This window comes from Filomicrobium insigne (assembly GCF_900104305.1).
GTDB classification, from domain to species: Bacteria; Pseudomonadota; Alphaproteobacteria; order Rhizobiales; family Hyphomicrobiaceae; genus Filomicrobium; species Filomicrobium insigne.
In genome coordinates this window covers 1-113,994 of record NZ_FNJC01000002.1, presented here as the reverse complement: position 1 = coordinate 113,994, position 113,994 = coordinate 1, and the positions used below count along the sequence as shown (strand labels likewise).

Genomic DNA, 113,994 nt, shown 5'->3' with positions numbered 1-113,994 from the left:
CTAACGTGCGCGCTCAGCGTGACAGCATCGTATTGGTTCTGACGCGCGCCGACTTTGCCGAACTTGCGGGGCAATTGCCATCGATCTGGCAGAGTGTTGCCAAAGCCCTTGCGACGCGGCTGGCGCGCACGACCATTGGGCGGTGTGTCGATCGTTATGCGGCGCCTCAGACAATCGCTGTTTGTCGCGCTGGAGCTGGCCCTGTTTCACCTCAGTTCATCGCTGGTTTGCGTGAGTACTTTGCGGGCGCTCGCGATACCCTGATCCTCGATCACGGCCGAGCCGTCGATGCAATCAAGGCAGATGAGACATTTGCCACTTCGGCAGAGACCGGGTGGTTCAATGATCTCGAGCGGCGGTATCGCCGCATTTTCTACGTCTGCGACCACGAGCTCACGGCCTGGTCGGAGAAAGCGCTTCGACAAGCCGATCATGTGCTTCTGATTGGCGAGGCGGCTGTTACTGAGTCTGCTGCGCGTACTCCCAACGCGTTGGAGCGTGTCGTCACTTCGCTGCATGACTCGTGCAATGTTCGCCTTGTTCTTCTTCACTCCAAGCGCGACGCGGTGGCGGGGACGCCGTTGTGGCTCGATCCGAGGCGATGGATCGACGCGCATCATCATTTGGTGTTGGGGGACAAGAGCGACTTCGGCCGGCTGATGCGCTTCATTGATGGTGAGGCGCTAGGTCTTGTCGCGTGTGGTGGTGGGGCGCTCACTGCTGCGCACATCGGCATGTATCAAGCGTTGCTGGAAGCCGGCTATACCTTCGACATCATGGGGGGCACCAGTGGCGGCGCGGCGATGACGGCGGCGTTTGCGCTTGGTGTCAGTCCGGCCGATATCGATCAGCTGACGCACGACATCTTCGTGAAGCGCAAGGCGATGGGGCGGTGGACGTGGCCACGTTACAGCCTGCTCGACCAGGAGGTGTTTGAAGCCGCGCTGGTGGAGCATTTCTCGTGCGAGGATGTCCGAGATTTGTGGACACCCTATTTCGCAGTGGCGACCAACCTTTCACGCAATACGGTCGAGATCATTCGCTCCGGGCCTTTGTGGGCCGCGGTCCGGGCTTCGTCGGCAATTCCTGCGCTTTTGCCGCCGATGTACACGCCGGAAGGCGAGATGCTGGTTGACGGCTGCCTTATCGAGAATGTGCCGCTTGCCGCTATGCGCAAAATCAAAACAGGACCGAATGTGGTGCTCGATCTTCAGGTCCCGAATGTGGGCACGCGGTACAATGGCGATGTTGCATTGCCGTCGCGGCTTGGTCTCATTGGAGGCATGCTCTGGCCTGGCTTGGCGAAGTCATGGCCGAAGGCTCCGGGGCCTCAAGCGGTTTTGATGCGCAGCCTGATGCGTGAGACGCAGGATATTGCGGCTGATCTGCTGCCGGGGGATCGGCTCTTGTCGTTTGCGGTGCCTACTGATGCCAGTTTGCTCGACTGGTCACGTCATAGCGAATTGCGCTGGGCGGCTTACGAGTTCGCGCGTGACGCGTTAGCTGCAGAACGCTAAAGGCGAGAGGGACGCTTCACCCTCCCGCATGACGGACTAAACGTCCAAGTCCGTTACAAATGCTGCCCGATCCTGGATGAACCTGAACCGTGCTTCGGGCTTGGAGCCCATCAAAGCGTTCACCGCTTCAGAAACGATTTCATTGCTTTCGTCGTCGATGACCACGCGCAGGAGCGTGCGGACCTTCGGGTCCATCGTCGTTTCTTTGAGCTGGCCCGAATTCATCTCGCCGAGGCCTTTGAACCGGCTGATTTCAACCTTGGCGCCAGCTTTGAACTCGGACTTCAAAAGCGCATTCTTGTGGTCCTCGTCGCGTGCGTAGACGGACTTGGCTCCATGGGTCAATTTGAAGAGCGGCGGCACCGCCAGGAACAGGTGTCCCTTGGTGATGAGTTCGGGCATCTGCTGAAAGAAGAACGTGATCAGCAGGGATGCAATGTGGGCGCCGTCAACGTCGGCATCGGTCATGATAATCACGCGCTCGTAGCGCAGATCATCGTCGCGGTAGTGTTTGCCCAAGCCGACGCCGAGGGCCTGTATCAGATCCGATAGAAGCTGGTTTTGGGCCAGCTTAGCTGCGGACGCGTTGGCGACGTTCAAGATCTTGCCGCGCAGCGGCAGGATCGCCTGGGTTTCGCGGTTGCGCGCACTCTTGGCAGAGCCGCCGGCCGAGTCGCCTTCGACGATGAAAATTTCTGTGCCTTCGGCGGACCGTATCGTGCAGTCCGCCAGTTTGCCGGGCAGGCGCAATTTGCGTGTGGCGGATTGGCGGCTGACTTCCTTATCGCGGCGGCGCTTCAAGCGCTCTTCGGCTTGTTCTATGACCCATTCGAGCAGCTTGTTAGCTTGTTGTGGGCGATCGACGAGCCAATGATCGAATGAATCGCGAACCGTCGTTTCGACGATGCGAGAGGCTTCCTGTGTTGCCAGTTTATCCTTGGTCTGGCCTTGGAATTCGGGTTCGCGGATGAACACCGAGAGCATGCATCCGGCCGTGACCATGACGTCGTCGGCGGTGATTTGAGCGGCTTTCTTGTTGCCGACGCGATCGCCGTAGGCACGCAGGCCTTTCATCAGGGCAGCGCGGAGACCGGCTTCATGTGTGCCACCCTCACCCGTTGGGATCGTATTACAATAGGAATTCATGAAGCCGTCAGCGTTGCCGATCCAGGCCAGAGCCCATTCGACCGATCCGTGTCCGCCGGGTTTTTCAATGCGGCCTGCGAACAGCTCGTTGGTAACCAGCGTAAGGCCGTTGATGGTCTCTTGGAGATAATCGCGCAGGCCGCCGGGGAAGTGGAAGACGGCCTGGGCCGGTGTGTCATCCTTGATGAGTTCCGGATCGCATGACCAGCGGATTTCGACCCCGCCGAACAGATAGGCTTTGGAACGGGCCATCTTGAAGAGGCGCGCGGGTTTGAAAGCTGTGCCTTTACCGAAGATTTGCTCGTCGGGTTTGAAGCGAACCCTGGTGCCGCGGCGGTTTTTGATCGCGCCAAGTTTTTCCAGTTTTGACTGCGGCTTGCCGCGAGAAAATACCATCCGGTAAAGCTGCTGGCCGCGTGCGACCTCGACCTCGAGGATTTCGGAAAGTGCATTCACGACGGAGACGCCGACGCCGTGCAGGCCACCGGAGGTCTGATACGCCTTGCCGTCGAATTTACCGCCAGCGTGCAAGGTCGTCATGATGACTTCGAGCGCCGACTTCGATTTGAATTTGGGGTGCGCGTCGACGGGAATGCCGCGCCCATTGTCCGCAACGGTAAGATAGCCGTCGGCGCCGAGATTGACCTCGATGTAGCTGGCGTGACCGGCCACCGCTTCGTCCATCGAGTTATCGATGATCTCGGCGAACAGGTGATGCAGCGCCTTCTCGTCCGTGCCGCCGATATACATACCGGGGCGACGGCGTACGGGCTCTAGGCCCTCAAGGACCTCGATGTCAGCTGCGGTGTAATTATCGGAGGCGTCCGTCGATTTGCGGCCGCGCGGCTGTTTTTCTTTCAATTCGGTCTCGGAGCTCGAAAAGAGGTCGATCGTTTGTGGTTTGGCCATCGCGTATCGTCCGCATTGTTCGTCCGGTCGACGAAAAGGGGCGCCGTTGCTGACGCGTCACTAAAAAGCGCGGCACGAATCCGTCGGCTGGTATGGTTGCGGCAGAGTTGGCACGGGGGAGGGCGGCTTGGCAAGCGCCATCAAGTCACGGTGACGTCGCGAAATATCCCCTGTCCCTGATATTACGTGTGACCATATTGCAATGGCTTATGGCGATATGGAGACATTGTCGATGAGCCTAGTACGGCCAAGCCAGGCGGCGGCGAGAACCCGTCCCGGGCGGCCGGATGAGGGATCAAACGTGCCTAATGTTTCAGCATCACGTATTTCGACGTAGTCCACTTTGTTGAAGCCGAGCGAGAGTAATTTCATTGCTGCATCTGCGCGTAGAACGCCGAGATTTCCCGTCTTTGCGGCATCGGCCACTTCGTAGATCGTGCGATGAAGGTGGGGGGCGACTTCGCGTTCGCGCGGCGCGAGATAGGCGTTACGCGAAGAAAGCGCCAAGCCGTCTTTTTCACGCACGGTCGGAACCGCAATGATTTCCGTTGGAACATTGAGATCGCGGACCATCTGCCGAACCACGCAGAGCTGTTGATAGTCCTTCTCGCCGAACGTCACGTAGTCGGGAGCGACTTGATTCAACAATTTCAGCACGATGGTGGCGACGCCCTGGAAGAAGTGGGGGCGGAAATCGGTTTCCAGTCCGTTCGCGGTCGAACCTGCGGATACATAGGTCGAGTATCCTTCCGGGTACATTTCTTCGGCTGGCGGGGCCCAGACCATATCGACTTCGTTCTCGCGCAAACGGCCAACATCACCGTCTTCATCTCGCGGGTAACGGTCGAGATCTTCATTCGGCGCGAACTGAGTTGGGTTGACGAAGATAGATACAATCGTGTGTTTCGCGGCTCTCTTGGCCGCCTGGACCAGCGAAATGTGGCCCGCGTGTAACGCGCCCATCGTCGGCACGAGGGCGATCGGCTCAGCTTTTCTGCGCCAAGGCGCTGTCGCCTGGCGCAGATCGGCGACGGTTCGTATGATTTCTACGTTTGACGTTTTTTTCTTATCGGATGTTCGGGGGGCGGACTGAGTGCCCTTGGCCGTGTGAGATTTTGCGGGTTTCTCGACGACATCCGCTGCCGCTTTCTTCTTTTCGGCCTTCAGGCCGGTGCCCGAGAGCTTCGCGGTGCGTTTGCGCGCAGTCTTTTTTGGGGGTTGTGCCACGTTTCATCCACCTTTCGATGTTCGGCGCACCAATAGTTATCTGATATGCTAACGAAAATTTACACGGTGAGTCGTCTTGCGTTCTCAACAAAATCGAACGAAGGGACGGCAGGGTGGCGGTTATGGATAGTCCGCTTGCTATCGGCGGGCCGACGATTTCGGCTCTCGATCTTACAACGCCCGATAAGGATCTTGCAGCTGCACATTTAGCTGACGAGCAGCGGCTTGTCGCGGAATTGCTAGCGGAAAGCGAACTGCACGACGGCGAGCGTCGGCGCGTGAGTGAGGTTGCGCGTCAACTCGTGCATTGCGCGCGCGCCAATCGGCATAAATTTGGCGGCGTCGACGCGTTTATGAGGGAATACGGGCTTTCCAGCGAGGAAGGCGCGATCCTGATGTGCGTGGCGGAGTCGCTGTTGCGTATTCCCGACCATGAGACGCAGGATCAATTGATCGCCGAAAAAATTGGTGAAGGCGCTTGGGACAAACATCTCGGTCATTCCGACAGCATGTTTGTCAACGCTTCCACCTGGGGGCTGATGCTCACGGGCCGTGTCGTAAAATTGCGCGATGCTAAGGGCGCGAGCCCGATCAGTGTGTTGAAGCGGCTGGTCGGGCGTTCTGGCGAGCCCGTTATCCGACAGGCAATCCGGCGTTCTGTCTCCATCCTTGGAGATCAGTTCGTGCTTGGGCGGACTATTAAAGATGCCCTAGCGCGTGCTCAGCCGCTGCAAGAGCGTGGCTACATGTTCTCCTACGATATGCTGGGGGAAGCCGCGCGCACGCAGGCCGACGCAGACCGCTATTTCGACAGATATATGTCCGCTCTGGATGCGATCGCGGCGACAACCGGGCCAGTGATGACGCAGCATCCTGACACGTTGATGCGCCGCCCGAGCTTATCGGTGAAGCTGTCTGCGCTGCATCCGCGTTATGAGCCCGGCAAAGAGGCGCGCCTTGACGATGAGTTGTTACCGAAGCTGATGAGGTTGTTCACGGAGGCGCGTAAGCAGGGCATTTCCGTGACGATTGACGCTGAGGAGCAAGATCGTCTCGAACTTCAGCTGCGCATGTTTGGTCGCGCCTATGAGGACCCGGCGCTGCATGGGTGGCATGGTCTTGGTCTTGCCGTTCAGGCGTATTCTAAGCGCATGATGCCTCAGTTGCGATGGCTGAGACGTCTTGCTGAACGGGGCGGTCAGCGCATTCCGGTGCGGCTGGTGAAAGGGGCTTATTGGGACAGCGAAATCAAGCGGGCTCAGGAGTTGGGCTTGCGGGACTACCCGGTATTCACTCGCAAGCTGCATACCGACCTTTCGTTTATCTCCGGCGTCCGCTTCCTCCTGTCTGATCGCAAGGCGTTCTACCCGCAGTTTGCGACGCATAACGCGCAATCCCTTGCCGCCGTTTACGTGGCGGCGGCGAACACGCCGTTTGAATTTCAGCGGCTGCATGGCATGGGAGAGGCGCTTTATGAGGAAGTGGTGGGCGATAGTCGGCTTGGCTCGGTCTGCCGGATCTATGCGCCTGTTGGCGGCCATGAAGATTTGTTGCCGTATCTTGTACGCCGGCTTCTCGAAAACGGGGCTAATACGTCGTTCGTCAACCGTTTAGCGGACGAAGATGCACCAATCGCTGAGATCGTTCGTGATCCGGTTGCGGTTTTGCAAAGTGAGCGCGATGGAACGGGACCTGCTCAGCCTAACCCCATTCCGCGTCCGCGCGACATTTTCGAACCGCATCGCCGTGCAAGTGCCGGGCTCGCCCTGGCTGATCGCACGGTACGAAGTGAACTGCTTTCGGGCATGGCGAGTGCTCTTCTCTCGCCTTTCGAAGTTGGACCGTTGATCGACGGTGAGCTGACACTTGGTGATGCCAGACCTCATCGTATGGTTTGCCCGCATGATCACCGCCAGGATATCGGCCAGGTTCACTGGAGTGATGCTCACCATATCGAAGCGGCTATTTCGAGTGCCTGCCGGAATGCGGAGGCATGGGACCTTACACCTGTGGACGAGCGCGCGCGCATTCTAGAGCGTGCGGCCAACTTGTTCGAAAGCCAGCGTACGCAGTTGATGGCGGTCATTGTCCGCGAGGCTGGAAAAACAGTCACTGCAGCGCATGATGACGTCCGCGAAGCCGTTGATTTCCTGCGGTACTACGCCAACGAGGCGAGACGACTTTTCAGCGGACCGATTTCGCTTCCCGGACCTACCGGCGAGCGCAATGAAATGACGTATCGGGCGCGGGGTCCCTTTGCCTGTATCAGTCCCTGGAACTTCCCGATCGCAATCTTTACGGGGCAAATCGCGGCGGCGCTGGCGGCAGGAAATCCTGTTCTTGCAAAACCGGCAGAACAAACTCCTCTGACGGCGTTTCTGGCAACACGGTTGTTGCATCAAGCCGGTGTGCCTGCCGGTGTGCTGCATCTGCTGCCAGGGTATGGCACGACCGGTGCGGCATTGGTCCGTGATCCGCGTGTTCAGGGTATCGCCTTTACGGGGTCCAATGCGGCAGCCTGGGCCATTCAGAAGGGACTTGCTGACAGGCGTGCGGCGATTGTTCCGCTGATTGCGGAAACCGGCGGGCTGAACGCAATGATCGCTGACTCTAGCGCGTTACCCGAACAGGTTGTTCGGGATGTTATGCGATCGGCGTTTGACAGTGCCGGACAGCGTTGTTCTGCGGCCCGCATGTTGTTCGTTCACGAAGACATTGCGCCGCGCACACTCAGCATGCTCGCGGGGGCCATCGAGGAACTTAGTTTAGGGGACCCGATGGACTATGCGACGGATATCGGACCGGTTATTGACGAGCAGGCTCAAGATACGCTGGACGCGCATAAGCTGCATTTGGGCCGTGAGGCTCAGTTGATTGCCGATGGAGGTATGCCGGAGGACTGCAGGGCGGGGACGTACGTCAGCCCGGCAGCTTATGAGATCGAGCGGATTGACATTCTCAAGAGCGAAGTTTTTGGGCCCATTCTTTATGTCGGCCGTTATCAGGGCGGCATGCTGGATAAGGTGATCGACGCGATCAATGTCACTGGGTACGGCCTGACGTTGGGGTTACACAGCCGGATCAATTCCGTCGCTGACCATGTTGCCCGGCGGGCGAAGGTCGGGAATCTCTACGTTAACCGCAACCAGATTGGCGCGCTCGTCGGTGCTCAGCCGTTTGGTGGTGAGGGCTTGTCAGGGACGGGGCCGAAGGCTGGTGGTCCAAATTACGTGCAACGGTTTGCGACTGAAAGAGTTCGCTCCACAGATATCACCGCGACTGGGGGTAATCTCGACCTTTTACGCGCTGGAAACGGAGAAGCCTAAATCTTGATGGCAGCCCCGTGACTTGCCAACCTGATGGGGTGTGGCCACCTTAGCAGGAGGTTGCCCATTCTGCGGCCTTTCGCTTTGCGAAGGATAGAGCTTCATGACCACCAAGGATAAGCGCGATACGAAGATCATTCCCGAGGATGTTACGGGGGCGAGTGTACCCGCTGATCGCGCGTCTGATCGACTGCCGGATACCGAGAGATCCTCGGATCAAGAGGTGGCGGATTTTCTCGCAAAGATGAAGGTGGCACCGCGCACCCAAAATACCGGGCGGGGGCGTCTGATATTCGCCATGGACGCAACGATGAGCCGCCAGCCCACCTGGGACATGGCCATGCAGTTGCAGTCGGAGATGTTTGCCGCCGTCGATCAGATCGGCGGTCTTGACGTGCAGTTAGTTTATTTTCGCGGGTTTGGCGAATGCAGGGCTTCAAAGTGGGTGAGTGATCCCATGGCTTTGCAGCGCCTGATGACGCAGGTTGGTTGCCAGGGTGGACGCACGCAGATCGGTAAGGTTTTGACCCACGCGAGGCGGGAAACCGACAAAAAACAGGTTAATGCGTTGGTGTATGTCGGCGACAGCATGGAAGAAAGCGTTGATGAGCTTTGTGCGCGTGCCGGCGAGCTCGGGTTGCTTGGGATGCCGGTGTTCCTGTTTCAGGAGGGCTATGATCCGGTAGCGGAACGTGCGTTCAAGGAGATTTGCCGATTGACGGGTGGTGCCTGGTGCCGGTTTGATGCGGGTTCGGCAGTGCAGCTACGTGAGTTGCTGGCGGCGGTTGCTGTGTATGCTGCGGGTGGCCGCGAAGCGTTGCAACGACTTAGCTCGGAACGGTCGGGAAGTGGAGCTCGTGCGTTGTTACAACAAATGAAACCGGCGGCGTCGTAACGCTGAGGGTGTTGCCGCATTGCGCTTTGGTGTAGGCCTTGCCAACCTGTTTTGTGATCGCCTTACACGCGTGTGCTTTCCGATATTCCGTTTCAACTTGAAAGGGCGCGGGACCCTGTTAATGCGCTGATGCAATTCCTTCTTCTAGGTTTAGCGCTACTTGCTTTGGTGCTTATCGCTGTGCACGGCTTTACTGGGGCAAACCCGGGGAAGCTGGCTGTGCAGCTCAAGCGGGCGGCCGGGGTCATTGCGCTCGCTGTCGCTGGTCTGCTGGCTTTGCGCGGAGGCATCGGATACGCGGCGCCCGTAGGATTATTTGGGATCTGGCTGCTGTTCGGCAGCGGTTCGCTGCCAAGAACACGTAAATCGGGCGGGCAGACATCGCAGGTCACCACCGATTTTCTCGAGATGGAGCTTGATCATGATACCGGTGAAATTCGTGGGCGCGTGATCCGCGGTCTCTTTGAGGGGCGGCGCATCGAGACGCTGGAGGCAGCAGAGCTTGCTCTGCTGTGGCAGGATGCACGGGCGGATGATCCTCGCTCCGCCCAATTGATCGAAGCTTATCTTGATCGGGCGTATCCGAAGTGGCGCGAAGACATGGCGCGCGGAGAAAGAGAAATGAATGGGCCGGATGGCCGCATGACTGTGGCAGAGGCTTACGAAATTCTCGGGCTTCGCCATGGTGCCAGTCGTGACGAGGTTCGGCGCGCGCATCGCGAGCTTATCGTCAAGCTTCACCCCGATCGCGGTGGTTCCACCTATCTTGCGTCAAAAATCAACGAAGCCAAGGAAGTGCTCTTGGCGAATATTTCGCAATAGTCGCCTTACAGGAGCCAACGCATTTGTCTAGCGCTGGCTCGTGACGAAGCAGTCGATTTGAAGGCTTCGTAGTTCGTGGCACGTTGACGTTGCCGCCGCTTGCCCAAAGCCTGCAAAGCGTGCGCGGTAGAGGGTTCGTGAACCATTGTTTACGGGTTCTGTAATGGGAACGTAGTCGGCGAGTAGTCTGTTGGTCCGTCGGATTACGGCTTCCAGGCTCTGTTCGGCTTCTTGACGTGATCCAAAGGCGCCCACCTGAACCTGATAAGGGCCGTTCGGTACCCGACCTTGCACCTGGCCTCGCACATTTTGCTCTGGTTCTTCTCGTGACCCTTCGCCGCTTGTATCGTCCACGACGCCGCTACGGGCGAGCAATAGAGCCAATTGATCCTGCAGCGTGCCTGGGGCGCGTCCGGGTGGTTCGTTGGTGGGTTGATGCTGTGGAGGGCGATTCGCATAGGCGGGCGATGGCGTGGGGCGGCCCTGCACAACATCGTTCGGACGCACGCGCGCGATCGCGATCTGAGGTTCGGCGCGTCCGACCTCAATGGGTTCAGCAAGAACAGGACGGCGTGGCGGAATTGATGGGCGCATCATAGGCTTAGGTGTAGCGACCAACATCGGCTTACGCGTCTGGTGCGTAGAAGCTCGCTTGAGGGACTTGTAAAGCAGGCTCGTCATTTCGGCGTTGCGCGTCTTGGATGTGCGCCCGCCGAATACTGCTGCGACGACGTATTTACCGTCCCGCTTTACCGACGAAACGAGATTGAAACCGGAAGCGCGGATGTAACCAGTCTTAATGCCGTCGACGCCACGGATCTTGCCCAAGAGCCTATTGTGGTTGCGGTAGGTCTTGCCCCGGTATGAGAACGTCTGCGTTTTGAAAAGCTCGTAGTGCTTTGGAAAATCGTCCTGAAGCCGCATCGCCAGTGTGAGCATATCGCGTGCGGTCGTCACCTGATCCTCATTCGGTAGGCCAGATGCGTTCTTAAAGACGGTCCGTTTCATGCCAAGCGCGCGTGCCTTTTCCGTCATAAGGCGGGCGAAGCGGGTTTCGGAGCCCCCGATATGTTCTGCGACCGCGCACGCCACATCGTTCGCGCTCTTTGTAATGAGAGCCTTGATGGCATCGATCAGGCGGATGCTTTCCCCGACGTCTAGGCCGAGTTTCGAAGGGGGTTGGCTGGCGGCCTGCGCGCTGAACCGGATTTTTGTACCGTAGCTGAGCTTTCCTGCTTCAATGAGTTCGAAGGCCATATACAGCGTCATCATTTTCGTAAGCGAAGCAGGGTGACGCAATTCGTCCCCAGAGCTGTTGTGCAGCACTTTGCCGGTGTTGGCGTCCATGGCCATCGCGGCATGCTTTTCGGCGTTGGCTGCCTGCACATCCGAAACCAGGATTGCACAAGCCAACGTCAAAACGGTCAGAACGGCACTATAAAGTGACGTCCTGTCTGAGGCTTTTTTGCCGGTATGACGTGTGAAATTTCTGGCCATCGACCGCTAAGGTTTCCTTGCCAACTTCTTCTGATGCGCACCAAATGGCCTCACGCCAGAGTGCGTCTTCGCCTGCGTTTGCTCCGAATCTCCCATCATTCCACAGACTGGCAGACCACGGTTTTTTGACGTCTTTGCGGCGCGTTAAGTCCCTCGCTGGTCCGAATCCCAGCCTGTCAATTGCATAGACTCGAGGTGCCCAAGTTTTCGTTAACATCGGCCTGCCGTGCTCGCTTGCTCCTTGTGCAGTGCAAAAAAATGTTTGAATCTGCGGTTGTGCGTTGCAAATATCAGGTTTCGAGCTGCCAGGGGTGCGGTCGTCCACCCCTTATTTTCCGAGAAATCTCTTCCGAATACGGAGTGGAACATGGATGTTAATGCGGCCAAGAACTTCGAGGCTTTCCAAAAGCTCGGCGAGCAGAACATGGATTCGGTGACGAAGCTGATGGACGACTGGACCAGGGGCTGGCAGGCCATTGGCGCTGAAATGACGGATTTTACAAAGCGCTCGTTGGAAGACGGTACGGCGACGTTCGGTAAGCTGATGACTGCGAAGTCATTTGAGCAGGCTGTCGAGATTCAGTCGAACTACGCCAAGCGTGCTTGCGACGAATATATGCATCAGATGACCAAGGTTGGTGAAATGTATGCGAGTTTGGCCAAGCAGGCCTATTCCCCAATGGATAAGATCTTATCAGGCGGCCGTTGAGCCGGGTTCGCGAGCGCTTTATAATCTACGCGACGGCCCGGCTCGAGCCGGGCCTTTTTTGTGTCGACATGTGTACCCATCTTAGCAGGCGGGACAACGAATTACATACCGGCTGCCCTTCGCGAGATGGCAGTGTTTAAAGCGGCAATAGTGTTGAGTGCGGCGCTAGCAAGCCGGTAAGAAGATGAGATGCTCGGGGGTTCCCGACGCGAACAGATGATTTGAGACGATGCACGTCGTATCCGGCGTGCCGTTCGAGGCGGCGATGATCGAACTTAAGAGCCCGATTCAAATGGCCGGACCCAACGGGTCCGAAGGTGGTGAGGGAGGTGACGACAATGAAGGTCGGACCGGCCTCGTCACCAAGACGCGCCCCAAAACGAAGAAACCGAGCCTATATAAGGTTTTATTGCTGAATGACGATTATACTCCCATGGAGTTCGTAGTTCATGTCCTGGAACGGTTTTTTAACAAAGGGAGGGAGGACGCCACCCGCATTATGCTGCACGTGCACCACAAGGGGGTGGGCATTTGCGGCGTCTATACATACGAAGTCGCGGAAACGAAGGTGACGCAAGTGACCGACTTTTCCCGCCAGCACCAGCATCCCCTGCAATGCACAATGGAGAAAGAGTAGGTTCTCGTGCCATCGTTCTCGAAAAGTCTTGAAGCAGCCCTGCATCGCGCGCTCGAATATGCAAACGAGCGTAAACATGAGTTTGCAACGTTAGAGCATCTGCTCTTGGCGCTCGTAGATGATCGCGATGCGGCGGGTGTTATGCGTGCTTGCAACGTCGATTTAGACACACTACGCGGACGCGTCAGCGAATATCTCGATTCAGAATTAGGTGCGCTCGTCTCTGAAACATTGGACGAGGCTCAGCCGACGAACGGCTTTCAACGTGTCATTCACCGTGCTGTCGTGCATGTACAGTCCTCCGGGCGTGAAGAGGTGACGGGCGCCAATGTTTTGGTCGCCATCTTTGCTGAGCGCGAGAGCCATGCGGCGTTCTTCCTGCAGGAGCAGGAGATGACGCGGTTCGACGCGGTTCAGTACATCAGCCACGGTATTGCTAAACGTGCTGGGATGTCTGAGCCTCGGTCCGTGCGCGGCGTCGATGAGGAGAGCGAAGCCGCCGAGGAGAAAAAGCCCGGCCAGGACGCGCTCAACAGCTATTGTGTGAACCTCAATAAAAAGGCGCGCGACGGCAAGATCGATCCGCTTATCGGCCGTGAACAGGAGGTTCTGCGTACCATCCAGGTTCTGTGCCGTCGGCAGAAGAACAACCCGTTGTTTGTCGGTGATCCGGGCGTCGGTAAGACGGCGATCGCGGAAGGTCTTGCTCGCAAGATAATTCGCGGCGAAGTTCCCGAGGTTCTTCGCGGTGCTACGATCTTCTCTCTCGATATGGGTTCGCTGTTGGCCGGCACACGGTATCGCGGCGACTTTGAGGAACGCCTGAAGGCGGTGATGAAGGAGATCGAAAACTACCCGGGTGCGATCCTCTTCATTGACGAAATCCACACCGTGATTGGTGCGGGGGCTACGTCGGGTGGCGCGATGGATGCATCCAATCTGCTCAAGCCTGCGCTGCAGTCCGGCACGGTACGCTGCATCGGTTCAACGACCTACAAGGAATATCGCCAGCACTTCGAGAAAGATCGTGCGCTCGTCCGTCGCTTCCAGAAGATCGACGTGAAGGAGCCGACGATTGAAGACTCGGTGGAGATCCTGAAAGGTCTGAAGCCTTATTTCGAGGAGTTCCACAAGATCAAATACACGCTGCCGGCCGTGCGGGCGGCGGTTGAGCTGTCGGCGCGTTACATCAACGATCGAAAGTTGCCGGACAAGGCAATCGACGTGATCGACGAGACTGGCGCTTCACAGATGTTGTTGCCGGAGGAGAAGCGCAAGAAACGTGTGACCGTCAAAGAAGTCGAAGCGACGGTCGCGACGATGGCGCGTATTCCGCCCAAGACGGTTACGAAGTCTGATGCCGAGGTTCTTATCGCGCTTGATCGCGATATGAAGCGGCTCGTCTTCGGGCAGGATAAGGCGATTGAATTGCTGGCCAGTGCAATCAAGCTTGCGCGAGCCGGACTGCGCGAGCCTGAAAAGCCGATCGGTAGCTATCTGTTCTCCGGTCCTACCGGTGTCGGTAAGACCGAGGTGGCCAAGCAACTCGCTAGTCTGATGGGTGTTGAACTGCTGCGCTTCGATATGTCGGAATACATGGAGAAGCACACAGTTTCTCGGCTAATCGGCGCACCTCCGGGCTATGTCGGCTTCGATCAGGGTGGCCTGCTTACAGACGGTGTGGACCAGCATCCACATTGTGTGCTTCTGCTCGACGAAATCGAGAAAGCTCATCCGGATCTGTTCAACATCCTGCTGCAGGTCATGGACCACGGTAGGTTGACGGACCACAACGGTAAGTCTGTCGATTTCCGCAATGTGATCCTGATCATGACATCGAACGCTGGGGCCAGTGATCTGGCCAAGCCACCGATGGGCTTCAATCGCAGTAAGCGCGAGGGTGAAGATACCGAAGCGATCAATAAGCTGTTTACGCCGGAATTCAGAAACCGGCTCGATGCTGTGATTCCATTCTCGGGACTGTCCCCTGAGGTGATCGCGAAGGTCGTCGAGAAGTTCGTCTTCCAGCTTGAGGCACAGCTTGCTGATCGCGGTGTCACGATCGAACTCAGCGAAGACGCATCGAAGTGGCTCGGTGAAAAGGGCTACGATGAGAAATTCGGTGCGCGGCCTCTGGCTCGTGTGATCCAGGAGAACATCAAGAGGCCACTCGCGGACGAGTTGTTGTTCGGTAAGCTCGAGAATGGCGGTACCGTCAAGGTGGTCGTCGAAGGCGAAGGACCTGATCGGAAGCTTGGCTTCGAATTCCTTGCCGCAGACCCTTCGGAAAAGAGGTCCAAGGGTACGGCGTATGACGAGGAAGAAGAGGACGAGGGCGACGAGGAACCACAGGCGGTGCTTGTTGAGGCTTCGCCGCGCAAAGCGCTTCCTGGTCCCAAAGGCGGGCGCAAGGAGAAATCCTCGCGCGGTGGCGGCACCGGTGCTGTCCCGAGTGTCCCTCGTAAGAAAGGTGAATAACCTTTAAGCTTTACGAACTGCATATCGTGGTGTGCGAAGAGGCGGCTCGGAAACGGGCCGTCTTCTTTATTTGCCTCTTCCACGGATGCATAGCTCCCATGCCGGGATAAGACTTTCGAGCTGAGGCATTGCCTTTGCTGCCACTGCGCGGTGTGATAGCGCTCCGTTCGCTAGAGGAGCAAATCAGAGATGAGCAGGCAGGCACTCAAGTACGGTGAGAATCCACAACAGCAGGCGTGGATTGCTTCCGATGACGGGAGCCAGGATCTTCTCGCAATCGGCAAGTTTACCGATCCTCATGGTCAGCCCGCTTTTACCGGCGCGCGGGACATGAGCTGGTCGAGCATTCGGGATCTGGATGCGGGAATCGAGGCAATTACGCGGATTGCGGCCGCGTTTGATGTGAATGTCGGCTCAGTGCCGACGATTGCTGTTCTGGTCACACACAGCTGTCCGTTTTCGGCAGCTGTCGGGAGTTCGGATCAGGTCATTAACAAGGCGATACAGAGTAACTTCCGCGCTGCATTCGGCTCGTTTCTCGTTACCAATGTCGCGCTGAGCGAGCCTGTCGCTTACAAGGTTCGGCAGTGGATGGGACCGGATCGACCATTTGAGGGGATTGCTGCACCCTCTGTCGACCCTGACGTCATTCCGTATTTTGTCCGGAAGAAGGGCAAGACACATCTTCTCGCCAATCCCGCCTTGGCGTCGCTTCATCGCGATAATGTTCAGTTGGAACCGGTCTCTCGGACGGTCCGCGGAGCTATGCTGTCACAGGAACCCAATCCGTTTGTTCCCAAGTTCCCAGAGGATTGGGACGATCAGCTCAAGCGCGACATGTGCTTAGCCTGGGGGATCTGCGCGGCGAGCGCAAGCAACTGCATTACGATTGCTAACGAGGGGTTGCTCGTTGCGAACGCGTCGGGTCAACCGGAGCGAGCAGCAGCGAGTGATCTTGCGATTATCCAGGCCCGTGCAGCCAAACGCTCCAATATGCTGAAAGGGGCTGCGGTTGTGAGTGACTCGTATTTCTCTTTTGCTGATGCGTTGGATCAGCTGGCGCGGCGTAAGGTCAAGGCGATTTTCGCTACGAGCGGGTCGCTCCACGATGAAGAGGTCAAGGCCCATGTCGCGCAGTTTGATGTCATGTTCCATACGGTGCCTGACGCGGATGGCCGAATCTTCTTTGGGCACTGACGCGTGAGAGAAAATCGACGCAGCCACCAGCTCGCTGCATTTGGCAGCGGGCTGCTGGGGACATTCAGCATTCCCGGTCTCATCTTGTTTGCAAGCGCTGCTGGTTTTGGGGCGTTGGCGCGCGACGCCGGCATGTCGCTCTTCAATACCGTATTCATGATGGGAATTTTTTTCGCGCTGCCAGCGCAAGTGGTCATGATGGATCAGTTGGCCCGCGGCGGGTCTATTATGGCGGGTACGTTTGCAGTGGCACTGACCGCTATCAGGCTGTTGCCGATGACCGTCGCATTGATGCCTCTCATCAAAGAGGAAAGGACCAATTGGCGGCAGGTGGTGGCGGTGCATTTCATAGCGGTCACCGCGTGGATTGAGGGGATGCGGCGGTTGCCCTCGCGGCCTGCTGCTTTGAGGCTCAGCTATTTCATCGGGCTTGGAACGGGGTTTGTTCTTGCCACACTGGTGGGAGCTGCTCTCGGTTTTCTCATTGCCGGTTCAGTGCCGCCCATACTGTCTGCCGCGCTTCTGTTTCTCACGCCGATTTACTTTTTTCTGTCGTTGGTCGCGACGGCACGGTCCAGCGTGGATTTTCTCGCTCTCACCTTCGGGACGATGCTTGGGCCGGTCTTCTACGTGCTTGTTCCTGGCTTCGATTTGCTCCTTGGCGGGCTTGTTGGCGGCACACTGGCATTCGTGGCGGGTAGATATCAGAAGAAGCTGTGGGAGCCTGGTAAGGAATGAACGACTTCCTTTCGACTTATCAGGCCGCGCTGGTCCTTCTGGTCGTGGCGATGTTGGCTCACGAACCCTTGCGCTGGATGGGTCTTTATCTCGGACGACGGGTTGCTGCTGACAGCGAGATTTTCGTTTGGGTGCGTGCGGTGGCGACCGCACTCGTTGCGGCACTTGTCATGCGGCTTCTGTTATTTCCGGCAGGCGAGCTGGCGCATATCGGCCTTGAAATTCGGATAGGTTCTGTCCTGGGCGGTATAGCTGTTTACTTTGCCGCGCGCCGCAATCTTGCCGCTGGCGTTGGTGGGGCCGCTGTCCTGCTGATTCTCGCTGACTTCTTTATGAAATGAGAACCGGAGTTTTGTGCGAGAACGCGTTCTGTTCCACTTCATCAATCAAGAAGCGTGCGACGTCCGTGCGACGGATGGTGGTCAGCTGCCAGTCCTTGGGATCGGTTAGAGCGCGGTAGAGGCCCGTTGCCCGGCCGTCACGGAGCAATCCCGGCCGGACGATGGTCCAGTCGAGGTCCGATGCCTTGATGATCTGCTCCTGCACATCTTTGTCGTCGTAGATGCGGCGAAGTGTGAATGTGAACGCGAGGCGGTAGAGAGGACCCAACGCGTCGCGGCTATCGCCCGCACCAAAGCCTGTGACACAGATCAGCCGCTTCACGTCGCTTTTCTGCATGGCGTCGACAAGGATGCGTGTGGAGTCGGAAAAGAGGGTCGTTCCGCCAAGGATCGTGCCCGGGCCGATGTCGGCTCCGAGCACCTGGACGACTACGTCCACGTCGTCGAGTGCGCGTGCTACATCGTTGGCAGAGAGCGCGTCGCCTGGAAACTTTTCGAGATTTTTATCGCTGAGAGGAATATTCGATGCCGAGCGGGCGAACGCGCGCACGCGGTGCCCGGCAGCAAGAGCCGCTTTGGCCGTTTCAAGGCCGATGCCGCGGCTGGCCCCGATAATGAGCAGACTGGCCATGGCGCATTGGGTCCTTCTTATAGCGCATTAGCCTTCGCGTTCGCCTGGCCTGCGCAAAAGCTATTGGCCTTGCAGTGCCACCCGAATTTTTTCGGCGTTTTCTGCGAGAACTTCTGGCTTTTCCATTTGATCCGAATGCCGCGCGAGCGCAACGCCTTCAAAGCGCGGGATGACGTGAACGTGGAGGTGAAACACGGTCTGGCCACCGGCACCTTCGTTGAACTGCATGATGGTGACGCCTTCGGCATTGAAGGCTTTCTGCACGGCACGCGCGATTTTCTGGACGCGCGGCATTAAAGCCGTGAGGGTTTCTTCGTCGGCGTCGAGAAGGTTGCGTGAGGCGGCTTTGGGTAGGACGAGCGTATGTCCGGTGCCCTGAGGCATGACGTCCATGAAGGCCACGGCGACTTCATCTTCGAAGACCTTATGAGATGGGATTTCGCCGCGCAGGATCTTCGCGAAAATGTTGTTGTCGTCGTAAGCACCGTTGCTCATGCGCTTCCTCCTCAATATTTCCTTGCAGAGCTAAGGCGCAGGGCCGCCTCGGTCAATGGGGTTCGTCTTCGCACGCCGTTTTCTTGAAGGGTGCGTATTTGGATAGAGCCGTACCGATCTTTGCAACTTCGCGGCGTTCGCTAATCAGATAGCGCTCAACTGCTGCGGAGAGCCCGGGATCAGCGAACCAGTGCAATGAGTATGTGGTGGTTGGAAGGTAACCGCGCGCCAACTTGTGGTCGCCTTGTGCGCCGGCTTCAACACGCTTAAGGCTGTGCGTAATCGCGTATTCGATGGCCTGATAGTAGCAGACTTCGAAATGCAGAAAGGGGTGATGTTCAATCGTGCCCCAGTAGCGGCCGTAGAGGCAGTCCCCGCCGATAAGGTTGAGCGCGCCGGCGATATAGCGGTCGTTTCGTTTGGCCATGACCAGCAAACAATGATCACCGAGGCGTTCTCCGAGAAGAGAGAAGAAGCGCCGATTGAGGTACGGGTTTCCCCATTTGCGATCGCCGGTGTCTGTGTAGAACGCGTAGAAGGCATCCCAGTGGGCTTCGCTAATGTCGCCGCCACTGAGATGTTCAATGGTGATGCCACTCTCGAGTGCGGTCGCCCGTTCTTTGCGGATTGCCTTGCGTTTGCGGGATGCCAGGCATGCTAGAAAATCGTCGAACGTTTCGTAGCCGTCATTGGCGAAATGGAATTGCTGGTCGGTTCGCTGCAGCAGCCCTGCGTCTCCAAGCCGTTTCCATGCATCGGCCTCCAGGAAGGTGATGTGAAGTGAGGAGAGCTCCAGACGCTGGGCCAGCTGCATCGCCGCTCGGGTCAGTATCCGCTCATTGTCTTCGGCATCTGGTCCGGGACGCACCATGACGCGTGGGCCAGGGACCGGTGTAAAGGGGACTGCGCACTGAAGCTTCGGGTAGTACGCTCCACCAGCGCGTTGATAGGCGTCAGCGAATGCATAATCGAAAACGTATTCGCCACGGCTATTGGTTTTGACATAGCAGGGCATGACGCCGTCGACAGTTCCTTCGCTTCCCGTGAGAACGAGATGCTGCGGTATCCAACCCGCTGCCCGTCCAACGCATCCGGCTTCTTCCAGAATATGGAGAAAGGCGTGGCTGACAAACGGATTGAAGCGATCAGCGATGGGATTGGCGCAAGCGTCCCAATCGCCTGGGCTGATTTCAGCGATCGACGGGTGGACGACGATCTTGACTGTCGGAGATTGGTCCATGCTCGAGGATTTTCTGGTTTCTCGCAGGCCTAGATTTTCAAGGGCGTGAAAGCCGCCTGGGGGCAAATGCTTCATTGCCGGGGAAAGGCCGACCAACATCATTGCGCATGCGCCGGGGTTCGGGCAAGCTTTGGTGATGGTCATCTTTTCGTGCGGTTGGGCGGTAGTCACGAGATGGAGGCGGCCCTAGCATCTAGGGAGTGTGAGTTATGCAAGTGGGGCTGGTGCTGATTTCGTGTGCGATGGTCGCGCTCAGCACATGGGGATATCTCGCAACGTTTGCGGTATCTGCAGGGTCGGTCAGCGGCCGGGTCTTCACGCCCTTGCTGCCTTTCACCTGGGTTGATAGCCGCCGGTCTAATCCCGATGGGACGCTTGAAACGCCCGTTGGTTTTATCGATGGCCGCCCGCCTACGGCGCTTGAAGTCGCGTCGCCTCAGACGGCTGTAGCATTGACGTCGTCTCCGAAAATCGTGCGCAGTATATCGCGTAAGATAATTCCGCTGCCAGAGCGCGGTGTCAGACTCTTGGCATCCGTGCCGCTTCCGGAAAGAGTGCTGCGGTCACAAGATATCCTGACAGCCCAATGGTTGCCTGTTAGGCGTCCTGATCCGGATCTTCCGGCTGCGCGGGTTGCTGAGAGCGCCCGTACGACGGGTGTGGATATTGTTCGCGATGTCAAAACCGCGTCCATAGCCGGGCCAGTGGTCGTTATTGTGCAGGAGGCCGTAAGACAGACGGCATCGCGGCCTATGATGGACCTTGTGGCGGGTTCGATCGCGCGACGTCCTGACTTTGAGGGCCGTCAGGCGCTGGGTGGTCCTCGCCCCATAGAGATCGAGCCGGTGGCGGTTGCGAAGAACTACGAAAAGAAGCAGCCGCTGATGCAGGCCGAATTGCCCGAACTTCTTCCGATCAGGGCGGGTTCGAATGCTCCCCTAAAGCTTCAGCCTATCGGATCTGCAACAAGGCTGCGGGATCCGACTTCAGAGTTCGTGATCCGTGCGGCTTCGCCTGAGCTCGTCCAGATCAGTTTGCGGACGGAAAAGGGCGGGCAGGATGTGGACGCAAAACTTTCTGTTGCGGATCGTCCGGCGACTTCACGGCGGCGTGCGTCAACACATAAGACGCCTGAGCGCAAAAGCGCGCGCAGCTATCAGCAGCGGCGCAATCGCTCGATGGCCAACTCGATCCGTCAGGCAAGACGGGCGCGCGGAGTTTACTAAGGCATTCTTTCCGGAGGCAAAAGCCCTTCAAAAATTGGGGCGTCAGCCCAACGCGCTGCAGTCCTGAAATCTTCGGGGGAACGGACCGTCCAGGCAAAGAACGGGCGGCCGTGAATCTCTCTTGCATAACGTGTCACGGGGGTGGGGAGATCGCACACGCGGTAGGCGTAACAGTCGGGTGCGGGCGGGCCAGATTCCAAGAGGTTGGAAAGGTCCGATGCGCGTTCTGCGCCGACTATTCGCGCCAGGGGATCTTCCGGGCCTGTCGCGGCGGCAATCATGCCGCGGGGAATGGTGGGCTCAAGAGCTCGGACAAAGCTTAGAATGGCTGGGTCAAAAGACATAAGCGCTAATGGGCCAGAATAAGCCCGTATGAGGCGGATGACCTCCTTGAGAAACACCGCGTCAGGCGCACTCCATTCGGATTTGATCTCAACAAGAAGCGGAACGCGCCCTTCGACGAGTTGGAGAAATTCGTCGAAGGTGAGTATCGCAGACTTCCCGTCTCGGTAGCGCAGCCTTGCAAGATCGTCTTGGGTGAGATCTGCGACGGTGCGCGTTTCGTCCAGAAGTCGTTCTGTGGTCGGATCGTGAAATACCACCGGTCGGCTTAGGGCGGCTGGACGAATATCGCATTCGATACCGAAGCCATGTTGGATCGCCGCTAGAAACGACGGCGCCGTATTCTCGATGCGGCCCTGGCGCTCGTCATGCAAGCCGCGATGCGCGATTGGGATAAGAAATTTCTCGCGGTCGAAGCTGCTCATATGCGTTTCTGCCTTTCGCACCACGACACCGATACAGATCCAATTTTGTCCGTGTATCAGTCCTTGATGCGAACAATTGCGTCGATTTCGACAGCGCAGTTTGCCGGCAGGCTGGAGACGCCTACGGCGGCGCGCGTGTGGCGGCCGGCATCGCCGAGCAATTCCACAAAAAGGTCCGAGGCACCATTTACGACGCGTGGGTGGTCAGTGAAATCCGGTGTTGCGTTGACGTAACCGGTGATCCGTACGAGTTGAGCAATACGGTTTAGGTCGCCAACTGCGGCATTGGTTTGCGCCAGAATATTGAGAGCGCAAGCAGCCGCGGCTTCCATACCCTGTTCAACGGTGAGATCAGCGCCAAGTTTGCCTGCGATGAGCGACCCGTCTGCGGCTTTGGAAATCTGCCCTGAGATGTACAACAAGTCGCCGACCACACAATAAGGGACGTAATTGGCGACGGCTGCAGGAGCGGACGGGAGGGTGAGACCCTTTGCCTTGAGGCGGGATTTAACATCATCGCTCATAGCTGCTGATCCTTTCAAAACGAAAATCTACCTTTCGGCGACAAGTTCCTGCCACCGATCCGGGTTCTATGAAATTTCGGAATTTCTGTAACACGGACAATAAGGTTACGGCGAGGGGCTCTTTGCAAGCGTGGAAAGCGTGAGTAGTGTCATGTGGGGGCTAGAGACTGGTTTGGCTCCACTTGTCAGGAGGATGGATGGCAGCGCTCCGATATTCGGGTCTGATGATTGGCGTCCTCACCTTTGCATTTTCCGGTTCTATGCCGATTGCGGCGGTCGCGGGTGCTGTGCAGTTCGTGCCGCATCGCGCCGTTTATGACATTTCGCTTGCGCGTGCGTCGCCGGGGTCCGGTATCAGCGAGATGTCGGGGCGAATGGTTTACGAACTGGTCGGAAGTGATTGCGCCGGTTACACGCAGAAAATGCGTTTCGTTACGCGGATAACCGGCCGTGACGGGGAAGCGCAGATCAACGATCTTAGAACGTCGAGCTGGGAGCAGGCGGAAGGCAAGAAGCTACGCTTCACCACGAGCCAGTACCGGAACGATCACCTTGAGGAAACGACGCAGGGGAATGCGGACCGTGGGAAGTCAGGTGACACGGTTAAGGTTCAATTGACGAAGCCGGGGCACAAGGGCCTTGAGATCAGCGGCGACGTGATGTTTCCCATGCAGCATTCTCTGGCCCTCATTGCGGCAGCAAAACGTGGGGAAGATGTATTGATGGCCGAACTCTATGATGGTTCGGAGAAGGGCGAGAAAGTTTATCTCACCAATGCTTTCATTGGCCATGAGGTTGCGACGGCCGAGCGCCTCGAAGGGGTGCCTTTAGGAGTTCAAGCTAAGGTCGACCTCAAAGGTCGTCCGGTATGGCCTATGGCGATCAGTTATTTCGACCCGCAGGAAACGCAGCAGGATTCGGTGCCGAGCTATGAGCTGTCGTTTCGACTGTACGACAATGGAATCTCGACAAAATTGTTTATCGACTACGGTGATTTCGCTGTAGAGGGTGCGCTCACGGACGTGACGTTGCTCGAGAAGACGAAGTGCGAGGGCCAAAAGGGGCGCTGACGTTAGCGGTTCTGCTCTTTTTCTAAATCCCATAGCCATGCTGCGCCGCGGGCTCCGCTCGCGTCGCCCCATTTCGGCGGCCGGATCTCGATGGTGGTGGTATCGGCGAAGAGATGTCCTGCTATCAGGTTAGGTAGAACGTCGTATAGGTGCTTCATTTGGGATAGGCCGCCGCCTAAGACGATGACATCAGGGTCGATAATGTTTGCGACGTGGGCAAGGCCGCGCGCGAGCCGTGACGCGTGACGCTCTAACGTCGCGGTCGCCGCCAGTTCGCCGACGCCGGCGCGCGTTGCGATTTCTTTAGCCGTTAAACTTTCGCCCGTTACGCGTTGATGATCTGCAGCCATGCCTGGTCCGGAAGCCCAAGTTTCCAGACAACCGCGACGGCCGCACCAGCATTCAGGTCCGGGATACTCGCTGGCGTTGGGCCAGGGGAGGGGATTGTGTCCCCATTCACCGCCGGTGGCGCGTGGGCCGTCGAGGATCGAGCCGCGGTGGATCAACCCACCGCCGACCCCAGTGCCCAGGATGACGCCGAATACGCACGCTGCATTCGTGGCTGCTCCGTCAATCGCCTCGGAAAGGGCGAAGCAATTGGCGTCATTCGCTGTTCGGAGCGGCAGATCCAGAGCTGCGGCGAGATCTTTGTGGAAGGGCTGCCCATTGAGCCATGTCGAATTTGCATTCTGGACAACGTCCGTGGTTGGCGAGATTGACCCGGGCATTCCGACGCCAACGGTAACGGTTTCGGTCGCGTGCGTGACGTTGGAGCGCAACAGGTCTACGAGATCCGCTACAGTATCTAATGTCGCCTGATAGTTATGGTTGGGGGCCGCAATGCGTCGGCGGGCTAGCTCCACACCCTTGCAATCCAATAGCAGCCCTTCGATCTTGGTGCCGCCAAGATCGATTCCAATCCGCATGTTCTGGGCTGGGGCAACGGGCGGCATGGTCTCGCGCCTTTCAGTGGTCGGCGAGATGGCGATGGGCTTCAGCGATGCGTTCAGGGGGGATGCGGTTGTCAGCGGCAAAGACCAATAAGAGCGATTCGTCACGCATCAGATGGTCTAAAACTGCGGCAAGCAAATGAGGTTGCCCGGCGGTTGCTTTCAGGTCGGCCGGGCCGAGGCCAGTGAGCGCCAGAAACCGGCCGAGGCGTGTGGGATCGTCAGCCAAGAAGCGTAAGGCGTTGATTGCTAAGGTCTCAGCTTCCTCATGCGAGGGTGGTTGAGGGGATTTCGCCATGGCGGGTTACCTTGCCTTAACTCATTTTATGGAGCGCTCGCTGTCTTAAACTGTTGGTTACTGCTGGTGGGGCACTCTGACCAGCCGATCAGCTCCGTCGAATCGGTGCAAAACGGGGCTCATTCGCCAAACATTGGGTTATGGCTTATCAGGAAACGCTGATGTACGTCGAGGGCGACCAACGGACTCAGAAGGGGCTCCCAATGGCGAAGAAAGTACTTATCGTGGAAGACAATGAGCTGAATATGAAGCTCTTCCACGATTTGCTTGATGCGCATGGCTATTTGACGATTCAAACGCGCAACGGCCTCGATGCGTTAGCGTTGGCGCGCGAGCATCGGCCAGATTTGATTTTGATGGACATTCAGCTCCCGGAAGTGTCCGGCCTTGAGGTTACGCGGTGGCTCAAGGATGATGAGCAACTCAACTCCATTCCCGTTGTCGCCGTTACTGCGTTTGCGATGAAGGGGGATGAAGAGCGGATTCGTTCGGGAGGATGTGAGGCTTATATTTCGAAGCCGATTTCCGTGATGAGTTTTCTCGATACTGTGCGCCAATTTGCCGGAGCCGCTTGATGGGGCCGGTGCGTGCGTTCGGCCGCTAGGCGGATATCGCAATGACAGCTCGTGTCCTGGTCGTAGATGACATCGCTACCAATGTTAAGCTGCTCGAAGCGCGGCTAAGTGCCGAGTATTTTGAAGTGCTCACGGCGACGAGCGGCCAAGAGGCCCTAGACTTGTGCGAGCGTGAGCGGATCGACGTCATATTGCTCGACGTCATGATGCCAGGTCTCGATGGGTTCGAGGTTTGTCGCCGTCTTAAAACTGATCCCAAGACGCATCATATTCCGGTTGTCATGGTAACGGCTCTTGACCAGCCGTCAGACCGATTGATCGGGCTTGAGTGTGGCGCGGATGATTTTCTGACCAAGCCAGTCGATGACATCGCGCTGATTACCCGTGTCAAGAACCTAGCACGGCTTAAGACCCTCAACGATGAAATGATGATGCGCGTTACGACGGGGCGACGGCTTGGCGCAACTGAGCACGCCGCCCTTCAGCGTGTTCTTTCAAACGACGGCGGCCGTATCCTCTTGGTGGAGGATCATGAGCGCTCGGGGCATCGCATGACAGAGGCGCTGCAACCACTGCATGAGGTCACCACGGAGCGCTTTCCGCAATCGGCTTTGCTTCGGCTTGGGGCCGAAGACTTCGACGTCGTGGTGGTCAGTCTTAGCCTGCAAGGTTCGGATGGGTTGCGGCTTTGTTCGCAGCTTCGTTCATTCGAGCGCACACGGCACGTGCCCATAATTATTCTACTGGAAGATGGTGGTGACGCCAGGCTACTTCGTGGGCTCGATATGGGCGTCAATGATTATCTGATGCGCCCAGTTGAAGAGCATGAGCTGCTTGCGCGCGTGATGACGCAAATTAAGCGCAAGCGGCATAGTGATTTTTTGCGCGACCAGATTGAGGAGAGCTTTGAGCTCGCTGTCACCGATGGTCTGACCGGATTGCATAACCGGCGCTATATGGAAATCCATCTCGCTACGCTGGTGTGTGATGCCGTGCGGACGGGACGTGAACTTTCGGTTCTCATTACCGATATCGATCACTTCAAGGCCGTAAACGACACCTATGGGCATGACGTTGGCGATTTCGTTCTGAAAAGCGTCGCTGAGCGACTACGGCGTAATACGCGAGGCGCGGACCTCGCTTGCCGGATGGGTGGGGAAGAATTTCTACTTATTATGCCAGATACTCCCCTTTCCGGCGCTTATCAGATCGGGGAGCGTATACGTACGCGAATCGCCTCTGAAGCCTTTCAAACGCCGCAGGGGACGCGAATTCGGGTTACCTCCAGCGTCGGAATTGCGACCCTGGAAGGGGAAAATGATACTCCGGAAAGTATTCTGAAACGGGCCGATAACGCCTTGTATGCCGCCAAGCGCCGGGGCCGAAATCGTATAGCATCTACAGCGGCTTAACCCTTTTCTCCTATCTCCAATAATGTCGTTAGGAACGGTGCTAGATAGTTTCTCCAAGTTTTGGCAGATGACAGATGAATTTTTGCGTGGTGGATTTTCCGATGTCGCCCAAATGCCGACGGAATTGGTTGGCCAGATAGGGGGAGCTGCACACGGCCACTGTCAAGCATTAACTTGCAATGTATACAATGTTCTGTCAGATTGCCGTGGGACTTAGGGAAGCAATATTTTTTCACCGTTTTTTGAACATCGAAGTGGGGATGTCTGAACATCTGCCTCGATATCGAGCGGTGATTTGAGCTCTCGCGGTATCGGGGCCGCCGCATCTCCCGTGACGCGAGGGAAAAGTGGTCGTCGTCACGGCTGGAGTGGCCTCCTCGTTGGCCGCGGCCGGCGACTACGATACCAAGCAGGTGCCGACGCCCTCTTTGGCGCCAGCTTGGTTAGCAGGCCAGGGTTCGTGATCAACTCGGGATCTTACCCCGCTGCCGAGCAGTCGCGGACCCTGGCTCCTACCGTCTCTCGCTGATCCCAGCCGATCTGATATCGGGCTTCAGCCCCTAACAAATCGCTTTTTGGTAGCCAGTGACGACCGGTGCTCTCAACCGATCTTTGCAGACCGGGCGTCCAGCCTAATCCTAAATCTACTCGCTGGAAACGACTTCTTAGCGCTAGGGTAAGGTCTGTTCGGCGCTAGGGCAGGGTTTCAGCTCACGTTTGAGTTACCGGCTCAAACGACGCTTACTTGATCTTTGTTTCTCTGAACTCGACATGCTTACGCACGACGGGGTCATACTTCTTGAAGACCATTTTTTCGGTGAGGTTACGCGGGTTCTTCTTGGTTACGTAGAAGAAGCCGGTTCCCGCGGTCGACAGGAGCTTAATTTTTTGAACGACGGGTTTTGCCATAATCGGGGAGCCTGATGCTTGGGCGCGTCGACGCCGGGCTGCACCTGCCAAGCGGTTCGCGAGTGTTGGAATGAGCCCGGCACCATACTCGGGCGTTACGTGCTGTCAAGGTGGCGTGTAGTCTGTTGGACGGGATCAAGATGATCCGCGCACGAGGATGCGCTCGAATGTTCCGGATTTGAAGTAGTAGTAGGGGACCGCCCAATTCGCACGTGCGTCGTTGTTTTCGCTTAGGTGTTCCGCGAGGTCCTCGACTACGGCGCGGGTTATGTTGGGTATGTCGAGCTGTCTGAGTTCATCAAATGTGAACCAGCCGAGGTCTCGCAATTCGTCATCTTTCGGGCTGGACTGTTTGGCGATGCGAGCGGCGTCAACCCAGAAAAAACGAGTGTCGTAACGCCGGGGACGTCCGGGAGGCGTAATCGCTCGGGCTAGAAAGGTTAATGCCGATAAGCTTGGCTGAACACCTTCGGCGAAGAATGCTTGCCATATGGGATCTGCCGTTGAGGGGAGCGCAATGTCTTCAGTGGACGTTTCATTGGTTCCGATTAGGAGTCCCGTTTCTTCATAGGTTTCCCGCAGAGCTGCCATCGCCAGGGCGCGTGCTCTGTGAGGGCTCGGGTTGCCTTTCATGTCGTAGAGCAGCTTGGCGATCTCACGTTCGTGCAGTTCGCTTGCGCTGGGGATGGCGCGATCCGCTATTTCGCTGCGACCACCGGGAAAAACATATTTGTCGGGCAGAAAGATCTGATTGGGGTGACGCCGCCCCATCAGAATGCGGGGCTGCGAAGCAGTATGGTCGACGACAATCAATGTGGCCGCGTCCCGGGGCCTCATACTGCTCGGTGCAGGGCTATTGATTGACGGATTCGTCATGGTGCGCGTTCCCCGGGGCGCCGATTGGCGCCGGAGCGTTCTCGTCGGCCACCTACAGGGTAGAGCCTGACGGCCGGTCGTGGTTTAACCGACAGGGTATCTACTGACGCGAACTGTAGACGGATTCGATGTCACTCTACGCTTTGACGCGCGTGTACTGCATCGGCTGGATCGGGCTCTGGCTCATCTGATGTGCCACCAAAGCCGTGCATACGGAAGGCCCATTGCAGGCCAATAAGAGCACCCTTGATGCGCGGAAGCATCCATAGGCTCATTCCGAGGATCAACGGGCCCCAGAGAACTGTATGCACCCAGACGGGCGGAGCATAGAGATCTTCAACCATCAACACCGCGGCACCTATGATGTGGCCCACGATGATCATCGTGAAGTAAGGCGGGGCATCATCCGCCCGTTGATGGTGTAGTTCCTCACCACACGCGTCGCACTGATCCACGACTTTTAGATAGCTTTTGAACTGTCGTCCCGTGCCGCAGGCGGGGCATGCCTGCGAGAAACCGCGGCGCATGGCCTGGACGACCGATCGTTCTGGGAGCGGTGCGATGTCGTTAGATGCGATGTGCACGGTCATTTGGGCATTGCTCTCATGGCTAGCCTAGTGCGGCAGGTTGATTTATTTGCGATAGGGTAGGCAAGGAAGAGCCGCCCGGTCAATGCGCATTTGGACGCTAACGCGGCTGGTACAAGGGCTTCCAGGTGGTGTTTAGCGTCGCGGGCGGGGTGATCGGCGGTTGCGACCCGGCTGGCGGCGAACTTTGAACCCCTTCGGGAGGCGAATACGGGTTTCTTTGGGTTCGGAAATCATATCAAAGCGTAATGCGCCGGCGGATGGAATCGCTTCGACGAGCTTCACTTCGACATTATCGCCGAGGCTATAGGAGCGGCCCGACCTCTGGCCTATCATCGCGTGAACTTCCTCGACGTGGTGGAAGAACTCTCCATCGAGGCTGGACGCTGGAACGAAGCCGTCGGCTCCGGTATCGCGCAAGCGCACGAACAGGCCGGATCGGGTGACACCCGAGATGCGCGCTTGAAATGTCGCGCCGATGCGGTCGGCGAGATGAGCTGCGATCAATCGGTCGATCGTTTCGCGCTCGGCGGCCATTGCGCGGCGCTCTGCCTCGGATATCTGTTTCGCTATCGCCGCGAGTTTGGTGGGCTCTTCGTCCGGGAAACCGCCGGCCCCTAACCGATATGCGGTGATCAGCGCGCGGTGTACGAGAAGGTCCGCATAGCGGCGGATGGGTGACGTGAAGTGTGCGTAGCGCGCCAGATTCAGGCCAAAGTGTCCAGCATTGAGCGGATTGTATTCAGCTTGAGACTGGGACCTCAGAATGACTTCGTTCACGAGATCCGGGACCGGAAGCTCTTTGGCGCTTTCAAGGATGCGATTGAAAGCTGCCGGCTTTAATCCTGATTCAGGCGGCAACTTCAGATCGAGGCTGTTGAGGAAATCGCGCAGCGCTTTGAGTTTCTCCTTTGAGGGTGGTTCGTGAATTCGGTAGACGACGGGCGAGCGCTTTTCTTCCAGCGCTTGGGCCGCGGCTACGTTTGCCTGGATCATGAACTCTTCGATGAGGCGGTGTGCGGTCAGGCGTTCCGGTATAACAACGCGATCAACTCGCCCCTGTTGGTCGAGGAGGATTTTTCGTTCCGGCAAATCGAGTTCGAGCGGACCACGGCGGTCTCTTGCGGCTGAGAGTTTGGCATAGGCTGCCCATAAGGGTCTCAACGCCGTCTCCATCAACGGCTCGCATTTTTCGCTAGGCTTGCCGTCGATTGCCGCTTGAGCTTCCTGGTATGAGAGCTTGGCTGCCGACCGCATCATGGCACGCATGAATGTGTGGCTTTTCTTTTCGCCACGAGCGTCGAAGACCATGCGTACGGCGAGACAGGGACGGCCCTCGCCTTCGCGCAATGAGCATAGATCGTTTGAGATTTTTTCCGGAAGCATCGGTACGACGCGGTCCGGGAAGTAGACCGAATTGCCGCGCAGGAGAGCTTCGCGATCGAGTTTTGAGCCGGGACGGATGTAGTGGGCCACGTCCGCGATAGCGACGGTGACGACGAATCCATCTGGATTCTTTGGATCGGTATCCGGAACCGCGTGGACGGCATCATCGTGATCACGCGCGTCTGGCGGATCGATCGTCAGCAGAGGAATGTCCGTCAGGTCGACGCGGCCGTTGAGATCGGGAGGCGCGAGGTCTTCCGCTTCCGTCAGTACGCCTTCAGGAAAGTCATCAGGCAATCCGTGAGCGTGAACCGCGATCAAGCTGATCTGTCGTTGGTCATCGGGATTGCCGAGGCTCTCAAGAACTGTGGCCTGCGGATTGGCAAAGCGGTTTTTGCGGATGAGATCGAACCGGACCAGGTCCCCATCGGATGCGTCTCCGATGTCACTCTGCTGTACCGGCCATTCGCGCAATGCTTTGCGGTCGATCGGTTGGATGGTGCCGCCGCGATGGGTGGTTCGGAAAACGCCGAGCAATCGTCGCTTTTCACGGGCCAGTCGCTTGAGAGGCACGGCCTCGAAGCGGAAGCCTTCGACGTCTTCTTCTTCCAATTGGTTGATGCGCGCCAAGACGCGGTCGCCGATCGAAAGCTCCGTGGCGGTTTGCTTGTCCCGTTCGACATGCGTGAGGATCAAGACATCGGGGCGCGGGCCGTCTTCGTCGTTCCAGACGGTGGGACGGGCGATGAGATCGCCGGCGTCGTCACGACCGGTCACTTCCAGAACAGTGACGGGGGGCAGGCCGCCTTTACGACGGAGTTCCTTACGATTGCCTGAGATGAGCCCCTCCTGAGCCATTTCTTCAAGCAGCCGTTTTAGTTCAATACGCGCGCCGCCCTTTACCCCGAAGGCGCGCGAAATCTCGCGCTTGCCGACTTTCTGAGGCGCTTCCGAGATGAACTTCAAAATCTCTTCGCGCGTGGGGAGCTGGCCCGCGGGTAAGGTGGAGCCACGGCGCACGGGCTTGCCGCGTGAGGCCTTCTTGTCAGACTTCTGCGATTTGCGCGCCACCCAGTTTCCTCAAGTGCTCAGGCGTCGCCGCTTGCCGTCGACGCGGCTTTCTTAGATTTGGCTTTAGCCGGCGCCTTCGACTTTTTCGCAGCGGCTTTGGTCTTTGCTGCGGTTGCTGGTTTCTTCGTGACGGCGGGCTTTTTGGCTGCGGCTTTCTTCGGGGCGTCTGCCGTTTTCTTTGCGGCTTTCGCTTTGGCAGGCTTTTTGGCTTTGCCTCCCTTGGCGGCTTTTTCCGCTAGTAGGGTTACAGCCTCTTCAAGCGTAATGCTTTCAGGTTCTTTGCCCTTGGGCAAGGTGGCGTTGATTTTGTTGTGGCTGACGTAAGGGCCGTAGCGACCCGACAGCACTTCGACCTTGCCGCCTTCGCTCGGGTGTTCGCCGAGCTCTTTCAGGACTGCAGGTTTTGCGCGCTGGAAGCGACCCTTTCCGCCTCCCGCAAGCTTTTCGGCGATCAAAGTTACGGCGCGGTTGAGCCCGATGGAGAATACGTCCTCCATAGATTCCAGGTTTGCGTAGGTTCCATCGTGCAGCACGAACGGCCCATAGCGTCCGAGCCCAGCCGTAATCGGGTTGCCGGTTTCCGGATGGAGCCCAACTTCACGTGGCAAAGATAGAAGCTGGATCGCACGCTCAAGGTCGATCGAGCCGGCGTCGACCCCTTTGGGGATGCTGGACCGCTTGGGTTTCTCACCGTCCGCGCCTTCGCCAAGCTGGAGGTAGGGTCCGAAACGGCCCGTGCGCAAAGAAATCGAGTCACCGGATTCCGGATCGAAACCGAGGACTTTGCCGTCTGGCAGAGCCATTTCTCCAGCGCCATCGTCTGTCTGGGACAGCTGCCGCGTGTAACGGCATTCCGGATAGTTGCCGCAACCGATGAAGGCACCATACTTGCCGGAGATCTTGAGACTCAATTGGCCAGTGCCGCACGCAGGACACTGACGTGGGTCGCTGCTGTCCTCACGAGGCGGGAACACGTGGGGGCCGAGAATTTCGTTCAGCGCATCGAGGACTTCGGAGACGCGCAGGTCCTTGATGTCGTTGACGGCGCCAGTAAAATCCTTCCAGAAATCGCGCAAGACGTCTTTCCATTCGAGCTTGTCGTCGGAAATGAGATCGAGCTTCTCTTCCAGGTCGGCCGTGAAATCATACTCGACGTAACGCTTGAAGAAGCTCTCAAGAAACGCGGTGACGAGACGGCCCTTGTCTTGCGGGATGAGGCGTTTCTTGTCCGTGGTGACGTAGTCGCGTTCCTGCAGGACGGCGAGGGTCGAGGCATAGGTCGAGGGGCGGCCGATGCCGAGTTCTTCCATGCGCTTGACGAGCGTTGCTTCGGTGAAGCGCGGTGGCGGCTGAGTGAAGTGCTGATTGGCGTCGATCTTGCGGTCGGTCAGCGGATCGCCTTCGGCAAGAGCCGGCAAGCGGGCCGTATCGTCTTCCTCACTCGTATCATCTTTGCCCTTGGTCGCATGCTGGCGTTCGTCTCGACCTTCCTCATAGAGCTTGAGGAAGCCGTCGAAGACGATCACAGAACCCGTGGCGCGAAGCGTGTAGGTTTTGCCGTCGCGGCCAGCTACTTCGATCTGGGCGGCCGTCTGTTCCAGTTCTGCTGAAGCCATCTGACTGGCAACGGCGCGCTTCCAGATAAGATCGTAAAGGCGTGCCTGGTCCTTATCCAAATAGCGGGAGACCTGCGCAGGTTTGCGGGAGACATCCGTGGGACGGATTGCTTCGTGAGCTTCCTGGGCGTTCTTCGCTTTGGATTTATATTCACGAATAAATGGGGGGAGATAACGCTTGCCGAAATCACCCTCGACTTCGCGCCGGATGGTTGCGACGGCTTCGGGGACGATCTGGACGCCATCGGTTCGCATATAAGTAATGAGGCCGACGGGGCCAGCTTCGCCAAGATCGACCCCTTCATAGAGGCGCTGCGCGATTTGCATTGTTTGCTTGGCGGAAAAGCCGAGCTTACGCGACGCATCCATCTGCAGTGTTGAGGTTGTGAAGGGCGCGTAGGGGTTCCGGCGAGTGGCCTTCTTTTCTACGGATACGACCTTGAAGCGACCACCTTCGATGGCCGCCTTGATGGCTGTAGCTTGCGCTTCTTCTTTGATGTCGAGTTTCTTAAGGGTCGTACCGCTTATCGCCGCAAGACGTGCGCTGAATTCTTCCTTTTTGCCGGTCAGAAGATCAGCTTCAATCGTCCAATATTCGTCGCTGCGAAAGGCTTCGATCTCGGCTTCCCGGTTGCAGACCAGGCGCAATGCTACGGACTGAACGCGTCCGGCGGAGCGAGCGCCCGGGAGTTTGCGCCACAACACGGGAGACAGTGTAAAGCCGACCAGGTAGTCGAGGGCGCGGCGGGCGAGGTAAGCTGAGACAAGCGGCTCGTCGATCTGTCGCGGCTGCGCGAGTGCTTGCTGGATGGCTTGTTTCGTGACCGCGTTGAACGCCACGCGCTCGACATGCATGTCCTTTTTCAAGGCGCGGCGCTTTTCGAGAACTTGCAGGATGTGCCACGAGATCGCTTCGCCTTCGCGATCAGGGTCGGTTGCGAGGATCAGCTTGTCGGCACCCTTAACGGCGTCTGTAATTTCTTTGAGGATCTTGTTGGACTTGGGGTCGACGATATCCCAGTTCATCGCAAAGTCAGCGTCGGGGTCGACAGATCCATCTTTCGAGGGCAGGTCGCGCACGTGGCCAAACGAGGCGATTACCTTGAACTTGGGCCCAAGGTACTTGTTGATGGTCTTCGCCTTGGCGGCGGATTCGACGATGACGACGTTCATAGGCGACTTTCGGGTTTCCCGTTCCGGGCTGGAAATACGCGAGAATAACGGTGCGCGTATAATTCTAAGGCGTCTTCTGCAATCAAGAATAGCGCCTGGCACTGCTACCAATTGGGCCGGTGACCATTGCGCGGCTCATCGCACAGGCGGCGGGAACATGGTGGATCAGACTGGTTGTGTCAAACACCGTCCGCTTGCCCTTGTTGCAACTTAAGATTACATGATGTATTATTTGTGCAATTTTTGAGGGAATTTATGTGGGGCCGTATGGTGCCAAGACGTAGATTGCGAATTCATAATAAGAGATTTGCGGGTCAGGAAACTGGAAGACGGACGCCGAGCGCGCCGTATTACCTGGAATATATGGCGGACCTTCTGTTGGCTCTTGAAGAGATGGCTATGCGCGAAGGGCACCGGGAGCTGGCAGAGAGATTGCGTCACTCGCGTCAGGCTGCACGCCGTGGTTGAACCTTTGGTTCCTCGCGGGACGCGCAGACGGTCACGACGAGGGCTGCGCTTTCGTTACTGCTGGCGTGCCCCTTATGCACAGCGAATGTTTAGTCATTGATCCGTGATACCAGTGCTGCCCCATGTCGTTCGATACGACCGGCCAGATCCAGTTCAATCAGAATGGCTCGAATAGCGCGTATCGATAGATGGGTGGCGCGGGCGATTTCGTCTAGTTCGACCGGGTGGGGCCCCAGTACGGCAATAACACGGTCCCGATCGCTTTCTGCGATTTCGGGTAGTGGTTCAGGAGCAAACGCTTCGAGCGTCGTGGTGTCGGGGGCGACCTCTCGAAAGGTGCGATCGCCTTGTGCCGTGAGGGGTTTAAGGGCGGAAATGATGTCGGCCGGCTCGGTTACGAGAGTTGCCCCTTCCTTCAAGAGGTAGTTGGTGCCTTCGGCGCGCGGGTCAAGCGGATGGCCGGGAATGGCAAATACTTCTCTTCCCTGTTCGGCGGCCCGGCGTGCCGTATGTAGCGTGCCAGATCGTTTTGCGGCCTCGACGACAAGGACGCCCAGTGACATGCCGGAGATGATCCGGTTGCGGCGCGGGAAGTCGCTGCCGCGCGGTGTGAAGCCGCAGGGCATCTCCGACACGATGCAGCCTGTGTCACTGATCCGCGCGTAAAGCTCGTCGTGTTCCGGGGGATAGATCTTGTCGACGCCACCGGCCAGGACAGCGATGGTGCCCGTGGGGAGTGCCGTCTCGTGCGCTACGCCGTCGATGCCGCGTGCCAATCCGGATACGACGACGAGACCAGCTTCGCCGAGTACGGCTGCGAATAGGCGTGCCAGCTTGCGTCCGGCTGCCGAGGCTTGGCGCGGGCCAACGACGGCAACGGACGGTTCCTGCAAGAGAGACGTTCGACCCTTCACGTAAATGAGCGGTGGCGGGACATCGAGCGCGGTGAGATTGCGGGGATAGCCTGGTTCGATCGTGAAGATCGGAGTGGCTCCTGCCTTTTGGGCCTGTTCCAATTCACGCTGGGCCGTCGCGCTGTCGCAGAGGCGAATTGCGCGACCTCGGCCGCCTCGGCGGCCTAATTCGGGAAGTGCGTCCAACGCCTGAGTGGCGCCGCCATAGCGATTTATGAGTTCGCGAAACGTAACGGGGCCGACGTTCTCCGAACGGATCAGGCGCAAGCAGGCGAGACGTTGCTGATCATCGAGCGGCGCGACCGGCAACGGTGCGGCGGTGAAAAGGTCCGCCTTGCTATCGGGCTTTGTTGCTGGCACCGATCTTATGCTCCTCCCCCGCGAGCAGACGACGGATATTTGCGTGATGCATTCCGATAAGCAACGCTGAAAGGCCTGCGAATACGATTGCAGGAATGGGGCCGAGAAGCCACCAGATCAACAACGGTGCTCCGCACGCGGCGATCAGAGCGGACAGCGATGAGTAGCGCGTAACGAATGCGACGATGAGCCATAACGCGCAAAAGCCTAGGGCGGCCTTCCACGCTATGCCTGCAAGAATACCGATATAGGTTGCGACGCCCTTGCCGCCCTTGAAACCAAGCCAGACCGGAAAGAGGTGACCGAGGAACGCGCCGATCCCTGCTGCGAGGGCTCCGGTTATCGGACTGGCCGGCACGAGAGCCGGAAGGAGGTAGGCACCGAGCAAGGTTGCTGCGGTGCCTTTGAGTACATCCAGGATTAGCGTTGCCGCGGCGAGGCCCTTGTTGCCGGTGCGGAGAACGTTGGTCGCACCGATGTTTCCAGAGCCGATGGCGCGGACATCACCGAGGCCGGCGGCGCGCGTGAGCAATAGGCCGAACGGGATAGACCCGAGCGCATAGCCAAGGGCAAGGCAGCACAGGATTGCGCCAAGGAGGGCAGCTTCCATGTGAGTGGGTCCGTTGTGACTAATTCAGGGCCAGGCGCGGCAAAAAATGCCGCGTACATCGTATTTGGCTTTTAAGGTACTTGATAGACCGTCTCGCCCGCAACCATCGTTCGCAGCACACGGCCCTGCAGGCGGGCTTCGTCGAAGGGGGAGTTTTTGGAGCGTGATCTGAGCACGTCTTTATTTACAACCCATGGCTCGGATGGATCGAATACGATGAGGTCGGCGACGGCGCCTTTCTGAAGACGTCCGGCTCCGATGCCCAGCAACTTCGCGGGATTGATCGTCATAGCGCGCAGGAGCGTGAGCAGCGACAGATCACCCGAGTGATATAAGCGCAGTGCAGCCGGAAGCATCGTCTCAAGTCCGACAGCGCCATCGGCGGCTTCGGCGAACGGGCGTCGCTTCACGTCCGCGTCCTGCGGGTCATGGCTTGAAACGATGATATCGATGTCACCGTTGTTGATCCCGCGGACCATGGCGACGCGATCTTCCTCACGACGCAGCGGCGGGCGCACCTTAAAGAACGTTCGATAGGGGCCGATATCGTTTTCGTTGAGCGTTAGATGGTTGATGGAGACGCCACAGGTCACGGGCAGGTTTCGTGTTTTGGCGGCGCGAATGACGTTGAGGCTCGCCTCGCAGGAGATCGTGGCGGCGTGGTAGCGCCCGCCCGTCAGCTCAACGAGCCGTACATCGCGGTCAATGACGATTGTCTCAGCTACGCTGGATACGCCTGGAAGGCCCAACCGTGCTGCAACTTCGCCGGAGTTCATCGCGCCATCATTTGATAGGTGCGGGTCTTCGCAGTGGTGGACAATAAGAGCGCCAAAGTCCTTCGAATAATTCAGGACGTTCCGCATCACGGCGGTATTCGCGATGGTCGATTTGCCGTTGGTGAATGCGATGGCACCAGCTCGCTTTAGTAAGCCGATTTCAGTCATTTCGGTGCCGGCGAGACCTCTGGTCATCGCGGCCATGGTGTGAACGTGTACCTTGGCGTTATCGCGCGCTCGCCTTTGAATAAAGTCAACAAGTGCGACCTGATCGATGACCGGGCTAGTGTCCGGCATCACGACGATTGTCGTCACGCCACCGGCAGCCGCAGCGAGGCTTGCGGTTTTGAGGGTTTCGCGATGTTCGGCTCCGGGTTCTCCGGTGAAAACCTGGCAGTCGATGAGGCCGGGGCAAAGGATGTTGCCCTGACAGTCAATGACGGTAGCGCCTTCTGGTGCGTTGCGCCGCAGATGAGGCCCCAGATCGGCGATTGTGGTGCCTTCGACGAGTAGGCCACCGGGTTCGTCGCGACCCGATGCCGGGTCGATGATACGGGCGTTGATAAAGACCTGCCGCTTGCCGGTGGATGTTTTGGACTGCTCAGTCTTTGTGTTCATTGCGATCAGGCTCATTTCACTGCCTGCCTTCTTAAATGGGCTCAGGCCTGCGGCAAGTTGCGCGCCAAAGCTTCCAAAACCGCCATGCGTACTGCGACACCCATCTCCACTTGTTCGCGGATGACGCTTCGGGAGTGGTCGGCGACCGTTGAAGCAATCTCGACACCGCGGTTCATCGGACCAGGATGCATGACAAGGGCGTCGGGCTTGGCTCGTGCGAGCTTTTCCTGATCGAGGCCGAAGAAGTGGAAGAATTCGCGGGTCGAAGGGATGTGGGAGCCTTGCATGCGTTCGATCTGCAGACGCAACATCATGACGACATCAGCGTCCGTGATGCCCTTCCACATGTCTGTGTAAACTTCCGCACCGAACCGCTCTGGTGCGGACGGCAGCAAGGTGGATGGCGCGATGACGCGGACGTTGGCGCCAAGAGCATTCAGAACGTTGATGTTGGAGCGTGCGACGCGCGAATGCAGGATATCTCCGCAAATCGCGACGGTCAGTCCGCTTATGCGTCCTTTGGCCCGGCGAATGGTCAGGGCGTCGAGGAGGGCTTGCGTCGGATGCTGATGGGCGCCGTCGCCAGCATTGATGACCGAGCAGTCCACCTTTTGTGATAGAAGTTCGACTGCGCCTGCAGCATGGTGGCGCACGACAATGATGTCGGGGCGCATGGCATTGAGTGTCACCGCCGTGTCGATGAGCGTCTCACCCTTTTGCACTGAGGACGATGAGACAGTCATGTTCATGACGTCCGCGCTCAGGCGCTTGGCGGCTAATTCGAAAGACGCTTGCGTGCGGGTGGAGGCCTCAAAGAAGAGGTTGATAAGTGTGCGTCCGCTAAGGACATCGCGCTTTTTATTAATCTTCCGGTTGCGATCGGCGGCATCATCAGCCAGATCGAGCAGGAAATTTATTTCAGGTGCCGACAACTCCTCACAGGAGAGGAGATTGCGGTGCTTAAATTCAAAAGACTGTTGGAGCGCGGTATCGGTCATCAAAGTTGTTCTAATAGGTGGAGTCCCACGCCTCGGCAACTGGCGTCTTGCCAGTATGGTCAATTGGCTGTGGTCAATCTCACCGGTTTGGCTCAAGTTCCCGTCGCGTTGACACAAATAGGCAAGAAGCTCAAGACGAATCACGCGAGACTGTGGGTTCCATGACAAAATCTCCGGTGAGCGTTGAGGGGGGCGGCTTAGTGCCTCCCTTTGAGGATATCAATCTGTTTTCAAGCGATGCTGCGTTGCAGGAGGCGCTTACCCGCGAGGGTGGCGGCCACGCGCAAAAGTCCCTTGTGGCATTCGGTCTTGTGTGCGGCAGTGCTGACGTGATGGAGCGTGCACGCACGGCGGAAGATTATCCGCCGAGGCTGCGCATCTTTGACGCTCAGGGTCGTCGGATCGACCGGGTCGAGCATCATCCCGCGTATCATGAGCTGCTGGAGATGAGCTGCGGCGAGCGGCTCCAATGCGAGGTCTGGGCAGAGGGGGGTGATACCGCTCCTGCTCAGGGGCGGCAGGTGGCGCGTGCGGCAGGGCTTTACCTTGCTAGCCAAGTGAATGTGGGCCATTGCCTGCCCCTCTGCATGACCCATGCAGCGGCGCCAACGATAGCCATGCAGTCAGAATTGGCGCCATGGCTATCAAAGCTTGTTTCCCACGGGTACGACGCGCGCGCTGCCGCCTTGGTGGATAAGCGCGCCGTTCTGATTGGCGTCAGCAATCAGGAGAAAAATGCCGGAGCCGATCGTTCGGCAACGGTAACGCGTGCGGAGCCGGCGGGAGAGCCTGATGGGCGTCGCTATATCCTCAACGGCCATAAATGGTTCTTGTCGGCTCCGATGTCCGACGCCTTCCTGATGCTGGCCCAGGCCCCAGGAGGATTGAGTTGTTTCCTGGTTCCACGTTTTCGAGATGATGGGGAAGCCAATGGCATCCATCTGCAGCGGCTCAAGGACACGCTTGGTGTTCGCGCGTCAGCCTGCGCTGAAGTGGAGCTCATCGAAAGTGATGGGTGGCTGATAGGCGAGGAAGGTGAGGGGGAAACAGTGCTTTCGGAGACGCAAATGCAGTTGCGTCTTGATCTCTCGGTTGTGTCTGCGGGCGCTATGCGCCGCGCTCTCGCTCAGGCCATTCATCATGCTGAAAATCGCGTTGTTTCGGGCAAGCTTCTGATCGAGCATCCGTTGATGAGCCAGGTGCTTGCTGATCTGGCTCTCGATGTCGAAGCCGCGCTGGCACTGGCACTTCGGTTGGCGCGCTCATTTGACCGTGCGGAGGATTCGCGAGCGGCTGCCTGGCGGCGGCTTATGACGCCGGTGACCAAATATTGGGTCTGTAAAATAGCCCCCGCCATTCTTGCCGAAACGATCGAATGCGTTGGAGGTAACGCCTACGTCGAGGAATTGCCGTTGGCGCGCATCTACCGGGATGTGGTGGCTCTTTCTCTTTGGGAAGGGACCGGAAACGAACTTGCACTCGAAGTTCTCCACATTCTGCAGCGGGAGCCTGAGGCTGCTGAAATTGTCATGGAGGAGTTGGGTAAGGCGGTCGGGGATGACGCGTACCTTGAGGCTGCTCACGCTCGTATTGCTGCGATCCTTTGCGAACCGCGGCGATTGGATTTGCGTGCGCGCAGCCTTGTTGAAGGACTCGCGGTGCTCGCCGCCGGCACCATTCTGCGGGCCCATACACCGGCGGCCGTTTCTGATGGATTTATTGCAACGCGCATGGGCAGCGTGACACGCCAGACCTATGGGCAGGAGCTGGATTGGGCTGATACGGCAGCGATCCTGCGACGCGCATCCCCCACCCGCTAAGGCGTTCCCGCAGGAACGCCAAAGTGTTGCGAGGGCGATAAGTCGTCTGCAGCCACGAGGCGTATTTATTTCGCCGGTCGAGGGTGTGTTGCTCCGCTCACCAGCTCGATGATCCTGTTGAGCGCGTTCAAGAACTCCTTGCGCTCAGCATTGGGGAGTGCCTGCAGGATCGCATCGTTCGTCGAATGAACGGCTGGCTGCGCGTTCTTCAGGGCATTTTCGCCAGCAGGAGTGAGGCGAACGGCGTACATCCGTGCATCGTGGCGGGTGCGTTTCCGCACAAGCAGGCCGCGTGCGACGAGCCGTCTAACGATGTCAGCCAGTGTCGAACGATCGATACCCGTATGTTCGACAAGTACCGTCTGGCTTGGCTCCGCGTGGGATGCCACAGCGCGTAGGACTTCGAACTGGCGAGGCGTAAGTTCGCTTTCGCCGATGTTCAGAGCGAATAACTCGTCGGCGCATTGGCCCGCGCGATGCAGGAGATGAAGTGCCGAAGAGTTGCCACCTTCGATATTGGTGCGTGCTTTCATGTGCCAAAGTTCCGATTAAGAGATCTTGGGTTCTCTACCAGGGTTGCTCGATGCCAATGGCTCCAACCCTTCTTTCGGTGCGCGGATCGCTCTTGTTCGCGATGCTGAGAGCTAACCATTGGTTAGGCTGCATGCGCCCGTCCGATCAGCATAAATTGGCCGTATGCCTCGGAAATTAAAGTGGCTGCGACAACAAATCTTCGTCATGAGCTTGAAAGTTGTCGTTGTGTTCCCCAGTAACACACAGTTTATGTGAATAACCAAGATGTTACACCTGCGCGACGAGCGAGGTCCGTCATGTCGGAATCCAGCCGTGCGAAGGCCACTTGCGTCGGTATGGACGGTAGCCAGTCAGCGCCGTTTTTCCGCTGTCTGTAAGGCTCCATCAGATCAGTCCAGACTTTGGAATTGAGTGCGCGTTCTGGTGCGACCATGGGTGGCAACCGTTTTAGGCCCGGCTGAGTTGCCAGCCACGCGTGGGCTGCCTGCCAGATTTCGACGGAAGCCGGCATATTGTGCCGCGCCTTCAGCTGCGTGATGGCCAGGACACCGGTTTCGCGCGGATGTGGGCCGATTTCCAGGGTCGCAAGGCGAGACGCTCCTCGGCGGATGGAGAATAAGCGACATTTTTCCCGCGCCAACCGATCGGCATATTGATCAGCGCAGTTCTGCATCGCTTGGGCTTCCTCCAGGATCTCAGATTGTTCGATGAGGGGGACAAAGGTTAGGCCCATCGCTTCGCCCGGCCGGAGCCAGCTATCGGCAATCGTTCCCGGCTCAAGCTGCATGACGAGACGAAGCCGGTTCAGCCAACTCTTGGCGGCGCAAAGAGCAGTATCAAACGCAATTTCGGGCCGCCAAGGCACGACGATCAAATCGTGGGCGGGTGTCAGCAGCGCGCCAGAATACCATGCATATGCGGCGAGAACGGCGAAGAGGCGTTCGGGCTTAGCGTCTTGCGAGCAGATAGATTGCTCGACCAGCCAGAGCGCAAAATCCTCGTGAACCGCTGCCGCGGCGAAGGCAACACTCGCTAGCCAGAAGGTCGCATCCGCGCTTTCGGCAGGCAAGCGTGCCGCTACTCGGCGGGCAAAGGTTTCGCTGTCAGGAAGCGGCGGCAGTGGGCCATTAAAGGCTGATGGAGGGAGGCGGCGAAGCCATAGAGGAAGTTCTAGCGTGTGGGCGATCGTCTTTAGTTTGGCGCCATCCCGCACGAGCTTGGCTGCTTTCCGTCGCTGATCTTTTTCACCTTGGCGGGTGGCTAACACATATGCCGCACCGGGAAAAACTTCGGCCAACTCGGTAAAGCGCGGTGATGTACGGATGAGGCGACGAAGTTCGCGTCGCGCGGATAGTTCAAAGCGACAGATGAGCCGCTCGTCCTGCTTCGAGAGGCTAACCTTTGGGCGGCGCTCCTGGGGAGGAGTGCCAGGTGAAACCTTGGAGCTTTGTCCCATCGACTTCTTCGTGCCGGAGGTTGCAAGGCTATCATAACAACATGGCGGTGCAGTTGTCTGATTTCCATGTCGGCATGAAGAGTTTCCGCACGTATTTTGGCGGCGATGCGACTTGTGAGAGGCGGAACGGTGGTATTGTCCGTCTTGAACAAAAGGTGAGCAGTTTTTCCCGGCTGAGCCCGAAAGTCAGGCGGCTTAACGCATGCGGTCGAGGGCGCCTTGGAGAATAAGTGTTGCTGCCAGCTTATCGATGACCTCAGCACGGCGTTTACGGCTTGTGTCGGCTCCGATCAGCATGCGTTCTGCCGCTGCAGTCGTGAGCCGCTCATCCCATAGCAGGATGGGTAGGGGTGATAGAGCATTCAGGTTTTTCGCTAACTGCCGTGTCGATTGGGCCCTCGGGCCTTCGCTTCCGTCGAGGTTCGCTGGCAGGCCCAGGACCAGTCCGGCGACTTTGTGCTCGTTTATGAGCGCGAGTAGCCGGGCAGCATCCTGTTTGAATTTGGTTCGACGGATGGTTTCGAGGGGCGAAGCGATCATGCGCGTCAGATCAGACAGCGCCAATCCCAGCGTTTTGGTACCGGCGTCAATCCCGATAAGTCGGGCGGTCGCGGGCAACAGGGACTTGAAACGATCCGGGTCATCAAGCGTTGCTCCCCGATCGGGGGGCGTTGCGGGCATCTCAACAGGATCCGGCATTGTGTTTGGTTCGCCCATTGTTGTGTTGTGGCAGGTGGCTATACTCCGGCGCGCCGCAGAGCGGGGCTTTATTTCACTCCTCGTCGCGCATAAGGCTTACGTGTCGCACGCGTGCGGACAAATCATATAAGGGACCACCATGAAGATCATCTGGTACGGCCACTCCTGTTTCCGCGTCGAAACCGGGTCGAGCGTTATCCTTCTGGACCCGTTCCTAACCGGGAACGCGACTTTTGAAGCGAGCGGCATTTCGCAGGACGCAGTGCAGGATGGTGTCACGCATATCTTGGTGACACACGGGCACGGCGATCACGTCGGCGATACGGTGGCCATTGCGAAGGCGACGGGCGCGACTGTTGTTACGAATTATGATTTGTGCATGTGGCTCACCAAGCAGGGTCTCGACAAGTTCGAGCCTATGAATACCGGCGGGACGATTGATCTCGGAGACTTCAAGGCCAGCCTTGTGCGCGCGGATCACTCCGCCGGGCTTGTTGAGCTGGACGTGAATTTCCCGCTGGGTTCGGCGAACGGTTTTGTTATCACGCCGCCGGAAGACCCCGTCATTCTTCACATGGGTGATACTGACATCTTTTCCGACATGGAGCTGCTCGACGATATCTATGAACCAGAAGTCGGATTGGTTCCGATCGGCGATCGTTTCACGATGGGTGCCAGAACGGCGTCTATGGCGTGTAAGCGCTTCTTCGATTTTGATCTCGTCGTGCCTTGCCATTACGGGACGTTCCCCATCATCGACCAGACGGCTGACGCGTTCGTTGACGAAATGGACAAGGAAGAAGTCGTCGTTCCCAAGGTTGGTGAAGTCATGGACGTGTGAGGGAATGGCTCAGCGTTGCAAACGCTGAGTGGATGAACCGAACTATCCCCCTACGTACGTTTGGCAAGGTGTTTCATTGCGTATGAACAGAATTGAACCCACGGTCACGCCAACGCGAGATGAGGCCGGGGGGAGGAGCCTGCTCGTGCTCTTTACGCTGACATCCTTCGTGTCAGCGTTTCTTCTGTTCCTGATCCAGCCAATGTTCACGAAGATGGTGCTGCCGATCCTCGGCGGTTCACCGTCCGTCTGGGCCGTTGCTCTGGTGTTTTTCCAGTCTGCATTGCTTGCGGGCTACGCGTACGCTCACCTTCTCACCCGGCTCTTCCCGTTGCGTACGGGTAGTTTCGTGCATGTTGGCGTCTTGGTTGTTGCTGTATTCTTTTTGCCGATTGCTGTGCCGGACAGCTGGCAGGAGCCGCCGCTGGATTGGCCCTATCTTTGGCAGTTGGGACTTTATGCTGTTGCAATAGGCGTTCCGTTTCTAACTGTTGCCGCGAACGCACCGCTGCTCCAGGCTTGGTTTGCCGGCACAGGTCATGCGCGAAGCGCAGACCCTTATTTTCTTTATGCGGCGTCGAACTTCGGCAGCTTTCTTGCGCTGATGGGGTACCCGTTTTTGTTTGAACCGGTCGCGGGTGTCAGTGCGCTTAGCGTTTATTGGTCGATTGGTTTCGGTCTTCTAGGATTTTTGCTCCTCGGCTGTATGGCATCGGCGGGGTGGTTCAAAACCACAGTGATTGTTCCGCCTGTTGGCATCGCAAACGGTGACTTTGGGGATGTGCTTGGGCGACCGACATGGCGGCAACGGTTTGGATGGATCGCACTCGCCTTCGTTCCCGCCGGGCTGCTAACTGCGTTTACGACGCATCTGTCGACCGACATTGCTTCGGCTCCTTTGTTGTGGGTGGTGCCGCTGGCACTTTACCTGCTCACTTTTGTCGTTGTTTTTCGCAGATTGCCCGCAACTGTGGTCCGCGGGATAGCCGTGCTGCATTTGGCGGCCGTGGTTCTCGCGCTGCTTCAATTGTCCCAGAGCGAGCACGACAACTGGTTCGTCTCCAGTTCGTTCGGTTTTGCGGCGTTTGTGATGACCGGGCTGATGGCGCATCGCACGCTTTATGAAAGCCGGCCTGCAACGCGCTTTCTGACCGAGTTCTATCTTCTGATGTCTCTGGGTGGCGCGCTCGGAGGATTGTTTGCAGCCCTCATCGCCCCGACGATCTTTTCCGAGGTTTTCGAGTATCCGCTGTTGCTGGCGCTTTCTGTTGCGTGTCGGCCTGTGTTTGTCGGGTGGCGGTTCTCGCGCAACGATCTGGCGCTCGCACTTCTCATTGTGACGGCTGGGGCCGCCGCGATTTTCTGGGGGCCGCTCTTGAACCAGTTCGGGGTTCCGGCTTGGGGGTGGGGGCTTACGCCGCTTATCGTTGCCATATTTGTGGTGGTTGTGGTCGCGACCTGGCGGATGCCGTTGGCTCAACTGGCGAGCGCTCTCGTAATATGGGCGGCCGTCTCTTTATTGCCTTCCGGTGTTATGAGCGGGAATGCGCAACGCAGTTACTTTGGCGTTTACCGGGTGTCGCAATCGACCGATGGCGGTCACAACGTCCTGACGCACGGAACGACGCTGCACGGGGCGCAGCGTCTGCAGAAAGCTGATGAGCCTAAGATCGACGTCACGGTGCCCGGGACATATTATTATCCTGAAAGCCCGATGGCGCGTGTTGTCGCTAGTGTCCGGACAACGCTGTTTCAGCAGGTGCGGCGTGGGCGTTATGGCGTTGTAGGGCTCGGCGCAGGGTCTCTCGCGTGTCTGTCCAAGCCAGGGGAACGTTGGCGGTTCTTCGAAATCGATCCGTTGATGGTCAAGATCGCCGCTTACTCAGGCTATTTCACCTACATCGGGAATTGTCAGCCGCAGCCTGATTTTGTGCTCGGGGATGCCCGATTGACACTTTCGCGGGAGAATGCCGGTTATTTCGACCTGCTAATCATTGACGCGTTCACGTCGGACGCGGTCCCGGTGCATCTGATGACGGCCGAGGCGTTAAAACTTTATGCAGACAAGATCGCGCCCGATGGCGTTGCCTTGCTTCATATTTCGAACCGTTATCTTGATCTTGAGGGGGTGATTGCCGCGACGATGGCCAGGGTGCCGGAGCTCAAAGCTCTTATCATCGAAGATTTTGATGCAAACGGCACGTATGATCAGACGAATTCGACGGTTGCGGTTTTCGCTAAGAACCAATATCGGCTGGATACCTTTCGTACTCTCCCTGGGGCTCGTGACCCCAAAGGCGCGGGGTTAGCGCCCTGGACAGACGACAGTTCTGACGTATTTATGCCGCTCCTTTCGAAGTTGAGGGGAACGGGTTCCTAAGGGCCTCAATTCACCAGTGGGGCTGCCAGTGCTGTATTGGTGCGTCGGGACGCAGTTGCGTGGAACTGTCTTCGCGGCTATTCAAACGCAATTCTTACGGTCTTTCGGTTAGCAGAAGTGAGGGACGATGCAAGTCGACGAGGCGACTGTGCGACGCATCGCGCGGCTCGCGCGCATCAAGATTACGGACGAAGAGGCCAAGGGTCTCGAAGCCGAGCTCAGCGGGATTCTCGACTGGGTCGAGCAGCTTTCCGAGGTCAATACGGATGGCGTCGAGCCGATGACCCGCGTTGTGCCGATATCGTTGAAGAAGCGTTCGGACGTCGTAACGGATGGCGAAAAAGCCGATGAGATCGTTGCTAATGCGCCGCTCAGTGAGGACGATTATTTCGTCGTTCCGAAAGTGGTGGAGTAATCAAGGCGCGCAGGCGCACCGTGTCCCGGCTGTCGTCTGTGCAACCCTATTGGTCTGCGGTCCGGCGATGTCGGGGCCGGAATAACATGAGGCGCGCCAAGACAGGCAGCGCGGGGAGAGTTCGTGAGCGACCTGACTAAATTGACGTTGGCAGCTGCACGCGAGGGGCTGCAGAAGAAAGAGTTCTCAGCCGAGGAACTCACGAAAGCATTCTGTGAAGAGATTGACGCCGGCAACGGTGCGATCAACGCCTACGTGTTGCCGACGCCAGAGATTGCTCTTGAGCAAGCGCGCGCAGCAGATGCGCGCATCGCGAAAGGCGAAGCCCGGACGCTGGAAGGTTTGCCGCTCGGCATCAAGGATCTGTTCTGCACAAAGGGCGTGCGGACGACTGCCTGCTCGAAAATCCTCGATGATTTCAAGCCAACCTATGAATCGACGGTCACGCAGAACCTTTGGGATGCGGGTGCCGTCATGCTTGGTAAGCTGAACAATGACGAATTCGCTATGGGCTCGTCGAACGAGACCAGCGCGTTTGGACCCGTCGTCAATCCATGGCGGCGGACCGGTTCCGATGCCAAGTTGGTGCCGGGTGGTTCATCGGGCGGTTCATCAGCGGCGGTCGCAGCCGATCTTTGCCTTGCCGCGACGGCGACAGATACCGGGGGCTCGATCCGGCAACCCGCCGCTTTAACGGGCACAGTTGGTTTGAAGCCAACGTACGGACGCTGTTCGCGCTGGGGGATTGTGGCGTTTGCTTCCTCACTCGATCAGGCTGGTCCCATCACGAAGTCGGTGGAAGATGCTGCGCTCATGCTGCAAGTGATGGCGGGGCAGGATCCTAAGGATTCGACCAGCGTCGATGCGCCCGTTCCGGACTACCGGGCATCACTGCGTAACGGCATCAAGGGCTTGCGCGTCGGCGTGCCGAAGGAGTATCGCGTCGCCGGGATGTCGGCCGAAATCGATAAGCTCTGGGAGCAGGGCATCACTTGGCTCGAGGATGCCGGCGCTTCGGTCCATGAGATTTCACTCCCGCATACGAAATATGCGTTGCCAGCCTATTACATTGTTGCGCCAGCCGAAGCGTCTTCGAACCTCGCGCGTTATGATGGTGTCCGCTACGGCATGCGGCAGACGGGCAGCGATCTCATCGATACCTACGAGCAAACGCGCGCGGCCGGCTTCGGCCGGGAAGTGAAGCGGCGCGTTCTCATTGGAACGTATGTGCTTTCGGCGGGCTATTATGATGCCTACTACTTGAAGGCACAGAAAGTGCGCACGCTGATAAAGCGGGATTTCGACGAGGCGTGGGATAAGGTCGATGTTGTTCTGACGCCGACGACACCGTCTCCCGCTTTTGCTTTCGGCGAGAAGTCGGGTGATCCGCTTGCCATGTACCTTGAGGACATATTCACTGTTACGGTCAATATGGCGGGCTTGCCGGGACTGTCGGTCCCAGCGGGGCTTTCCACGGAAGGTCCTCCGTTGGGCCTGCAGTTGATCGGGAAGCCTTTTGATGAGGAAACGCTTCTCCGCACCGGTCAGGTGATCGAGGACGCGGCCGGGCGAATTGTGGTTCCCTCGCACTGGTGGCGAGGCTAAGGCGCTCACGGCGCGAAGAGCGGCCGCGCGTCGCAAGGAGGTAAATAATGAGTCCGAGATCTCCGGCCGACTGTACCGACATGTCTCATGTGCGGGACGAAATAGACCGGATAGATCGTGCGCTCGTCGATCTCATTGCGGAGCGGTTCGGTTATGTCGACCGAGCGTGGCAGCTCAAGAAAAACCCGTCGGAAGCAACGGTTCCGTGGCGTATTCAGCAGGTTATCGACAAGGTCAAAGCGCGCGCTGACGAGCGCCATTTGCCGCCGGAGTTGGCGGAAGCGCTGTGGCGGCAGATGATCGGCTGGTTCATACAATACGAGGAAGAACAGTTGCGCCAATCCGGCAATTGCAATGATGCGGACAAGAGCAAGTAGCGGGATGATCGAACTTCAACCTTTTGACCCTGTTTCTGTCGTTCTCATTGGGCTGCTCAACCCTGTTGCTATCGCGGTAGCGGTCTTGATGGGGCGTGCTGCGGATCAGTGGCAGAAGCTTGTCGTTGCGGCGTTTGCATCGGCGTGTGCGGGCTCCCTATTTGTATGGGTGTTGGCGTTTGTCGGTTTGCTTCCTGCGCGCGGGATTGGTGGTGAAGCCGGTGTTTTCGTTACTCAATTTATACTGGGGCTCGTCTGGGCCTGGATTGGGTATCGGTGGCTGCGAAAGCATGACAATCACGCGACTTGAGTGCGACGGCCCAGTGGCTCGGACATTATTTTAGTCCTGGCCGTGCGCGCGAGCTTTAAGTGCATATGAAGGACAAGGCGAGGATGAACGTGGAAGCGAAGGCCGCTGAGGCTGCGAACCCTAATCTGATCCAGGGAGCGACCGGCGATTGGGAAGTCATCATCGGTCTGGAAGTGCACGCGCAGGTGAACTCGCACGCCAAGTTGTTTTCAGGCGCCTCGACTGAGTTTGGCGGCGCGCCAAACGCGCATGTGTCGCTCGTCGATGCCGCGATGCCTGGAATGCTGCCGGTGATCAATGAGGAATGCGTCGCGCAGGCGATCCGAACGGGACTGGGGTTGAAGGCCCAAATCAACCTGAGGTCAGTTTTTGACCGGAAGAACTACTTTTATCCAGATTTGCCGCAAGGCTATCAGATCTCCCAGTTCAAATCGCCAATCGTCGGTGAAGGTGAGATTGAAATCGATACGGATGGTGGTCCGAAGCGCGTCGGTATCGAACGGCTTCACCTGGAGCAGGATGCGGGAAAATCCATCCACGACCAGCATCCCGAATATTCCTATGTCGATCTCAATCGGTCTGGCGTGGCGTTGATGGAGATTGTCTCGCGGCCGGATATGCGTTCGTCGAAAGAGGCGCAGGCTTATGTCACTAAGCTGCGCACGATCCTGCGCTATCTCGGTACCTGTGACGGAGATATGGAAAAGGGCAATCTGCGCGCGGACGTGAACGTTTCGGTACGCAAGCCGGGTGGCGAGCTTGGCACGCGCTGCGAGATTAAGAACGTGAATTCCATTCGTTTCATCGGGCAAGCCATCGAGGTTGAAGCCCGACGTCAGATTGACATCATTGAAGACGGCGGCACGATCGATCAGGAAACGCGCCTGTTCGACCCTAAGTCCGGGCAAACGCGATCGATGCGCTCGAAAGAAGAAGCGCACGATTATCGCTATTTTCCTGATCCCGATTTGCTCCCGCTCGAGTTCGATCAGGCTTATGTCGATGAGTTGGCGAAGGGACTGCCGGAACTACCGGACGAAAAGCGCGCACGTTTCATAAAGGAATACGGGCTGTCGGCCTACGATGCCGGCGTGCTCGTCGCGGAGCGGTCATCGGCGGACTATTTCGAGGCTGTCATCGCTGCTCTGGATGATCCCGCACGTGACGGCAAGCTTGCTGCCAACTGGGTTATCAACGAACTCTTCGGCCGCTTGAACAAGGAAGGAACTGCGATCGAGGATTCGCCGATTTCGGCGGCTCAGCTCGCCGGGATTGCGAAGCTCATCGGATCGCAGGCCATCTCGGGCAAGATCGCGAAGGATTTGTTCGAAATTGTCTGGAGCGAGGGTGGTGATCCGGCGGAGATCGTTGAAGCACGCGGCATGAAGCAGGTGACCGACACCAGCGCTATCGAGAAGGCGGTGGATGAGGTGATTGCGGCTAACCCAGACCAGGTAGAGAAAGTCAAAGCCAAGCCGACGATGATCGGATGGTTTGTCGGTCAGGTGATGAAAGCTTCTGGTGGCAAAGCCAATCCTCAAGCGGTCAACGAGATTCTCAAGAAGCGCCTCGGTATCGACTAGACACTCTTCTGCTTTTTCGTTCGTTCGGATGAAGCCGGGATTGTTGCGCTGATACACGCACGGTCGCCGTTCGGCGCTCTTGAACTTGGACCAATCGTGGTTTTGTCTGAGTACGCAAGCGCGTGGCGTAGGGTCGGCGTTTATCCGCGCGCAAGATTCATATGGCTTGGTTTTCGTATTGGGTGAGCCAGCGTTTTATCGGCGGTTCGGGTTTTCCACGGATCTCGCTGCTCAGTCTCCATGCGTCTACTCTGGTCCGTATTTTATGGCATTGTTCCTTTTGCCATCGGACGTTGCGCTGGGCGCGGCCGTTTATGCGCAGACCTTTGCAAGGCTCTCCTAGCTGAGATGTGATCGGCTCGCCTCTTTTCCGTGATCTGTAAAGATGTTTGTCTGACGCTTCGGGTCGGGGCGCGAAAATTTCCGTTCGCCCTATTATCGCACGCCAAGGGATGTAGCCTCTCTCATCCAAAGGGGTGGCGTGCATGGTGCAAAGGTATTTGCGCCTGGAGGGTTACAGGAATGTCGATCTTGAAACCTTGGGCATTGTCGGGGGCTATCGGGTTGGCCCTTGTGCTCCCAGGAGTGCCGTCCGTCTCAGCGCAGGAAAGAAGTGAGATCGCAGCGCCTTCTACAGCGAACGAGAGCGTGCCTGCTGCGAAAGCGGATGCCGAAAAGGGGGCGTCCGAAGATACGGCTGAGCGATCTGCACAAGTCGAGAATAATCCCCAGCCAAGCGAAAAGGTGACGGACGCGACGTCGTCTGAAACTGCCACCGACGCAGCCTCTCAGGATGAAAAAAAGGGCGCAACGTCCACTGAGGCGGCTCGGCCCGCTCCTTCTTCACAGACCGAAGATACCGTTGCGAAAGAAACGTCGGCTCACACCGCCGAAGCGAAGGGTGCTTCAGCTCCGGAAAACGCGAACGCTGCCGTTAAGGGTTCTGAGGCTCCCGCCACTGAAACAACGCAGGCGGAAAAGCCGACGGAAGACGCTGATGCTCAAAGGTCAGCTGCTGGGGCCGCACCGGAGAATGTTCCGGTTGATCCGTTGGTTGCGGCAGTGCGCCAGTTTCTTTCGGACGATAGTGATGGCGGAGCAAAGAACCGAGAGGATATAGCTGCTCTCGTTGCATTTTATGCTGCCCGGGATGGGCGCGCACTTTGGGTGGGCGGGTCTGGCTTCACATCAAAGGCGAAGGCCGTGATGGCCGAGATCGCGCACGCCGCCGACTGGGGGCTTGAGGCTGAAGATTTCTCGCTGCCGCCCTCCAACCTTGTTCAATCTGGTGTCGGGGGACAGGCCGAAGCGGAGATCAAACTTGGATTGGCAGTTCTGAAATATGTGAACTATGCACGGGGCGGTCGCGTAACGCCGTCGCGGGTCAGTTCGCAGATCGATCAAGATCCGGAACTCAAGGAACCCGCAGTTGTCTTGTCCGAAATTGCGGCTGCATCAGATGGTGCGCGCTACTTGCGCGAGCAGCATCCACCACATCCACAGTTTGAAATGCTGCGGCAGGCGCTTCTGAAGCTGCGTGGTGAGCAAGATGATGCTGAAAAGGAGTTGTCGGAAGCGAAAAAGGTGAAGCTTCCGGATGGCCCGCTGCTGAGACCGGGCCTGGAGCATCCGCATGTCGCGCTGTTGCGTCGCCGACTTGAGGTTACCGCGGAACCGGGTGCTGAAGAGAAATTCGATGAGCCGTTGGAAGAGGCTGTGCGTGCCTTCCAGCGCGCGCATGACCTGAGTACCGATGGCCTTGTCGGCCGCGGAACGCGTGCGGTGCTCAATGGGAATAAAAGCGACCGCTCCGGTCGGGCGAAGGCGCGGGCCGAGGAGCGCCTGATCGTCAATATGGAGCGGTGGCGGTGGATGCCGCGCAACCTCGGCGCCTTTCATGTTCTCAACAATGTTCCGGAATTTCAGACACGTGTCTTCAAGAACGGTTCGGAGATTTTCTCCGAGCGTATCATCGTCGGCAAAACCGATACACGAACACCGGTTTTCTCCGCTGATATGAAGTACGTCATCTTCCATCCTTCGTGGGGCGTGCCGAACGGGATCAAGCGTACAGAGATCCTTCCCTATCTGCGGCAGAAGACAGGGCTATTCGGTTTTGGGGGCTCGGATACGCGCATTCTCACAGCGCATAATCTGAGCGTGAGCTATCAGGGGCGCCCCGTAGATGCGAGCCAGATCAATTGGACCAGCGCTAACATTGTCAACTACGACTTTATTCAGCCGCCCGGCCCGACAAACGTTCTTGGACGCGTCAAATTCCGTTTCCCGAACCGTCATGATGTCTACATGCACGACACGCCGGAGCGCGAGCTGTTCGCGCAATCGTCCCGCGCGCTGAGCCATGGTTGCGTGCGCGTGCGCAATCCGCGGCGTCTCGCGGAGGTTCTACTCGCCGAGGACAAGGGCTGGTCCGAGGACGAAGTCGGGCGGCGTTGGTCAGGGGCGGCGAACGGTTATGTCGAACTTGAGAAAAAGATCCCCGTTCATACAGCCTACTTCACGGCCTATGCGTCAGAGAATGGGGAGGTGCGTTACTTCCCGGACCTTTATGGTTTTGACAGCCGCACGGCGCGTGCGATGGGTGGCAACGGAAGCGTGTTTGAGGGTGAGAGAATTCCCCAGAGTGCGCCGTCTCGGCGGTCAGCGCCTGCCGTTGCGCAAGGTGGCGGCGGTTATAGCGGCAGTCCCGAGACTGTAGCTGATCTCATTTCCGGCTTGCTGTCGAACTGATGCCTATTGATGCGCCATCGCGACTGGCGCGCGTCGTTTAAATATGTGTGCTTGACCCCTAAGTCGTCGCAATCGGTCCAAATGCTGCCGCCATTTGCGGGTGTGCTGAATGCCGGAGGGTGGTGCCTTTACTTTGGTTCATTTGGCAAGTCAGTTGCGTAGGGGAAGATGCAAATGTTTGGACTAAAGGCGGACCGCCAGCAGAGCGGTGCGGCTAACGATGCCAAGTCGTCATATCAAGGTACGCCCCAGACCGGCGCATCTCAGAGTGGCGCTTCAGCGTATTCCGGTTCCCAGTCAGAACCGCCGCCGTCGCAGTACGGTTCGGCCGACTGGTCGAACAAAGAAGCGGTTACGATCATTTCCGAAGACATCGTGATCAACGGCAACATCTCAGCGAAGCGGCCGATATGCCTTGAAGGCACCGTAGAAGGTGACTTGCGGGGCGATCAGGTCATCGTCGGAAAAGCCGGGGCGGTGACGGGCAGCATCGTCGCCAACGAAGTGGAAGTGCACGGGCGTGTGCTCGGTTCGATCCATAGCAAGAGCGTGATGCTCTACAAAACGGCCCATGTCGAAGGCGACATCCTGCATCAGGGCATCGGCATCGAGATGGGCACGCATTACGATGGCCGCCTCAAGTGGGAGGTTACGGAGCAGCAGGCAGGTCGCGGTCATTTCGACCCCGCGCACGCTGCGCCGAAGCCGATCTCGGCCAACGATCCCGGCCATGGGTACGATCAACGTGCGGAGCATCGGTCAGAGCAGCGGCCCGAGATGACGGTGGCCTACAACGCCGAAGCGACAAGTCCGCAGTACTGACGAGGCCTGATTGGGGCGGGCCTCCCCCGATCTGCCCCGCTCAGTGTTTCCAGCCGGTCGTTCCTGTCGGAGCGGTCGGCTTTTTGTGTTCTGGCGTGACTGGCCGGGGCGGCGCGGCTTCTATAGGTTTGGCGCAAAAGTGAAAACGAGCGGAGAGCGCGTTGAAGACAGTTTCTGATTTCAGCAAGGATGTTGGGCCTGCGGGTCGTGACGGGCGACTTGATGCGCCGGCGTTTCACCGCAATGCCGAGCCACTGCGAGATGTCTTGATGGAGGTCCTTGCTGGGCGGACGGGAGACGTCGTCGAGATCGGGAGCGGCACCGGCCAGCATGTCGTGTTCCTTGGTGCGGCTTTGCCGGACCTCGTGTTCTGGCCGAGCGATCCCAATGCGGGGCATGTTGCGAGCGTCGATGCGTGGCGTCGGCATGCGCAAATCACCAACGTCATGCCGGCAACTCAGCTCGATGTACGGCAGCCCTGGGTGTTGGGCGGTAACCCGGTGGCGCCGGGAAGCCTGACGGCGATCCTGTGCTTCAACGTCATTCACATCGCGCCCTGGGACGTGGCGCTTGCCGTGCTGGCGTCTGCGGGAAAGCTGTTGCGGTCTGACGGCATTCTCATCCTCTATGGGCCCTATGCTCGTGACGGTCAGCATACGGCGCTAAGCAACGCGACGTTCGATCAGACTCTCAAGGCGCGTAATCCCGAATGGGGCGTGCGTGACCTGACGGATGTCACGGCTGTTGCGCAAGACGCCGGGCTCGTCAGGAAAGAGATTTTCGAGATGCCCGCGAACAATCTGACGGTGGTTTTTCAACCGGGTAGGTCTTCCGACTGAATTGCCGGGGGGAAACCGTTCGTGCCTCCATGCGTTGGCCCGTATGGAAGGAAGCGAACGATGAGCTATGCCCGATTTGGCGCGATGATTGTCACATCAACGGTCGTGATGTTCGGCCTGATGTATCTCAATACCTTCGCGATTGACCACATCTGGTTCAGCCAAACGCGCACATGGATGGCGCTTCTCATGGGCGCCGTGATGGCCATCATCATGATGGGCTTCATGTGGGCGATGTATAAGAACTCCTGGATAAATACGGGCATTATTGGCGGCAGTATTCTCGTTTTCGCCGTATCGCTTTGGCTCGTGCGCAGCCAGGAGACTGTCGACGACGTCAGCTATATGGAAGCGATGATTCCGCATCACTCGATTGCCATTCTCACGAGCCGCCGTGCGCATATCAAAGACCCGCGCGTCCGCAAATTGGCGGATGGGATTATCGAAGCACAGGTGCGCGAGATCGATGAGATGAAACAGCTTATCCGCGATCTTGAACGCAACCCGACTGCGCCTGAGGCGCCCGATCTGAAACCGCGCCGCGCGGACCCGGCGAGTGTCGCGCAGGGCCCGGCGCAGTAGGGGGGCGCAACTCGCGCGCTGTTTGCGGTCAGCTCTTTGTCATGACGATTTCCAAGTAGCTGGACGGCACGCGCATTGAGCCGTCGGTTGCTGTGTTGAAGCGCGCGATCAGGCTCATCAGGTCCTGCGCAAGCGCCGCTTGCCCTTCAGCATCTAGTGCCAGGAATGCTTTGTGGACCGGACCGTAGTAGGTGCGAAAGACTTCGACGAAATGCTTCGGCGAGCGATAGCGGAACATGAAGTTGCGCTGTTCGATGGCCAGTGATCGGATATGACGTGCGAATGTGTCTTCGATCCACGCGGTGTCGCCCCAAACGGCGGGTGACTGCAATCCGGAAGGCGGCACAATGTGCTTTCCGATGGTCTTGAACATCTGGCCGATGAAACCATCCGGCGTCCAGTTGGCCATGCCGATCTTTCCATCCGGGCGGCACATTCGCAGTAACTCCTCTGAAGCCATGGCCTGGTTGGGGGCAAACATGACGCCAAAGGTGGAAACGACCGCATCAAATGACGCTGGCTCAAATGGCATTTGCTCGGCGTCTGCGATCCTGAATGTTACTGGAAGGCCTTCGGCATCGGCGCGGCGATGGCCGCGCGCGAGCAGGTCCTCGACGTAGTCCGTCGACGTCACGTCGCACCACCGCCGAGCAAAGGCCAGTGTCGCATTGCCATTGCCAGCTGCAACGTCGAGCACGGAAGAGCCCGGCTGCAGATCCATCGCTTCGGCAAGCTGCTCGCCCACAATCTGCAGGGTCGTGCCGATCAAGGCATAATCACCGGACGCCCAGGCCGCATTCTGCTTCGCCTTGATCGCCGTGTAGTCGGGCATTGGTGCGTATTTGGTGGCCGAGATCGCCGTCTTAGTCGCCATGCTTACATCGCTCATTGTCGTTCTCCGATAGTTGCCTAAGTCCTGCGAGGGTGGCAGTGTCACTATCGGTTTTCGGCGCTTGAGCGAATGACAGCTCCGCCGGATCAATTGACCGTTCGTCCGATTGAAAGAGCGGGCGCGTGATGAGTGACCCTTTAGCTGACGTGTTGCGGTCCCTGCGCTTGACGGGCGGCGTCTTTCTCGACGTCCGGCTGACCGCGCCATGGTGTGTCATCTCGCAGCTTACGGCTGAGGATTGCCGGCCTTTACTGACCCAACCCGCTCAGCTGATTTTCTATCACGTTGTACTCAACGGCGAGTTTCTGCTGAACGTGGAGGGCGAAGCACCTGTGTCGGTTCGAGGTGGGGACATTGTGCTCTTGCCCCGCAACGACACGCATACGCTGGCGAGTGCAACGGGGCTAAACCCGATCCCTGCCCGCAGTCTCGTCCAGCCCTCGGCGGATGGCGGGCTGGCGCGGGTTGTCCATGGCGGCCCGGGTGCGTTGACGCATATGGTCTGTGGTTTTCTTGGCAGCGAGCAATCCCACACTCCCTTGCTGTCGATGCTGCCGCGCGTTCTAAAACTGGAAATGCGCGAGGGAACATCGCGTGAGTGGATTGAGGCTTCGGTTAAATTCGCGGCCAAAGAACTTTCCGATGGGCAATTGCCGTCGTCGAGTGTCATGGCGCGCTTGTCCGAAGTTCTCCTGGTGGAGGCCGTTCGCCAGTACGCGAACGGGCGCGGCGATCTTGAAGCGGGGTGGCTCAAAGGGCTCAGGGACCCTCAGGTTGGGCGGGCTCTGGCGATGATCCATCGCGATCTGAGCAGGCCTTCCACGGCGACCGAACTTGCCCGTGAGGTCGGCATGTCCCGAAGTGTGTTCGTCGAGCGCTTCACGGCGCTCGTCGGTCTGCCCCCGATGCGATACCGCACGGCGTGCCGGTTGCAGTCGGCGCAGATCCAATTGCGGGAATCCCAGCGGTCGATCGCGCAAATCGCGCATTCCGTCGGGTACGAGTCCGAGGAAGCGTTCAGCCGGGCCTTCAAGCGCGCCTTCGCGCATTCGCCGTCTACGTGGCGCGAGGCGCGGGGGTAGGACGCGGAAGGCAGTAAGCGATCTCCGCTCATTCTTCTTGGGTGCCGGTATTTCCGGGAGGAGAGGCGAACGTTGGTTATTGTTTCGTTTGCAGAGCGTTCTTGAAGATCTTCCCGTCTTTCATAATGACGACAAGGTTCTTGGCTGGATCCGCTAGCAACCTGATGTCGGCGATGGGATCACCGTCGACCAGTAGCAGGTCAGCGAAAGCACCTTCCTCGACCACGCCGAGCTTGCCTGGGTACGGGTTGCGCTTTCCAGACATCGCCAACAGTTCGGCGTTGGTTCCAGTGGCCATTATGAGCGTTTCAGCGGGGCTGTACCAGCGTGTGAACTTGACCAGCAATTCGCCTTGGCGCTGCGCCAACTTCTGGGAGAACAGGATGTCGGTGCCGAACGCTGTTTTCAGATTGTACTTTTTTGCGAGTGCGATGGTCTTGTCCGTGCCCGCGAAGACAGTGAACGCCTTGGCCCGCTCTTGCGAACCCGGTGGAAACGCATCGGCCATCTCGTCCGGAAACGCCTGGGTGCTTAGCCAAATGCCTCGCTCGGCGATCAGCTTGGCAGTCGCTTCATCCATAAGGTGGCCGTGTTCGATGCACTTTACACCGGCAGCGATAGCGCGCTGGATCGAAGTCGACGTGTAGGCGTGCACGGTCACGTAAGTCCCCCAATTTTCCGCCGCTTCGACGGCTGCGCGCAATTCGGCTTCCGTGAAAGTGGTGGCATCAAGGGGGCTGTTGGGTGATGCCACTCCGCCACCCGCCGTGAGTTTGATCTGTGTCGCGCCTAACATGAGTTGTTCGCGTACCCGCACGCGGACTTCATCCGGGCTGTCCGCAATCATGGACGCTCCCGTCTGCTCTTGGCGCGTCGCTGGGTCACCTAGGGTTCGGGGCACTTCGTGTGAATGGCGGAAGTCACCGTGACCGCTGGTGACCGTGATTATAGCGCCAGACGGGTAGATGCGTGGCCCGACGACAATGTTCTCGTCGATGGCGCGTTTGAGCCCAAACGACGGTCCCCCTACGTCGCGAACGGTGGTGAACCCGCGCATTAGCGTGTCCGTTGCCTCGGCCCCTGCGATCAAGTTCAGATAGCCAAGGTCATCCGTGAGCAACGCTGCCGGTGTGGGCCGAACGAGCATCGCGTGCCAATGCGCATCGATGAGTCCCGGCATGAGCGTGCGCCCATCTCCGGCTATGAGCTGAGCGGGGGAACTCTCGTTGATCGGAATAGCGTCTTTAGAGATGGTCTCGATCGTGTTGCCGCGGATCAGAACATTCATGGTTCCGCTTAGCGTGTCGCTCTTGCCGTCGAAGATACGGACGTTCTCAAACAGTGTGAGAGCGGGCGACTCAGCGGCGTGCGCGGTATGTACGAGGCAAAACACAGCGGCAAAAGCAGTCGTTCGGCAAAACAACATTGGATCCTCGTGTGAAGCCCCCCAGTGTGCCTAGCGTAATCGGAACCTTGCCATCGAAGTTTAGAGTCTGCTCTCAGCTCACCGCCACGTGGTTAAAACTCACCTTATATGGGCGCCTAAATGTCAGTTGTGTCGGATGCGCGGTCGATCGCGCCTTCGCCGTCTACATGGCGCGGGGGGTAGGGATGGGAGGAGAAGCAAACAGGGTATTTCCACAATTATTTTTGAATTCAATTGTGGTCGGTAGTTTGAACTTTCTTTCTGGAACTGTGTAGTCCTCTATATTCGTCGGATAATCAGGATGGGTTTGGCAATATTTGAGGGTTTAGTGACGATGAAAAATCTAAATCGATACGCGGGCGGGAAAAGGTTCAATACAGTACTATAGAAGGCGAGTTTAGGGCTGTAGTTGAATCCTTTGTGGGTTCGCGGATATTCCTGACAGATGTCGTCTGCCTTAATCCTTCAGGAAGAAGGGCAACTGGCCAGCGTCTCCTAATTTCTCAATTTCGTTCTGCGGGCGGGGTTCAAACGGACTAGGGTGTTCGATCATCTGCTGCTGATAGGGCTGGAGATTTTTCAAGGGGATCGCAGTGATGGTTATACGCGCGCCGCGAACTGTAGTTGGTATGTGCGCGCTTTGCAGGAGCGATGCGGAGCTTCAGAATAGTCATTTCGTCCCGGCCGCACTATTCAAATCCGTAATTCAGGCATGTAGTCCGTATGCTGAAGCTCCGGTGATGGTTGATGTCATCGAAAATTCGGCAGTGCAGATCAACGCTCAATTCAGCAAGCACCTTCTTTGCTCCTCTTGCGAGGGGCGCTTTAGTCAGAACGGCGAAGATCATGTAATCTCGAATACTGTCCGTAACAATGGAGAATTTAGGCTGCGCGACGCTTTAAAGAGCACTGAGCGGTCATTGTCCAACAACGGAAGGTCAATATTTTTGGGAGGGGAGCTTCCTCCAGAACTCCGAGCCACTGCATATTATTACTTCTTTGTCAGTATCCTCTGGCGAGCTTCGGTTACAGATTGGCCTGGGGCGACCGGAGTGAAGAAGGGATGCCTAGGTGCAAAATATCAAGAGATGTTCCGGCGTTACTTGCTCGGTGAATTTAACCGCTTACCGAAGGTATCTGTCCGAGTACATGTAAACTTTGACACTGACCCGGACATTTTTCTAACTGTACCGACCCATGCAAAGGTGATCTTCGAGAATTTCAAGGTAAATCGTTATTCGTTTTACATGCCCGGAATTTGCTTTGTGGCTCATGTAGGAGGCAATCTCCCAACGCATAAACTTGACGGTATTTCTGCCCAAACGAGCTGTCCCATATTTATTGAGTCGCACCTCAAAGGAACGGAACTTAGACGACGGCTTGCCGAAGACGTGGCACGAGCTATTCCTAAGGGCAAGTTGGCCCGAGCGGATTAGGAGGCTAGGCGGCCAATGGTTCCACGCTCGACGTGGTCGCTGCCGGTGTTGCGCAGGAAGGGGAATCTTCGCGGCACCTTGGATCCCGGCAACACGTGCCGGGATGACGGTGTTGTAGGGGGATGGCTTGCGAAGCAGATGGCGGCCGGGTGCGACTTGCCAGATTTGTTTCGCAGCAAATCTGCGGAACGCCTCGGGCGTCTGCTTGCTGACGTGGTGCTTGGTTGTCTTCGATGTCAGGCGTGATGCCTAGCCGACATCAGGGCCGGACGAACTCATGGCGTTCGCGTGAGACTTGGGCGAGCACCAAGCTCCCTTAAAATGGCTTGCGGGCAGCGGCCACGAAACGCAGCGTCAATGCTTGGCCAGCCAGTCTTCTGCTTCCTGGAGCGTAAAAGAAAACTCGGCGTCGGGGATGCCTGAATGCGCCCGGTTGCCCTCCTTCTTGTTTACGAGGGCGAAGCGCCCGTGATGCGGGCCCTTTCCGACCTTTTCCAGATGGTAGCCTTTGCTCGCGGCGATACGGGTGACGTGCTTTTCCTGGGCATTGGTCATGGGCTCTCTCCCGAACGGCATGACCGATCTTAGACCAATTACAGTGCGCGCGGAGATCACTTCCGGTCTTGGGCAGTTGCGTCAGGTTCGCGATGTCCTTGCAGCGCGTCAATCGTGGGGACCTGGAAGCGAGGGATCGTCCTGTTGCCCACTCACAAAACCTCACCCGCCGCATAGCCGCTGGCCCAGGCCCATTGGAAATTGTAGCCGCCGAGCCAGCCGGTGACGTCAACGGCTTCGCCGATGGCGTAGAGCCCCGGCACCACTTTTGCCTCCATGGTGCGGGACGACAACGCGGCCGTGCTTATCCCTCCCGCTGTGACTTCCGCTTTGGCGAAGCCCTCGGTGCCGTTGGGCTGGAAGGGCCACGCCGCGAGCTGTTGCTCCACACCACGCAACGCGCGATCGGTGCAGTTGGCCAACTCGCCAGGCAGGGCGAGTCGGTCGGCCAGTACCGCTGCCAGCCGGTCGGGGAACACACTTGATAGGGCTGTGCGCAGTGAGACGCGCGGCTTTTGCCGCTTGAAGGTCACGAGCCAGTCGGCCGGGCTTTCAGGCAGGAAGTTGATCGCGATCGGTTGCCCGTGCGTCCAGTAGGACGAGATCTGGAGTATCGCGGGGCCGGACAGGCCCTTGTGCGTGAACAGGCAGGCTTCGCGAAACGCCGTCTTGCCGCAGCGCGCCACGACATCGGCGGACACGCCGCTCAAGGTGCTGAAGAGCTTTTCTTCGGCGGGCAACGTCAACGGGACGAGGGCGGGTTTGGGCTGGACGATCTTGAGGCCAAACTGACGGGCGAGGTCGTAGGCAAACCCCGTTGCGCCCATTTTGGGAATTGACGGTCCGCCTGTGGCGATGACCAAGGCAGGGGCCGCCGCGATCTGCTCGTCGGTTTTGATGTGGAAGTGCCCGTCCGCGTGACGGACGTCGCGGATCGTCTGGCTTAATCGGAGGGTTACGTCCCCCTTCGCGCATTCGTCGAGGAGCATCGCGACGATCTGTTTCGCGGAGCCATCGCAGAACAGTTGGCCGAGCGTCTTCTCGTGCCACGCGATGCCGTGGCGATTGACGAGCGCAATGAACTCCTGCGGCTGGTAGCGGCCAAGCGCGGACTTCGCGAAATGCGGATTGGCGGACAGATAGCAGCTGGGTGTCGTATGCAGATTTGTGAAATTGCACCGTCCACCGCCGGAGATCAGGATCTTTTTGCCCGGCTGGTCGGCGTGGTCGATCAAGAGGACGCGGCGCCCCCGTTGACCGGCGACGGCTGCACACATCAGACCGGCGCCACCTGCGCCGAGGATGATCGCATCGTAGATGTGAGGAGGTCTGGTCATAGCTCTCTGATGGCAGGAGTGCCCGCCCGGGTTGTGGACACTGCTTTACCAGATAGTCTGCCCAGCCGCGTAGCTTGCGCATGATTTAATGGAAGCGGTGGCGAATGGCATCGCTAGCAGCGTGGCACATGTGGACTGCGAGCCCTCCCGTGCCGAGAGGCTTAACCCTTCTTCTTCGCCATGAATTTCCGGAAGGCTTGCAGCGTTTCCTCGCTTACGTGGTGTTCGATGCCTTCGGCGTCGGCCTCGGCGGTGAATTCGTCAACTCCGAGCGCCATCAGGAAGTGGACGACGAGCTCGTGGCGCTCACGTGAGGTTTCAGCGAGTGCCTGACCTTCCTCCGTCAGAAAGATGGAGCGATAGGGTTTGGATGTGACAAAGCCCGCGCGCTGCAGGCGCGCGATCGTGTTGTTGACGGTGGCATTGGTGACGCCCAGATAGCTGGCGAGGTCGACGACGCGCGCTTCTCCGGTCCGGTCGATCAGTTCCGCGATCAACTCAACGTAATCTTCCGCCAACTCCATCTGATGCGCGTCGCGCACGCGCTGGAAACGCTCGGCCCGGAGTTTGGCCACGGTTTCCTTGTCAGCAGTCATGTCAGGCTCCCGAGTCTCGTCTCGCCTATTGTCTACCTCTGTTCGTAATTGACAACAAGTTTAGCACAAACTAACTATCAGTTCTAATGCTAATGGTTTCAGTATGTATGCTGTGGCGGATAGAGGGAGATGGCGGCCAGTGACGTGGACGGGACGAACGTTCAATCAAATGCGCGGCTTGCTGCTTTGTGCGCTGATGGTCGTGGTGGCCGCGACACCGCTCGCAGCGGCCACGCCAGGTAAGCGTCTTAAGATCGTTACAACGTTCACGGTGATTGAAGATATCGTAGCCAATGTCGCGGGAGATGCGGCGGATGTCGTTTCCATCACCAAGCCGGGTGCGGAAATTCACGGCTATCAGCCCACACCGGGCGATATCGTGAAAGCGCAATCCGCGGATCTGGTGGTTTGGAACGGGTTCAATCTGGAGCGCTGGTTCGAGCAGTTCTTTCAGAACTTGTCCAACGTGCCGAGCCTGACAATTAGCGACGGCATAAAGCCGATTGGGATCAACGATGGGCCTTACACAGGAAAGCCCAATCCGCACGCCTGGATGTCATCCAGCAATGCGCTGATCTATGTTGAGAACATCCGGGCGGCCTTGGTCAAACTCGATCCGGCCAACACGGAAACCTACGACCGCAATGCGGCGGACTATGCAGAGAAAATCAAAGCGCTCGACGCGCCTTTGCGGAAACGGCTTGCGGGCATTCCGGAAGCGAAGCGATGGCTTGTCACGTCTGAGGGCGCGTTCAGTTACCTGGCGCACGATTATGGGTTCAAGGAACTTTACTTGTGGCCAATCAATGCCGACCAGCAAGGCACGCCGCAGCAGGTTCGCAAGGTGATCGACCTTGTTAGAAAGCACGAGGTTCCGGTTGTGTTTAGCGAGAGCACGGTCTCTGACCGGCCGGCTCGCCAGGTCGCGAAGGAAACCGGGGCTGCGTATGGCGGCATTCTCTACGTTGACTCTCTGAGCGCCGCAGACGGACCGGTGCCATCCTATCTGAAGCTGCTTGAGGTGACGGTCGATACAATCGCAAAAGGATTTGGCCAGTGATGGATGTTGCCCGTGACAGCCGACAGAACCGAGAGGGCGAGCGGACGTCGCCCGCGTCCCCTCGGGCGACATCCTTGTCGGTTCGCGACGTAACAGTAACCTATCCCAATGGGACGACGGCCGTGCAGGACGCGTCCTTTGAGCTGCGTGCCGGCACGATCTGTGCGCTGGTCGGGGTGAACGGCAGTGGCAAATCCACCTTGTTCAAGGCGATCATGGGATTTGTGACGCCGCGTCAAGGAGCGGTTCGAATCTGCGGGCTTCCGATGCAGGAGGCACTGCGCGCCAATTTCGTCGCCTATGTGCCGCAGAGCGAGGAAGTCGACTGGAACTTTCCCGTGCTCGTCGAAGACGTCGTGATGATGGGCCGGTACGGCCACATGGGCTTTTTGCGTCTTCCTTCGAAGATGGATCACGCGAAGGTGGAGGAGGCTCTGGAGCGCGTCGGTATGGGCGCTTTCCGGAAACGCCAAATCGGGGAGCTCTCCGGTGGCCAGAAAAAGCGCGTGTTTCTTGCCCGGGCTCTGGCGCAGGAAGGGCGTATCATTCTGTTGGACGAGCCGTTCACCGGCGTCGATGTCAAAACCGAAACCGAGATCATTGGATTGATGAAAGAGCTGCGCGACCAGGGGCACGTGATGCTGGTCTCGACGCACAATCTCGGCAGTGTGCCCGACTTCTGCGATCAGGTGGTTCTTATCAATCGAACGATTCTTGCGGCAGGCCCGACGGCGCGTGTGTTTACGCAGGCCAATCTTGAGCGTGCCTTCGGCGGCGTGCTCAGGCACTTCCAGCTGGCGGGGACGGCTCTGCATGAAGACGATGACACGCGCAGCGTGACGGTGCTGACGGATGATGAGCGGCCGCTGGTCTTTTATGGACAGAAGCGGCCGGATCAAGGCCCGCTGCGGCGCAGTGAAGATGGTGAGCCGTCATGATCACTGAGCTGCTGGTTCCATTCAGCTACGATTATATGGTCAAGGCTATGTGGGTCAGCGCGCTCGTGGGTGGTGTCTGCGCGTTTCTGTCCGCGTATCTGATGTTGAAGGGATGGTCGCTGATGGGGGATGCCCTGGCCCATTCCATCGTGCCAGGTGTCGCAGCGGCCTATCTGATGCAATGGCCGTATGCGGCGGGTGCCTTCATTGCAGGCTTTCTCGCTTCTGCAGGTATGGCGTTCGTGCGGCAGCATACGCAATTGCGTGAAGACGCGACCATCGGCCTCGTCTTCACGACGTTCTTCGCTGCAGGTTTGTTGCTGGTTTCGCTTTATCCGACCTCGGTCAATGTCCAGACGATCGTGCTGGGCAATATCCTCGGTATTTCCGACGAGGATGCGCTGCAGGTCGTTATCATTTCGCTCGTCTCGGCGGCAGTGCTGCTCCTCAAATGGAAAGACCTGATGGTGGTCTTTTTCGATGAAGCCCATGCACGGACGGTGGGGCTGCAGCCGCGCGTTCTCAAGATTGTCTTCTTCACGCTGCTCTCGGCATGTACCGTTGCAGCGCTCCAAACGGTTGGATCCTGCCTTGTCATCGCGATGGTGGTGACACCGGGAGCCACCGCCTACCTGCTGTGTGACAGGTTTGAACGGCTTTTGATGTTGAGCGTCGCGATCGGTGTTGCGACGAGTTTTGTTGGGGCCTACCTCAGCTATTTCCTCGATGGTGCGACTGGAGGGGTGATCGTCACCTTGCAGACGCTGTTGTTCCTGGCGACCTTCTATTTGGCGCCGAAGCATGGTGTGCTGGCGTCACGGCGACGTATCAGCGGCGCGGTTGAGGTGAAGCCATGACCGAATGGTTTGACTTCATCACCGTGCCTTTGAGTTTCGGGTTCATGCAAAGGGCGCTTGTGGCCTCTGTGCTGATCGGCGCGGTTTGCTCCGTGCTGTCGTGCTACCTCGTGCTCAAGGGATGGTCCTTGATGGGCGATGCCATTTCGCATGCCGTGCTGCCCGGCATCGTTCTCGCCTATGTCGCAGGTTTGCCTTTGTCGTTCGGGGCGTTCGTTGCCGGGCTGACATGTGCCGGGTTGACCGGCTACCTCAAAGAGAACAGCCGCGTGAAGGAAGACACGGTGATGGGGATCGTGTTTTCCGGGATGTTCGGGTTTGGGCTCGTGCTGTTCACGAAGATCCATACGGACCAGCATCTGGATCATATTCTATTTGGCAATCTGCTTGGTGTCAGCGTTTCGGACCTGATCGAGATAGCGGTCATTGCAGGCGGCACGTTTCTCGTCGTGGCGCTGAAATGGCGTGATCTGCTGCTTTATTGCTTTGATCCTCAGCATGCGCGCGCTATCGGTCTGCCGGTGCGCGTCATCCACTACGGGCTTCTGGTCCTCCTGGCTCTGACCATTGTGACCTCGCTTAAAGCGGTTGGTATCATTCTCGTCGTGGCGATGCTGGTGGCGCCTGGCGCCATCGCGTTCCTGCTGACGACCAGCTTTGCACGCATGCTTGTTGTCGCCGCGGTTGTGGCCATCGGGTCGTGCATTACGGGTACGCTCATTAGTTTCCATATCGACGGAGCGACAGGGCCCTGTATCGTCCTTACGCAGTCAGCAGTTTTTATACTGGCCTTTCTGTTCGGTCACCGCGGCGTTCTTAGAACGCGGCGGATGATACAACGCGAGCAGCGCGAGGCGACTGATCAGCGACGTGCTGATCAGTTGGCGCAAGCAGGTGAACGTCGCCCCTCCGCGACCTGAGATCGTTTTATTCGGTTCGCCTTCCGCCTCGTTGAAGCAGGGCGGCAAACGCTTTCACAAAGATTTGGACAGGTGTCACGCCCGGAACAGCGTTCCGTTGGCGGAGCACGCATAGTCAGGCCATCGCAAACGACATGCCGGCACCGAGGTGCGGCTCATGATCAAGGGATATGAACGATGGCTAAGATTTCTACAAACTCTCGCCGCGCTGTCTCGGCAGTCGTTTTCGCCAGCACTCTGGTGTTTTCAGTTTCTCAGGCAGGTGCGGTCAGCTTGAGCGTCAAGCGCGCCTGCATCGGTGATTATCTCTCTTATTGCAGTGCCCATTCAGTCGGAAGCAGCTCTCTTCGCCAGTGTATGCGCGATGCTGGACCGCGTTTGTCGCGGGGGTGCGTCAATGCTCTCGTCGCAGCTGGTGAAGTTTCCAAAGCCGAGGTTTCGCGTCGCTCCGCACGCCGGTAGTTGGAGGGAGGTTTGACCCATGTACCGTAGGGAACAGCCTGCCGACTTATACTCAGGCATTCTCCAACCCCTAGATCGGCATATCGAACGCCGACACCCCTCAGGCGGTTGGAGAACGACAATGACGACGACAATTTTTGGTTTTGCGGCGGCGGCACTCGTTGCGATTATTTATTTTGCCGACCCGGCTGGGGCCGACAGAACTTCTCTTCGCGGTCGTCCCGAGACTTCGAAGATGGAAGTCCCTACAGGGACGTTGGATGCCTCCGACAATGAGGGACGACGTTTGGGTGGCGTCTCCGTTGTCGGACGTTTGCCGGGGCACTCGGCGGCGAATGACGATTAGTTACTTTCGCGAGTGCTGGATAATCGCATGTGGCGCGTCGCGGTCATTTTATAAGGGGCAATAGCTCCTTAAACGCTGGAGTATCGGCGCGTCCCAGCCACTCGAATATGACCATTTCCGTCGTGACGATGCCTGCGCCACTCGCCTGCAACCGGTCGAGGCATGCCTGTTCACTCGCTAGAGAGCGCGAAGAGGTCGCGTCGGTCACGACGAAAACCTCATAGCCTTCTTCCATCAACTGGGCGGCCGTCTGCATGACGCAGATATGTGCCTCCATGCCGGCGATAACCGCTTGCGGACGACCTAACTCCCGAAAGGCGTCGGCAAATCTCGGGTCTTCGAGACAGGAGAAATGAACCTTCTCGAGGACAGGCAGTCCTTGCGAAACATCCGCAATCTCACGGACCGTGTGGCCCAGGCCTTTCGGGTATTGCTCCGTGATCAGAACCGGGATGTCGAGGCGTCGAGCCGTTGTGAGAAGAAGCCGCGTGTTTTTAAGCGTACGAGCTGGGGCTTGCATTGCTGGGACGAGACGCTCCTGCATATCGATGACAATGAGACAGGAGGCTTCCGCTTTGATCAGCATGGGGGGGCTCGCTTTAGGTTCATTGACCGAGGTGGAAGGCTTTCGCGGAGGTTGAGATGCTCCTTAAATGCATGGGACCCATGCAATTTTGCAATGCGAAATGAATAGGAACGATTCTGTGATCGAATAGCTCTAGTGCAGAGGTAGACGCGGCGCACATGTTGGTATATGGCATACCACATTGATGCCTCCTTTTCGTCTTTTGAGAGTGGACGACAGGCTGGTTGCAACTTCCTCCCCTATGTACGGGTGGCCGCCTTAAATGGGCGTCCGCCCGTCTTTTTTTGCCAGCACAAGAATTTGCGGGGCACTGCTGCTGCCCCTCCAACCGATCGGGCGCAGAGATTGCTGTGACCGAAGGGTCGCATTCTCGCGTGCACGGTGGACACAGACTGCTGTGCATCTGCAAAAGTTGGCCGGCTGATCGTTGGATCGGGTGACCTGAGATACAGCAGAGGGGCTGCTTAGTGGGCTGCCCGTTGAAGCTCCACTTTCGTGTTCTTCCATCGTACCTCCCCTCCATGCCAAGCTTAATAGTCCGAGAGGCGGGTGGGGTGGCGTATTTGTGTTTGGCGCGATAGTAGGGTGATGCAACCGGCAGGTGTCGTGGCCTGCTTCTCGCCCATTCCTTTCATGATCTGATCATCGGAACTTAGCCGCATTCATGGCCCTACCTCCTTATCCTCACGCGCGCCGTACGGCATTGTTTTTGGATTTCGATGGCACTCTGGTCGATATTGTTGCCCGGCCGGATGCTGTAGCGCTTACGGAAGCGACGCGGGATGCTCTGGCAACGGTTGCGCGGCATGTAGACGGGGCGCTCGCTATTGTCACCGGGCGCGATATTGCGACCATTGATGCGTTCGTTGCGCCGTTGCGGTTTCCGATAGCTGGGGTGCATGGCTTCACGCGCCGGGATGCAGTGGGCAGGGTTCAAATGCCTCAGCTGGACGGGGATCTGCTCGACAAATTGAAAGACGGCCTTCGGCTGCTTTGCAGTGAAAACGAAGGGCTGCTCCTGGAAGAGAAGGCCGGAAGTGTGGCTCTACATTTTCGGGCAAGACCGGAGCTTGAGGACGTGTGCATTGCGACCATGGAACGGATTGTCGATGGAGCAGGCGGTTTTCGCGTGAGCCGCGGCAAGATGGTGGTCGAAGCCCGTCCGAAGGATGCGAATAAAGGAGCCGCTGTTACAGCCTTTATGCGCGAGGCTCCGTTCTTAGGACGCGTGCCACTGTTTGCGGGCGACGATGTTACGGATGAAGATGCGTTTGCCGCCGTCAATGCGGCTGGTGGGATCTCGATCAAGGTTGGTGACGGTCTCACAGCGGCGTCCTATCGGGCGCCCACGACCGCTGCGTTCGTCGCTTGGCTGGTTGATTATGCGCAGCACCTCGAAGGGGAAGGATCGTGAACGGTCTTGATCTGGGCCTGATCGGAAACTGCAGTATCGGGGCTCTCATTGATAAAAAAGCTTCGATCGTATGGTGCTGTTTGCCGCGGTTTGATGGTGACCCGGTGTTTCATTCATTGCTGGCGGGTGACGGCAATCCATCCGGGCAGGGCATGTTTGCGATCGAAGTCGTCGATTTCGTTAGTAGCGAGCAGGCCTATTTACCCAACACTGCCATTCTAAGAACAGTTCTCAATGGGGCTTCGGGCAGTATCGAAGTTTTGGACTTTGCGCCGCGGTTTAAGTGGCGAGATAGAGCGTTTCGCCCGCAGATGCTGGTGCGCCGAGTTCGTCCATTGTCCGGCACGCCGCGTGTTCGCATTAAAGTACGGCCACAGTTCAACTATGGCGGGACGACACCGACTATTACATTCGGATCGAACCATGTTCGGTACGTTGGTCCTGAAACGACGTTGCGGCTCACAACGGATGCTCCAGTCGACTACGTGCGTTCGGAAACGGCCTTTAATCTGGACGGGCCGTTGAACCTGATCCTCGGGCCGGACGAGACGCTGAGCGACGGTGCCAGTGAAACTGCGCAGATGTTCGAGACTCGGACGCATGACTACTGGCGCAACTGGACACATAGGCTCGCTGTTCCGCTCGATTGGCAAGATGCCGTCGTGCGCGCGGCGATAACGTTGAAGCTATGTAGCTACGAGCCAACCGGCGCGATTGTTGCTGCCATGACGACAAGTATTCCGGAGGCGCCGGGAACGCAGCGCAACTGGGACTATCGGTTCTGTTGGATTCGTGACGCCTTTTTCGTGGTGCGTGCGCTCAATAGCCTCTCGGCTGTGCGTACCATGGAAAACTACTTCGGTTGGATCATGAATGTCGTCTCCAATGCCAACGGGGGACACATTCAACCCGTCTACGGTATCGGGTTAGAGGACCGGCTGACCGAGCGTGTTGTCGACACGCTTGATGGGTTCAAGGGGATCGGTCCCGTGCGGATCGGCAATCAGGCCTACGAACATTTCCAGCACGATACTTACGGCAATCTCGTTCTGGGTGCGTCGCAAGCTTTCTTTGACACGCGGCTTTTTATGCGCGCTGGGTATGAGGATTTTGAGCGGCTCGAACGGGTCGGTGAGAAGGCCTACGAGCTTCACGATCAGCCAGATGCGGGCATGTGGGAGTTGCGCTCGCGTGCACGCGTTCACACGTCATCGAGCGTCATGTGCTGGGCGGCCTGTGACCGTCTCGGAAAGATTGCTTTGTACATGGGCCTTACTGATCGGGCGCGTTTTTGGGCCGAGCGAGCAGCACGCATTCGCCAGGTCATTCTCGAGCGTGCCTGGTCTGGGAAACGGCAGGCGTTTGTCGAGAGCTTTGAAGGGGAGTACCTGGATGCAGGGGTTCTCCTGATGGGTGAGGTCGGTATCATCGATCCCTTGGATCCCCGTTTTGTCTCGACCATCCAGGAGATGGAAAAGGTGTTGGGGCGTGGCCCCTTCATGATGCGTTACGAGGAGGCTGATGATTTTGGCGCCCCTGAAACGGCCTTTAACGTCTGCGCCTTTTGGCGGATTGATACTCTTGCACGCATGGGACGGAAGGATGAGGCGCGGGAGCTGTTCACGGCGTTGTTGGCGGCGCGTACGTCTCTCGGCCTAATGTCGGAAGATACGGATTACAAAACCGGTGCGCCGTGGGGCAACTTTCCGCAGACGTACTCTATGGTCGGGATCATAAATGGTGCCGTGCGCTTGTCGCGCCCATGGGAGGCTGCCGTTTAGCGATTGAAAACGCGCCGGTATTCGGGAAGGTGAGTGGACGCTCTGGCCTTTCCGTGTAATGGCCACGACAGTAGAGGGTCAGCCAAGTGAAACGCTGGAAGCTGATTGCAGATGTCGGTGGTACCAATGCACGCTTTGCGCGGTCTGCAGGGCCCGGCGACCTGCAGCACGTCAAGAAGCTGAACGTAAGCGATTTTCCGACTTTCCACTCAGCACTCCAGGCCTATCTCGAGGGCGTTGATTGCGGCCAATGCACGGGCGGATCTATTTCCGCGGCGGGCCCGGTTAACCGGGATGAAGTTGTCCTGACAAACGCGCCATGGCGTATTGCAGCTAGTGACGTTGCAAGTGTGTTGGGCGATAGGCCCGTGATGCTCTTCAACGATCTTGAAGCTGTTGCACTCGCCTTGCCTCATCTCACTTCTGATGACGTCCGCAAGCTTGGTGGGCCTCCGCCCGATCTGGATGCCAAGGCGACGCGGCTGGCCGTTAACGTTGGAACAGGTTTGGGAGCGGCGGCGGCCGTGCCCATCGGCGGCGCCTGGCTTTGCGTGCCGAGCGAAGCGGGACACATTTCTTATGCTGCAACAACGGCAGACGAGGAGAAGCTGCTTGGTTCCATCGGATCGGTTGAGGACTTGCTTTCCGGTCGTGGAATTCGCCGTCTTCATAAGGAGCTGAGCGGAACGGTCGAGGAGGATCACTCTGTTCCGGAGGATGCAGCGATCTTCAGAGGGGCCGGGATAGACACGGTTTCTGCTGAAGCACTTGAGATTTTCACGCGGGTTCTCGCACGTGTCAGCGGCGATCTCGTTCTGGCGACGGCCTCGTGGGGCGGCGTATTCTTTTGCGGCAGCGTCGCGCGCGCGTGGAGCGACGTTGCGGATATTGGCGCTTTTCGTGCGACCTTCGAAAGCAAGGGAGCAATGACGGCGCGCATGGGAAATGTGGGAACCAGTCTGATCCTGCTCCCGGAGCCGGCCCTTTATGGTCTTACCTTTGCAACCGGGCGTCGCCCCTAGAGGATCGCCTAGGCGGTTCGTTCCGGGATCAAGTAGCTCGTGCGGCTATGTTCGAGGGCAGTCAAGAAATCCTTTTGCCACTTGAAGACATCGAAGTTGTTGATCTTTGTGCGCAATGCGTAATTGCGGTGTTTGCGCTCGCTTTGATGCATAATGAGCGCGGCGTGCAGAGCTTCGGCCACTTCGTCGGTGTCGAAGGGATTGACGATCAGTGCCTCGGTGAGTGTTTCAGCGGCACCCGCGAATTTAGATAGTACGAGCACACCAGGATCGTCCGGATCCTGCGCGACTACATATTCCTTGGCGACGAGGTTCATGCCATCCCGGACAGGGGTTACCAAACCAATGCGACTTGCACGGAAAATCGCAGCGAGACGGTCGCGTTCCACTGATCGGTTGATGTAGCGAACGGGCGTCCAGTCGAAGTTTCCATAGCGGCCGTTGATTGCTCCTGTCAGACGTTCGAGTTCTTCTCGGATGTCCACATAAGCGTCGACATCCTCGCGCGTCGGCTGGGCGACCTGCATCAATGACGCCGCATTCCGCCATTCAGGATGCAACTCCAGGAGCCGTTCAAATGCACGGACGCGTTCGGGCAACCCCTTGGAATAGTCTAGGCGATCGACTCCGATGATGAGGGCGAGCCCCGGATCGCGGACCTTCATTGACTCAACGATGCGATCCGATTGCGGGGAGTGTGCAACCTCGGCGAAGTGGTCCGCGTCTATGCCGACCGGGAATACACCTGCAGTGAGCTCCCGATCCCCGCATATCAATCGGTCCAGTGGCAGGAACGTCGTGTTCCCGAGCTGCAGCAGATAGCGTTTGAAATTATTGAGATCCGTCTGCGTTTGGAAGCCAACGAGATCATAGGCAAAGATCGAGTCGATCAGCCATTCATGTTCTGGCGTGGCCGTGAGAATCTCGATGGGTGGAAAGGGGATGTGGAGGAAAAAGCCAATGCGCTGTGTCACGCCGCGTTTTCGCAGTTCGCTGCCGAGTGGTATCAGGTGAAAATCGTGAATCCAGAGGATGTCGTCAGGGAGCAATAACTTCTCGATTTCGGCGGCAAACCGGGCGTTGGTATGCCGGTATGACTCGAGAAACTCGTTGGAGAACTCCGCGAGGTCCAACCTGTAGTGACAGACCGGCCAGAGCGTTCGGTTTGCGAAGCCGTGATAGTAGTTTTCGAATTCGCTTCGTGAGAGTGGGACGGTGACTGTCGTGACATTGTCCAGACTGGTCGTTGTGGGCACGTCAGGTTCGCCATCTTCAACGACGTCTCCACTCCAGCCGAACCAAACACCTCCGCGTTGGCGTAGGGCCTCTCCTACGGCGACTGCTAATCCGCCGCTTTGTTTGGCGACGCTCAAATCGGCAACCCGATTGGATGCAACGACGAGACGGCTCACAATTACTGTCTCCGACGAGATCGTCGGTCCTGTGTCTGATGTGAACTTTTGGTCTGATTAGGCCTGCATTATTCAATTTTAATTTGTGCAGTGCAACGCAGTTAAGCTCGTATAGTTCCTTAACACGCCCCGTATGCTCCGGTTCGGATCAGGATCGGCTTGATATAAATTAGTGATTTGAAGGCCCGGCGTATCCGCTGTTTGCGAATACGCCGGACTCACGCAGCTGGGGGGATGCTGCGTCCGCGCCGAACTTTAGGCCCGGGCGGGATTTGCCGCGTGGTGAGGGAACATCCACGCGGTCTATCGGCGCCTACTCGGGGGCTTGGGGGGCGCCGAAGATGTGTGCCCTGCGATCAGCGTTTTGTGCGCTAAGGATCAAAGAGCGAATTATCTTGGTGGGCACGCTTACACTAGGATCGATGTGAGTGCGATCTAGCTGAATATGCTGTGGAATGCCGTCGATCTATCGCGGTATATAGAACGCCGATATATGACGGGAAAAATTCCATTGTTTTCGAAGTAAACTTGCCACACTCCTTGGGATTACCATAACTTCAATCGCAATCAATAAGTTCCTATATTTTTTTAGTTTATTGATCTAGGGTATTGGAACTCGTGAGGTGTGCGACGCGTTTATGAAGTGCCCAGTTGTTTTTTTCAGCAAAGGGGGTTCATATGACAGCTCAAACTACAGAAACATTTACAGAATCCGATTATGCAGATCACGTTCGAACGTATCGATCTTTTGTAAAAGGCATAGCAACTGCCGCAGGTTTGATTCTCCTGACGTTAATTATTCTCGCCTATGCCACGATGTAATCGCGATGGACTCCTGAGAGATTAATTTTTGTGCGCTTGCCTGTTGCGATTCCTCAAAATTGTTTTGGCGAGCGCACAAGCCGCACGTGGTTCCATGATCGCGTGTCCTATGAAATCTATAATCGATCCTGGAAACCGGGAACGCCCTCCTGCATTGCGCACGCGCGACAACAATAGTAAGTGCCCTCGTCTTCCAAGCCGTGCCCCATAATCCTGCACCCACAGTGTTTGCAGGTGGGGGCAAGGGCATGAACAGCACATTCGAAACTATCGAACGTGTGGCGATCGCCGTTCATTAGGACTTCGAACGATTTATCGTAGTCGTTGCCGCAAACTTCGCATCTCGCCATAGCTAGCCTCCTTACATCGTGCCACTCATAGTCAATGGGACGGGGGATTGGTTTGTTCCGTCTGTTGTGGGGGCTGTGAGGGTTATCGGGCGAAGCTACCGTGAGGACACGTGATTTCTGGCACGTGTTCGTGAAGAGCATGGCCTATGGAAATGCTTGATTTTTGGTATTTGGTCGCAAACATCCTGGTAAGGATCGTCGGCCTTGTTACGTCGTGCGGATCTGAGTGACAACTTTTTGGAAAGGAGGATTTTCCCGGTCTTGCTTTTTCAAAGGTTGCGGTGAAAATTATGCATTGCGACTTCTTCGGTGATTTGAAACCTTTTTCATATCAACCCATTATTGCAAAAGTCGAGATATGTGTGGTGCTGATTTGAAGGTGTGCAGAATATTGGGGTGTGCCCGGGTTGTTTGCGCGGGAAACAGTTGATCGCCCCAATCATTCTTTGTTCGTTGCATCTTCCGGTCGAGGAGAACTCGTATGCCGTCTCCTATGATGAAGCTGTTCGGTTATGCCGTTCGCCATGGCGCCCTACGTTTCGTAGACCATACCGGCCATGAAAGTGTTTTTGGCGATGGTACGGGAAAGCAGGTTACTTGCCGGACCACCGATCTTGCGACAGAGTTCAAAATCTCGGCAGACCCTACATTGGCGATCGGTGAAGCCTACATGGATGGTGGGCTAACCGTAGAGCAGGGAACCATCTACGATCTTATCATTCTCCTTATGGATAATGTGAGAGAGGTAGAACCTACCCTTTGGATGCGTGCGCTTGAACGTATGCGCTGGATGCTGCGCAGGGCCCAACAACTCAACTCTATCGGTGGTTCGTCCCGCAATGTTCGACACCACTACGATATTGATGGGCGGATCTACGATCTGTTTCTTGATTCTGATCGCCAGTACTCTTGCGGGTACTTCACGTCGGATCACGTTGACCTAGAAGAGGCGCAGCTGGCGAAGAAGCGTCATCTAGCGGTCAAGCTGGCTATTGAGGATGGGCAAAAGATCCTCGATATCGGATCGGGGTGGGGTGGTTTGGGCCTCTACCTTGCGAAGCTCGCCGACGTCAGCGTTACCGGTATTACGCTCAGCCCGGAGCAACTAGGGTACAGCCAAAGACGAGCTATGGATGAAGGGCTCGATGGCTCAGTAGTCTTCCAGCTTGAGGACTATCGGAAGCTTGCCGGGGCGTTTGACCGGATAGTCTCAGTGGGGATGTTCGAGCACGTTGGTGTTAACCACTACAGCGACTATTTCGCGAAGATTGCAGAGTTGCTTTCGGAAGATGGGGTGGCGGTGGTCCACTCGATTGGCCGCTTTGACGGTCCCGGGATCGCAAACCCGTTTATCAGGCGCTACATTTTTCCTGGTGGTTACATTCCGGCTCTGAGTGAGGTGTTACCGAGTGTCGAGCGGGCTGGTTTGTTCGTCAGTGATGTCGAAGTCTGGCGCCTTCACTATGCGAAGACCCTGCGCAACTGGCGGGAGCGTTTTGTTCGCAATTGGCAGAAAGCTGTCGATCTGAAGGGCGAGAAGTTTTGCAGAATGTGGGAGTTCTATCTCGCTGGGTCTGAAGCGGCTTTCCGCTATCAGAACCTCATGGTCTTTCAGCTGCAGCTTGTGAAACGGCTCGACGCTTTGCCTCTGACGCGGGATTACATGCTCGATACCGAGCGCCGTCTCAGGTCGCAAAAAAGAGAGCACCTTTCAGTGGTTCCTGCGGCTGAGTAGGAGGATTACAATCTTGTTGATGGCTGACTAGCGCGGCTGGAGAATGATCCCATGAGTCTAGAGCAGGTCGATGTCAGGGCTATGTGTGCTATTGGGCAGCGCGGTCAGCTCGGGCTTGAGGGCCGGATGCCGTGGGAGGGCTGCAAGGGGCAGGCCTACCGTGATGATGTTGAGCGGTTTTTCGAGATGACGCGTGGGCATGTATTGCTGGCTGGGCCGCGTACTATCGCATCTGTTCCTGAGTTTGCTTTTCGTGACAGGACTATCGCAGTTCTGCGATCTTCGATGATACCAACCGAAACGCTCGCCCAGTTTGCGGGTCGCGTTGTGTTTATCGGCGGCGGTCCACCGGTGTGGGACGCTTATGCGCCCTACATCCGGCATTGGGACGTGACAAGGCTCCCATATGATGGGCCGGCTGATCGCTGGTTCGATCCAGCTTGGCTCACTCAAGGTTCTGTAACGCTTGATGAGATCTCTTCTTCGGCGGGCGCGCGTCCGACTTTGCGGGAGGGAGGTGGAGATCCCGGTATCCCGCGATAGCGGCTTGTCGCGCGTTCCGTCGTTATTGTGCGGCGACGATAACGCCGCAAACCATCCGCCCTCCGGCATCGCCCGTGGGTTGAGACGAGTAATCATCTACGCCCTGGTGAATGACAATCGCTGAACCATCATCATCAAAGAGGCTGTTCTTCGTTCCTTTTGCCAAGGTCACTTTTGGAGCCAGGATTTCAATCTGGAGATTGCCACTGGCAGGAACATGGATGTTTGGCAAATCGCCAGCATGGTGGCCACCTTCTGCGAGGACGCCGTGCTTATGTCCATCGGGGTTGAAGTGCCCTCCCGCACTTTTGAAATCGCCCTCGCATTTGCCGGTCTCATGGATATGAATAGCGTGTTCGCCTGCTGGGACGCCGTTCAGCTTCATATTAAGCAATACACCCTGCTTAGCAGTTTCCTTCAATGTGACCGTGCCGACCTCTTTGCCGTCTTGGGTTGCCAGTTTGGCGGTAGCACCTGATTGGGCATTGGCTGGTGCGCTTAATAGGATCAATGCTGCAAGTGTGATAAACTCACGTCGCATGGGCTACTCCTCCTGAAAGACATGGTTGAATGCGTCCAACTCGGTTGGTTCCAACGTCTTTTTGTATTTGTCAGTTCCGAGCCGACCCGAGCGATCACCTAGCGCTCTCTCCCGCTGTCAGCGACCAGAGTCCGCGAGGCGCTTAGCGGTTAGTGCCAGCGCGATATAGCTGATCCCGGATGCGATCATGTTCACGCCTGCGAGTAGTCCGAGCGCCCAGCTGGCGCTGGATGGGAGCTCGAGAGCTAGAAGCACGCCGACTCCGAGAGCAATGATTCCTCCGAACATCAGCCATCCCCATCCATCTATGGGGCGTAGTTGCAGAGAAATTGCGATCTGAAATATGCCCTGCACGATGAAGACGATCGCAAGAAAAAGGGTCAGCGTAATGAGGCCTGTGAGCGGAAGGAACGCGAGTACGCAGCCAGCTGCGAACAAGAGCGCACCTAAGAGAAAGTCGACGATGGCGCCACGCCATCGTTGGGTTTGAAAGGCCTGTAAGATCTGGCTGATGCCGATGAGGATGAGAAGCCAGCCAATCAGAATCTTAACGGCGATCGATGCAATCAAGGGAAACGCGATGGCCAGGATGCCTGCAATCAGACTTATGATGCCAAGAGCAAGGTACCATCCCCAATTGGCGGCGACGTCGCTTCGTACCGCGGCCAAATTATAGCCGCCCGAGTAACTTGAACCAATCATCTGCAGCTCCATCGTGGGGCCTGCGTCTGGCCGGACTGAAGGTATTATCAGTACGCGCCCTTGGAGACGTCAAGCTCAATGCTGCGTGCCTGAGGCGCCGATCTTTGAAAAATTCAGACTTGGCGACCAAGGGTGATACAATCTTTGCGTTGGAATGATCGCTATTACGCAACGATTTGCGCCGGTGACTGTTCCCGGTAGGCTCGCCTTCTTTGAGAATTACGGCGATTGACCCGTTTTCAACGCTTTGTTCCTGACGGGACAGCCAAGTGTCCATGCCGTCGCAAATAACTCGACCCCGTTGCTTCTGCGGTGCAGGTCCCGCGCGGTGAGCGAGGACTTTTGTGCCGAGAGCAGCTTTCATTGCGAAAGGCACTCGGATGACACTTAACTCAGAAAAACTCGAAGCATTACTCGGTACGATGGTGAACGAGCTGGGGGCGGCTGCGAATGCAGCGCTTGTTCTCCTCGGTGATAAGCTTGGCCTTTACCGCGCCTTGGAGGCGCATGGGCCCCTCACGCCCACAGATCTTGCGCGCCACACGCAAACGCGTGAACGGTATGTGCGTGAGTGGCTTTCTGCGCAGGCTGCGTCCGGATTTGTTACTTACGATCCGGCAACGGCCACATTTGCACTTTCTCCCGAACAGGCAGCGGTGCTCGCTGACGAAGAGAGCCCAGTCAATATGACGGGAGGTTTTTATTCCCTTGCTGCGATTTTTGCGGACGAGCCCCGCCTCAACGACGCTTTCAAATCCGGTGAAGGTGTCGGCTGGGGAGACCACTGTAGTTGTCTGTTTTGCGGCACCGAACGATTTTTCCGTCCGGGCTACAAAGCACATCTCGTCAGTGAATGGCTGCCGGCGCTCGATGGGGTTGTCGAGAAACTTGAGCGGGGTGGGAAGGTTGCTGATGTCGGCTGCGGACATGGCGCGTCCACGATGATCATGGCGGAAGCCTTTCCTCAATCCACGTTCACCGGGTTCGACTTTCACGCGCCTTCCATCGATATCGCACGCAGCAAATCCATGGGCATTTCCAATGTGAAGTTCGAAGTGGCGAAGGCGCAGGATTTCACGGGGGAAGGTTATGAGCTCGTGACAATCTTCGATGCGTTACACGATATGGGCGACCCGGTGGGGGCTGCCCGGCATATCCGGTCCACGCTCGCCGATGATGGGACCTTGATGATTGTCGAGCCGCTTGCTGGAGATCGACTGGAGGACAATCTCAATCCGGTTGGAAGGGTTTACTACGCGTTCTCAACCAGCGTGTGCGTCCCTTCATCCTTGAAGCAGGAGGTTGGGATGGCACTTGGAGCTCAAGCTGGTGAAAAGCGGCTGGCTGAGGTCTTGAAGCAGGGTGGGTTCTCACGTGTGCGCCGAGCCGTAGCGACGCCGTTCAATATGGTGATCGCGGCTCGCCCGTGAACTAAAAAATCGCGGTGCAGAAACCTCTGCACCGCGATTCCGCTATTTATTTAGTTCGTTATGGGCAGAACCAAACCGGTCCAACGATGATGCAACCGCGACGATGCCAATCGTGGGGGCGCTTCTTGTGGCGGTGCCAGTGCTTTGGTGCGTGGCGATGGCGGGAGCCTGCCTTGTAGCGATGATGCCCCTTCTTGTGACGTTTTCCGTGATAGTGCTTCCTCTCCTTGTACTGGACCTTATTCAGCACTGTTGAGGAGACGTCTTGTGCCAGGGCTGGCGTCGTGTGTGGAGCCAGCGACTGGGGAGCAGCTGCGTTGGCTGACGTTAATGTGAGGATCGAAAGCATCGCTGCAGGCAGTATTGCCTTCATCATGACCAGTTTCCTTATATTTCTGCACGTGCGAACACCTTGAGGGTTCGCGGTTATAACGCGTGTCGTTAACAAATTCCGTCGTCGGCAGGTTTCGAGGCAGAAAATCGAAACGTGTCAGGGCGTGGCGGGACAGCAACATGGCTGTTGGTGTTCGACGTGGACGCGTTATCCCGGGTTGGTAGGACAAGTGGATTGGGGCTACTGAATTTGACCGGGGTGTAAGGAAAAAGATGAAATCGAGCGACGGAAACGGGGCGTCGCTTACGTTCCACGTTCACCAAACATATTGGCGCATCCGTTCTTCGGCATGTGCTATATTGGCGGCTGAACCCGTGCCTCTGGCCGCTGAGGAGGGTCTTCGTCGATGCGAAAATTCTGGCTATGGTCTACAGCGCTCCTGATTGCGGGTGGAGCTGCCTATGTGGCCGTGTCTCAGAACATCGTGAAGGTCCCACCCGAGATCTGGGCCGCGATCAAGGCTGAGACCAAGGATAGCGAAGCCAAAGCGGCTTCTGCCACAGGTGCGATACGTTCAGCGATCACTGTCGAAAGTGGTCAATCTCGCACGATATCTCGAACGCGCGATCTGCGGGCGATCGGAACGCTACGATCTGATGAATCTGTAAAAATTGCACCCGAGATTGCTGGACGGGTCGTTACTGTCGGCTTTGCCGAAGGACAGGCCGTCAAGCAGGGCGACATTCTCATGAAGCTCGATGACGCATTGGCGCAGGCCGAATTAGCGGACGCAGAGGCACGCTATGTTTTGGCTCAGGCTAATAACGAGCGTGCGAAAGCTCTCTCTAAAACCGGTAACGTCACTGAAAAGGCGCAGGACGAAGCCAAGGCCAATCTGCGGACTTCCGGTGCTGCCGTAGACCTTATGAAAGTCCGGCTCGACAAACATACAGTGCGCGCGCCGTTTGATGGGATTGTTGGGATACGGCAGGTGTCACCAGGTGCCTTCATTACGGCAGGGACGACCGTGGTGAACCTTGAGAAGATCGATCAACTTAAGGTCGACTTCAGCTTGCCGGAGATTTATCTCGCTGAAATCAGTACAGGCCAGACGGTCGACCTTCGCGTTGATGCGCTGCCTGGAAGGGGCTTCCAAGGTAAGATTTACGCGATTGACCCAATGGTTGACGTCAATGGGCGGTCATTGACGATCCGTGCTCTTGTTCCAAACGGTGATGGTGAGCTTCGGCCTGGTCTGTTCGTACGAATCATCGTGAAGGGACGAATCGAGCGACAGGTGGTCGTGGTTCCGGAAAGTGCTGTGGTGCCGCGGGCTGGCGAGAACTACGTCTACCGGATCGACGATGGCAAGGTGGTCGAGGCCAAAGTCAAATTGGGGGACCGCGCCAACGCTGAGGTGCAAATTCTCGAGGGGCTTGCCAGCGGAGCTACCGTCGTGACGGCGGGGCAGCAAAAGGTCAAGAACGGTGCCTCAGTGAAAGTGGTCGAGACGCGTGGATCTATCCCGCTTCAGCCTAAGACCACTCTTCGCCAGGGCAGCTGATGGGCACCTTCGCGTTTTTTATTCAACGGCCGGTTTTTTCGACAGTGATGAGCCTCGTGCTCATCCTTCTCGGCATCGTGTCCTACGGCCGACTGACCGTTCGCGAGTATCCGAACGTCGATGAGCCCGTGGTTTCGGTTTCGACGACATATCCTGGCGCATCTGCGACGATTATCGAAACTCAGGTGACGCAGATCTTAGAAGGCTCGATTGCTGGAATTTCCGGAATCGACGTTTTGGAGTCTACAAGCCGGTCTGAATCGAGCCGTATCACGGTCCGGTTCCGTTCTGATGTCGATCAAGACGTTGCGGCCAGTGATGTTCGCGATCGTGTTAGCCGCGTTCGGCGACGTTTGCCGGATGAAATCGAGGAGCCGACGATCTCGAAGGTCGAGGCGGACGCACGTTCGGTCATGTACCTCGTCTTCACGAGTCCGCAGATGTCGGCGTTGCAAATTACTGACTATGTCGACCGTTTTATTGTCGACAGACTGAAAAATCTCAACGGTGTGGCTGACGTCGTTATTTTCGGCGAACGACGATATGCGATGCGTATCTGGATCGATCGCGAACGTTTGGCTGCGTTTGACCTCACGGTGCAAGATCTTGAAGCCGCGCTTCGCGCGCAGAATGTTGAGCTTCCTTCGGGGCGGATTGAAAGTCAGGATCGGGAATTCTCCGTCCTGTCGCGCACGGGGCTCGTGACGCCGGATCAGTTCGGCGACATCGTGATCAAGCGGACCGAGGGCCATCAAGTCAAGATGCGCGAAGTTGCCCGCATTGCGCTCGGTGCTGAAGATGAGCGGCGCGACGGGCGCTACAATGGCGAACCTGCCATCGTGGTCGGTATTATCAAACAGGCCGTAGCCAATCCACTCGATGTCTCGCAAGCTGTACGTGGCGTGTTGCCTGAAATGAATCGGTCTTTGCCTAACGGGATGACGGCGGACATTGGCAATGATGATGCGGTGTTCATCGACCGCTCCATCAAGGCCGTTTACATGACGATTGGCGAAGCCATCGCGCTTGTTGTTGTGGTGGTCGTTTTCTTCCTGAGGTCGGCGCGGGCTTCGATCATCCCAATCGTAACCATTCCAATTTCGTTGATTGCGACCTTCACGCTGATGTTCGCGCTGGGGTTCAGTATCAATACGTTGACGTTGCTGGCTATGGTGTTGGCGATTGGGCTGGTGGTCGATGATGCAATCGTCGTGCTGGAAAACATCTACCGCCATATAGAAAGTGGCATGAAGCCTGTCGCGGCTGCAATCAAGGGCACCCAGGAAATTGGTTTCGCCGTGGTTGCGATGACGTTGACGCTTGCAGCCGTATATGCGCCCGTGGCATTTGCGCCGGGTAAGACGGGCAAGCTGTTCCTCGAATTCGCACTTACGCTCGCAGGCGCGGTGCTGGTTTCCGGTTTTGTTGCGCTGACGCTTACGCCGATGATGTGCTCGAAACTGCTACGACATGAGGCCAAGCCAGGGCGCATTTCGGCGGCGTTGGAGCGTGGTCTTGTTGCTTTTGAGGCCGGTTATCGGAGGGTTCTTTCGGCGTCGCTCAATGTGCGGCCGCTGGTGCTGCTGATTGCCGTCGGGGTTGCGGGCATGGCCGGGGTCTTCTTCTTATCGCTGAAGTCCGAACTCGCCCCGGTCGAAGATCGAGGTTCAATTCGTGTTCGCGGTGTTGGGCCAGAAGGTGCGACACTCGCATACACAGCCCGCTATTCCAGTGAAGTTGATGATATCTTCAAGACTTTGCCCGAGGTCCAATCACGGTTGGTGATCAATGGCACGCCTGAGGTGACGGGCTTCCTTGCGATCGGGCGCCTGTCGGATTGGAGCGAGCGGGAACGTACGCAGCAGGAAATGAGCAAGCAGATTGCGCCTGGCGTGCGTGCAATCCCCGGCGTGAGGGCGTTTGTGCAGGATCCCGGATCGTTCGGTCAGCGCGGATCTGCCCGGCCGGTGGAGTTTGTCATCCAAACTTCGGGGACGTACGAGCAGCTTGACGAGTACGTCAATCAGATGCTCTCTCGCATCGAGAAGTATCCGGGTCTTGAGAGCGTTGATACCGATCTCAAGCTCAACACACCTGAGTTCCGGCTTGAAGTGGACCGCGCCAAAATCAACGATCTTGGCATTGACGTGAACGTTGTCGGGCGGACCCTGGAGACCTTGTTGGGCGGACGCGAGGTGACACGTTTCGAGATGAACGGCGAGCAGTATGACGTCTATCTGCAGCTCGCGGCGTCCGACAGATCTTCTCCCGATGCGCTCAATACAATCTTCCTCCGGTCTCCTACAGGTCAGATGATACAACTCTCCAACGTGGTCAGCGTGAAAGAGGCTGTGGCTCCCAAAGAGTTGAAGCGGTTCAATCAGCTTCGGGCCGTTACAATTTCGGCGAACCTTGCCCCGGGATATGCGCTCGGTGACGGTCTTGCATTCCTGGAAAAAACGGCTCGTGAGATCTTGCCTGCCAATGTGCAGACGGATGTGAATGGTGAGAGCCGTGAATTCCGTTCGGCCGGCCAGAGCCTTGCGCTCGTCTTCTTGTTGGCTCTTGGATTCATTTATTTAGTCTTGTCCGCTCAGTTCGAGAGTTTTCGCGATCCGGTTATGATCATGATGACGGTGCCGCTGTCGATGACCGGAGCGCTGGGTATGTTGTGGCTTGGTGGCGGCACGCTCAACGTCTACTCGCAGATTGGCCTCGTCACCCTTGTGGGATTGATTACGAAGCACGGCATCTTGATCGTTGAGTTTGCTAACCAGAGGCAGATGGCAGGACTTGACCGGCGTTCCGCTGTGATCGAGGCTGCGGTGCTGCGGTTACGGCCCATCCTTATGACGACCGGTGCCATGGTGCTCGGTGCGTTGCCGCTAGCGATGGCCACGGGCGCCGGTGCGGAAAGCCGTCAGCAGATCGGTTTTGTCATCGTGGGTGGTATGACGTTGGGAACGATCCTAACGCTGTTTGTGGTCCCGACCGTTTACAGCTTGATGGGGCGTCGCCATGTGGAGGTGCCCGCAGCGCACGACGACCACGTTGCCGTTCCTGGTGAGTGAAGACCATCTGCGCGATGCAGACAGCCGGCCATCATCATTTGAGACATCCGAGCATGAGTAATCGTTACGGGACGCTCGCTGCATGGGTCTATCACGTTGATAAACCCATCGGGCATTCCTTCGGAGATATCGAGTTTTATCGTGAGCGGCTGGCTGGTTGCGAAGGGCCGATCCTCGAACCGGCAGTCGGGAATGGGCGTGCGATCATTCCTCTTATCGAGTCGGGATGTGATGTTGTTGGCTTTGACACCTCGGCAGATATGTTGGACTTCTGCCGCAAGGAATGTGCGGCCCGTGGCCTGAAGCCTTCGTTAAGCGTGCAGAGCTTTGAAAGCTTCGAGTATGACCGGAAATTTGAGGCCATCATTATTCCGGCTGGATCATTTCAATTGATCACCGAGGCGACGGTTGCGCGCTCTGTGTTATGCCGGTTTCAGAGAGCACTCTCTCCCGGCGGACGGCTGATCGTTGATCTTGATCCCATCTCGAGTTTTGTAACGCCTGGGGCCCGCGTGCGGCATTGGCAAGTCGGCGATGATGTTTTGACGTTGCAGGAATCCCGCGCCGAAACGGATTTCGTTCGCCAGACAACTGTTTCGCAGCTTCGTTACGAGCACTGGCGCAGTGGACAGCTCGTTTCCGTTGAGTTGGATCTGTTCAGCTTGCGTTGGTGGGGAATTGTTGAGTTTGAATTGGCTTTGTGTGAGGCCGGTTTCACAGAGATCGTGATTTCCGGCGACTACCAATTTGGTTCGATGCCCAAGAGTGACGTGCGAAGCATCACGTTTGAAGCTCGCATACCAGAATAGTGGGGCCCGATTGGGTTCGCAGTTCCCGTTATCTCAGGTCCTTTTCCATGACGAAGTTTGTTAGCGCGATGCCGTTGCGGGTCACCGTCTGCGGTTCGATGACCTGCCAGCCCTGACGCAAGAAGAAGCTGCGGGAGAGATAACTCGCTTCGGTCCAGAGCTTTGTCAGGCCGTGGTCCGCGGCCTCAATGAGAATGGCTTCGTACAGCTTGCTCGTTATGCCTGAGCCCATGCGATCCGGAGTGACGAAGGCCAAGTCAATACATCCCTCGCGTGATAGCGACATGAAACCGACGATCTGATCTTCTTGTTCGGCCACCAGTGTCGTCTGAGATGTCAGGCGTTGGTGCCAACCCGACGGCTCAGGAACGGTCGGGGCCCAGGCTTGGCGTTGGGCATCGTTGTAATGATCGCGCGTGCCGAAATGGACCGCGTCAAAGAATATCTGCGCAGTCGCGCCGAGATCCTTTTCCTGACAGCGGCGGATCAAGAGCAATTGATCTTTCGCGTGCGGAGGCTTCCCGTTCACGACTTCACCGCAGTACTGACATCCACTTCTTCGATGTCTGGTTTTGGTGCCGTTATGAGTAGTGCCACACCAATCGTTGCGGCTAGAATAGATGCTGCGAACACCGCAATCTTTGCTGCTGCGAAATCGGCTTGAACGGGAAATGCCTGGCCGGCGATGAATAGCGACATGGTGAAACCAATGCCTGCGAGGGCACCGGCACCCGCAAGCTGGCGCCAGGAATAGGCTGCGGGCTTCACTGCAAGTCCGGCACATACGGCAAGAGCTGCGGCCGATAGCATGCCGACGGGTTTACCGATCACAAGGCCCGATATTATCGCCAGCATCAGCGTTTCATGGCCTGTGATCACGTTCATCGACAGGGGAACTCCTGCGTTAGCTAGCGCGAAAATTGGAAGCACCAGATAGCTGGATCGCATGCCAGCGTGCCGCAAGAGACGGTCCGCCGGAGATTCCAAACGGTCGTGAATGGCTTCCAATGTACGCATAGCCATTGTCGAAGGGCCGTGGCGCAGGGCTTCTTTATTGCGTTGCGCCTCGTTTGCCATGATCGAATCTGCCTGAGCCATCAGGGCCTTGAGATTAGGTGGTGGGCGCGTCGGAATGAACAGCGCGAGTACGACTCCAGCCAGTGTTGGATGTAGTCCACTTGCGAGGACGCAGATCCAGAGGCCAAGTCCGATGATCATATAGGGGAACACGCGGTAGATACGGGCCCAGCTTAACAACGCCAGACCGCCCGTCAGCACGCTCGCGGCGGCCATATATTCGAAGGACAGTTCGCCAGAATAGAACACGGCGACGACAACGATCGCGGCGATATCGTCGACGATGGCGGCGGCGGTCAGAAAAATGCGCAGTTCAATCGGTACGCGCTGCCCCATCATGAATATGAGCGCGACGGCGAACGCGGTGTCCGTCGCGATGGGTACGCCCCATCCGTGTACCCACGGGCCGGACGGGACAAAGAGCGCATAAATTAGAGCCGGCATAATCATTCCGCCGAGTGCGGCGGCTATGGGCAGGGCTGCAGACTTGCGTCCTGCGAGGTGTCCGACGGTGAATTCCCGTTTTATTTCCAGGCCGACAACCAGGAAGAAGATGGTCAAAAGGCCGTCGTTGATCCAGTGAAGCAGCGACATTCCAAAGCTTGCGCCGCCTAAACTCAGCGTGAGTTTTTGTTGCCAGAGGCTGAGGAATTCCGGCCCCATTTCGGAGTTGGTCAGAAACACCGCTAACACGGTCGCGAGTAGGAGTAGCAGGCCAGCTGAGGGGCCCCAGCTCACGAAATCAACGGCTGCGGCCGCGACCTTGTGCCCGAGCCGGCCAAACATGGCATCGGAGAACGAGCTTTCGTCCCAGGCGCCATCGTAGCGACGACCATTTATGAAAAATGTTGGTGTAAAGAGAACGCCGCTTGCCTGGGCGCTATTAATGTCGGCATCGACGCGCTTTTTCGCGCGGAGTTCGGAGCGTTCACTGTCTTCGGGTGTCTGATGTTCGAGATCCAGTTTCTCGGCGACGACGACCAGGTCTTCTTCTGTCAGCGTTTTGGAGCGCGACATCAATTCCATGTGCGCGTCCCAGAAGCGGATTGGGTCGGTTGTGCGCTCAACTAATTCCGCTGCGCGACGGGCTAGATCGTTGTCTGGAATTGGCTTGTGTCGGAAAACGTAGCGGAGACGGTCTCCGAGATCATCGCGCACATTTGCGATGCGATCGTTCGCTGCGCGGCAGTGCGGGCAGGCGTAGCTGCCATACTCGACGAGGGTAATTGGTGCTCCCGGAGGTCCCAATACATGGTCGTAACGGGCATCGACAGAGCGGTTTAGCCGATTGCGCGTTCCTGTGGCCATGCGTCGTCCTCATTGCGAAGTCGGAAACATCATTCAGGTTGGCACTTGGGTCAGATTGCTGAACCGCGTGGACGGCCCACAAATTTTATTAGGCCGCATCGTTCGCGCTGTCACGATCTGATGGGTGATCTTGTTGTCACCTATGAGGGAGAGACTTGAGATTAGATGGAGCGGTTCGTCAGCATGCTTAGGTTGAGACATCCAGGAGGCTGGTTTTAAATAGGAGTTAACGCTCTAAGATAGGTACCGAGCTTAAATTTCATTCAGCTGATGCTCGCCCGCACCAAAAAAGGCAGGGCGGCCCTAGCCGTCCTGCCATAAGGTGGGTGGGGGGGATTATCGTTGGAGGCGTTTTTGGGAACGCCCCGGGAGGGTCAGGCAACAAGCGCTTTCGACGCGTCCAAAACCTTGTGTGCAGACTGATTAGCTTCTCGCGTGACTTCCAGGATTTTTCCCATGTTGTCGGTAATGATCTGAACCCCGGCGGCCGCTGTTGTCATGTTGGACGAGATCTCTTGAGTCACAGCGCCTTGCTGTTCGATCGCTGCTGCGATGTCCGAGGAGATGTCGCTGATTGAATTAATCACGTCGGTGATGTCTTTGATCGCCTTTACGGCCTCGGCGGTGCCGGACTGTACGGTATCAATTTGGTTTTCAATTTCGGCGGTCGCTTTTGCTGTTTGGTTGGCCAGCGCTTTGACTTCGCTTGCGACTACGGCAAAGCCCTTACCTGCTTCCCCGGCACGGGCCGCCTCGATTGTGGCATTCAATGCAAGCAGGTTCGTTTGCCCCGCGATGGAGTTGATGAGGCTAACAACCTGCCCGATGCGATCAGCTGACCCCGCGAGTCCCCCGACAATCTGATTGGTGCGGCTTCCAAGCTCGACCGCTTTTTGTGTGATCTTGGCAGCGTCATCCACGCGGCGGCCGATTTCCATAACCGAGCACACGAGTTCCTCGGCGGCGGACGCGACAGCCTGCACGTTGGCTGAGGTTTGGTTTGACGAGGTGGCCGCACTCTCCACCTCAACGTTGGTGGCTTGAATTGCGTTCGTAACCGTTCCGAGGTCGACATCGATTGTTTGCTTGATCGCTGCTTTGAGGGCGACCTGTTTGGAGATGTCCGTGCAAAATTTTACGACCTTGTAGGGCTTGCCCGAGGGGTCGAAAATTGGATTGTACGTGGCCTGCAGCCAGATCTCTTTGCCGTTTTTACCGATGCGCTTGTATTCGCCGCCTTGGAACTCGCCGCGGTTCAGCGTTTCCCAGAATTGCCGGTAAGCCGGGCTGTTGCGATCGGCATCCGTTACGAACATCCGGTGATGCTGCCCTGTGATTTCGTCGAGGGCGTAGCCGGTCGTTGCAAGGAAGTTGGGGTTGGCTGTGATGATTGTACCGTCCAGATTGAAATGGATGACGGCGTTGGATTTGTTTATCGCGGCGATCTGGCCGTCCTGGTCGGCTGCCTTAAGTTTGCGTTCCGTTACGTCGGAGCAGAACTTCACAATTTTGTAGGGTCTTTTGCTGGAGTCGAGGAGCGGATTGTAGGTGGCCTGGATCCAGATTTCTTTTCCGCTTTTGCCGATGCGTTTGAATTCTCCAGATTGGAATTTGCCGCGATTTAGGCCCTGCCAGAAATTTCTATACTCGGCACCCGTTCGGTCTTTATCGGAAACAAAAATACTGTGGTGTTTTCCTTGAATTTCTTGGAGCGTATATCCGACGGTGTGAAGAAAATTTTCGTTGGCCGTCAGGATTGTTCCGTTCAAGTCGAACTCAATGACCGCTTGAGATTTGTCCAAAGCTTGAAGTTTTGCGAGCAACTCGCCGGACTTTGAGAATGACATTTGGACGATCCGTTCGCTGAAAGCTCAATCACGCGTAGGTTGTAATATATTGACGCGATTGTTAAGCGAGCCTTAATGCTGTAGTTGCGAATTGGGAAAAATTCCCTTCGACGACGGAAGGTGCCGTCTATGCCACTATGAATGGTGGCATGCAAAACTCTATGCTATTTGCGCCATTTTATGGGTGATTGTGACGACGAACTTTTTCTTAGGCTTATCCGTCAACCTTCGTAAGGCTAGGCGGGTGGGACCGATGTCATGGTGTGCACATAGTATGCGATGCCTACTACCAGTGCGGGTATTGCGCCGATGTGAATGAATTCGAGACTTCGTGAAAGCCAACGCCTGCTTGCGACCCGGTTGTTTATTCTCATGATTGAAATCACGATCATCAGGCTGACGAGCATGTAATCGAAAAGGAATATGCGATCCGAAAGCGTGGCTGTGTCTGAATCCAATTGCGGAAGCGACAGATACAGCGCGACGGCGGAAAGTAGAGCTGTCACCTGGATCGTAATGATTGCTTCGAAGTGTGATTGTGGAATGAAGATGGAGACGTAAGCGACTATAAGAATAAACGCCAAGGGTACGACAACCCTCAGGAAATAATCGGTCACCTCGCGCTTCATCATCCAAACGTAGCTGGCTTTGTAGAACGGTACGGCGCTGGGCTCGTGCGTGTATGCGTTCACGATCGGAACGTAGTCTTCGTCAATTCCGACATATTGGTCTTCGACGTTCCAATCATCCGATGCGACGGTGTGATCGCGTAGATCCAGGGGCGGCGGTTGGACGATGAATTGTGCATCATCGCTTTTGGGCTGGATTTCGATCGCAAAGCGCTGGGTATCAAACGGATAGGTTTCGAGGTCTGGCTGGAACAGGAAACGCCCGTTGACTTTGTAGACTTTCATCGTTGCGGGGAACGCATCGCTGCTTCCGCCGCCATGCAGTTCCTCGATGGTGATCTGGCGGCCGTTCGTACGCGGGTCGAGATACGCATTCGTGAAGTCAATTTTGTCTATGGATGCGGTGTCGGTTGCGTGCATCGACAGGTAGAATTCGGCGAAGAATGACCTCTCGTTTTCGTCGACGCGGTGTGCGCGGATCATGTCTACATCGACGTAGAACGTTTCAATCCGGCGAAATTCACCGTTTCTGACGCGCACGAACTGAACCGGGGCCAACTGTTTGCGCCCGAGGCCTTGCGGCAAAATCAGGATGAGTGGCGGACGTGAAGCCACGCGCGTTTGCGGGTCGAAAGACCAATTTTGGAAGCGTCCGCGATATGCGCCGCGACCGGTTGCGTACGTCGTCGTTAATGCGCGGACGATCGATAAATGTCGGGTGGGGAGGTCTGCGTCTGGCCCGGCCGCGCGCGCGGCCGAAGAAACGAGCGCGACCATGTCGGCGAACTTGCTTCCGCTGTTTATGGCGCGGAGGTTTGCATGTTCGAAGGGATCTCGGAAACTTCTTTCGGCCTCTTCTTTGCAGGACCCGTCAGCCCATCCCGGCGCGGTGGGATTTTTCTGACCTTCAAAAATCCAGGCACCTGGAGCGGCTTGGGTTGCGACGCGGCGCATGCGCTCGTTGTAGACCTCGGGAAGGTCGTCAGATGCAAGCTCATACATCGCGTTGGGGTAGGTATCGCGCGTTGCGCTGGACAGCCGGTCCAAGCTGCCGATCATGAAAATCGCGGGCGTGACACCCGCGTCGCGGATTTTATTGATCAGCGGTTCCGTCTGCGCGGATCCGACGGCGACCAGGATCAAGTCTGGTTGTTTGACTTTGAGATCCTCTGCGATCGCCTCCAGATCGCTGGGATCGAGTGTGTCGCCTTTCAGGAGTACGCGGTGGTCTGCCGTAATTCGATCCGGACCGAGTGCGGAGGAGACGGCATCAACCAAGGCCTTGTTATAGACGGCGTCATCTCTCACGACGAAGGCCACACGCTGAAAGCCCATTTGCGCGAGGAAGTGTGTAACGATGGGGGCGCGTTCTTCCTCCTGTGACGGGCGAGTGGAGAACACATTAGGCAGGTCTTTGAAGATGCCGTTCACTGATACGTCGGTTAGAAACGGCACATTACTTGCGCGAAGTTCCGGAGACATAGCTTCGAACAAAGCTTTACCCCGCGTCGAGCTGGAAAGACCGATTACCGCCAAGAGGTTTGGCAGTGCGAGGGCGGAGCGCATATTGCTGATGGTTTTCGTCTCTTCGAGGAAGTCATCGAAGAAATGGAGTGAGACGGGCCGGCCGCGAATGCCGCCGTAGGCGTTGATCCTGACCTGTTCCTCGCCTGTGAGTTTGCGAATGGCTTCGACGTAGCCACGGCTATAGCACTCTTCAGTTCGGGTGCTGGTAAAGAGGGCGATATTGTAAGGTGGGCCTGCCGCGGCCTGAGCTTCGTCCTGTGCCCTGGCGGTGCCGGACGCTAAAAGGACGAAGAGCGCAATAACGATCAGTATGAAGAGGGCTAGGGGCAGTAGACTTCCGACGCGTCCCAGACATATTTGGCTCGCCGTTTTAGACTGGTCCGACGCGTACATATATATCCCCCCAGCGTGCCCACGGTGAGGACTGCTTCCGGTTCCCGTGGAGCAGCTCTGGCCGCTTGAGACGGCAAGTCATGGACGTCCGATTTATTACTCCAACGGCCTAAGTATCAAAAGCGGTCTGTTGAGAGCTCTGCCACGGTATGATGGCATCGTGGCAAGGTTGCACCGTTTTTGAACCAAAGACCGTAATGGCGTCCTTTGAGCAGCGGAGGCCTCCGCTGGGGCTGGGGCAGGCCATTATCGACGCGGTTTTTTGGTCACGGCGTGCCGCCAGGCTTTTTGCAACGCTTCGCTTAGTTCTGCCTCGGAAAGTCTCGCCAGGTTTGCTGTGGTCCAGCCTTGTTGTCCCCACGCGTTGGGGACTGGGCTAAACGCTTCGTGATGAACCAAGCAGGTGAGCTCCTGTTCGTCGGGTGTAAATTTGAGATTTATCGTGAGCCCATCGGCGGCAAGCGTTGCGTAGTTTCGGAAAACCTTGAATGCCGTGCGGTCAAAATGGGGGGACGCGGTGGTTCCTTCCAGCGCTAGTGCGATCCGGTGCACATCTTCCGCTTTCGCCATGATCCATGCTCCGGTGTCAGGTCTCAGAGAGCTTTTTCAGGTTCTGTAGACCTCTTTCATAGTCGTTGCCAATCATCTCGTTTATGTCGATGAACACGCTAACGACCTTTGAGGCCAGAACCATTGGTCCGCGCATGCTCCAGGTTACGAGGGTCGCGTCGCCTTCAGGCTTCAATGTGAATTCAACTTCGTTCCGTGTTTCGAAAGGTCTGACAAAGCTCAGGCTCATCACGACTTTGTCTGGCGGAGACGATTCAGTGATTTCTAAACGGCCTTTTCCAGCTTCTTCGCCTTCCCAATCATAAGTGGCCCCTTCACCACTTTCGGGGCCGCTGAACGTCCGCTGCATGTCTTTGATTTCGAACGGTGACCACGTGGTGAAGCGCTGTAGATTATTGATCATGGGAAAGATCTTTTCCGGCGTAGCCTGAATGCGTGCCGAACGCTCCACGTAAAATGTGTTTGGCTTGCTCATGGCGATGAGAAGGATCGTCGCGATCGGCACGAGGATGACAGCTGCGAGGGCGATCGCGATTTTTTTCAACATCTTTGTTTCCAGTGAAGTGGCTGCAACATATGAAGCTAACGATGCGTTTTCCTGTGGGCCTATGCTTCGTCACGCGGTTTTTCTGCTGCTTGCAACTCTTTTAAATAGGTGTCGAGGCAATCGAGGCTTTGTTCCCAAAAACCTCGATAGAGATTCAGCCATTCATCGATTTCTTTGAGTGCGTTTGGTTCAATCCGGCAGGGACGAGATTGGGCTTTGCGGCTTCGAGCGATCAATCCGGCACGCTCCAGAACCTTTAGGTGCTTCGAGACGGCTGGTAGGCTCATGTCGAAAGGTTCAGCGAGTTCGCTTACTGAGGTTTCGCCCATTGCAAGGCGCGCGAGGATGGCGCGGCGGGTGGGGTCTGAGAGCGCGGCAAAAGTTGCGCTAAGTTCGTCGGTATCCATTCTCATTTTAACTCTTTGGTTAAGTAACCTATTGGTTCGGTAACGCGGTTTAGGAATGGTGTCAAATGCGTCTGCTAACGCGTGTTCGCAGTGGTCCGCCTCTTTAGCGGAGAGGGATTGCGCGGGCAGATATGCGATGTCGTGCTATGTGCTGTTGGAAAGCCGGTATTTCCATAGGTGCAAGTCCGGTTTTGCCAGCGGCTAATTCAGGAATTTGCTTGTGACTGAAATCATCGTTGTCGTCGGGCTTATTCTGATTAATGGCTTGTTTGCGTTATCTGAGTTGGCGGTCGTATCGGCCCGCCGGGCGCGCCTCGCGTCTTTGGCGGAACAGGGACGCAGCGGGGCTAAAAGCGCGTTAGCTCTCGCTTCAGAGCCTGGACGATTTCTTTCGACCGTTCAGATCGGGATTACGCTCATCGGCATTTTGAATGGTGTTTTCTCTGGCGCGACGCTTGGGAGCAGTCTCGCGCGCGATCTGTTGGAGATGGGCTTCTCACACAGGCTTGCCGAATTGATCGGCTTTGGGGCTGTGGTTGTCATCGTCACCTATCTTTCAATCGTCATCGGTGAGCTCGTTCCCAAGAACCTTGCCTTGCGCAATCCCGAAGGTATCGCTTGCATTGTGGCGCCTAGCATGACTGCGCTGTCTCGTTTTGCGGCGCCGGTGGTGTGGGTATTGGGCGCCTCTACGCAGGTTGTGTTTCGCTTGTTTGGCGCACACACGGATACTGCAAGGCAGGTGACTGAAGACGAGATCAAGCTATTGATCGCGGAAGCAGAAAGTGCAGGCGTTCTTGAAACCGGCGAACGGCAGATGATCTCCGGCGTGCTTCGTTTGGCCGACCGAAATGTCGTCGGGATCATGACGCCTCGGACCGATGTGGACTGGATCGATATCACGGACGATGTCGAGGAGGTCAAAGCCGACGTTTTAGCAACGAAACATTCCAGGCTTCCGGTGGGTGAAGGATCTATCGACGCGACCATTGGTGTTGTGCAGACGCGAGAGCTTCTGGCGGCGATGCTCGAACAAGAACCGTTGAATTTGAAAGCCCTGCTCCGTAGAGCGCCTGTCATTCCCGAGACGACCAGCGCACTTGATGCACTTGCCACGTTGCGAGACGGCGAAGTGCCGATGGTCCTTATTCACGACGAGTATGGAAACTTCGAAGGGCTTGCGACTCCTGCTGACATACTCGAGGCGATAGCGGGCGTTTTCCGTAGCGAGGAGGAAGGCGAACCCGCATCTGTCGCGCGGGAAGATGGTTCATGGCTTTTATCGGGAGCGATGCCTGCCGACGAAATGGCCGAGATCCTCGACATCCGGCTTCCTGAAAAGCGAGATTATCAGACCGTTGCCGGTTTTGTTCTTGCCAGCATGCGACACCTGCCAACGGTCGGGGAAAGCGCAGATATTTTGGGCTGGCGATTTGAGATCGTCGACATGGATGGTCGCCGTATTGATAAGGTGCTTGTCGATCGGCCGCGCCTCGGACGCAGGGCGGTGACCTAAAACCTCCGCTCTTATCGGTGGAACGCTGACGATGTGGTTGCGTTGGTTTTGCGGCAGCGGATTTCAAACAACGCTGCGTTTGAGCATAGGCCAGTTCACACCCAGAGGCAGCGGTCATGGTTAGGATCGGCATCATTATCAGCAGTACGCGTCCGGGCCGTTTTGCTGACCATCCGGCAAAATGGATCGAAGAAGTGGCCTCTGGTCGCGGTGATATGGACGTCGAAATTTTGGATCTGCGCGACTATCCAATGCCGTTCTTTGATGAAGCGAGTTCGCCCGCATATGAACCATCGAAAAATGAAGTCGCGCTGCGATGGCAAAGGAGGCTTGCTGAGTGCGATGGCTTTGTTGTTGTCACGGCAGAATATAATCACGGGCCTACTGGCGCGGTGAAGAACGCATTTGATTATGCGTTCAATGAATGGGCAAAGAAGCCTGTCGGATTTGTTGCGTATGGGGGCGTGGGTGGTGCGCGCGCCGTCGAACAGTTGCGCTTAGTCTCGATCGAGCTGCAGATGGTGCCGATCCGAAACGCTGTCCATATTCAGTGGACGGTTTATTCGGCCGTTACGAAAGAGGGCAAGTCTCTGGGGAGCTTTGAGTTCCTGCAGAGCGGGGCCAAGGAGATGCTTGATCAGCTCTTATGGTGGGCGCAATTGTTGAAGCGTGCTCGCGGAGGGTGAGCGTGAATGCTTGACAAAAAAAGCGGGCTGGGCCCGCTTTTCATCATCGTCAGCTTGCAAAATAGGTTTGAGTGCCGTGGGCCTCGATAGCTTCGGCCAAACGTTTTAGAGCCTGGATGTAGGCCGCAGCGCGTACCGTTGATTTATTTTGCTGCGCCACATTCCAGATTTCCCGGCCTTCGCGTTCCATAATGGCCCGGAGGCGTTCGTGAATCTCAACCAGCGACCAGTAGAAGCCCTGGCGGTTCTGGACCCACTCAAAATACGAGACGGTGACACCGCCTGCGTTCGCGAGAATGTCCGGCAGGACGATAACGTTCTTGGCGGCGAGGAGTTTGTCTGCCTCGGATGTTATTGGGCCGTTTGCGAGTTCAAGGATGACGCGGGCGTTGACGCTTGATGCGTTCTTTTCATGGATCATGTCTTCGAGTGCGGCGGGCACGAGCAAATCGCAAGGTGCTCCGATGACTTCGTCGTCTTCGCAGCGGACATGACCAAAGTCCCCGGCGGTATCGGTTACGGATTTTCCGGCTGCCTTCGCTTCTCGAAGGACGTCCAGATTGAGCCCGTCGGATGCCTTGATTGCTCCGCCAGAGTCGGAAACGGCTACAATCTTGTGGCCGTCGGCAGCTAGGAGAGAGGCGATATGCTGGCCAGCATTTCCGAAACCTTGCACGGCGACTCTCATGGTGCCGTTCAGTCCCAGTTCTGGGGCGAGGTGACGGATAAGATAGTATCCGCCGCGCGCAGTCGCGTCGTCGCGGCCGAGAGAGCCTCCTAGGGTCACTGGCTTTCCGGTAATAACGTCGGGAACGGCTTCGCCAACAATGTGTGCGTATTCATCTGCCATCCACCCCATGATCATGGAGTTGGTATAGACGTCTGGGGCCGGGATATCCCTATTTGGCCCGATGATGCGGCCGAATGCCCGGATGTAGGCGCGCGAAAGACGCTCGAGTTCCGCCTTCGAAAGTTTGCGCGGATCAACTTGGACGGCGCCTTTGCCGCCACCATAAGGCAGGTTCATTACCGCGCATTTGAATGTCATCCAGAACGCGAGAGTTTCTGCTTCGTCTGCGTTTGCATCAGGATGGAAACGGATCCCACCTTTTGTCGGGCCGCGAGTGTCGTCATAGCGACAGCGCCACGCCAGAAACGATTTCCGCGATCCGTCATCCATACGGATCATCAAGCGCGCCTTTGTTGTTTCGCGCGGGTATTTCAGAAGTTCGATGACGTCCGGGTCGATTTTGAGGTGGCTGGCGGCTTCGTCCAAGCGTACGAGCGCGCGGTCGAGAAGATTATCGACGGACATCTTGTTTCCTTAATGCGTGTTGAGGAAGGTCGTTAGATCGGTGGCAATGCCACATTGATGAACAAATGCCCAATCTTTTGGCATGCCGATCAGCGTCATTCAACAAAATGCTAGAGGCTCTGCGGCGAATCGCCAGCCGAGATCACGCTCGTCTAAGCTTTGATTCTCGGCGGAAATGTTCGTGCTTATCCGAGAAGACCACTAGTTTATTAGGCGAAGCCTATCAAGGTGCTCCTTGGCATCGGCGTGTGAGGGATCCAGAGCGAGCACCTGCGCGAAATCCGCCTTGGCTTCATGCAGCTTTTGCAGGCGCTCGTACGCTAAACCTCGATTGTAATATGCGAGGGAGAACATGGGATCAATTGCCAGAGCGCATGTGAAGTCGTTAATCGCGAGATCATGATGTCCTGTATCGAGGTAAAGGTTGCCACGGTTGTAGTAGGCAAGTGGATTGTTTGGATCGACCTCGATGGCAGACGAAAAGTCTTTCAGCGCCTCGCCATTCTTGCCTAGCATGCTGTAAGCAATGGCGCGATTGACGTAAGCGATCGAGAGATTGTGTTTGTCGGGTTTGCCTTCGTTTATGTATTGCGTGCAGCCGCGGATCTGCGTTGCGGGGTTCGGACTATCATTACACTCGGCGAGCGGGTCGGCGGCAGCGGCATTAAACGCTGTCAAAGCGGCGGTGAGGATCGTGGCGAGTATTGCGGCAATGGCCATGCTCGACCTCGTGAGTTGTGCGCGAAGCGCGTTCGCCGCAAGCCTTCAGTATAGCAACTGATCAAGCAAACTTTGCGCCAGAGCAAGCTGCTGCCCGGTCGGCTTACATTTCTTAATATGAGGGGGCTTATTGCGGCGCTGCAAGGGGGCGGTCGCGAAAGATCGTGCAAAGCTTCATATGCTGCAATGCTGAGCATGCATTATTTTGCCGTCAGCGATTGGGCGAGTCGTCGGGTTCGGTGCTGCTCTTGAATACGGCGATGATATTCGGCCAGAAGACGGCGAGCAGGACACAGCCGATGACAAGCAGTAGCGATATCGCCATCTGAACGACGCCAAAGTTGGCTGAATCCTGTGCGACGAACCAGCCGGCAATGACTCCGGAAATCCCCATCACGATACGAATTAGCCAATTGAGCATTCGATTTCTCTTGAGCTGAGCGAGGCCCGTAAAGGCTTTGCGCAAACTTGTGCTTGCTTAGTCATTATAGCGAGAAAATTGTGTCTTGTGGCGCTCCTGTACGGACAACGTAACTGTCTTGCTCAGCATGGTGAAGGCTCGCTTTCGCAAAGGTTCTAGCGGGCAATAAAAAGGGCCGCCTCCGAGACGGGGAGAGGCGGCCCAGATTGATCTACGTGCTGAAGACGTTACTCAATCAGAACTTCTGCTTAAAGCCAGCCCACAGGGTTCGGCCTATGCCGGGTTTCATGCCATCTGCTCTGTCGGCGATGTAGAACTCGTTCGTCAGATTCTGTCCGGAGACGAAAAGCGTCGTGTTCGTACCGGGCACAGTGTAGTTCGCACGTGCCGAGAGCAGCCAAACGTCGGGGACAAGACCCTGTCCACCTTCATCGTCACCACCGTAGGGGGTGTTGATTGTGTCGGTGTAGAAGTCACCCCGATACGTCCACGATACGCTGGCGTCCCAAAGGCCGCGTTGCTCCACACCGAGTGTGAGATTTGCAAAGTGACGTGGGACTTCCGGCAGGTATTTGCCGACTTCGGCGGGGACGTTGCTCTCAGTGATGACCGAGTCGGCGAAGGTGTATGTGGCCTCGCCAAAGAAGTTCAAACGTCCACCAATATATGGCTGGCTATCGAGTCGTGAGTAGATCTCGAAGCCGTTGATTTCAGCTTGGTCGACTGTGCCGAAGATGTTGGCGCCAGATGGTGCCGTGAAGGCCTCTTTGATCTGGTAATCGTCAATGCGGCTGAAGAAGTAGGCGAGATCCAGCGTAAGCCCTTTGAACGCTGTTGTGCGAACGCCAACCTGGAAGTTGTCGCCGACTTCTTCCGGCAGCGGGAAAAATTCACCGCGTGCTACGGAAGGCGTGAAGCCGCGATGGTAGCTGCCGTAGACGTTGGTATTGTAAATGCCGCGCCATGACAGAGCGACGCCGGGTAGAACGTGATTGAAGGATGATTCTTCTTTGCCGACGAGTTCACCGGCTTCTGTGTCCGCTGGATAAGGCACATCTCCTACATGGATAGGATTAGGGCCGGCGTAAACACCGTTCCGCTTGACGTCATAAGATACAAAGCGGACGCCGGGCGTGACGGAGAACGTCTTGGTCAAGTGCATTGATGACTGGAGGAATGCAGTGAAGGCACCTGTCTCAAATTTCTCCAGGGCGCCGTCATCGACGTAGCCATTCACACCGTCTTCGGCAAAACAATTGCCGGTGTTTCCGCTGTCCAAAACTTCATTGAGCTTTCCGAAGCTTGTGCAGTTCCGGAAGGAATGATGTTCGTAGCTGATACCGGCTTGGACATCTTGCGTCCGGTCGCCAAATAGCGGCAGGTTGGCGAATTCCACGCGGCTGTCGGCACCGTAGATCGTGTACTTTCGGTTGCGACCGCGCATGTGGAAGTTTGGTGCAGGGTCGCGCACTGAAAAGCGGTTCCGCTCGTGGTCGCTGCCGTAGATGCGCGTCGACACGGTGGTGTTGGAGTCGACGTACCAATTGTGTGCGACTTGCAGGCGGAAATAGTCGGCATTGTAGGTGTTCAAGTCGGTCAGACCATCCGCGATCAGCGGATTTCCTGATTTCCAGCGGCCGTTATTGAAGAACTGTTGTTCGGCCGAGATGCCCAGGCTGTCGTCGCCTTCGAAATTGTCTTCGTCGTAGTTATCGCGCTGGCGGAAATAGACGCCTGAAACTGTGAGATCCTGGTTGATACCTTTCCAACCGAGGGCGCCGTAAAAGTCGTTGTAGCGGAGGACTTCGTTGTCCCAAGCGCCGCCGGCTTCAGAGCCGGAATACGAAAAGACTGCGCCGACATTCCCGGCATGTTGACGTGTGTGGACGTGCCGCGTGTTGTTCCAATCCCGTTTCACGCCATCCGTGGTACCGATCGACGCCGATATAACAGTCTCTTCTGGGCCGAACGGGCTGAGGTTCTGGAAGTTGATAATGCCGTGGTTCGTTAAAGGCGCGAACGGAATATTGTACCCGCGTACGACCTCAACGGCTTCGATGCGGTCTGTTGGGGGTGTGTAGTGGGTTGAGGGATCGAGGTACGAGCTGAAATTGATCGACTGCCCGTCTTCAAGGATTAGAACTTTACGAGAGCGGCGTACCGGAGAGCCGCGTACACCAATATTGGAATGCCGTGACATGCCATCATCGTTCACGACCATGACGCCGGGTACCCGCGCCAGAATTTCGTGATTGTCCTTCGGACGCTGTTCGTCGATTTGAGCAGACGTCACACGGCTGGCGGCGCCAATGTAGTCAAGCAAATCAGCGGGCAAGATGCCTGAGGCCGGATCAATCGGGTTTAAAGTTGGCGCGTTGCTGATCTGGCGTCCCGTTGCAGGATCAATGTGACCAACAGGGGCATCGACAACTTCGGGCTGATACGGAACAGGTTCGGGTGAAACGATTTGTTGCGGCGCCTGCTTTTTCGCGGCGGCCTTCGGTTGCGCTTTGGGTGCAGCTTTCGGCTGGACCTGAATAACATCTACTGGCGGAATATCGGCCGCCGTCGGTGCTCCGGCGGCCGGTTCGCCTTGTTGTGCGAGCGCCGGAGTGGACATCAGGACCAATGAAAGTCCGATTATCCCAACATTACTATTCTTCATACTCCTCCCCCAAAAGCTTATTTGCTTTCGCATCACCTGGGCGATTGTCTCGCGCTGCTTCGGCGGCGTTTCCAGGCGCGTCAGGCAATTGACGGTGCCAAACAGTGATCAGTCGGAGCCGATTATGCGGGGGAGTTAAATTCCAACGATTGCAACGCGTGTTGGCAAAAGTTCCCAAACGCCCGAGTGACGGGCGATTTAAGCTGTGCTTCATTTGCAACACAGCAGTGGTAACACGTTTTTTGGGAGAATCTGACGCGGATTAGCTTTGTAAGCTGGTGCGTATTGCCTGTTTATCCCAGGGAATTCGGGAGCGGAAGAATCGCTAAAAGTTCAGTGCCCCCGATGGAGGATTTTCCAATTATAATTTTCCCGCCCAATGCGGTGATCCGTTCTTGCATTCCTCGAAGCCCGTAGCCGAAATCGATTTCGTTGCTCATGCCTTTGCCATCGTCGATAACCGTGGCACGGATTACCTTTTCCGATTTCAATTGAGCAGGTCCGTTGTTTCCAAACGGTTCTGTCATGATTTCCACGGCGATATTGCTAGCATGCGCATGACGATAGGCATTTGTCAGACACTCTTGCACGATGCGGTAGATGGTCAGCTCCGTCGTTTCGTCGAGCGAGATATCGGTAGGCAATCCGACAGATAGCGTAAGATTGATTGTGGAGTGTTCTTCGCGCCAGCGGTCAGCCAAATCCTGGAGGGCTTCAGTCAAGCCGAGTTCGCGTAGTGCAGCCGGGGCTAGTTGATGCAACACGCGGCGATTTACAAGCTGGAGCGTATTTATTTCTTCCAATAATTTTTCGGCCATCTGTGCGGTGGACGATATGTCGGGTTCTGCTTTGGCCAGTTCGGATTTCATCGCCGTACCGCGCACGCGCGCTGCGTAGAGATGGGGGCCGAGTTCATCGTGTAATTCGCGTGCAATCGCGCGCCGTTCGTCATCCTGCAACTGGATTAGTCTTATGGAGAGGTTTGCGTTTTCGCGTTGCGCCTTCCGGAGGGCGGAAGCCAAGCTCTCGACACTGCGCGATATGGCGGTGATTTCCGGGGTCCCAGAGACGGTTAGGTCAATGTCATAGTGGCCGGCCTCCATCAAGGCGATAGCGTCGCACAGTTCGTGAACGGGACGGAGCGCCCGCCAGATCACCCAACTGGTCAGGCCAAAAGCTGCGAGAGCCAGCAGCAGGCCGGTTACGATAATGTCCTCGATTGCCACGCTGAGTTCGCGCAGTTTGTTAAATGGGCTGGTGGCAATTGCGATGCTGCCAAAATCTTCCATCCCACGTTTAAATGGGATCGCGATCATTTGAGGATCGACGTCGCCGATGGTCAGGCTTTCCAGCCATTGCAGTGTCGTAGGTTGCGGTGTCTGGGGTACGTTTATTTTTGCTTCTCCTGGCGGGAGAAGCGCCACTTCGATGTGGCGTGCGTCCTCTAACCGGGTGGCAAGTTCGCGCATGCGTGTGCTGGGGTCGGGCGATGCCAGAATGCCGGTGCGGGCGGTCTCGATATAGTCCTTGGTGAAGGACAGCATGTTCGTGGTTTCAGTGAGAATTCGGGGGCGCGCCTGGATCAGTTTGGTGACAACCAATCCCGCGAGGCAGAAGATCAGGAGGGCCGCGATGACAGCGTTCAGGCGGATCTGGATCGACATCGTCTATGGTCTCGTGATCGTTAATGGGTTGGTGAGAAAGCACTTGCGCGGCTTGCCGAGTTGACGTTAGGAGGGCATTTGCGTGGCACCAAGGAATTGAACTGACAGCATTCGGGGCAAAAGCACTGGACACGATGGAAGCCGTGTACGGGTATCATGCCTTTCGCCCGCTCTGCATGCTGGGTTGTTTTCATCGAGGTGCAAATACCGTGAAGGTTCTTATTATTGAAGATCACCCGATCGTCATCGCGGGCTTCAGGGCTTCGTTGTCGGTTGAGGGAGATATCGAGATCGTCGATGCCCGGAGTGGCGCGGACGGTCTTGCCGTGTTCTCTCGCGAGAATCCGGATTGTGTCGTTATCGATATCAATTTGCCGGATCGATCTGGATTCGACGTCTCCCGCCAGATCAAGGAAATGGATGCCTCGGCCAAAATCCTTATCTTCACCATGAGTGATGCGCCCATCCTGGCGGCTAAAGCTGTTGAGATGGGCGCCAAGGGCTTCTTTAGTAAGAACGACGACCCCTCACTGATGGCGAAGGCTATCCGGACCATTGTGCGCGGTGAGATTTGGCTGCCCGATGATGTTGCCCAGAAGTTGGCTCTGGTTAGTGTGGGCAAAGGGGAAATGCTGGATATATCGGAACGCGAGCTGGATGTGTTGCGATTGCTGGCCAAGGGTCGCAGCATGTCTGAGATCGCAGAGGCGACGGCGGTCTCCTATAAAACCGTTACGAACGATTGCGCGGCTCTACGCGAAAAGCTCAATGCGCGGACGTCGATGGAGCTTGTGCGCATCGCCGTCGAGCAGAAGATCATTTGATCTCTCACTGCGGATCGTTTGCCTAGGTGACGTCAACGTTGGCTGGGGATTTCAGTTGCGCTGCTCTTAAGCCCCAACGGAACGTGACTCCGTGAGTAGGAGTATGGCCGTATGTCGCTGAAACTGGAACTTATTATTTCGATTGCGCTTGCGGTCGTCGTGACCTTCCTGCTCGCTAGTGTCATGCTCTATCTGCATGCTGTCGATAAGATTGAAACGGAGACGCGTGCGGCTCTGGCAGTCGGCGCGCGGATTGCCACAAACGCTGTCGACGATGTCGAGGAAATCACTAATCCGCAAAGACGGCTCGCGTTGCTTGTTGCGGATTTCGATGGCGATCGTCACGTTCGGGCCAGCGTGTGGGACAGTCTGGGTAAGCTGCTCATGGCCTCTGAGGTGGCGGTTTCAGATGATCCGCCTCCGGAATGGTTTTTTAATTTGCTGGCTGGAAAACCACGGGCGGTGACTGTGAGTTTGCCGTCGGCATTCGACGGTCATGGGACGTTGGTTCTGGAAACGGATCCGCGCAACGAAGTCGGTGAAGTTTGGGAAGATACCGCCAACACGCTTTGGATCATTTTTGTCTTATGTGGGAGCATCGTCACTCTTATTTCCCTCATCGTAGGGCGAGCGTTGCGGCCGTTGGGCCGAATGGCCGACGCACTTAAGCGCATTGGGAGCCAGTCCAAGGTTGAACGATTGGACGAGCGGGGGCCCGTTGAATTCGTGCAGGTTTACCGCGGCTTCAATCAGATGGTCGAACGACTGTCAGAGGCTGAAGCGGTCAATCGCCGGCTACAGGATCAGCTCTTGAGCGTGCAGGAGGAAGAACGCGCGGATGTTGCGAGAGATCTGCACGACGAGATAGGACCGTTCCTATTCGCGGTTGATGTGGATGCAGCATCCATCGGTACTCTTCTCGATGAGCAGCGTTATGAGGATATTCCCGTGCGCGTTCAAAGTATGCGCGAGGCGGTTGGCCATATGCAGGGGCATGTGAAGAGTATGCTTGCGCGCTTGAGACCAGCTTTTCTATTGGATCTGGGGTTGGCGCATGCCTTGGATCACTTGCTCAACTTCTGGCGCGGGCGTCACCCCGATATCGTTCTTGAGCTTGAAATCGAGGATACGAGTTTCGGCGAGCAACTCGACGGGACAATATACCGGGTCGTGCAGGAGTCTTTGAGTAATGCGATCCGTCACGGAAAGCCGAGCCGCGTGGAAATTAGCGTCGTGGACGAGGGGCATGGTGTACGCGTCCTGGTGTCCGATGATGGCCGTGGATTGCCAGATTACTCGACAGGGTCAAATGGGTTTGGAATCCTGGGTATGAAGGAGCGGGTCTCGCATCACAACGGCAAACTGGAAGTCAGTAATCGGACAGATGGTTCGGGCGTCAGCGTGTCGGCCTGGTTCCCGATTGAGGATGAGACGAGCGCAATATCGCTATCGCCCGAAGCCCTGGAGAACAGCGCATCATGAAGCCCTTAAAGGTCCTACTCGTTGATGACCATATTGTCGTGCGGGAAGGTGTTCGCCGACTGATTTCAGGTGCGCGCGAAGCTATTTTGACCGAGGCGAGTTCTGGCGCTGAGGCCCTGGCGCTCGTCGGAAAGGACCCACCGGATCTTATCTTGCTCGATCTCAATATGAAGGGCATTGGCGGACTTGAGCTGCTTCGCAGACTACTTCTGAGAGACCCTAAGGCTCGGGTGATCGTTTTCAGTATGCATGCGGAGCCGATTTATGCAGCGCGTGCCCTACGGCTTGGCGCCAAAGGCTATGTTAGTAAGAGCGCTGCGGCTGATGAATTGCTTGCGGCGATCAAGAAGGTCTCGGAAGGCGGCCATTATATCGAGCGAGAGCTGGCGTCGCAGTTGGCCATTGCTCAGTACTCCGGCGATGACCCTCTCCAGCAGCTCACGACCCGGGAAGTTGAGATCCTGCGTCTGCTAGGTGAAGGCAAGAGTATGACGGAGATCGCGGAGGCGCTGGGTGTTTCCTACAAGACGATCGCCAACTCGTGCAGCATGATGAAGAGCAAGCTTGGCTTGGAGCGCACAGCCGATCTCATTCGCACGTCGATTGAATTTTTGAGCAAGTAGGTTTGGTGTCCGCGAACGGGCAGCTCTTCCGCGCGTATATCCATTTTTCACCGGAGCATCGGGAAGTTTGGGAGTAAACGCCCGATGCTTTCGGGAGATCTTCCCATAGAAAAACCGTTTCGTGTTCAGGATACTTGTCGGGCCACGCAAGGCGTTCGTCCCCGGCTCGTGATCTGCTTCCTCGTGTCGCGAGTCGGGGGATGTGTGCGTTCAGTACGTACCAATTTTTGAATTTGCGCCGCGGGTGCGGCTTAGGTTTTCCTCGATGCCGAGGGGGCGAGGCGCGTCTCCACGCTTCAACAGCGTGCGCCTCGTTTTCGGTTTTCTCTCAATGTTCGTTCATCGTCGTCGCGCGCATCGGTAGCGAGGCACGTTTCAGCGTTTGCCGAGAGCGGTGCGGAGTCTGAGCAAGAGCGGATAGCAAAGGATTGCGGCGGCCACGAAGCCGAGACGCAGGAGAGCGACATAGGCGGCATCGGTGAGCCCATGCGCTGTGGGAGCTTCCGCAAAATATTGGTATGCGGCGCGTATCAGGAAAATAACGACCAGAAACGATATCAGAGCGCCGACGGGTAAAGCCAGGCGGTGCGCCTGTTTGTTGGTGGCAGGTATTCGAGGCACGGATCAGCTCTTGCTTTATATCCTGCCAAAAGGATGCGGTATCGAAGCCAACACCTAGAAGATGCGCTTCGATACCGATTGCCCTGAGCTTTCTATTGAAGCTTAAGCTGCGGGGGCCTCGTTGGCGACGGCGTTGAGATATTCTTCGGTCGATATCACCTTGGCGTAGGCGAAAGCGAGGGCGGCCATGAAGGCTGCGTGAGCCTGTGCCGCGGGAACCTGAACACCGTTGAATTCCAGGTCACGGCTTGCGCATGCGTCGTGGATCACGGTGACGTTGTAGCCAAAGTCCGAAGCTGCCCGTGTCGCGGCGTCCACGCACATGTGGCTCATATTGCCGACGATGAGGACGTCCTCAATTCCGTTGCGGTCCAGGAGGTCCTTGAGTTCGGTTTCCCGGAATGCGTTGACGTTGTTTTTGAGAACCAGAGGCTCACCGGCCTGGTTCTGCGCCTTCGGGTGAATTTGCGCACCTTCCGAGCCTGCCTCGAAGAAGGGGGCATTGGGGATGGGGAACTCGTGGCGGATATGAACGAGCAAATCTCCAGTTCGGCGTGTTGCTTCGATGACGCGGGCTGCGTTGTCGGCTGCGCCTTCGATCCCGACGAGCGGCCACTTACCATTCGGGAAGTAGTCGTTTTGAATATCGACAACGACCAGTGCGCGCTTTCCCATCTTCGGTGTTCCTTACTGCAGTTTGCTGACGTTTCGTTGCACTAAGCGGCGATGGCTAATGTTGGTGGAGGGGACCTAGTGAGGCTCCGTGGCGGCATTTGAGCCCGCCGTCACACCCTAGCGGTCTTGCTGGTGCCGGCTGAGGGACTTGAACCCCCGACCCCCTGATTACAAATCAGGTGCTCTACCAACTGAGCTAAGCCGGCTGATTGCCGCTGGGCCCGATAGCACATCAGGTCGCCGCCGCGGCATGTCATGTCGCGGCGACTTATAGCGCTTCGCGCGAGGCAGGACCAGAGGTCTATTTTCAAAGTACAGCTTTAAATATGTGGAGGTTTTGCGCCGATTTGTTGCGCCGGCTGCGGGATTGCTGCCTCTGCAACTCTGCGTGGCCGGAGATCAGAGAGGTTATCCAGGGCTCATGTGCCATTCGGACGAAGAACTAACGAGTTAACTCTGGTCTCGACTTGGGATCGGCAAACCAAGTGTGGCGCGATTAAATCGTATAAACTCGTTTTGCTTAGATGTAACTTTACTGTTTTGCGTCATGTTGCCTGCTGAGCTAGAAGAAATTGTCCGTACCCTGGAGTAAGACGATGCGTATCGGAGTTTTTGCATTGGCCTTGGCTGCGCTCTTTGCGGCAGCGGGTCATATCACGCCGGCCAGTGCTGGCGGCGAGTGGCGTGGCGGTTATGAGCGGCCGATCGTTGATGACCGGTTTGAGCGCCCGCGTTACCGTAGGGATCGGATCTATGTAGACCCCTATTCCTACTATTATCGCCCCCGTAACTACTATCCCTACTACGACGCTGGTTATTGGCGTCCAGCGTATGAAATGCGCGAGCGCCGCCGTTGGTATCGGGTTCCGCCCTATTATAGCTCGTGGGGTTATCCGCGCGATTATCGCCGCGCATACCGCCGTGACCGCGGTTGGGGCTGGGATCGTCGCCGCTGGAGGTGAGCTTAAAACGCGCTGCGTAGCTTCCAGGGTATATCGGCACCGTAAGGCTTCCGATATGAGCCGCCGTGCGGAAAGCGATCTATCAAAATGAGGCGTTCGGGTTTTGGGTCCGGACGCCTTTTCTGTTTGGGGAAATGTGCTTTTGTTTAGCCGCGTCGGCGCATGGCAACCAAATGCAGGGCCACAGCCGCGGCATTAGAAACGTTGAGGCTTGCCAGAGCTCCGGGTGCCTCGATGCGATAAAGGTGATCGCAGGTTTCCGCCGTTAACGCGCGCAGCCCTTTGCCCTCTGCGCCGAGGATTATCGCAAGGGGGCCAGAAAGGCTTGCGTCGTCCAGCACCTCTTGCGCTGCGCCATCGAGGCCGATGACCGTTATCCCGTTTTCTTTCAGCTGGGTTAGCAAGCGTGCAAGATTTTGTGTCAGGTGCACAGGCACCAGCTCCAAAGCGCCGGAGGCAGATTTCGCCAGCGTGCCATTGAGCGGTGGGCTGTGGCGGCGTGTCATGATGAGCCCCGCGCAGCCAAATACTGCGGCTGAGCGAAGGATCGCGCCGACGTTGTGCGGGTCGGTGACCTGATCAAGAATGATAAGGGGTTGTCCGTCAGCGGCGTTCTCTAAAAGCGTTTCGAGCACGGGCTCTGGCAGATAGTCGGTCGTGAGGGCTATGCCCTGATGGACCGTATCGGCACCAAGAAGCTGATCGAGACGGCGGGGCGTCACGATTTCAGGCGTGATCCCGCGGGTCTGGATACTTGTTGCCAAACGGTGGGCTGCATTCTCTGTCGCCAGCAGTTTGATGAGCTGGCGTTGCGGGTTCGCAAGGGCGGCCTCAACAGCATGGATGCCAAACAGCGTGACGTCGTCTGGTGTGACCTTCGGCGCGTGCGCTGGGCGCGCGCCGGGGCGACGCTTGGAGTTAGGTTTTGGAAATTTTCTCACGATGATCAGGGAGCCGAGGTTAGAGAGACGGTTCGGGAGCTACGCAAATACCATGGCCGGAGGCGGGCCGCACCCGCGTTGATGCGGGGCGCTCATTGCGCCGCAGGCATTTGGGAATTGACATGCGGAGTTCATTTTCGCATAAACGAGGGGTTGCCCCGCTGGCCATCCGCGGGGCGATTTCATTTGACAGGCTGATGTTGATTTTTGCCTTCGGCTCAATGATATAAGTGGCGTCAAATGAACATTGACCGGTTCGAAAGGACCTAGTCAGGTTGCGAGATGTGGAGGGGTGCCCGAGTGGCTAAAGGGGACGGACTGTAAATCCGTTGGCTACGCCTACGTTGGTTCGAATCCAACCCCCTCCACCATTTCAGGCTCACGCACCTTTTGGCGGTGTGCTAACGCCGGACCGCCTCGCTTTCGGGCCGTGGCATGGCTTAACCCTCATAGGCCAAACCTTACCTCTATCAAATCAGACTCTCGGATTGCCGCGAACGCTTTGCGGTTGGCAGGGCCTCGTTCTTGTTCAAATGGGATATCGCAGAATCGCAGCCACCTGAGCGTTGCCGGGAATGTCTGTCTGACGGACCCCGAGAAACCGGGCGCCTGTCATTATTGCTCTGCCGGCGATCTCGTCCGCGATATCGTAGTTGGCGGCGTCGGGGCTGGTGGCGAATGTCACGGCGCCATCGGTGTCGTTGACTGTTCCCGGCGCGACGTGATCGATATCCACCATCAAAAATTCAACCGCGCCGTTGGTGGCTGCGCGTGCCACCTCGCCAATGTTGGTCGTTGCGCGGCGGTCGTTGGAGCGGGCCTCAAACAATGTGCGCGCTTCGTCAATCTGCGCCTTGTAGTAACGGTCAAGTATCGGGCGTGCCGCGCTCGCGAGTTCAGCTTCAGAGAGGCGGTCTGGACTTTCCGATATGCCCTCGCTCAATAGAGCCGGGTAGCTGTTCAGATTTCGGAAAATCGGGGCCAGCGGATCTGTGGATGCAAGGATCAGGGGGGTATCTCGTCCCGCCAGAACGCCACGAAGTGCAGCGTCTACTTTCCGCGCGTATTGTCGGAGCAACACGGTTTGACCTTCGGCGTTGGCTATGCGTGTGTTCTGCGCAAGGTTATTTATGGATGCGCGCCCCACTGCATCGGCGGCACTTTTGGGCAGCTCGGGGACGCGTACCGGGGATGGCGGTAAGTCCGCAAATATCTCGATCAAGCGGACTGCATTTTCCGACAAAGTTAAAATGAATGCCGTTTGAGGGAAGGCGATGGCTCGAAGGAGAGGCTTCAGATAGAAGCGATCTGCGACTTGGGTCGTATCTGTTACCGCCGTGGCCAATCTAAATGTGCGGATGCTGTCGGGGGTGGCAAGGACGGCTAAGCTATGGGCCTGCAGTTTCCAAAAATCGTCATCATCTGTTAACGCTGCAAGCTCCGCTTCGAGACGGCGGCGGCGATGCTTATCAAATCCTATGCTTTCCAGCTGCTCCATCGCAGTCTTGACCAGATTGCCATAGGCTATCCGGCTGGCTGAAACCTGCTGCGTGTGTGGTGTGGTGGATACGTAGATAGAGACGCACGTATCCGCACGGGTGGAAATTAGCGCCTTGAGTTCCGGGAGCGTCGGGATATCTACGTAAAGCATCGATAATGGCTCCTGTTATGCCATGAACGGGGCAATTAAAATTGGATTGCAGGCCCCCGATTGGTGGCTTTGCTCGGTAACATGCGTCTGTAATCTGCTCGGACAGCTTGGGTTCCTCGCGCTGCTGTCAAGCGATACACTGTGCGCGCTGCTTGTAGGTTCGCGCGGTCCCTCCTACTTGGTTGGTTAAAAATCTCTAGTTGGAGCTTATCAGTGTGTTGCTTCGGTGCGGTCCTGCACGGTAGGGGCTACCTGAACTAAAATGCGGGTTTTTATCGGTTCATTTTACGAGCGCTTCTGTAGTCTAGCTGATGCTGCGGGTTGTGCGCGGCGGATTAGCCTGTTCCGCAAATGTCCGTTTGCGTTGCCGTCAAAAATCGGTAAAAAGCCCGGATGCCATGGGTGCGGGTGTAGCTCAATGGTAGAGCAGCAGCCTTCCAAGCTGAATACGGGGGTTCGATTCCCCTCACCCGCTCCAATTTCATCTGACACATTCGGTATTGCATTTAACGGAGACGGAGCGGATCGCCGATACTCCGGCCATTTCTATTACTTGGACGAGATCTGTAGGCGCGCGATGACCATCCCGACAAGCGCGTTTGGAGCGGCAGGCTTGCGGATGACACCCCATTTGCCGCAAACGCCTTCGACCTCCGTGTAGCCACTGTATATGACAAACGGGATGCCCATATCGGTAAGTCGCTGGCAGAGTTCATCGGCGGTGCCATCGGCCAAGCGGTAGTCGAGTACGGCGGCGGACACAGCGGCGGAAGCCAGGATTGTGAGAGCTTCGTCAACGCTGGGGACGTTGTGAACCCGTGCGCCGTGCCCTTCGAGCTCATCAGCAATATCCATCGCGATCAATGGCTCGTCTTCCACCAGTAAGATTGAGTAGCCTTCGAGGTTGGAGCGGCTCATAGGTCGAAACTCTCGAGAGGGGTCGCGTAGATGGCGGTGCCGGAATGGCGCAAAGCAATCTCTTCACTGATAAATTCAGGAGGGCATTTGCGGAATTGTGAAAAACGCTAGAACTACGGCTGCGACCAACCCCAGAATGAAGAGCCATCGGCTCCAGCGATGGCGCAAAATAATAGTGCCCTGACGAGCCTTTTCGGCGGAATAGGTTTTGGGCCCGTCAGGTGATTGGGATGTGCGTTTGTCTGTCGAGGTCCCTTGCATAGGTCAAAGCCTTTTTACTTTTTACCGTGCTTTTCACCTTGGATGCATTGCGGCCCCTGAAGGACGCTCAGGCAATGTTCCGCCTGCTCGGGAAGATGGGGATGCTGGGACCCAGGAATTCCCTGGATATTTTCTGGTCTGTCGAGCACGCTGTTGCGATTTTCTCGAGGGAAGTGGGTATTTTTGATTTCAGGTGACATTTCATCCTCCTCTCGCTTTTTGGCTCAAGGAATGTGATTCAAACGCATCTACGGGGGATCTGTTCCGCACGGGGCGGGAATGTCGCGATGAAGCGCATCAGCGAAAGTTGGCCAATATGTTCGACGAACAGGGGCACAGATCAAAGATTGGGCCTTGAACAATAAGGCTCAAGCCCTTAGAGGATCGGGCTCAGGCGTATGGGTGCCGATACGCGGCTTTGCGGCCCGGTGACCCAGAAGGTGTCAAACACTGTCAAGGACGAGCAATGGCCAAGGCGAAATTCGAGCGGACGAAGCCGCACGTAAACATCGGCACGATCGGTCACGTTGACCACGGAAAGACGTCTCTGACGGCAGCGATCACGAAGGTATTGGCTGAGACGGGTGGGGCAACGTTTTCAGCTTACGACCAGATTGACCGTGCACCGGAAGAGAAGGCTCGGGGCATCACGATTTCGACGTCGCACGTTGAGTATGAGACGGCGAACCGTCACTACGCGCACGTTGATTGCCCAGGTCACGCGGACTACGTGAAGAACATGATCACGGGTGCGGCGCAGATGGACGGCGCGATTCTGGTCGTTTCGGCTGCTGACGGCCCGATGCCACAGACGCGCGAGCACATCCTTCTGGCCCGTCAGGTCGGCGTTCCTGCCCTTGTCGTGTTCCTGAACAAGTGCGACATGGTCGACGATGAAGAGCTTCTTGAGCTCGTTGAGATGGAAGTGCGCGAGCTTCTGTCGTCTTACGAGTTCCCTGGCGACGACATCCCGATCACGAAGGGCTCGGCTCTGGTTGCTCTGGAAGACGGTGATGCGAAGCTCGGCCACGACGCGATCCTGGCTCTGATGCAGACGGTTGATGAATACATCCCGACGCCGGACCGTCCGAAGGATCAGCCGTTCCTGATGCCGATCGAAGACGTATTCTCGATTTCTGGCCGCGGTACGGTTGTTACGGGCCGTATTGAGCGTGGCATTGTTAAGGTCGGTGAGGAAGTCGAGATCGTCGGCATCCGTGATACGACGAAGACGACTGTCACGGGCGTTGAAATGTTCCGGAAGCTTCTGGATCAGGGCGAGGCTGGCGACAACGTTGGCGCTCTTCTTCGTGGTATCGGTCGTGAGGACGTTGAGCGCGGGCAGGTTCTTTGCAAGCCGGGCTCGATCAAGCCACACAAGAAGTTCAAGGCTGAGGCATACATCCTGACGAAGGAAGAAGGCGGCCGTCACACGCCGTTCTTCACGAACTATCGTCCTCAGTTTTACTTCCGTACGACGGACGTGACGGGTGTCGTCACGCTTCCAGAAGGCACGGAAATGGTTATGCCTGGCGACAACGTGTCGATGGACGTTGAGCTGATCACTCCGATCGCGATGGAAGAGAAGCTTCGCTTCGCGATCCGTGAAGGCGGCCGTACGGTCGGCGCGGGTGTTGTTGCCGCGATCGTCGAATAATGATCGCATCCGTTTTGGTGGCCCCTTAACAGGCCGCCAAAATGGGGCCAGTGGGCCGGGT

The 113,994-nt window shown here is 57.1% G+C and carries 100 protein-coding genes and 3 tRNA genes (1 of these 103 only partly in view); 51 read left to right on the top strand and 52 right to left on the bottom strand.

The annotated features are described in order from the left end of the window. Positions 1-1,517, top strand: the 3' portion of a protein-coding gene (locus tag BLS30_RS06525; RefSeq protein ID WP_052743601.1) for a patatin-like phospholipase family protein. The gene continues 274 nt to the left of window position 1, outside the view; the window shows 1,517 of its 1,791 coding nt (coding positions 275-1,791); its start codon lies beyond the left edge, outside the window; the stop codon is at positions 1,515-1,517. A 36-nt stretch (positions 1,518-1,553) separates the two neighbouring features. Here BLS30_RS06525 and parE read toward each other — a convergent pair whose 3' ends face one another. Further along, positions 1,554-3,572: a DNA topoisomerase IV subunit B gene (gene parE, locus BLS30_RS06520; protein WP_046475844.1), complete on the bottom strand. Its 2,019-nt coding sequence runs from the start codon at positions 3,570-3,572 to the stop codon at positions 1,554-1,556. Between the two features lie 207 nt (positions 3,573-3,779). After that, positions 3,780-4,799, bottom strand: coding sequence for a pantoate--beta-alanine ligase (panC, locus tag BLS30_RS06515; RefSeq protein ID WP_342027533.1), 1,020 nt, complete (start codon positions 4,797-4,799; stop codon positions 3,780-3,782). A gap of 122 nt (positions 4,800-4,921) precedes the next feature. Here panC and putA point away from each other — a divergent pair, with 122 nt between their 5' ends. The 3 genes from putA (at position 4,922) to BLS30_RS06500 (ending at position 9,842) form a co-directional block, all read left to right on the top strand. Then, the gene (gene putA, locus BLS30_RS06510) at positions 4,922-8,125 is read left to right on the top strand and encodes a bifunctional proline dehydrogenase/L-glutamate gamma-semialdehyde dehydrogenase PutA (protein WP_090227586.1); all 3,204 of its coding nucleotides are present in this window, start codon (positions 4,922-4,924) and stop codon (positions 8,123-8,125) included. A 103-nt stretch (positions 8,126-8,228) separates the two neighbouring features. Then, positions 8,229-9,020 (top strand): hypothetical protein, encoded by a 792-nt coding sequence (locus BLS30_RS06505; RefSeq protein ID WP_046475847.1) that lies wholly within the window; start codon positions 8,229-8,231, stop codon positions 9,018-9,020. Positions 9,021-9,149: 129 nt separating this feature from the next. Further along, positions 9,150-9,842 carry a DnaJ domain-containing protein gene (locus BLS30_RS06500; RefSeq protein ID WP_046475852.1) on the top strand — a complete coding sequence of 231 codons (693 nt, stop codon included), beginning with the start codon at positions 9,150-9,152 and terminating at the stop codon, positions 9,840-9,842. Positions 9,843-9,869: 27 nt separating this feature from the next. Here BLS30_RS06500 and BLS30_RS06495 read toward each other — a convergent pair whose 3' ends face one another. Further along, on the bottom strand, positions 9,870-11,339 hold the full coding sequence (locus tag BLS30_RS06495; protein WP_090227583.1) for a D-alanyl-D-alanine carboxypeptidase: 1,470 nt from the start codon (positions 11,337-11,339) through the stop codon (positions 9,870-9,872). 367 nt (positions 11,340-11,706) lie between these two features. Here BLS30_RS06495 and BLS30_RS06490 point away from each other — a divergent pair, with 367 nt between their 5' ends. The 6 genes from BLS30_RS06490 (at position 11,707) to BLS30_RS06465 (ending at position 17,439) form a co-directional block, all read left to right on the top strand. After that, the gene (locus BLS30_RS06490) at positions 11,707-12,048 is read left to right on the top strand and encodes a phasin family protein (RefSeq protein ID WP_046475857.1); all 342 of its coding nucleotides are present in this window, start codon (positions 11,707-11,709) and stop codon (positions 12,046-12,048) included. A gap of 292 nt (positions 12,049-12,340) precedes the next feature. Beyond that, positions 12,341-12,685, top strand: coding sequence for an ATP-dependent Clp protease adapter ClpS (gene clpS / locus BLS30_RS06485; RefSeq protein WP_046479796.1), 345 nt, complete (start codon positions 12,341-12,343; stop codon positions 12,683-12,685). 6 nt (positions 12,686-12,691) lie between these two features. Beyond that, on the top strand, positions 12,692-15,163 hold the full coding sequence (gene clpA, locus BLS30_RS06480; RefSeq protein ID WP_046475863.1) for an ATP-dependent Clp protease ATP-binding subunit ClpA: 2,472 nt from the start codon (positions 12,692-12,694) through the stop codon (positions 15,161-15,163). Positions 15,164-15,352: 189 nt separating this feature from the next. Beyond that, entirely contained in the window at positions 15,353-16,360 is a 1,008-nt protein-coding gene (locus BLS30_RS06475; RefSeq protein WP_090227581.1) for a hypothetical protein, read from the top strand. A gap of 3 nt (positions 16,361-16,363) precedes the next feature. Further along, positions 16,364-17,098, top strand: coding sequence for an AzlC family ABC transporter permease (locus tag BLS30_RS06470; protein WP_090227578.1), 735 nt, complete (start codon positions 16,364-16,366; stop codon positions 17,096-17,098). After that, entirely contained in the window at positions 17,095-17,439 is a 345-nt protein-coding gene (locus BLS30_RS06465; RefSeq protein ID WP_090227576.1) for an AzlD domain-containing protein, read from the top strand. Before BLS30_RS06470 ends, BLS30_RS06465 begins: the two co-directional genes overlap by 4 nt. Here BLS30_RS06465 and BLS30_RS06460 read toward each other — a convergent pair. The 3 genes from BLS30_RS06460 to BLS30_RS06450 are packed head-to-tail and all read right to left on the bottom strand — an operon-like array spanning position 17,429 to position 19,805. Next, positions 17,429-18,070, bottom strand: a complete 642-nt coding sequence (locus tag BLS30_RS06460; protein WP_046475884.1) for an NAD(P)-dependent oxidoreductase — start codon at positions 18,068-18,070, stop codon at positions 17,429-17,431. The two genes, BLS30_RS06465 and BLS30_RS06460, sit on opposite strands and share 11 nt — an antisense overlap. Positions 18,071-18,130: 60 nt before the next feature. Continuing rightward, on the bottom strand, positions 18,131-18,565 hold the full coding sequence (locus BLS30_RS06455) for an HIT family protein (RefSeq protein ID WP_046475889.1): 435 nt from the start codon (positions 18,563-18,565) through the stop codon (positions 18,131-18,133). Positions 18,566-18,617: 52 nt separating this feature from the next. Then, entirely contained in the window at positions 18,618-19,805 is a 1,188-nt protein-coding gene (locus tag BLS30_RS06450; RefSeq protein WP_090228488.1) for a GNAT family N-acetyltransferase, read from the bottom strand. A gap of 209 nt (positions 19,806-20,014) precedes the next feature. Here BLS30_RS06450 and BLS30_RS06445 point away from each other — a divergent pair, with 209 nt between their 5' ends. Then, positions 20,015-21,031: a hypothetical protein gene (locus BLS30_RS06445; RefSeq protein ID WP_090227573.1), complete on the top strand. Its 1,017-nt coding sequence runs from the start codon at positions 20,015-20,017 to the stop codon at positions 21,029-21,031. Here BLS30_RS06445 and BLS30_RS06440 read toward each other — a convergent pair. Together BLS30_RS06440 and BLS30_RS06435 are read right to left on the bottom strand one after the other, a co-directional pair. Next, positions 21,028-21,798 (bottom strand): glycerophosphodiester phosphodiesterase family protein, encoded by a 771-nt coding sequence (locus BLS30_RS06440; RefSeq protein WP_090227571.1) that lies wholly within the window; start codon positions 21,796-21,798, stop codon positions 21,028-21,030. The genes BLS30_RS06445 and BLS30_RS06440 overlap by 4 nt on opposite strands. A 56-nt stretch (positions 21,799-21,854) precedes the next feature. Continuing rightward, a complete protein-coding gene (locus BLS30_RS06435) occupies positions 21,855-22,322 on the bottom strand; it encodes a RidA family protein (RefSeq protein ID WP_046475899.1) in 468 nt (155 codons plus the stop codon). 197 nt (positions 22,323-22,519) lie between these two features. Here BLS30_RS06435 and BLS30_RS06430 point away from each other — a divergent pair, with 197 nt between their 5' ends. Next, a complete protein-coding gene (locus tag BLS30_RS06430) occupies positions 22,520-23,392 on the top strand; it encodes a cell envelope integrity EipB family protein (protein WP_052743603.1) in 873 nt (290 codons plus the stop codon). A 2-nt stretch (positions 23,393-23,394) separates the two neighbouring features. On the opposite strand, the gene BLS30_RS06425 is transcribed toward BLS30_RS06430, so the two are convergent. Together BLS30_RS06425 and BLS30_RS06420 are read right to left on the bottom strand one after the other, a co-directional pair. After that, the gene (locus BLS30_RS06425) at positions 23,395-24,345 is read right to left on the bottom strand and encodes an ROK family protein (RefSeq protein ID WP_244512380.1); all 951 of its coding nucleotides are present in this window, start codon (positions 24,343-24,345) and stop codon (positions 23,395-23,397) included. A gap of 13 nt (positions 24,346-24,358) precedes the next feature. Then, a complete protein-coding gene (locus BLS30_RS06420) occupies positions 24,359-24,640 on the bottom strand; it encodes a DUF3572 domain-containing protein (protein WP_046475903.1) in 282 nt (93 codons plus the stop codon). A 203-nt stretch (positions 24,641-24,843) separates the two neighbouring features. On the opposite strand from BLS30_RS06420, the gene BLS30_RS06415 reads away from it, so the two are divergent. Then, positions 24,844-25,215 (top strand): response regulator, encoded by a 372-nt coding sequence (locus BLS30_RS06415; protein WP_046479800.1) that lies wholly within the window; start codon positions 24,844-24,846, stop codon positions 25,213-25,215. A gap of 41 nt (positions 25,216-25,256) precedes the next feature. Further along, on the top strand, positions 25,257-26,627 hold the full coding sequence (locus BLS30_RS06410; RefSeq protein WP_046475907.1) for a PleD family two-component system response regulator: 1,371 nt from the start codon (positions 25,257-25,259) through the stop codon (positions 26,625-26,627). Positions 26,628-27,368: 741 nt separating this feature from the next. On the opposite strand, the gene rpmG is transcribed toward BLS30_RS06410, so the two are convergent. The 9 genes from rpmG to BLS30_RS06365 all read right to left on the bottom strand — a co-directional run bounded on the left by rpmG (position 27,369) and on the right by BLS30_RS06365 (position 38,989). Next, positions 27,369-27,536, bottom strand: a complete 168-nt coding sequence (rpmG, locus tag BLS30_RS06405) for a 50S ribosomal protein L33 (protein WP_046475911.1) — start codon at positions 27,534-27,536, stop codon at positions 27,369-27,371. A gap of 135 nt (positions 27,537-27,671) precedes the next feature. Then, positions 27,672-28,412: an NUDIX hydrolase gene (locus BLS30_RS06400; protein ID WP_139165298.1), complete on the bottom strand. Its 741-nt coding sequence runs from the start codon at positions 28,410-28,412 to the stop codon at positions 27,672-27,674. Positions 28,413-28,543: 131 nt separating this feature from the next. Beyond that, positions 28,544-29,002 (bottom strand): DUF983 domain-containing protein, encoded by a 459-nt coding sequence (locus tag BLS30_RS06395; RefSeq protein WP_046475917.1) that lies wholly within the window; start codon positions 29,000-29,002, stop codon positions 28,544-28,546. 132 nt (positions 29,003-29,134) lie between these two features. Next, entirely contained in the window at positions 29,135-31,456 is a 2,322-nt protein-coding gene (gene rnr, locus BLS30_RS06390; RefSeq protein ID WP_090227567.1) for a ribonuclease R, read from the bottom strand. A gap of 17 nt (positions 31,457-31,473) precedes the next feature. After that, on the bottom strand, positions 31,474-34,245 hold the full coding sequence (topA, locus tag BLS30_RS06385) for a type I DNA topoisomerase (protein WP_090227564.1): 2,772 nt from the start codon (positions 34,243-34,245) through the stop codon (positions 31,474-31,476). Positions 34,246-34,802: 557 nt separating this feature from the next. Continuing rightward, the gene (dprA, locus tag BLS30_RS06380) at positions 34,803-35,987 is read right to left on the bottom strand and encodes a DNA-processing protein DprA (protein ID WP_210184017.1); all 1,185 of its coding nucleotides are present in this window, start codon (positions 35,985-35,987) and stop codon (positions 34,803-34,805) included. Continuing rightward, the gene (gene plsY / locus BLS30_RS06375; RefSeq protein ID WP_046475923.1) at positions 35,965-36,597 is read right to left on the bottom strand and encodes a glycerol-3-phosphate 1-O-acyltransferase PlsY; all 633 of its coding nucleotides are present in this window, start codon (positions 36,595-36,597) and stop codon (positions 35,965-35,967) included. Before plsY ends, dprA begins: the two co-directional genes overlap by 23 nt. 71 nt (positions 36,598-36,668) lie before the next feature. Further along, a complete protein-coding gene (locus BLS30_RS06370; protein ID WP_046479803.1) occupies positions 36,669-37,991 on the bottom strand; it encodes a dihydroorotase in 1,323 nt (440 codons plus the stop codon). A 41-nt stretch (positions 37,992-38,032) separates the two neighbouring features. After that, positions 38,033-38,989: an aspartate carbamoyltransferase catalytic subunit gene (locus tag BLS30_RS06365; protein ID WP_046475926.1), complete on the bottom strand. Its 957-nt coding sequence runs from the start codon at positions 38,987-38,989 to the stop codon at positions 38,033-38,035. A 161-nt stretch (positions 38,990-39,150) separates the two neighbouring features. On the opposite strand from BLS30_RS06365, the gene BLS30_RS06360 reads away from it, so the two are divergent. Then, positions 39,151-40,809, top strand: a complete 1,659-nt coding sequence (locus BLS30_RS06360) for an acyl-CoA dehydrogenase family protein (RefSeq protein ID WP_090227557.1) — start codon at positions 39,151-39,153, stop codon at positions 40,807-40,809. Positions 40,810-40,874: 65 nt separating this feature from the next. Here the strand turns inward: BLS30_RS06360 and BLS30_RS06355 are convergent, their stop codons facing one another. The 3 genes from BLS30_RS06355 to ruvX all read right to left on the bottom strand — a co-directional run bounded on the left by BLS30_RS06355 (position 40,875) and on the right by ruvX (position 43,480). Continuing rightward, the gene (locus BLS30_RS06355) at positions 40,875-41,342 is read right to left on the bottom strand and encodes a MarR family winged helix-turn-helix transcriptional regulator (protein WP_046475935.1); all 468 of its coding nucleotides are present in this window, start codon (positions 41,340-41,342) and stop codon (positions 40,875-40,877) included. Between the two features lie 248 nt (positions 41,343-41,590). Next, on the bottom strand, positions 41,591-42,799 hold the full coding sequence (locus BLS30_RS06350) for a PcfJ domain-containing protein (protein ID WP_046475940.1): 1,209 nt from the start codon (positions 42,797-42,799) through the stop codon (positions 41,591-41,593). 195 nt (positions 42,800-42,994) lie between these two features. Then, positions 42,995-43,480, bottom strand: coding sequence for a Holliday junction resolvase RuvX (gene ruvX, locus BLS30_RS06345; protein WP_090228480.1), 486 nt, complete (start codon positions 43,478-43,480; stop codon positions 42,995-42,997). A gap of 157 nt (positions 43,481-43,637) precedes the next feature. Here ruvX and BLS30_RS06340 point away from each other — a divergent pair, with 157 nt between their 5' ends. The 11 genes from BLS30_RS06340 (at position 43,638) to BLS30_RS06285 (ending at position 56,003) form a co-directional block, all read left to right on the top strand. Then, entirely contained in the window at positions 43,638-44,339 is a 702-nt protein-coding gene (locus BLS30_RS06340; RefSeq protein WP_046475944.1) for a metal-dependent hydrolase, read from the top strand. Positions 44,340-44,421: 82 nt separating this feature from the next. After that, complete coding sequence (locus tag BLS30_RS06335; protein WP_090227555.1) at positions 44,422-46,719, top strand: spermidine synthase; 2,298 nt, start codon at positions 44,422-44,424, stop codon at positions 46,717-46,719. Between the two features lie 127 nt (positions 46,720-46,846). Beyond that, the gene (gene gatC, locus BLS30_RS06330; RefSeq protein ID WP_046475951.1) at positions 46,847-47,134 is read left to right on the top strand and encodes an Asp-tRNA(Asn)/Glu-tRNA(Gln) amidotransferase subunit GatC; all 288 of its coding nucleotides are present in this window, start codon (positions 46,847-46,849) and stop codon (positions 47,132-47,134) included. 123 nt (positions 47,135-47,257) lie between these two features. Next, positions 47,258-48,739 (top strand): Asp-tRNA(Asn)/Glu-tRNA(Gln) amidotransferase subunit GatA, encoded by a 1,482-nt coding sequence (gene gatA / locus BLS30_RS06325; protein ID WP_090227554.1) that lies wholly within the window; start codon positions 47,258-47,260, stop codon positions 48,737-48,739. Positions 48,740-48,786: 47 nt separating this feature from the next. Further along, positions 48,787-49,116, top strand: a complete 330-nt coding sequence (locus tag BLS30_RS06320; RefSeq protein ID WP_046475955.1) for a chorismate mutase — start codon at positions 48,787-48,789, stop codon at positions 49,114-49,116. Between the two features lie 4 nt (positions 49,117-49,120). Continuing rightward, the gene (locus tag BLS30_RS06315; RefSeq protein WP_046475958.1) at positions 49,121-49,426 is read left to right on the top strand and encodes a hypothetical protein; all 306 of its coding nucleotides are present in this window, start codon (positions 49,121-49,123) and stop codon (positions 49,424-49,426) included. A gap of 83 nt (positions 49,427-49,509) precedes the next feature. After that, positions 49,510-51,009, top strand: a complete 1,500-nt coding sequence (gene gatB, locus BLS30_RS06310; protein ID WP_046475960.1) for an Asp-tRNA(Asn)/Glu-tRNA(Gln) amidotransferase subunit GatB — start codon at positions 49,510-49,512, stop codon at positions 51,007-51,009. Positions 51,010-51,531: 522 nt separating this feature from the next. Next, positions 51,532-53,760: a L,D-transpeptidase scaffold domain-containing protein gene (locus BLS30_RS06300; protein ID WP_090227551.1), complete on the top strand. Its 2,229-nt coding sequence runs from the start codon at positions 51,532-51,534 to the stop codon at positions 53,758-53,760. A gap of 174 nt (positions 53,761-53,934) precedes the next feature. Continuing rightward, positions 53,935-54,582, top strand: coding sequence for a bactofilin family protein (locus BLS30_RS06295; RefSeq protein WP_052743607.1), 648 nt, complete (start codon positions 53,935-53,937; stop codon positions 54,580-54,582). A 161-nt stretch (positions 54,583-54,743) separates the two neighbouring features. Then, positions 54,744-55,421, top strand: a complete 678-nt coding sequence (locus BLS30_RS06290; protein WP_046475964.1) for a DUF938 domain-containing protein — start codon at positions 54,744-54,746, stop codon at positions 55,419-55,421. A 60-nt stretch (positions 55,422-55,481) separates the two neighbouring features. Further along, on the top strand, positions 55,482-56,003 hold the full coding sequence (locus BLS30_RS06285; RefSeq protein ID WP_090227548.1) for a DUF305 domain-containing protein: 522 nt from the start codon (positions 55,482-55,484) through the stop codon (positions 56,001-56,003). A gap of 28 nt (positions 56,004-56,031) precedes the next feature. Here BLS30_RS06285 and BLS30_RS06280 read toward each other — a convergent pair whose 3' ends face one another. Then, the gene (locus BLS30_RS06280) at positions 56,032-56,877 is read right to left on the bottom strand and encodes a class I SAM-dependent methyltransferase (protein WP_090228474.1); all 846 of its coding nucleotides are present in this window, start codon (positions 56,875-56,877) and stop codon (positions 56,032-56,034) included. Between the two features lie 143 nt (positions 56,878-57,020). On the opposite strand from BLS30_RS06280, the gene BLS30_RS06275 reads away from it, so the two are divergent. Further along, entirely contained in the window at positions 57,021-57,977 is a 957-nt protein-coding gene (locus BLS30_RS06275) for an AraC family transcriptional regulator (RefSeq protein ID WP_090227546.1), read from the top strand. A gap of 76 nt (positions 57,978-58,053) precedes the next feature. Here the strand turns inward: BLS30_RS06275 and BLS30_RS06270 are convergent, their stop codons facing one another. Next, entirely contained in the window at positions 58,054-59,403 is a 1,350-nt protein-coding gene (locus BLS30_RS06270) for a metal-dependent hydrolase family protein (RefSeq protein ID WP_090227543.1), read from the bottom strand. A 740-nt stretch (positions 59,404-60,143) separates the two neighbouring features. Here BLS30_RS06270 and BLS30_RS06265 point away from each other — a divergent pair. Continuing rightward, entirely contained in the window at positions 60,144-60,839 is a 696-nt protein-coding gene (locus BLS30_RS06265; RefSeq protein WP_139165297.1) for a hypothetical protein, read from the top strand. Positions 60,840-61,193: 354 nt separating this feature from the next. Here the strand turns inward: BLS30_RS06265 and BLS30_RS06255 are convergent, their stop codons facing one another. The 3 genes from BLS30_RS06255 to mntR form a co-directional block, all read right to left on the bottom strand. Then, a complete protein-coding gene (locus BLS30_RS06255) occupies positions 61,194-61,394 on the bottom strand; it encodes a hypothetical protein (RefSeq protein WP_090227535.1) in 201 nt (66 codons plus the stop codon). 152 nt (positions 61,395-61,546) lie between these two features. Further along, the gene (locus BLS30_RS06250; protein ID WP_090227533.1) at positions 61,547-62,731 is read right to left on the bottom strand and encodes a BaiN/RdsA family NAD(P)/FAD-dependent oxidoreductase; all 1,185 of its coding nucleotides are present in this window, start codon (positions 62,729-62,731) and stop codon (positions 61,547-61,549) included. Positions 62,732-62,892: 161 nt separating this feature from the next. Continuing rightward, positions 62,893-63,327, bottom strand: coding sequence for a manganese-binding transcriptional regulator MntR (gene mntR / locus BLS30_RS06245; protein WP_090227530.1), 435 nt, complete (start codon positions 63,325-63,327; stop codon positions 62,893-62,895). A gap of 169 nt (positions 63,328-63,496) precedes the next feature. Between mntR and BLS30_RS06240 the strand changes: the two genes are divergently transcribed. From BLS30_RS06240 to BLS30_RS06215, 5 genes are all read left to right on the top strand, one after another. Continuing rightward, positions 63,497-64,387, top strand: coding sequence for a metal ABC transporter substrate-binding protein (locus tag BLS30_RS06240; protein ID WP_090227528.1), 891 nt, complete (start codon positions 63,497-63,499; stop codon positions 64,385-64,387). Beyond that, complete coding sequence (locus tag BLS30_RS06235; RefSeq protein ID WP_046476000.1) at positions 64,387-65,325, top strand: manganese/iron ABC transporter ATP-binding protein; 939 nt, start codon at positions 64,387-64,389, stop codon at positions 65,323-65,325. The genes BLS30_RS06240 and BLS30_RS06235 overlap by 1 nt, the downstream gene beginning before the upstream one ends. Further along, complete coding sequence (locus tag BLS30_RS06230) at positions 65,322-66,182, top strand: metal ABC transporter permease (RefSeq protein WP_090227525.1); 861 nt, start codon at positions 65,322-65,324, stop codon at positions 66,180-66,182. The genes BLS30_RS06235 and BLS30_RS06230 overlap by 4 nt, the downstream gene beginning before the upstream one ends. Further along, positions 66,179-67,102, top strand: coding sequence for a metal ABC transporter permease (locus BLS30_RS06225; RefSeq protein WP_090227522.1), 924 nt, complete (start codon positions 66,179-66,181; stop codon positions 67,100-67,102). The genes BLS30_RS06230 and BLS30_RS06225 overlap by 4 nt, the downstream gene beginning before the upstream one ends. A 583-nt stretch (positions 67,103-67,685) precedes the next feature. Then, positions 67,686-67,910, top strand: coding sequence for a hypothetical protein (locus BLS30_RS06215; RefSeq protein ID WP_046476012.1), 225 nt, complete (start codon positions 67,686-67,688; stop codon positions 67,908-67,910). Positions 67,911-67,953: 43 nt separating this feature from the next. Here the strand turns inward: BLS30_RS06215 and BLS30_RS06210 are convergent, their stop codons facing one another. Next, positions 67,954-68,496 (bottom strand): hydrolase, encoded by a 543-nt coding sequence (locus BLS30_RS06210; RefSeq protein ID WP_046476017.1) that lies wholly within the window; start codon positions 68,494-68,496, stop codon positions 67,954-67,956. A gap of 530 nt (positions 68,497-69,026) precedes the next feature. Continuing rightward, entirely contained in the window at positions 69,027-69,158 is a 132-nt protein-coding gene (locus tag BLS30_RS18415; protein ID WP_280140618.1) for a hypothetical protein, read from the bottom strand. 2 nt (positions 69,159-69,160) lie between these two features. Here BLS30_RS18415 and otsB point away from each other — a divergent pair, with 2 nt between their 5' ends. From otsB to BLS30_RS06195, 3 genes are all read left to right on the top strand, one after another. Then, positions 69,161-69,910 (top strand): trehalose-phosphatase, encoded by a 750-nt coding sequence (gene otsB, locus BLS30_RS06205; RefSeq protein ID WP_090227516.1) that lies wholly within the window; start codon positions 69,161-69,163, stop codon positions 69,908-69,910. After that, on the top strand, positions 69,907-71,691 hold the full coding sequence (locus tag BLS30_RS06200) for a glycoside hydrolase family 15 protein (protein WP_090227512.1): 1,785 nt from the start codon (positions 69,907-69,909) through the stop codon (positions 71,689-71,691). The genes otsB and BLS30_RS06200 overlap by 4 nt, the downstream gene beginning before the upstream one ends. A gap of 86 nt (positions 71,692-71,777) precedes the next feature. Then, positions 71,778-72,713: a glucokinase gene (locus BLS30_RS06195; protein ID WP_090227509.1), complete on the top strand. Its 936-nt coding sequence runs from the start codon at positions 71,778-71,780 to the stop codon at positions 72,711-72,713. An 8-nt stretch (positions 72,714-72,721) separates the two neighbouring features. On the opposite strand, the gene BLS30_RS06190 is transcribed toward BLS30_RS06195, so the two are convergent. Beyond that, positions 72,722-74,125 (bottom strand): alpha,alpha-trehalose-phosphate synthase (UDP-forming), encoded by a 1,404-nt coding sequence (locus BLS30_RS06190; protein ID WP_090227506.1) that lies wholly within the window; start codon positions 74,123-74,125, stop codon positions 72,722-72,724. A 1,653-nt stretch (positions 74,126-75,778) separates the two neighbouring features. Here BLS30_RS06190 and BLS30_RS06180 point away from each other — a divergent pair. Together BLS30_RS06180 and BLS30_RS06175 are read left to right on the top strand one after the other, a co-directional pair. Continuing rightward, positions 75,779-77,032 (top strand): cyclopropane fatty acid synthase, encoded by a 1,254-nt coding sequence (locus BLS30_RS06180; protein ID WP_046476041.1) that lies wholly within the window; start codon positions 75,779-75,781, stop codon positions 77,030-77,032. 51 nt (positions 77,033-77,083) lie between these two features. Next, complete coding sequence (locus BLS30_RS06175; RefSeq protein ID WP_046476046.1) at positions 77,084-77,575, top strand: dihydrofolate reductase family protein; 492 nt, start codon at positions 77,084-77,086, stop codon at positions 77,573-77,575. 22 nt (positions 77,576-77,597) lie between these two features. Here BLS30_RS06175 and BLS30_RS06170 read toward each other — a convergent pair whose 3' ends face one another. Together BLS30_RS06170 and BLS30_RS06165 are read right to left on the bottom strand one after the other, a co-directional pair. Beyond that, entirely contained in the window at positions 77,598-78,116 is a 519-nt protein-coding gene (locus tag BLS30_RS06170; protein WP_090227504.1) for a superoxide dismutase family protein, read from the bottom strand. 117 nt (positions 78,117-78,233) lie between these two features. Continuing rightward, the gene (locus BLS30_RS06165; protein WP_160298674.1) at positions 78,234-78,818 is read right to left on the bottom strand and encodes an HdeD family acid-resistance protein; all 585 of its coding nucleotides are present in this window, start codon (positions 78,816-78,818) and stop codon (positions 78,234-78,236) included. Between the two features lie 380 nt (positions 78,819-79,198). On the opposite strand from BLS30_RS06165, the gene BLS30_RS06160 reads away from it, so the two are divergent. Next, complete coding sequence (locus BLS30_RS06160; protein ID WP_090227501.1) at positions 79,199-80,248, top strand: methyltransferase domain-containing protein; 1,050 nt, start codon at positions 79,199-79,201, stop codon at positions 80,246-80,248. Positions 80,249-80,306: 58 nt separating this feature from the next. On the opposite strand, the gene BLS30_RS06155 is transcribed toward BLS30_RS06160, so the two are convergent. Then, complete coding sequence (locus BLS30_RS06155) at positions 80,307-80,624, bottom strand: hypothetical protein (protein ID WP_052743610.1); 318 nt, start codon at positions 80,622-80,624, stop codon at positions 80,307-80,309. Positions 80,625-80,988: 364 nt separating this feature from the next. Here BLS30_RS06155 and BLS30_RS06150 point away from each other — a divergent pair, with 364 nt between their 5' ends. Genes BLS30_RS06150 through BLS30_RS06140 form a run of 3 tightly spaced genes read left to right on the top strand, consistent with a single transcriptional unit; the run spans position 80,989 to position 86,026 of the window. Then, positions 80,989-82,146, top strand: coding sequence for an efflux RND transporter periplasmic adaptor subunit (locus BLS30_RS06150; RefSeq protein WP_090227499.1), 1,158 nt, complete (start codon positions 80,989-80,991; stop codon positions 82,144-82,146). Continuing rightward, positions 82,146-85,217 (top strand): efflux RND transporter permease subunit, encoded by a 3,072-nt coding sequence (locus BLS30_RS06145; RefSeq protein ID WP_046476062.1) that lies wholly within the window; start codon positions 82,146-82,148, stop codon positions 85,215-85,217. Before BLS30_RS06150 ends, BLS30_RS06145 begins: the two co-directional genes overlap by 1 nt. A 53-nt stretch (positions 85,218-85,270) precedes the next feature. After that, complete coding sequence (locus BLS30_RS06140; protein WP_170832423.1) at positions 85,271-86,026, top strand: class I SAM-dependent methyltransferase; 756 nt, start codon at positions 85,271-85,273, stop codon at positions 86,024-86,026. Between the two features lie 28 nt (positions 86,027-86,054). Here the strand turns inward: BLS30_RS06140 and BLS30_RS06135 are convergent, their stop codons facing one another. The 7 genes from BLS30_RS06135 to BLS30_RS06105 form a co-directional block, all read right to left on the bottom strand. Further along, positions 86,055-86,555, bottom strand: a complete 501-nt coding sequence (locus BLS30_RS06135) for a GNAT family N-acetyltransferase (RefSeq protein WP_170832422.1) — start codon at positions 86,553-86,555, stop codon at positions 86,055-86,057. After that, the gene (gene nhaA, locus BLS30_RS06130) at positions 86,552-88,411 is read right to left on the bottom strand and encodes a Na+/H+ antiporter NhaA (RefSeq protein ID WP_090227494.1); all 1,860 of its coding nucleotides are present in this window, start codon (positions 88,409-88,411) and stop codon (positions 86,552-86,554) included. Before nhaA ends, BLS30_RS06135 begins: the two co-directional genes overlap by 4 nt. A 374-nt stretch (positions 88,412-88,785) precedes the next feature. Next, positions 88,786-90,258, bottom strand: coding sequence for a methyl-accepting chemotaxis protein (locus BLS30_RS06125; protein ID WP_090227492.1), 1,473 nt, complete (start codon positions 90,256-90,258; stop codon positions 88,786-88,788). A gap of 236 nt (positions 90,259-90,494) precedes the next feature. Continuing rightward, entirely contained in the window at positions 90,495-92,807 is a 2,313-nt protein-coding gene (locus tag BLS30_RS06120) for an ABC transporter substrate-binding protein (protein ID WP_090227489.1), read from the bottom strand. Between the two features lie 246 nt (positions 92,808-93,053). Beyond that, a complete protein-coding gene (locus BLS30_RS06115; RefSeq protein WP_046476077.1) occupies positions 93,054-93,377 on the bottom strand; it encodes an MmcQ/YjbR family DNA-binding protein in 324 nt (107 codons plus the stop codon). A 16-nt stretch (positions 93,378-93,393) separates the two neighbouring features. Continuing rightward, the gene (locus BLS30_RS06110) at positions 93,394-93,924 is read right to left on the bottom strand and encodes an SRPBCC family protein (RefSeq protein ID WP_046476079.1); all 531 of its coding nucleotides are present in this window, start codon (positions 93,922-93,924) and stop codon (positions 93,394-93,396) included. A 59-nt stretch (positions 93,925-93,983) separates the two neighbouring features. Beyond that, a complete protein-coding gene (locus BLS30_RS06105) occupies positions 93,984-94,331 on the bottom strand; it encodes an ArsR/SmtB family transcription factor (protein WP_046476084.1) in 348 nt (115 codons plus the stop codon). A 220-nt stretch (positions 94,332-94,551) separates the two neighbouring features. On the opposite strand from BLS30_RS06105, the gene BLS30_RS06100 reads away from it, so the two are divergent. Both BLS30_RS06100 and BLS30_RS06095 read left to right on the top strand, forming a co-directional pair. Continuing rightward, positions 94,552-95,847: a hemolysin family protein gene (locus tag BLS30_RS06100; protein ID WP_090227486.1), complete on the top strand. Its 1,296-nt coding sequence runs from the start codon at positions 94,552-94,554 to the stop codon at positions 95,845-95,847. Positions 95,848-95,963: 116 nt separating this feature from the next. Further along, the gene (locus tag BLS30_RS06095) at positions 95,964-96,533 is read left to right on the top strand and encodes an NADPH-dependent FMN reductase (protein WP_046476091.1); all 570 of its coding nucleotides are present in this window, start codon (positions 95,964-95,966) and stop codon (positions 96,531-96,533) included. 49 nt (positions 96,534-96,582) lie between these two features. On the opposite strand, the gene BLS30_RS06090 is transcribed toward BLS30_RS06095, so the two are convergent. The 5 genes from BLS30_RS06090 to BLS30_RS06070 all read right to left on the bottom strand — a co-directional run bounded on the left by BLS30_RS06090 (position 96,583) and on the right by BLS30_RS06070 (position 103,318). After that, on the bottom strand, positions 96,583-97,848 hold the full coding sequence (locus BLS30_RS06090; RefSeq protein ID WP_046476096.1) for a Glu/Leu/Phe/Val family dehydrogenase: 1,266 nt from the start codon (positions 97,846-97,848) through the stop codon (positions 96,583-96,585). A gap of 201 nt (positions 97,849-98,049) precedes the next feature. Then, a complete protein-coding gene (locus BLS30_RS06085) occupies positions 98,050-98,568 on the bottom strand; it encodes a tetratricopeptide repeat protein (RefSeq protein WP_052743614.1) in 519 nt (172 codons plus the stop codon). A gap of 211 nt (positions 98,569-98,779) precedes the next feature. After that, on the bottom strand, positions 98,780-98,989 hold the full coding sequence (locus tag BLS30_RS06080) for a hypothetical protein (protein ID WP_046476101.1): 210 nt from the start codon (positions 98,987-98,989) through the stop codon (positions 98,780-98,782). Between the two features lie 235 nt (positions 98,990-99,224). After that, a complete protein-coding gene (locus BLS30_RS06075; protein ID WP_244512379.1) occupies positions 99,225-101,654 on the bottom strand; it encodes a TonB-dependent receptor family protein in 2,430 nt (809 codons plus the stop codon). A gap of 293 nt (positions 101,655-101,947) precedes the next feature. Beyond that, complete coding sequence (locus tag BLS30_RS06070) at positions 101,948-103,318, bottom strand: sensor histidine kinase (RefSeq protein WP_090227482.1); 1,371 nt, start codon at positions 103,316-103,318, stop codon at positions 101,948-101,950. Between the two features lie 209 nt (positions 103,319-103,527). On the opposite strand from BLS30_RS06070, the gene BLS30_RS06065 reads away from it, so the two are divergent. The 3 genes from BLS30_RS06065 to BLS30_RS06055 all read left to right on the top strand — a co-directional run bounded on the left by BLS30_RS06065 (position 103,528) and on the right by BLS30_RS06055 (position 106,247). After that, positions 103,528-104,142, top strand: a complete 615-nt coding sequence (locus BLS30_RS06065; protein WP_046479819.1) for a response regulator transcription factor — start codon at positions 103,528-103,530, stop codon at positions 104,140-104,142. Positions 104,143-104,253: 111 nt separating this feature from the next. After that, positions 104,254-105,624 (top strand): ATP-binding protein, encoded by a 1,371-nt coding sequence (locus BLS30_RS06060; RefSeq protein WP_046476108.1) that lies wholly within the window; start codon positions 104,254-104,256, stop codon positions 105,622-105,624. Further along, positions 105,621-106,247: a response regulator gene (locus BLS30_RS06055; RefSeq protein WP_052743616.1), complete on the top strand. Its 627-nt coding sequence runs from the start codon at positions 105,621-105,623 to the stop codon at positions 106,245-106,247. The genes BLS30_RS06060 and BLS30_RS06055 overlap by 4 nt, the downstream gene beginning before the upstream one ends. Before the next feature lie 375 nt (positions 106,248-106,622). Here BLS30_RS06055 and BLS30_RS06050 read toward each other — a convergent pair whose 3' ends face one another. From BLS30_RS06050 to BLS30_RS06040, 3 genes are all read right to left on the bottom strand, one after another. Beyond that, on the bottom strand, positions 106,623-106,868 hold the full coding sequence (locus tag BLS30_RS06050) for a hypothetical protein (RefSeq protein ID WP_090227479.1): 246 nt from the start codon (positions 106,866-106,868) through the stop codon (positions 106,623-106,625). 102 nt (positions 106,869-106,970) lie between these two features. After that, positions 106,971-107,543 carry a cysteine hydrolase family protein gene (locus BLS30_RS06045; RefSeq protein ID WP_046476118.1) on the bottom strand — a complete coding sequence of 191 codons (573 nt, stop codon included), beginning with the start codon at positions 107,541-107,543 and terminating at the stop codon, positions 106,971-106,973. A 130-nt stretch (positions 107,544-107,673) separates the two neighbouring features. Further along, positions 107,674-107,749 (bottom strand) — tRNA-Thr (locus tag BLS30_RS06040). A 390-nt stretch (positions 107,750-108,139) separates the two neighbouring features. Here BLS30_RS06040 and BLS30_RS06035 point away from each other — a divergent pair. Then, positions 108,140-108,505, top strand: a complete 366-nt coding sequence (locus BLS30_RS06035; RefSeq protein WP_052743617.1) for a hypothetical protein — start codon at positions 108,140-108,142, stop codon at positions 108,503-108,505. 146 nt (positions 108,506-108,651) lie between these two features. Here BLS30_RS06035 and rlmB read toward each other — a convergent pair whose 3' ends face one another. Continuing rightward, complete coding sequence (gene rlmB, locus BLS30_RS06030) at positions 108,652-109,446, bottom strand: 23S rRNA (guanosine(2251)-2'-O)-methyltransferase RlmB (RefSeq protein WP_244512378.1); 795 nt, start codon at positions 109,444-109,446, stop codon at positions 108,652-108,654. Between the two features lie 286 nt (positions 109,447-109,732). Here rlmB and BLS30_RS06025 point away from each other — a divergent pair. Continuing rightward, positions 109,733-109,817: transfer RNA gene (locus tag BLS30_RS06025), tRNA-Tyr, on the top strand. 158 nt (positions 109,818-109,975) lie between these two features. On the opposite strand, the gene BLS30_RS06020 is transcribed toward BLS30_RS06025, so the two are convergent. After that, entirely contained in the window at positions 109,976-111,097 is a 1,122-nt protein-coding gene (locus BLS30_RS06020; RefSeq protein ID WP_090227474.1) for a baeRF11 domain-containing protein, read from the bottom strand. Between the two features lie 404 nt (positions 111,098-111,501). On the opposite strand from BLS30_RS06020, the gene BLS30_RS06015 reads away from it, so the two are divergent. Further along, positions 111,502-111,575 (top strand) — tRNA-Gly (locus tag BLS30_RS06015). 71 nt (positions 111,576-111,646) lie between these two features. Here the strand turns inward: BLS30_RS06015 and BLS30_RS06010 are convergent. Together BLS30_RS06010 and BLS30_RS17965 are read right to left on the bottom strand one after the other, a co-directional pair. Continuing rightward, positions 111,647-112,015: a response regulator gene (locus tag BLS30_RS06010; protein WP_052743618.1), complete on the bottom strand. Its 369-nt coding sequence runs from the start codon at positions 112,013-112,015 to the stop codon at positions 111,647-111,649. A gap of 275 nt (positions 112,016-112,290) precedes the next feature. Then, positions 112,291-112,476: a hypothetical protein gene (locus BLS30_RS17965; RefSeq protein ID WP_139165295.1), complete on the bottom strand. Its 186-nt coding sequence runs from the start codon at positions 112,474-112,476 to the stop codon at positions 112,291-112,293. Positions 112,477-112,742: 266 nt separating this feature from the next. On the opposite strand from BLS30_RS17965, the gene tuf reads away from it, so the two are divergent. Further along, the gene (gene tuf / locus BLS30_RS06000) at positions 112,743-113,933 is read left to right on the top strand and encodes an elongation factor Tu (RefSeq protein WP_046476126.1); all 1,191 of its coding nucleotides are present in this window, start codon (positions 112,743-112,745) and stop codon (positions 113,931-113,933) included. The last annotated feature ends 61 nt before the right edge of the window (positions 113,934-113,994 follow it).

What these genes read in the sequence shown, in the direction of transcription:
- parE (WP_046475844.1), bottom strand. Translation starts at nt 3,572, where the DNA reads ATGGCCAAACCACAAACGATCGACCTCTTTTCGAGCTCCGAGACCGAA.
- putA (WP_090227586.1), top strand. Translation starts at nt 4,922, where the DNA reads ATGGATAGTCCGCTTGCTATCGGCGGGCCGACGATTTCGGCTCTCGAT.
- BLS30_RS06505 (WP_046475847.1), top strand. Translation starts at nt 8,229, where the DNA reads ATGACCACCAAGGATAAGCGCGATACGAAGATCATTCCCGAGGATGTT.
- BLS30_RS06500 (WP_046475852.1), top strand. Translation starts at nt 9,150, where the DNA reads ATGCAATTCCTTCTTCTAGGTTTAGCGCTACTTGCTTTGGTGCTTATC.
- BLS30_RS06495 (WP_090227583.1), bottom strand. Translation starts at nt 11,339, where the DNA reads ATGGCCAGAAATTTCACACGTCATACCGGCAAAAAAGCCTCAGACAGG.
- BLS30_RS06490 (WP_046475857.1), top strand. Translation starts at nt 11,707, where the DNA reads ATGGATGTTAATGCGGCCAAGAACTTCGAGGCTTTCCAAAAGCTCGGC.
- clpS (WP_046479796.1), top strand. Translation starts at nt 12,341, where the DNA reads ATGGCCGGACCCAACGGGTCCGAAGGTGGTGAGGGAGGTGACGACAAT.
- BLS30_RS06475 (WP_090227581.1), top strand. Translation starts at nt 15,353, where the DNA reads ATGAGCAGGCAGGCACTCAAGTACGGTGAGAATCCACAACAGCAGGCG.
- BLS30_RS06465 (WP_090227576.1), top strand. Translation starts at nt 17,095, where the DNA reads ATGAACGACTTCCTTTCGACTTATCAGGCCGCGCTGGTCCTTCTGGTC.
- BLS30_RS06460 (WP_046475884.1), bottom strand. Translation starts at nt 18,070, where the DNA reads ATGGCCAGTCTGCTCATTATCGGGGCCAGCCGCGGCATCGGCCTTGAA.
- BLS30_RS06455 (WP_046475889.1), bottom strand. Translation starts at nt 18,565, where the DNA reads ATGAGCAACGGTGCTTACGACGACAACAACATTTTCGCGAAGATCCTG.
- BLS30_RS06450 (WP_090228488.1), bottom strand. Translation starts at nt 19,805, where the DNA reads ATGGACCAATCTCCGACAGTCAAGATCGTCGTCCACCCGTCGATCGCT.
- BLS30_RS06445 (WP_090227573.1), top strand. Translation starts at nt 20,015, where the DNA reads ATGCAAGTGGGGCTGGTGCTGATTTCGTGTGCGATGGTCGCGCTCAGC.
- BLS30_RS06440 (WP_090227571.1), bottom strand. Translation starts at nt 21,798, where the DNA reads ATGAGCAGCTTCGACCGCGAGAAATTTCTTATCCCAATCGCGCATCGC.
- BLS30_RS06435 (WP_046475899.1), bottom strand. Translation starts at nt 22,322, where the DNA reads ATGAGCGATGATGTTAAATCCCGCCTCAAGGCAAAGGGTCTCACCCTC.
- BLS30_RS06430 (WP_052743603.1), top strand. Translation starts at nt 22,520, where the DNA reads ATGGCAGCGCTCCGATATTCGGGTCTGATGATTGGCGTCCTCACCTTT.
- BLS30_RS06425 (WP_244512380.1), bottom strand. Translation starts at nt 24,345, where the DNA reads ATGCCGCCCGTTGCCCCAGCCCAGAACATGCGGATTGGAATCGATCTT.
- BLS30_RS06420 (WP_046475903.1), bottom strand. Translation starts at nt 24,640, where the DNA reads ATGGCGAAATCCCCTCAACCACCCTCGCATGAGGAAGCTGAGACCTTA.
- BLS30_RS06415 (WP_046479800.1), top strand. Translation starts at nt 24,844, where the DNA reads ATGGCGAAGAAAGTACTTATCGTGGAAGACAATGAGCTGAATATGAAG.
- BLS30_RS06410 (WP_046475907.1), top strand. Translation starts at nt 25,257, where the DNA reads ATGACAGCTCGTGTCCTGGTCGTAGATGACATCGCTACCAATGTTAAG.
- rpmG (WP_046475911.1), bottom strand. Translation starts at nt 27,536, where the DNA reads ATGGCAAAACCCGTCGTTCAAAAAATTAAGCTCCTGTCGACCGCGGGA.
- BLS30_RS06400 (WP_139165298.1), bottom strand. Translation starts at nt 28,412, where the DNA reads ATGACGAATCCGTCAATCAATAGCCCTGCACCGAGCAGTATGAGGCCC.
- BLS30_RS06395 (WP_046475917.1), bottom strand. Translation starts at nt 29,002, where the DNA reads ATGACCGTGCACATCGCATCTAACGACATCGCACCGCTCCCAGAACGA.
- topA (WP_090227564.1), bottom strand. Translation starts at nt 34,245, where the DNA reads ATGAACGTCGTCATCGTCGAATCCGCCGCCAAGGCGAAGACCATCAAC.
- plsY (WP_046475923.1), bottom strand. Translation starts at nt 36,597, where the DNA reads ATGGAAGCTGCCCTCCTTGGCGCAATCCTGTGCTGCCTTGCCCTTGGC.
- BLS30_RS06370 (WP_046479803.1), bottom strand. Translation starts at nt 37,991, where the DNA reads ATGAACACAAAGACTGAGCAGTCCAAAACATCCACCGGCAAGCGGCAG.
- BLS30_RS06365 (WP_046475926.1), bottom strand. Translation starts at nt 38,989, where the DNA reads ATGACCGATACCGCGCTCCAACAGTCTTTTGAATTTAAGCACCGCAAT.
- BLS30_RS06360 (WP_090227557.1), top strand. Translation starts at nt 39,151, where the DNA reads ATGACAAAATCTCCGGTGAGCGTTGAGGGGGGCGGCTTAGTGCCTCCC.
- BLS30_RS06355 (WP_046475935.1), bottom strand. Translation starts at nt 41,342, where the DNA reads ATGAAAGCACGCACCAATATCGAAGGTGGCAACTCTTCGGCACTTCAT.
- BLS30_RS06350 (WP_046475940.1), bottom strand. Translation starts at nt 42,799, where the DNA reads ATGGGACAAAGCTCCAAGGTTTCACCTGGCACTCCTCCCCAGGAGCGC.
- ruvX (WP_090228480.1), bottom strand. Translation starts at nt 43,480, where the DNA reads ATGCCCGCAACGCCCCCCGATCGGGGAGCAACGCTTGATGACCCGGAT.
- BLS30_RS06340 (WP_046475944.1), top strand. Translation starts at nt 43,638, where the DNA reads ATGAAGATCATCTGGTACGGCCACTCCTGTTTCCGCGTCGAAACCGGG.
- BLS30_RS06335 (WP_090227555.1), top strand. Translation starts at nt 44,422, where the DNA reads ATGAACAGAATTGAACCCACGGTCACGCCAACGCGAGATGAGGCCGGG.
- gatC (WP_046475951.1), top strand. Translation starts at nt 46,847, where the DNA reads ATGCAAGTCGACGAGGCGACTGTGCGACGCATCGCGCGGCTCGCGCGC.
- BLS30_RS06320 (WP_046475955.1), top strand. Translation starts at nt 48,787, where the DNA reads ATGAGTCCGAGATCTCCGGCCGACTGTACCGACATGTCTCATGTGCGG.
- BLS30_RS06315 (WP_046475958.1), top strand. Translation starts at nt 49,121, where the DNA reads ATGATCGAACTTCAACCTTTTGACCCTGTTTCTGTCGTTCTCATTGGG.
- gatB (WP_046475960.1), top strand. Translation starts at nt 49,510, where the DNA reads ATGAACGTGGAAGCGAAGGCCGCTGAGGCTGCGAACCCTAATCTGATC.
- BLS30_RS06300 (WP_090227551.1), top strand. Translation starts at nt 51,532, where the DNA reads ATGTCGATCTTGAAACCTTGGGCATTGTCGGGGGCTATCGGGTTGGCC.
- BLS30_RS06295 (WP_052743607.1), top strand. Translation starts at nt 53,935, where the DNA reads ATGTTTGGACTAAAGGCGGACCGCCAGCAGAGCGGTGCGGCTAACGAT.
- BLS30_RS06285 (WP_090227548.1), top strand. Translation starts at nt 55,482, where the DNA reads ATGAGCTATGCCCGATTTGGCGCGATGATTGTCACATCAACGGTCGTG.
- BLS30_RS06280 (WP_090228474.1), bottom strand. Translation starts at nt 56,877, where the DNA reads ATGGCGACTAAGACGGCGATCTCGGCCACCAAATACGCACCAATGCCC.
- BLS30_RS06275 (WP_090227546.1), top strand. Translation starts at nt 57,021, where the DNA reads ATGAGTGACCCTTTAGCTGACGTGTTGCGGTCCCTGCGCTTGACGGGC.
- BLS30_RS06270 (WP_090227543.1), bottom strand. Translation starts at nt 59,403, where the DNA reads ATGTTGTTTTGCCGAACGACTGCTTTTGCCGCTGTGTTTTGCCTCGTA.
- BLS30_RS06265 (WP_139165297.1), top strand. Translation starts at nt 60,144, where the DNA reads ATGGTTGATGTCATCGAAAATTCGGCAGTGCAGATCAACGCTCAATTC.
- BLS30_RS06255 (WP_090227535.1), bottom strand. Translation starts at nt 61,394, where the DNA reads ATGACCAATGCCCAGGAAAAGCACGTCACCCGTATCGCCGCGAGCAAA.
- BLS30_RS06250 (WP_090227533.1), bottom strand. Translation starts at nt 62,731, where the DNA reads ATGACCAGACCTCCTCACATCTACGATGCGATCATCCTCGGCGCAGGT.
- mntR (WP_090227530.1), bottom strand. Translation starts at nt 63,327, where the DNA reads ATGACTGCTGACAAGGAAACCGTGGCCAAACTCCGGGCCGAGCGTTTC.
- BLS30_RS06240 (WP_090227528.1), top strand. Translation starts at nt 63,497, where the DNA reads ATGCGCGGCTTGCTGCTTTGTGCGCTGATGGTCGTGGTGGCCGCGACA.
- BLS30_RS06235 (WP_046476000.1), top strand. Translation starts at nt 64,387, where the DNA reads ATGGATGTTGCCCGTGACAGCCGACAGAACCGAGAGGGCGAGCGGACG.
- BLS30_RS06230 (WP_090227525.1), top strand. Translation starts at nt 65,322, where the DNA reads ATGATCACTGAGCTGCTGGTTCCATTCAGCTACGATTATATGGTCAAG.
- BLS30_RS06225 (WP_090227522.1), top strand. Translation starts at nt 66,179, where the DNA reads ATGACCGAATGGTTTGACTTCATCACCGTGCCTTTGAGTTTCGGGTTC.
- BLS30_RS06215 (WP_046476012.1), top strand. Translation starts at nt 67,686, where the DNA reads ATGACGACGACAATTTTTGGTTTTGCGGCGGCGGCACTCGTTGCGATT.
- BLS30_RS06210 (WP_046476017.1), bottom strand. Translation starts at nt 68,496, where the DNA reads ATGCTGATCAAAGCGGAAGCCTCCTGTCTCATTGTCATCGATATGCAG.
- BLS30_RS18415 (WP_280140618.1), bottom strand. Translation starts at nt 69,158, where the DNA reads ATGCGGCTAAGTTCCGATGATCAGATCATGAAAGGAATGGGCGAGAAG.
- otsB (WP_090227516.1), top strand. Translation starts at nt 69,161, where the DNA reads ATGGCCCTACCTCCTTATCCTCACGCGCGCCGTACGGCATTGTTTTTG.
- BLS30_RS06180 (WP_046476041.1), top strand. Translation starts at nt 75,779, where the DNA reads ATGCCGTCTCCTATGATGAAGCTGTTCGGTTATGCCGTTCGCCATGGC.
- BLS30_RS06175 (WP_046476046.1), top strand. Translation starts at nt 77,084, where the DNA reads ATGAGTCTAGAGCAGGTCGATGTCAGGGCTATGTGTGCTATTGGGCAG.
- BLS30_RS06170 (WP_090227504.1), bottom strand. Translation starts at nt 78,116, where the DNA reads ATGCGACGTGAGTTTATCACACTTGCAGCATTGATCCTATTAAGCGCA.
- BLS30_RS06165 (WP_160298674.1), bottom strand. Translation starts at nt 78,818, where the DNA reads ATGATTGGTTCAAGTTACTCGGGCGGCTATAATTTGGCCGCGGTACGA.
- BLS30_RS06160 (WP_090227501.1), top strand. Translation starts at nt 79,199, where the DNA reads ATGACACTTAACTCAGAAAAACTCGAAGCATTACTCGGTACGATGGTG.
- BLS30_RS06155 (WP_052743610.1), bottom strand. Translation starts at nt 80,624, where the DNA reads ATGATGAAGGCAATACTGCCTGCAGCGATGCTTTCGATCCTCACATTA.
- BLS30_RS06150 (WP_090227499.1), top strand. Translation starts at nt 80,989, where the DNA reads ATGCGAAAATTCTGGCTATGGTCTACAGCGCTCCTGATTGCGGGTGGA.
- BLS30_RS06145 (WP_046476062.1), top strand. Translation starts at nt 82,146, where the DNA reads ATGGGCACCTTCGCGTTTTTTATTCAACGGCCGGTTTTTTCGACAGTG.
- BLS30_RS06140 (WP_170832423.1), top strand. Translation starts at nt 85,271, where the DNA reads ATGAGTAATCGTTACGGGACGCTCGCTGCATGGGTCTATCACGTTGAT.
- nhaA (WP_090227494.1), bottom strand. Translation starts at nt 88,411, where the DNA reads ATGGCCACAGGAACGCGCAATCGGCTAAACCGCTCTGTCGATGCCCGT.
- BLS30_RS06125 (WP_090227492.1), bottom strand. Translation starts at nt 90,258, where the DNA reads ATGTCATTCTCAAAGTCCGGCGAGTTGCTCGCAAAACTTCAAGCTTTG.
- BLS30_RS06120 (WP_090227489.1), bottom strand. Translation starts at nt 92,807, where the DNA reads ATGTACGCGTCGGACCAGTCTAAAACGGCGAGCCAAATATGTCTGGGA.
- BLS30_RS06115 (WP_046476077.1), bottom strand. Translation starts at nt 93,377, where the DNA reads ATGGCGAAAGCGGAAGATGTGCACCGGATCGCACTAGCGCTGGAAGGA.
- BLS30_RS06110 (WP_046476079.1), bottom strand. Translation starts at nt 93,924, where the DNA reads ATGTTGAAAAAAATCGCGATCGCCCTCGCAGCTGTCATCCTCGTGCCG.
- BLS30_RS06105 (WP_046476084.1), bottom strand. Translation starts at nt 94,331, where the DNA reads ATGGATACCGACGAACTTAGCGCAACTTTTGCCGCGCTCTCAGACCCC.
- BLS30_RS06095 (WP_046476091.1), top strand. Translation starts at nt 95,964, where the DNA reads ATGGTTAGGATCGGCATCATTATCAGCAGTACGCGTCCGGGCCGTTTT.
- BLS30_RS06090 (WP_046476096.1), bottom strand. Translation starts at nt 97,848, where the DNA reads ATGTCCGTCGATAATCTTCTCGACCGCGCGCTCGTACGCTTGGACGAA.
- BLS30_RS06085 (WP_052743614.1), bottom strand. Translation starts at nt 98,568, where the DNA reads ATGGCCATTGCCGCAATACTCGCCACGATCCTCACCGCCGCTTTGACA.
- BLS30_RS06080 (WP_046476101.1), bottom strand. Translation starts at nt 98,989, where the DNA reads ATGCTCAATTGGCTAATTCGTATCGTGATGGGGATTTCCGGAGTCATT.
- BLS30_RS06075 (WP_244512379.1), bottom strand. Translation starts at nt 101,654, where the DNA reads ATGAAGAATAGTAATGTTGGGATAATCGGACTTTCATTGGTCCTGATG.
- BLS30_RS06070 (WP_090227482.1), bottom strand. Translation starts at nt 103,318, where the DNA reads ATGTCGATCCAGATCCGCCTGAACGCTGTCATCGCGGCCCTCCTGATC.
- BLS30_RS06060 (WP_046476108.1), top strand. Translation starts at nt 104,254, where the DNA reads ATGTCGCTGAAACTGGAACTTATTATTTCGATTGCGCTTGCGGTCGTC.
- BLS30_RS06055 (WP_052743616.1), top strand. Translation starts at nt 105,621, where the DNA reads ATGAAGCCCTTAAAGGTCCTACTCGTTGATGACCATATTGTCGTGCGG.
- BLS30_RS06045 (WP_046476118.1), bottom strand. Translation starts at nt 107,543, where the DNA reads ATGGGAAAGCGCGCACTGGTCGTTGTCGATATTCAAAACGACTACTTC.
- BLS30_RS06035 (WP_052743617.1), top strand. Translation starts at nt 108,140, where the DNA reads ATGCGTATCGGAGTTTTTGCATTGGCCTTGGCTGCGCTCTTTGCGGCA.
- BLS30_RS06020 (WP_090227474.1), bottom strand. Translation starts at nt 111,097, where the DNA reads ATGCTTTACGTAGATATCCCGACGCTCCCGGAACTCAAGGCGCTAATT.
- BLS30_RS06010 (WP_052743618.1), bottom strand. Translation starts at nt 112,015, where the DNA reads ATGAGCCGCTCCAACCTCGAAGGCTACTCAATCTTACTGGTGGAAGAC.
- BLS30_RS17965 (WP_139165295.1), bottom strand. Translation starts at nt 112,476, where the DNA reads ATGTCACCTGAAATCAAAAATACCCACTTCCCTCGAGAAAATCGCAAC.
- tuf (WP_046476126.1), top strand. Translation starts at nt 112,743, where the DNA reads ATGGCCAAGGCGAAATTCGAGCGGACGAAGCCGCACGTAAACATCGGC.